Source organism: Methylobacter sp., assembly GCF_030680395.1.
Lineage (GTDB): Bacteria > Pseudomonadota > Gammaproteobacteria > Methylococcales > Methylomonadaceae > Methylobacter_A.
In genome coordinates this window covers 1-115,343 of sequence record NZ_JAUXVR010000045.1, presented here as the reverse complement: position 1 = coordinate 115,343, position 115,343 = coordinate 1, and the positions used below count along the sequence as shown (strand labels likewise).

The following is a 115,343-nucleotide window of genomic DNA, read 5'->3' as shown; positions in this document are numbered from 1 at the left end:
TGGCAGGAGTGATGCTAATGGATAGCGTGGCCGATGCCGCATAAGTGCCGTCGGTGGCTGTATAGGTGACTGAAGGGACTGTGCCTGTATAGTTGTCCTCAGGATTAAAACTGAATGTCCCGTTCGAGTTAACTGTTAATACGCCAATACCGGAGACAGTGATGCTGTTGCCGGCCGTTGCCGTTTGCCCATTCCAGGAAAAGCCGGTGATGGATGTTGCATTGGTATCGTTGGTCAGAAGATTGGACGCCCCGATGATGTAGGTGCCGCTATCTTCGGCGACGGTAACGCTGTCATCCGCCAATGTCGTGGTGGTCGTACCGCTGACCGTAATATAAAGGACAGCGTCGTCTGTAGCGCCTCCGGTATCGCTCAGCCGGTAACTGAACTGCTCGGTGAAGGATTGGCCGTCATTCAGTGCGTTGCTGGTCAAGTTGTAAGTGTACGAACCGGTGGAACTCAACGTCAGCGTGCCGTAACGCCCGGTCAGGGTTGTTGAAGCCGGCGCGCTGAAGGTCAGGTTGGCGGCGCTCCAGGCAACCGCGGTATTGACGGTGATCTGGGTAATATTGCCGCTGCCGTCGTAAGTTACGCCGGTCACTGTTCTGGTATCGGTGCCGTTGGTGACGGACATGCCGATGCTGATGGTGTTTGTGATGTTGCTGACGCCGATGGTTGTTGATGACGGTGCTTCCGTACTATTGATTGTTGCTGTTTTATAGCCTCCGGAAGGTGGATTATTGCCGCTGAAGCCCAATATACTTCCTGAGACCAGTGTTACACCTTGATCGTTTTGTGTTAAAGCGCTTTGATTGGATAGAGTGATACCGCTAGCAGTCTTTGTAGCCGTTATAGCTATACCATTGACAGTTAGTATTTGAGGCGTGGCCCCATCTATATAGACATAATCGCCAGTGCTAACGGATGCAAGGCCGTTTCCTGTGAAGGTAACAGTCACACTACCGTTCGATGATCCGGTAGCTATTGCGTAAGAACCGCTGACCGTTTTGCTATCGCCGGCGTCCACGTCGGTATCGTTCGGCAATACATTGCCGGAGGTGGAGCCGTAATTGCCTCCGCTCAGCGCTGTTTCCTGAAGCGTATCGTAATCGTTCACAGCGACCGGGGCATCGTTCGAACCTTTGATGACCACGGTCAGCGTACTGCTTGCGGTTGCGCCGGAAGCGTCGGCCATCGTGTAGGTGAACGTTTCGGTCAGCGTGTTTGCCGTGGTGCGTAGCGCCTGAACCGTCGCGTTGTTGTTGTCGACTTCGTAGATATAACTGCCGTCGGCGCCGATTTTCAGCGTACCGTACAGTCCGGCGATGCCGGCAGGCGAGGAGCTCGAGGTTGTGCCGCTGGCGACTGCTCCGGAGGTGTTGGCGCCGGCATTGCCCGCCAAGGTAACTTTATGGGTGGTTCCTGCCGTGATGGCGGTATCGGCGTCGCTGTCATTGCTCAGCACATTGCCAGCGGGATTGGTGCCGGTGATGTTATAGCCGGCTTCCACGGCATCCGGCGCGGTATCGGCATTGGCGACCGGCGCTGCGTTGCCTGCATTGACGTTGACTGTCAGGGTGTAGGCGCCGGCGCTGTATGCGCTGCCATCGCTGACCTTGAAGCCGATAGTGGTATAAGAAGCGCCGCTTTCGCCCGAAGCCGGCGTATAACGAAGCTTGCCGGCGTTGATATCGGCGGCGGTGATTTCCTGGTTCAAAGGCACATCTACCCAGCTCGAGCCGTTGTAGTATTGTAGCGCTCCTTTGGTTTCTAAGGTTGTGATTTGAATTTTAGCCAGCGGTGAGCTTTCTACATCACTGTAGCTGCCGAAATCGGAGATGCCCAGAATAACCGGAGTATCTTTAGTTGTAGTTACCGAATCGTCCGTGCCGGTCGGCGCATCGTTGACCGGCGTGATACTGATGGACAGCGTGGCGGTGCTCGTTGCGCTGCCGTCGGAGACGGTATAGGTTATCAAAGGAACCGGGCCGGCATAGTTGGCGGCAGGGGTGAAGGTATAACTGCCGTTGCTGTTCAGGGTCAGGCTGCCAACGCCGGAAATAGCGTAAGGAGTCCCTGTAACGAAAGGGCCTGCCGATCCGGCGATCGTAAATGCGCTGACGGCCAAGCTATCGAGGTTTACATCCGAGTCATTGGTTAGCACATTGCCGGTGATTGAACTATCTTCGCTTACTGTCGCAATATCGTTGTTTGCCACCGGCGCGCTGTTCGGAACGATGAGGGCGTTCATCTTGGTATCGACCGGGTCGCTACTGGTGCTGTAATAAGAATGTCCGTCGGTGAATTTGCTCGGATCGATACAGAGTATGTATGAAGTTTCAGCGGCATCGGTAGCGCCGTCGCCAATCGTTGTCGTATTGCCCCAGGCATAGAAGAACAAGCCTTCGACAGTGTTGCCGGTCTTGAACAAACGGCTGACCACCCCGTCAACGGATTGGCTTGCCCCCAAGTTGTCGGTATAAGTCAATGTTCCTGAAACGTTATTACCGGAAAAATACGGAGCGTTCGGGTCGAGGGAGGTAAACTTGAAATTGCTGCCGCTAACGGTGGCTACGTTCTGGATTTGCTGGGCCTCTTGGCTCCACGAGCTTGGCGTGCCTTTATAGACGGCTGAAAAGGTGAGCGCGGCGTCTTCAACTTCATAGATTTGCCCATCCAGGTAGACAGTCGAGCGATCGTCTTCGGCGGCGATCCGGGCCCGGTCGGCATCGCTCAGATCGGAATGCAGCACCGACGCGGCAAAAGCTTCGCCCTCGTCGCCGGCAGTATCGCGGCTTCCGTTCAGCGCATGGTCCAGGCTGTGACCAAGCTCTTCAATCAGGACGCGGCTGACAGTTTCCCGGCTTGGGCTTCTATCCAGCCAATCCCGGTTGATGAAGATCGTAGCTTCGCCGCTCGGGCCTTGCCCGCTATAGGCTGCGAATATGCCGCCGATCTGCGCATTGCCGATTGTTTCAACGCGAACCGTGTAGCGCCCATCCACAATATCCTGGGACAGGGATTGGGCGGTATCGAGCCATTCCTGGGAAGCGACGTCTTGTTGGCCGCCGAACAAGGTGAAAAGCTGATTCTGTGCATCAGGCTGTTGCAGGAATTCGGATATGAGCCGTAAAGCCTCGGTCTGGGCGTCAGCCAATGAAAAGGCCGGCGAGGTCTCCGGCAGGGTCTGTGATTCGGCGGCTTGCGCTTCAATCGGAAGCGATGCGTCGGAACTCGCATCAGGCGCGGGGTCGGCGGCAGCCTGGGCGTCAATGACGTTAGCGACTGAACCATCGAATACCATGCGTGGTTCCAAGACTAAGCGCAAGGAACGTGACGATTTTTGGCGTGCTTTTGACCAGGAGCGCGGGCTGTGTTTCATGTTATTGACCCTTAAGGTTAAGAGAATCAGCGATAATTATATACGTAGTTGTACGTATATAATTACGCATTTTCCATAATACTTATAGGAAATGTCAAATAACGAGGCATACCGAAAGCTCACAAAAACTAACAAAATGTCACAATTTGTTACCACGCATGACCAATTTGAATTTCAGCAGAGGGCGCGGGTTATAATTGGTTGAAGTAAGGTATGTCTACGTAAAGGTCGGAATTTGACAAAGCAAAAGCGGCTTTAGCCGAGCCGGAACCCGATTTGGCAGCTAATTTAGAGTATATCTTCATGTTGGCGGGATGCGGCCAACATGGGCTAATTGTTCGACTTAACGGGACGGATAAAACAATGAAGATGACTAAAGATATGAGCAAATGAAAAAGCAGCGGAGCTATCCATTTTGGATACAGGCCTTACTGGTCGGCTGCTGGCTTTTGTCCGGCCTCAGTTATGCGCCGGCTGCGGCTTGCGATGATTCGGCGCGGTTGCAGCAGGTGATGCTGGCCGAGGATGTATCGGCCAGAGCGGGGCTTGATGAGGTTTTAGCCGGGCAATTGCCGTTTCACCCTATCAATGCGGAGTTGCCGGTCAACTTGGGGTCTACCGACTCGGCGTTTTGGCTGCGCATTCGCTTGGAAAATCCCGGAGATCAAACTGTTACACGCTGGCTGGCGATAGGGCCGGCGAGGTTGCGTCATGTCGACCTGTTTGAGCCCAAAGACGGACGGTGGCAGGAAACCCGAGGCGGCATGGCGGAACCGTTTTCAAAACGCGCAATTCCAACCTTGAGCCAAACCTTTGAGCTTGATTTGCCGCCGCATTCGACGCGGGAGGTGCTGGCACGGGTGACCAGTGAAACGACGATAATGATCAAGCCCGGCTTGTGGAAAGCTGAACAGTTTATGCTGATGGAACAAAAAGATCAGCAAGTAACCTATTTTATTTCCGGAATGACGCTGCTGATGTTAGTGCTCGGGCTGCTATTGGCTTTGTTCGCACACGAGTCGGCCTTTCTTGTATTTGGCCTGTTGGCACAATGCTATACGCTGTTTTTCTGGAGCTTCAGCGGTTTGGCCTATCGTGAGCTGTGGCCGGATTCTCCGGAATGGGCACTGCATTCGATCGGCTTTTTCGAGACGCTCAGTGCAGCTCTACTGTTGGTTTTGCACCGCATATTGCTGAAAACGCCGCGTTATCTGCCGCGTCTGGATCGTCTCGTCGTGCTGCTGACCGCTTGGTTTTTGTTGCTGGCGGCATTGATGGTACTTACCCCTTATTATAGAATTTTGGTGTTGCTGATGAAGTTGGCCGGGCTTGCGATAGCTATCGGCAGCCCGGTGCTGGGCTATTATGCTTCGCGGCAGGGGGTGCCGCTCCGCGGTTATGGCTATGCTATATATACGCTGCCTTGGCAGGTGACCTCGATGTATTATTTTGCTTCGATCAATTGGTTGCCGCCGCTTCCTCGATGGCCAGGTCTTTACGGAGTGCCCTTTGCGCTGCTGCTGAGCACAGTATTCATACTCTACGGTCTGGCGGATCAGCTGAACCGGGCGCGGCGCGCGCATGAACTCATGGAACAGCGGCAGCGGGAAGTGCTTGAGGGTTTGGTTATGGAGCGCACAATTGAACTGCAGCAGGCCAAAACCTTGGCGGAACACACTCTGGAAGAGCAGCGCCAATTTCTGGCTATGGTGTCGCATGAGGTGCGCACGCCTCTTGCGAATATCAAGACAGCGGCACAATTACTTGAGCTGCGCGCCAAAGATGAGGAATCCATAGATATTCTGGGGCGTATTCTGCGCGGCGCTCATCGGTTGGCGCAATTTTTCGATAATTATCTTACTTTTGATCGGCTAAATACCCGGCAATGGGTTTTATCCGAGACGCGTGTCGATTTACCGGCACGATTGCAAACCCTGTGCGATCATTATGCCCGGATTGCGACTCACCAAGTCTATCTTTCATTGGCCCCCGAAGTGATCAAACAGCGCTGGCTATGCGCGGACGCGCAACTGCTGTCGGTGCTGCTGGATAACCTGTTTGAAAATGCGCTCAAATATTCACCTGCGGGCAGCACTATCGTACTGTCGGCGTACATCGGCGAAGATAATGATTTACGGTTAGCCGTGTCCGATCAAGGTATAGGGATTGCCACGGATGAACTGGATTTGGTGTTTAATAAATTTTTCCGCAGCACTCAGGTAGGCCGCGTGGTTGGCGCCGGGCTGGGGTTGTATCTGGTCAGGCGAATTGCCCGGCTGCATGGCGGCTCCATTAAGCTGGAAAGCCGGCCGGGGAAAGGGACCACGGCTGTTCTTAGATTGCCGCAACGACGGTGGATATATGAGTGATGAAGTTAATATAACAATGCCGCGAATCGCCATTGTCGAGGATGAGGATGATTTACGCCTTTCAATGATGGGCTATCTTGCTTCCAGCGGTTATGCTGTGTGGGGCGCGGATAGTGCGGAGGGCTTTTATAAGCAACTGCTGGCGGCGCCCGTGGAGGTGGTTATTCTGGATGTCGGACTGCCGGGGGAAAGCGGATTGCAAGTGGCTCGTCATTTGCGCAAATTTGGCGGTATCGAAATTATTATTTTGAGCGGGCGCGGTTCGGTGGATGACCGTGTGGAAGGCTTGAATCAAGGCGCGAGCCGCTATCTGGTAAAACCGGTCGATATGCGTGAACTGGTTGCCAATATCCAGTCCGCTACTCGCGTTCGGCAACAGCTTGCCGTAACAGCGAGCAGCGCCAACGCGGCAAGCTGGGTCTTGTTTCGCGCCGATTGGATGCTGCAAACTCCGGATGGCGCACAAATCACTTTAACTACCCGCGAGTTTACGTTTATGGACTGCCTGCTAAAGAGCGAACGGCAGGCGGCGAGCCGGGGTGAACTGGCGTTGGCCTTGACTGGCGGGAATCTGGATGGCTTTGATTTCCATCGTATCGATATGGTGGTGACCCGATTGCGCCAGAAAATTGCGGCTGTGACCCGTATAAAAGTACCGATCAAGACTGAGCAGGGCATCGGTTTTGTCTTTACTGCGGAATGCCGGATACAGTAAGGATTGGATTACCGAAAAATATGATTAAATAAGTGCCTGAGTATAAGTTTCCAGTTTTTCCTGTCGCCGGAGTGCAGGCTACGCCTGCTTTGCAAGCGGAGCTTGCACTCCAAGGCGCCTGAAAACTTTAGCCGGATTGCTTAATTGTTGCGATGCCGGATTTGCGGCAAAACCCTTAAAAAACCAGACAAAGAGATTGAATGTTTAACAACCCTTTTATTAAACAACTGTTCAGTAGCTTTTTAGACTTGGCGCCTATCCTCGCGGTTGTTCTGGTATTCCAGGTTTTTATTATCCGACAGCCTATTCCCGATGTCGGCGGTCTAATCGCAGGCACTCTTTTCGTTGTGCTCGGTCTTACCCTGTTTGTTCAGGGGTTGGAACAAAGCCTGTTTCCGATTGGCGAGGCGATGGCTTATGCGTTTGCTCGCAAAGGCAGTTTGTTCTGGCTGCTGACCTTTGCCTTTTGTCTGGGCTTTGGCACTACGGTGGCGGAACCCGCGCTGATTGCCGTTGCCCAGGAAGCGGCGAACATTGCCGGTAAGGCCGGTATTATCGAACCCAGCGATGACGCTAAAGACAGTTATGCGTTGGGTTTACGCATCACTGTCGCGCTGTCGGTCGGTTTTGCTATTTTGGTCGGCGTGTTGCGGATTATCCGGGGTTGGCCTTTGTACTACCTGATTATCGGCGGCTATTGCGGAGTGATTGCCATAACGCCGTTTGCACCGCCTGAAATCATCGGCATCGCCTACGATTCCGGCGGCGTCACCACGTCGACGATTACCGTTCCGCTGGTGACTGCGTTGGGCGTCGGTCTGGCGACAGCCATTAAAGGGCGTAATCCGATGACTGACGGTTTCGGGCTGATTGCCTTTGCGTCATTAACGCCGATAGTTTTCGTCATGGTCTACGGGGTGCTGAGATAATGGATTGGATCAGCCAATTTGGTTTGGTTCTGCTGGCTACCTGCCGGGATATTTTGCCGATTGCTGCGATTATCATCGGCTTTCAGTTGCTGGTTATCCGCAAACCCCTGGCGCATCCGAAAAAAATGCTGATCGGGTTTATCTACGTTTTGCTCGGCATTGCATTTTTTCTGAAAGGCCTGGAAATGGCGCTGTTCCCGTTGGGGAAGCTGATGGCGGCCCAGTTGACTACGCCGGAGTTTCTGGGTATTGATCCCGCCGCACAAAACGTAAGTTGGCGAGCCTATTGTTGGGTGTATGTGTTTGCCGCCAGCATCGGTTTTGCGACCACATTGGCCGAACCGTCTTTACTGGCGGTTGCAATGAAAGCCCAGCAGATTTCCGGAGGTACTATTCATGCGCTGGGACTGCGCATCGCGGTTTCCATCGGCGTCGCTTTCGGCATTGCGCTGGGCGCTTACCGGATTGTGACCGGAACGGAGCTTTATTATTTTATCGTCACAGGGTATATCGTCGTGCTGATTCAAACCCTGTTTGCCCCCAAACAGATCATTGGTTTGGCTTATGATTCGGGTGGGGTAACGACTTCAACGGTCACTGTGCCGTTGGTTACTGCGTTGGGCCTGGGATTGGCCTCTACCGTCCCCGGTCGCAACCCGTTATTGGATGGCTTCGGTTTGATCGCCTTTGCCAGTCTATTTCCCATCATCGCTGTCCTGGGCTACGCGCAAATCGCACAATGGCTTAGCAAAGGCAGTCTTTCATCCAAACCTTGAGGAACACCATGCATTTCAAATTAATTATCGCATTTGTCGAAGACGACAAGACCGACCAGGTGCTTGAGACTGCGCGTAAAAACGGTGCTAAGGGCGCAACCGTGGTCAGTAATGCGCGCGGCGAAGGCATGAAGCAATCGAAAACTTTTTTCGGGCTGACGCTGGAAACTCAACGCGATGTGCTGATGTTGCTGGTCGAAGAACACCTTAGCCGCCACATTCTGGAAGCCATTGCCAAGGTCGCGCAATTCGACAGCAAGCCCGGTACCGGTATTGCCATTCAGATTGATGTTGAAGACGCCGTCGGCGTTATGCATCAGGTTGAACAATTAACCCACGAACTTGAGGACAAAATATGATTGCGCCACGCATTGTAATTCGTGTCAGAGATGTGATGAAAGCCGATTTCGGCACCATCGACGGCATTGCTACCGTAGAAGATGCCCTGAAAAAGATGAAAGCGCTTAAAACCTCAGTGCTTATCGTTAATAAACGTCATCAAGACGACGAATACGGCATGATTAATTCCGGCGACATCGCGCGCCATGTATTGGCGAAAGACCGTGCACCGGATCGGGTCAATGTTTATGAGGTCATGAGTAAACCGGTAATTTCGGTGCATCCCGATATGGACATCCGCTATTGCTCGCGCTTATTCGCCAACTATAATCTGGTCAGGGCGCCGGTCATTGAAAATGGCAAGATTATAGGTATGGTCAGCCCGAATTCATTAGTTCTGGATGGAATGTACAGGGCTTGTAAATAAACTAAAGGCGAAGGGTGAAGGGTGAAGGGCTACTCGATCATCAAATTTTATCCTCCGTCCTTCCTTGTTCCCACGTAGGCGCTCGTCGTTATACACATCTCGACGTAGGCCGGAATAAGCCGGTTCGAGCGATAGCAAGAACTGGCGTTTCCGGCACTCCGATTGCCGGAAACGCGTCGCCGGGCGGGCTTATTCCCGCCTACATCCTAACCTTCTCCCAGAGGGAGAAGGGACTGTCCACCCATTAACTTAATGGCAGTGACGTAGGCGTGGGAACGAGAAAAACTAGAAATAAACTTTTTAAAAGGCGGTTGGTCATGTTGGAATTGGTAAGATTTAATTCGAGAATCTGGTTTTTTCTGGGCTTTCTCGGTTGTGTTTTTTTGTTGTCGATGGGCGCTTATTTTCAATTTGTTCAAGGCTTGGATCCTTGCCCCTTGTGCATTTCCCAACGCATTGCAATTTTGCTGACCGGTCTGGTTTTTTTAAGCGCCGCTATCCACAATCCCGGACAGACCGGTGTGACGGCCTATGCCATCGCAGGCGCGGTAACGGCTTTGTGCGGCGCGGCGATTTCAACCCGGCATGTCTGGATACAGCATTTGCCTGCCGATAAGGTGCCGGAATGCGGCCCCGGCCTGGAATATGTGTTGCAAAACTTCCCATTGTTAGAAACGGTCAAGTTAATGCTCAGCGGTACCGGGGATTGCGCCAAGGTGGATTGGACACTGCTGGGTTTCAGTATGCCTGCATGGACATTGCTGGCCTTTTTAATGCTGGCAACTTTAAGTTTGCTGCAAATCTGGAATTATAAACAGGCTGAGCGGTAAGATATTAACTCAACATATCGTATTTTATAGCAGTAAACAGGACGTTGGCAGTTTTAAGTCATGCTAACAATCCACCTCTCATCCTACTCCTGACACATGCAAGCACTGATTGACCTTTTCGATATTAAAGACCTTATTCCGCATGGCTATTGCCTGTCATGGAGCCCGATATTACTGTGGCTGCACGTCGTTTCAGATCTGCTGATCACGTTATCCTACTATGCCATTCCGCCGATTTTGCTCTACTTTATCCGGCAGCGTAAAGATTTCCCCTATCCGCGACTGGTTGCCCTGTTTGCCGGATTTATTGTCGCCTGCGGTACTACGCATTTACTGTCGGCTATCACGGTCTGGATCCCTTTATATTGGTTGGACGGCTTGCTTAAGGGTTTTACGGCTATCCTTTCGGTCGCCGCTGCCGCGTTGACGCTATGGGTTGTTCTTCGCGTCCTGTCTTTGCCCAGTACCGCACAACTGCAAGCCGAGATACAACAAAGAAAAACAGCAGAGGAAGCGTTGCGTGTTGCCATTGCTGAGTTACAGAAAAATAGCGCACGTACCCAGTTATTGCTGGGCTCAGCGCTGGATGGGATTATCAGCATGGATCATAACGGCAAGGTAATAGGCTGGAATGCCCAAGCCGAACATATCTTCGGTTACTCCAGCGAACAGGCAATAGGATGCGAATTGGCCGATTTAATCATTCCGCCGGCTTATCGGGAAAGACATCGGCAAGGTTTATCACGATTTATGGTCACGGGCACATCAAATATTATTATCGGCGCACGTTTGGAGATTATCGGTTTGCGCGCCGATGCTTCGGAAGTTCCGGTCGAACTGGCTGTCGATGCTCTGGGGCACGAGGACGGCTATTTTTTTAACGCCTATATTCGCGATATTACCGAGCGCAAACAGATGGAGGCAAAGCTTCGGGACAGCGAAAACAGACTGAATACCATACTGGATAGCGTCGAAGCCTATATCTACATCAAGGATTGCAATTATCAATATCAGTACGCCAACAAGCCGGTGCGGCAACTGTTCGGTCAGGAATTGGAAGACATCATCGGTAAAACGGATAGTGATTTTTTTAACGAGAGTACCGCAGCAACACTACGTGAAAATGATCGTCATATCATCGAACTGGGACAGCGCATAGCGACCGAGGAGATTAATATCGACAAGATCAACACCGTTGCCAACACCTATCTTTCCGTTAAGCAGCCGCTACGCCGCGAAGACGGCAGCATTTACGGCTTGTGCGGCATCTCAACCGACATCAGCGAACGCAAACAGATGGAGAATGCGCTACGTGAAAGCGAATTTCGCTGGAAATTTGCTGTCGAAGGCTCAGGTGATGGTCTTTGGGATTGGAATGTAGCCGAAGGCACAGTATTTTTCTCCAGACGCTGGAAAGAAATGCTGGGTTTTACTAAAGATGAGATCGGCAACGGTCTGGATGAATGGAAGAAACGTATTCACCCTGATGACAAAACGGACACACTTGCCGTAGTACAGGCGCATTTCGACGACGAAACTCCTGTTTATACCAGCGAACATCGGGTCAGTTGCAAGGATGGCAGCTGGAAATGGATACTCGACCGCGGCATAGTGGTCAGTCGCGATGCTGAAGGCAATCCTTTACGGGTGATTGGAACGCATACCGATATTAGCGAACGCAAGCAGATGGAGGAAAAACTGCGCGACAGCGACGCCTTTAACATCAGCATACTGAACTCGCTGGCTTCGCAAATTGCAGTGCTGGATGCGCAGGGGGTTATTGTTGCCGTCAACAACGCATGGCGGCAGTTTGCCAAAGAAAATCATTTATCGGAATCCAGCCAGAATTTTCTGGGATTTAATTATCTGGACGCCTGTGAAAATCCATTTGATCTACCTTATGGCGATGAGGCAAATGCTGCGCAAGACGGCATTGCAGCGGTGCTGGCCGGCTATCAGGAAACATTTCATCTGGAGTATCCGTGCCACTCGCCCACTCAGCAGCGGTGGTTTCACATGAATGTCTCGCCATTGCAGGGTTCGCGTCGCGGGGTCGTGGTCAGTCATCAAGACATTACCGAGCGCAAACTCATGGAAGATGAGCTAAAAGCCAGCGAGGTAAAGTTCCGTTCGATTATTGAGGCTTCTCCGGTGCCAATGGCGATGAATAATGACCAGTTGAATATCACGTTCCTGAATCCGGCGTTTGTGCAAACTTTTGGGTACAGCATGGATGATATTCCGACGTTGGCAGACTGGTGGCCGAAAGCCTATCCCGATCTCGATTATCGGCAATGGGTGGTCGAGACGTGGCAAGCCGAACTTGGACAATCCGAGCGTGAACACCAGCCATTTCAGCCGATGGAGCTTAACATTTGCAGCAAGGACGGCGCACTAAAAACGGTATTAGGGAGTGCTGCGCTCATTTCAGAGTCTTTTAAGGATGAGCATTTGGTGGTGTTGTATGACATTACCGAACGCAAACAGGCAGAGCTGGCAAAACGTAATAGCGAGGAACAGTTACGGGCATTTTACGAATTGGATCTTGTGGGTTTAGCGGTTACCTCACTTGAAAAAGGCTGGGTTCGTATTAATGAATGTCTGTGCAGAATGCTCGAATATTCAGAACAAGATTTACATGAAATGACCTGGGCGGAGTTGACGCATCCCGAAGATTTAGCCTCCGATACTGAGCAATTTGAAAAGTTGCTGGCTCATGAGATTAATGGTTATGCCTTGGAAAAGCGCTTTATCAGTCGCACCGGCAAAATTATCCCTGCCAAACTGGTGGTGCGTGGTGTGCGTAAAACCGGCGGAGAACTTGATTATGTCATGGCAATGGTTGAAGACATCACCGAATACAAACGAGCTGAGTCCGAGCTGAAACGCTCCAATGCCGATCTGGAGCAATTCGCCTATGCGATATCCCACGATATGCGCCAGCCGCTACGCATGGTGACCAGTTATTTGTCGCTGATTGAAAGCGCATTGACCGGGCAACTGAATGAAGAAACGCAACAGTTTATCGATTTTGCGGCTAACGGCGCAAAGCGCATGGATGCGATGATTTTATCGCTGCTGGATTATTCGCGGGTAGGCCGTAAATATGAAGCCAAAACCCGGATTTGCAGCAAGGCCTCTTTAGATGAGGCGCTGGCTTTTCTGGGGCCTGAACTCAATGCTTGCGGCGGCGAAATCAAAGCGACCGGGGCTTGGCCCGAATTGTTCGCCAGCCGTGATGAATTAACACGGCTGCTGCAAAACCTGATCGGCAATGCGCTTAAATATCACGAAGAAAATCAGCCGCCGCAGGTTGATGTTCATGGACGGGTCAGCGGCGAATTATTTCGGGTAGAAGTGCGAGATCACGGTATCGGTATCGAGCCGAGCCAAATGGATCGGCTGTTTAAAGTTTTCTCACGATTACAGGCGCGCAGCCGCTTTGACGGCACCGGCGTCGGCTTGGCCTTGTGCCGTAAAATTGTCGAACATCACAACGGAACCATTGGCGTAGAATCGGCGGGCGAGGGACAAGGTTGTATGTTCTGGTTTGAATTGCCTGTTTTAAATAATGCTAACTTGGAATAATGGAAATGCCGTCAATCATGCCCTACAGCGTTTCCTTTAACGCAAATCGGGAGCTTGGAAACAAGCGCAAGAAACAATAATGAAACTATTTGCCAAACGTTATCTGCGATCCATGTTGCCCCGGTTAGCGTTAATAATGGGGCTGCTTGGCACGGGGTTTGCCGCCTATTCGGTGAAACTCGACACAGAACGGGATGAGTACCGTCAGTTTACATTCCATTGCGATGAAGCCCGGTTAAAAATAGTGGCAAGGCTCGACGCGCATAAGCAGACATTGTTAAGTGCCGCCGCGATGTTTGATGCATCAGAAACTGTGACGCGTCAGGAATGGCATCGTTTCGCGCAGCGTTTGCTCAATGACGAACATTTTAACGGCATTCAAGGCTTGGGTTTTTCAGCCCGGATTCCGGCTGAGCAATTGACCGCACACCAGACACAGCTGCGCACTGAAGGTTTTCCTGACTATACGGTGCGTCCCGAAGGTAAACGTGACGCTTATACCGCTATCATTTTTCTGGAACCGTTTAGTGGGCTTAACTTACGCGCCTTTGGTTATGACATGTATTCCGAACCTGTGCGTCGTGCGGCCATGGAACAGGCACGGGATGAAAATAAAGCCAGCCTGTCGGGCAAGGTGACTCTGGTACAGGAAGCGGCTAAAGAAAAGCAGGCGGGCACTTTGATGTATACGCCTGTTTATCAAAAAAACCGGCCTGTCGATACCGTTGAACAGCGTCGCGCCGCATTATTGGGCTGGGTGTACAGCCCGTTTCGGATGGGTGATTTGCTCAATAAACTGATGCCTGATTCTGAAGACGCTACAGCGGCTCATGTGCATCTGCGCGTTTATGACGGGCGCACCGCGCAAGCGGAAAAGCTGCTCTACAACAGCGCAGAGCCATCTTATGCCGGAACAGCCGCTCCCTTGTCTATTGTCGAGATAGTGACCGATTTTAACGGCACGGTGTGGACATTGCAGTTCGAGCAGATTGCCGGTATGCAGGGCGGTATCGATTACAGCAAAATGTGGATCATTCTGGGGGCGGGAGTTCTGAGTAGTCTCCTGCTGTTTTTACTGTTGCGCTCCTACCTTAATATGACTATCAACGCCATTAAAATGGCTCATGAACTGACCACGCAGCTGCGCGCGAGTGAACAACGTTTCCGGCTGTTGGCGGATTCGGCGCCGGTGCTGATCTGGCAGTCGGGTACCGATAAGCTGTGTTACTACTTCAATAAAGTTTGGCTGGAATTTACCGGCCGTACTCTGGAGCAGGAACAGGGCAGCGGTTGGGCAGACTGCGTACATCCCGATGATTATCAGCACTGTCTGGACACCTATGTGACGGCATTCGACCTGCGTGCAAGCTTTTCGATGGAATACCGTTTGCGTCGCCATGACGGTGAATATCGCTGGCTGATGGATGTCGGCGTTCCCCGCTACACCGATAATGAAACCTTTCTCGGCTATATCGGTTCATGCGTGGACATCACTGAACGGAAGCAAATTGAGGATAAGTTGGCGCGCGCCCATGCTGAACTGCAACAGTTTACTCACATTGCCGCGCACCATTTGCAGGAACCGGCGCGGCGTCTGGTGAGTTTTGTGCAACGCTTGCAATCACACATGCCAACAGAACAGCTAAACGAGGACGCTACAGCCTCGTTGCATTTTATTGAACAAGGCGCAGCACGGCAAAGCGCCCTGGTGCGCGATATCCAATTGTATCTTGCTGCTGACCAGCCACGCAGCACGATCGGGAAGATTGCCGTTTCGGAGGTTATTGCCAACCTGCTGAAGCAGAAGGCATCGCTAATGCGTGAAACGGGTGCGCTGGTCGATTACAATGGCATTCCTTCGGTTTATATCGACCGTCCCCGCCTGAAAGATATTTTCAGTATTTTGCTGGACAATGCCCTGAGCTATCGTCATCCTGAGCTTACGCCACATATACTGATCAGTGGTGAGTTGAAAGCGGGACGGGTGATTTATCGCGTTGCGGATAATGGCATCGGCATTCCGGCAGAATACCGGGTGCGCGTTTTTGGGGTATTTGAGCGTTTGCAGGTGCATGAGGATCAAAATTCTACCGGCATCGGCTTGGCTATTGTCCGGCGCATTATTGAAAGTTGCGGCGGTTCGGTAACGTTACAGGAAACACCGGGCGGCGGCACCACCGTTTTATTTGATTTGCCTGGATAAATGTCGGGTTACGCTATTGCCCGGCAATTGCTCATGCATAACCCACATGGACAAGGGGAAAGCTTTTGCTCCTGCTCACAGCCCTTATCTACATGGATGTATAAGGGCTGTGAGCAGGAGCAAATATCTGTCTATACAGTCGTAACCCAACTTAAACAAGAGATTTAACGATGAGCGAAACCGGTAACCCTCACTTTGTCGAGATTTTACTGTTGGAAGATGAACCTTCGGATGCGTATTTGGTAAAAATGGCGTTAAAAGAAGGCAAGGTACTGGCCCACTTGCATCATGTGGTTGACGGGCGCGAGGGACTGGATTTTTTAAACAAAACGGAAAAATATATCAATGCGCCGCGTCCTGATTTGATTTTCCTCGACCTTAACATGCCGCGGATGAACGGCTGCGAGTTTCTGACCGCCATCAAGGCCGATGAACGATATAAAGGCATTCCTGTAGTGGTGCTGACGACTTCGGATGTTGAAAAAGACGTGGCCTGTTCTTATCAGCTCGGCGCGACCAGTTTTATTACCAAGCCTGTGGATATGCCGCAGTTTATTGAAGCCATTAAGCAGATTGGCGAATATTGGTTTAGCTTGGTACGGTTGCCGCAAGGCAGCAAGTCATGAACCGAGTCGAAGCAATTCGGGTGTTGCTGGTAGAGGACGAGGCCGGCGATGCGCATCTGGTGAAATTGAAGTTGAGACGTGCTCAGAGCGAGCATTTTGATGTGGTCTGGGTTCAATCACTCATTGAAGCACAACGATGTTTGGCGGCTTCTGCTTTTGATGTGATGCTGCTGGACTTGTCATTACCCGACTCAGAAGGCTTGGCGACCGTTCACAGTGCGCGAGATATGGCTATGGGTATTCCTATTGTAGTGCTCAGCGGACGCGGCGATACCGATTTTGCGCTAACTGTACTGGAGGCGGGGGCTGTGGATTACATGGTCAAGGGTGATTTTGGCTATGATGGTTTGGCGCGGGTGATTCGTTACGCATTGCTGCGAACCGAAATGGAGACGCGGAACAATCTGCTGATAGCCGCATTAGAAGCGGCAGCAAATGGTATTGTTATTACCGATAAAGATGCAACTGTTATATGGGCTAATTCCGCTTTCGGTCGATTAACCGGTTATAGCCCGGAAGAAGCCGTGGGCAGGAAGCCGAGTGAACTGGTCAAGTCAGGCTTGCAGAATGGAAGCTTTTACCAGGATATGTGGGCAAATCTTCTGGTGGGTCAGCATTGGCGCGGCGAATTGGTCAATAAACGCAAAAACGGCAGTTTGTATCACGAAGAACTTAACATTGCGCCGGTAAAAAACAGCGCTGGAGAAATTACTCATTTTATTGGCATTAAAGAAGATATTACCGAGCGCAAGGAGATGGAAGCGCAATTACAAAGACTTGCCAGTACCGATCCATTGACCGGATTATTTAACCGCCGTGTATTTTTGGAGCAACTGGAGCTGGAAAGAGCCAAGGTGGCGCGTTTACCTCATTATTCGGCGGTGTTGTTAATGTTGGATTTGGATTTTTTTAAACGGGTCAATGACGCATACGGCCATGCCACTGGCGATATAGTGTTAAAGGCGTTCGCCGAAATCGCGCGCAATACTTCGCGTGCCATTGATATATCTGCGCGTCTGGGCGGCGAGGAGTTTGCTATTTTATTGTCCGGGGCTGACAAGAATGATGCCCTGATAATGGCAGAACGCTTGCGCGAGCAAGTTGCGGCGACCGTTATCGATCATGACGCAGGGCCGGTGCAGATTACCGTCAGCATTGGCGCTACTATGTTATCGGCTGCGGATATTAATGCTGAAGCGGTGCTGCATCGCGCAGATGTGGCTTTGTATGAAGCTAAAGACCGGGGCCGGAATCAAACGTGCTGGTTTGATTCTTAGCGCGGTAGGGCCGGGCTTGATTGCCCACACGGAACTTAACGGGGAGCGCAGTCATTGACGCGTACAGTCTCTCTACAAAAATACTCATTGGACTAAATAATATGAAAAATATTTTATTGGCGCTTTTGCTGGCAAGCAGTTTTTCATCGTCGTATGCTGCAGAAAAACCAAGTGCTTTACATCAGGCCATCGACGGAAAGCAGCGCTCTGCCGAGCATAAGAATCGGGATAAATATCGGCATCCGCAACAAACGTTGGAATTTTTTGACGTTAAGCGCAACATGACGGTCGTCGAAGTCTGGCCGGGCGAAGGCTGGTACACGGAAATTCTGGCTCCTTATTTAAAAAACCACGGCAAACTGTATGCCGCGCATTTTTCAGCCGATGCCGACGAGCCTTATTTTAAAAAGAACCTGCACGGGTTTACTAAAAAGGTAAAAGCTCAGCCGAAAGTTTACGACAAAGTTGAGTTAAGCGTATTGCAGCCGCCCAAAGTTTTTCAAATAGCGCCGGATGGCTCCGCTGACAGGGTTTTAACATTTCGCAATGTGCATAACTGGATGAAAAGCGATCAGGCCGCAGCGGTATTTAATGCCATGTACAAGGCATTAAAGCCGGGCGGTATTTTAGGAGTCGTGGAACATAGAAATTCAATGTTAAAGCAGCAGGATACCAAAGCTGTATCCGGGTACGTCAGCGAGGATTATGTGATTGCGCTGGCCAGAAATGCGGGCTTTGAGTTTTTGGATAAATCTGAAATCAATGCCAATAGGAATGATACCAAGGATTATCCTGAAGGCGTCTGGACTTTACCGCCTGCTTTAAAACTTAAGGATAAAGACAGAAAGAAATATCAGGCTATTGGCGAAAGTGACCGGATGACGATTAAATTCATCAAGCCTAAGTAAATACAGACCACCTGTTTCTGATCAACGTATATTTAAAATTTGTGGAGTAATCCCCAAATTGGGCCGGCGTTAAGTAAAATCAAAATGCAAGCTACAAAATAGCTAATATTTACAGTATAAAAAATAATAAGCGGTTGAAAAATAAGAAAAACAAGCTGGTGCATAAAAAGTGTTCAAATTAAGAAAACTTTAATAAAAACCGCTAGTAAGAGGTGTTAAAAACTATCTTTCCACAGAGTTATCCACAGATTCTGTGGGTAACTCAAATAGTCTAAATCGTATAGTGACTTAGCTTTAAAACATCAAAAATAATGCAGACATTATGGTCAAGTTGCAAAGCGGGAATGAGTTGATTTTTAGGGTTGCCGTTGCGGTTCCTGTTTATCGATTATTTGATTATCTCGCCCCTGAACAGTTCGAGCTGGCCAATATCAAACCGGGCATTCGCCTGGAAGTGCCTTTTGGGAAAGCTAAAAAAATCGCCATTCTGGTCGAGTGCGTTCAACATAGCGATGTAGACATCGGTAAATTAAAACGCATCGAACGGATACTGGACGAAAAACCGCTACTCTCAACAAAAGATCTGGCGCTGCTGCACTGGGCCGCCCGTTATTATCACCATCCGTTGGGCGAAGTTTTCAGCGCTGCTTTCCCGGTGGCGCTACGCCAGGGAAAATCAGCGGTTATTCAAGCAGAAAAACGCTATGCGTTGACTGACTCGGGCAAAGCTATTGATAGCGAGCTGTTAAAGCGGACGCCCAAACAAAAAAGCGTACTGGAAAAATTTCAGGCACATAAAAGCAGTTTGTCCGAAGCGGAACTGTCCGCATGGAATGAAAACTGGCGCACTGCAGTAAAGCAGCTGGTAGACAGGCAATTGTTACAGCTTGCGGTATCTGAATTCGGGGCAAGTTTTATCTTGAGCGCAGCCGAAGCCGGTCCTGAGCACTGTCGAAAGGGGAGTAGCGACCCGATAATCAGGAACAACGCCCTGCAATGCAATCCGCAGCAGCAAGCGGCAATAACTGCGGTATGCGACAGTCTGGGGCAGTTTGGCGTTTTTTTACTGGAGGGGGTGACCGGCAGCGGCAAAACCGAAGTGTATATGCAAATTATTCGCGCTGTGCTGGAACGCGGTCAGCAGGTTTTGGTGTTGTTGCCGGAAATTACCCTGACACCTCAGCTTGAGGAGCGGTTCAGGCAGCGATTTACCGTAAGCATTGCCATTTCACATTCCAAATTAACCGACCGGCAGCGGGCTTGTGCCTGGCTTAAAATGCAGCGCGGTGAATGTTCCATTTTACTGGGTACCCGATCCGCCCTGTTTACGCCGTTAAAAAATCCCGGCTTGATTATTCTCGATGAGGAGCATGATGCCTCGTTCAAGCAGCAGGAGGGCTTTCGGTTTTCCGCTCGCGATGTCGCCGTGGTGCGCGGCAAGCTGTTAAATATTCCGGTATTGTTGGGTTCCGCGACGCCCGCGCTGGAAAGTCTGCATAATGTCGATAACAAGCGTTACCGCTTGCTGCATCTGCCGGAAAGAGCGGGAAATGCAACTGCACCGGTCTTGCAGTTGTTGGACATCAGGAACAAAAGGATGCAGGAGGGACTGTCCGAAGCGCTTATTGCGGAGATGCGCCTTACGCTGGCAAAAAACGAACAGGTATTATTGTTCTTAAACCGGCGAGGCTTTGCACCGACCCTGATATGTCATGGGTGCGGCTGGGTTGCGCGTTGCGGGCGTTGCGACGCCAACCTGGTGATTCATTATGATGAAGGGATATTGCGTTGTCATCATTGCGGACAGGAACAACGCCTGATTAAGCATTGCCCCGCCTGCAAAACCGGGGAATTGACGCCATTGGGACTGGGTACCGAACGGGTGGAAAAAGTGTTGGCGGAATTATTTGCCGGTAAAACGATTGTGCGCCTGGATCGGGATTCCACCCAACGCAAAGGCTCATTGGAAGATTATTTACAGCAAATCAATCAGGGTTTGGTGGATATTATTTTGGGTACGCAAATGTTGGCGAAAGGCCATCATTTCCCCAATGTGACGCTGGTGGCGATACTGGATGTGGACAGCGGCCTGTTCAGCATTGATTTTCATGCACCGGAAAAACTGGCGCAAATGATCGTGCAGGTTTCAGGCCGCGCCGGGCGTGCGGAAAAGCCCGGTCGAGTCATCATGCAAACCCGGCAGCCGGAACATCCTTTATTAACAACGCTGATCAGTCAGGGTTACAACAGTTTTGCCAAAAGCGCGTTGGCGGAGCGCAAAGAGGCGTCATTGCCGCCGTTTAGTTATCAGGCCTTATTAAGGGTACAGGCCTTGGATGCCCAAATGCCCAAGCTGTTTCTGCATGCGGTTGCTGACTTGGCGAGAGAGCATAGCAAGGGACATACCCACATTTTGGGGCCGGTTGCCGCGCCCATGGCCAGACGGGCGGGGCTTTACCGCTACCAATTACTGTTTCAGAGCAGCAAGCGGCCGGAGTTGCACGCGTTGCTCAATGTACTGATGCCGAAAATTGAAAAACTCAAGCAGGCAAAAAAAGTTCGCTGGTCTCTGGATGTCGATCCGGTGGATTTGTATTGAGATTTAAGGCAAAAGGCGAAAGGCAAAAAAAACTTGCATTGAGGTTTAACAAGTTTTCCAATTTTTAGCCTTTAGCCCTTCCTATTTTTCCAAACCGATAAAATCCCAAACCTTGTGCGAAAAGGTTGAATCTTTATGTTCGGGTACCGGCGGGCCATTCGGGTAGTTTAACTCATAGACTCGGGTGGTATCCTTGACAAGATCCGGCAGTTCAAGTTTGGCGTAGGCCTCCTGCATGATTTGCAACGCAAAAGGAACCGCAGGCGTGCGTTGGTATTTGTCAACGACGGTAGATGCCCTGTTGATGGCGGCAACATAAGCTTTGCGTTTCATGTAAAAGCGGGCGACGTGGACTTCATACATCGCCAGATTATTTTTAAGCGCAATCATGCGTAGTTGGGCATCGGGTACATATTTGCTGTTTGGGAATCTACGGATCAGTTCGGCAAAATTGTCATAGGCATCGCGAGCGTTTCCGGGGTCGCGTTGTGAAGTATCGGTAGGCAGGAAGCGATCAATAAAACCTATGCCGCGATTGTAATTAACCAGACCTTTTAAATAATAAGCATAATCGACGCTGGAGCTGCGCGGGTTGATTTTGATAAAGCGGTCGGCGGCGGCGATTGCGGCCTCAGGATCACCGTTTTTGTAGTACGCGTAAGCAACATCGAGCTGTGTTTGAGCGGATTCATCGCCAAAAGGATAACGCGATTCAAGCGCTTCGTAGAGTTTGATGGCTTTGTCGTAACTGCCGCTATCCAGCGCCGTTTTGGCCTGACTGCGAAACTTTTCGGCATTCCAGTCGGCATATTCGTCTTCGGTGTCAGAATCACCGGATGCAAGGCTTTTAAGCGTCTCACAGCCTTGCAGAGACAGGCCTAAACAACAGATAAATAAAAATTTAATTAAAATTAATCGCATAGTGCTAACGACACGCTGTAATATAAGGGGTTTTTCTCGCTGGAATTTAACTGCGATACTTGGGATGGCTTGGGTATCCAGCGAGTATAACTTAACAATGGGTTAATCAGAAGAACTTGTTATGACAAGATTAACGGAAGAAGTGCCATTTGAAATGGCCGGCATGCGATTAGATCAGGTGCTTGCGGAACTGTTTGCAGATTATTCGCGTAGTAAACTGCAAAGCTGGATTAAATCCGGACGAGTACAGGTCAACGGACTGACGCTCAAGCCCAGAGATAAACTGGTCGGGGGGGAAACGATAGCCCTGGATGCCGAGGCGGAAATAGTAATAACCGCCGAGCCGGAGCCAATCCCGCTGGAAATCATTTTTGAAGATGAAAGTCTGCTAATTGTGGATAAACCGGCAGGCTTGGTTGTCCATCCGGCGATAGGAAACTGGAACGGTACGTTGTTAAACGCTTTGCTGAATCATGATTCCAGTCTGGAAACCTTGCCAAGAGCTGGCATTGTGCACAGGATTGATAAGGAAACCAGCGGGTTGTTGATGATTGCAAAAACTTTGCAAGCCCATAACAGTCTGACGCAGCAGTTGCAGGACCGGGACATCACCCGTGAATATCTGGCGATTACCCGCGGCCGTATGACGGCAGGAGGTACTGTGGATGAACCGATCGGCAGGCATCCTACCGATCGTAAGCGCTATGCAGTCAGGGAGAATGGCAAGCATGCCGTGACCCATTATCGGGTTGGTCAGCGTTTTACCCGGCATACTTTGGTTCAGGTGAAGCTGGAAACAGGTCGTACCCATCAGATCAGGGTACATATGGCGCATATTCGTTTTCCGCTGCTGGGTGATCCGGTCTATGGCGGGCGCTTTCAAATGCCGGCAGATTGCGGTGAACGCCTGGAAAAAGAATTACGCAGTTTCAAGCGCCAGGCCTTGCATGCGGCAAAATTGGGTTTGCAGCATCCCGTTACCGATGAGTATCTTGAATGGGAACAACCGATGCCGGAAGATATGACCCGGTTACTGGAAGCGTTGGCGGAAAATGAGAGGGATTAACCACTGGTTAACCCCGGACTGGCCTGCACCGGCTAATATTCACGCGGCGACTTTATTGCGTACCGGCGGGGTCAGTTGCGGCCCTTATGCCAGTCTTAATCCGGCCATGCATGTCGGCGATGATGCTGAATTGGTTAAGCAAAACCGGCAGGTTATTAAAGAATTATTGAATTTGCCTGGCGATCCGGTTTGGCTGGATCAGATCCACAGTAATCGAGCTGTTCAGGCAGATCTCTCTTTTGCAAAGGAGGGCAGAGGGGGTCTGCAACAAGCCGATGCCAGTTATACGGCTGAGTCCGCGGTCGTGTGTGCGGTGATGACGGCGGACTGCCTGCCGCTGCTGGTGTGTGCGGCTGACGGAAGTCAAGTGGCTGCCATTCATGCGGGTTGGCGGGGCTTGCTGGCAGGGGTGATCGGCAATACGATCACCTCAATGCAATCCTCCCTGCCCCCCCTTTGCAAAAGGGGGGGCAGGGAGGATTTTCTGGTATGGCTGGGACCTGCAATTGGGCCGGACTGCTTTGAGGTAGGCGCTGAGGTGCGGAATGCTTTTCTGGAGAAATCGGCCGCATTCATAAAGGCTTTTAAAGAACAAAATAACGGTCAGTGGCTGGCAGATATTTACCAGCTGGCCCGGATTGATCTGGCTATGTTGGGTATAGATAAGGTTTACGGAGGCGGTTTTTGTACCGTCACCGAACATGAACGTTTTTATTCTTATCGTCGGGATAAACAAACAGGGCGAATGGCTACGCTAATATGGAGAGCATAACAGAGTGAGTTTACTGATATTAATTATCATCTTTACGGCGGTTGGCGGCGTGTTAAGCGTAATGGCGGCGGCAGTTTTTCTATTGTTGCCGGATCATCGGAGGGCGGCGGTGTTGCCGCATGGGATCAGTTTTGCCATTGGCGCATTATTGGCGGTTGCCTTTTGGGGACTGATTCCCGAGGCATTTTCAGCCATTAAACCGGAGCAGTTTCAATCGTTATCAGGGACAATTTTAGCGGGCGTGCTCGGTTTTTTCGTGCTGGAAAAGCTACTGATCTGGCGGCATTGCCATTCCGGAAATTGCGAAGCGCATGGCGATGAAGATGATCACGACCATGATCACGGCCATAGCCACAGTCATGGTGCAGCTAAGTCGGCTGGCGCGTTGATTATTCTCGGCGACGGCATCCACAATTTTGTCGATGGCGTTTTAATCGCGGCCGCGTTTTTGACTGATGTGCATTTGGGCATAGTCACCAGTTTGGCCGTTGCCGCACACGAAATCCCCCAGGAAGTCGGTGATTTTGCAATTTTGCTGCACAGTGGCTATTCCAAAAGCAAAGCGCTTTTCTACAACATGCTTGCCAGTTTAACCACGGTTTTGGGCGGTGTTTTGGCGTATTTCGGGCTGGAAGATTTGCATGACAGTCTGCCGTATTTTCTGGCGCTGGCAGCCTCGAGCTTTATTTATATCGCGGTAGCCGATTTGATACCGTCGTTACACAAAAAGACCGACATGAAAACATCATTGCAGCAGATTGCATTGATTGCTATGGGGGTGTTGCTGATCTGCTCATTGCACGGTATTGCCCATGGTATGGAGGGTTAAGTAATTGCGGGTTCTTGTGTAAGTTATTGTAATATAAAATTAAGTTACGTATTTTAAGGTAGGCGTGCAACACCGCCTTGTTTGCAACAAGCGACCAAAATAAGGCAGATTGAAAATTTTTTACACTATGCTTTATGGTTACTTAGCCAATTTTATTATCGCCGGTTCCCGCTTTCCGTTTCGACGGATATTTTGCTCAATGTAAATAACATCATCACTGATCTTCATAATCATGCCGGTATTTTCACCCATATAATCTCCAACACTGAGTTGATGAACAATGTCTCTCTCATCTTTGATTAGCACATATTCCTTACTATCTTTTCGAATTGATCCTACATAGGTCAGGCAATCGAGTGTAACTGTATCCTGCAACTGATCAAACGAACCCGGTCCGTCAAATTCAGGGGCATTTAAAGGTTTTGCAGTAGTGTCATAGCGGACGCACGCACCATAGGCGACGGCCATAAATACAAACATAACAATAGAAAGCAATGTTCTCATTTGTTATGTTGTAACTGGTTAATTTGGTTTTGAACCTTGTCTATATTGTTTGCACTCTCACCCCGATGACGGATACAGGATTGAATATGCTCTTCTAAAGAAGCTATTTCTTTTTGCAGGGGCTGGATTTTTGTATCCAGATCATCCAGCGTAGCTTTATCAACCAAGGCTGCTTGTATGCTCAACTCCTGCTTCCGGTGAAGATAAAAGCCAAGCGCCGAGCCTTTCATATCTATTTCCTGACGGGCATATTGGATAAACGCGTCACAGTACTTATTACGCATTTTTAAAGATTCGATTTGTTGTCGGGCACCATTAATCCGAATAGCATGTTCTTCGGCCGTATTCGGCTGAGAGACTGCTGCCGTATCAGCGAATGCCCCGTTAATCACTATAAGAAGGCCAAATTGGATCATGGCTTTGGTTATTATAGTTTGCATCGTAGCCGGTAATTTTTTTTGAGTTCGGATGACACGGGACCAAAACGGTTGCAACACAATCTGCATTTTTTCATTCTACCGAAGGTAATCAGTAGTAAGTCGGCCGCGGCTCGCTATTTCCGGTCTGTGACCTGATGTTGTCCAGGGTCTCGTTGAGACGCCGGACTTCGTCGTGAAGGTACTGGATTTCTTGAGCCATTTTTTCTCGGTCGTCCCCAATGATTTTGATTTGGCGTTGTTGCTGCTCACAGGGTTTTGCTGGGCTAATTTCTTCTGACGCGGTCTCAGGGTTGGCGGCTTGGGCAAAAAATGGTTGGAGTGAAAAAATAAAAATTACTGTCTGGAATAGTTTTTTGGTCATGGTGGTATTTCTTTATTTAACGGGTTGTGGTGCAAGTGATTGTGCTGATAGAACTTCTACTCGTTTTCGGTAGTCCTCTCCCTCTTTCTTAAACGCAGGGTAGCCTTGGTAAGCAAGTACAAGAGTTATTGCCAGCATTATGCCGCCTGTAATACGGGGCTTTTTGGAGCCAAATAATGTTGGGATTATCGCAAGAGCGGCAGCAACTATGCATGATAGAAATTGAGCTCCGGGTGACATAACACTGAGGCCAAGAATAGTTACAAATGCTGCGGCCCAGATCAGGGTAGAGGCTGATTTAGGATTCATATTCTTGCACATTGCCGATTAAAGCAGCGGCGCGGTATATGTCCATGAGTCCGCTGTCTTTGCTGGTTAAAACTAGTCAAGGTATATCCATTCTTTGCGATCAAAGACATAAGTCGGCCTGCCGAAGGGTGGTATAGCATGATAAAAGAGTGAAACACTTCCTTCATCATTAATGTACTTAAAGCTATTGAAGCTTAAAGTGTACTTTGCCTGTGGTACCTTTGGAAGATACAAAGGTACCAGGTTGTTTAAAGTTTTAGGATAATCTCCGGTAACTTGATGGAAGTTCTCGATAATCAAGACGAGGTCATTTGCTCGGTTTTGGGCAATCTTGTTATTAATGCTATTTGACGTAAAAACCGCGATTACAATGAAACCGTAAATCAAAATCTTGGTAAGTTCTTCCTTCGGACTTTGTTTGGTATATTTTTTAAAGGCGGACTTTGGCAGCCACCATAAAATAATGGTAAAAATCAGAAATAATGAGATAGCTCCTTGATTTATAACAAGCGCATCTAGAATAAAAAAAATTGCACCCGTAATGATGGGCTTTTTCATTGTATTAGGTTGATGTTCCATATTGTGTTCAATAAAAGGCTTGATTTAATCCGTCCGGCAATCAGGGGTTAGTTTGATAATGTCTTGCTTGGCGGCGGCAGTAATAGTTAAACACAGGTTGATTTTACGAGTTATGAGTGGCTCGGGTGACTTACGCTTCAAGATCAACTTCAGCGGCTTTGATACTTAGATTCAATACGGCAATCTTGTTTTGTAATGCGCTATCCCCAAAATATTTTATATATCGATCCGATTACTCCCAACAGTAACAACAGCACGAAGATTAGAATAGCAATATCCAGTTGGGTTCCCTGAAAATGTTTTGGTGAAGCCTCTTTCAGCGGCGTATTGACTACCTCGGGATGCTTGGGCTTGTTGCGGAATAACAAATTTGCGAGGATAGGCACGACCGTTACAAGTAGTCCCAAGGACAGCAAAAAAGCCACAACCGGCGTGTCGATTAGAAACTGGATGAATGTCATTTCACCGCCTTTTTTGATATGTTTATCTAATATTGACACATGGAATACATCCTGCGGTTATTCGTATTTTAACCAGACTATGCGCCAGAAATTATATCGATGAACTTATACTCCCCAATACTTTTCATGTTGTGCGCTCTTTTCATCGCACCGAGCAAATCGGCAGAGGGGAGTTAATTCATCACTAATAACGGTATAGAAAAGGAGTATTTCGATCATTTCTGAGCGTTTCTTGATAGCAGAAAGCTGCCGCCTTGATGTCGAGCTAACACCTATATGCCTTAATTTCATAATCTGCAAATTTGTTGCTATGACAATATACCGGAGCTCAAAGCTTGTTTTGCAGCTGAAAAATCACGTTTTGTGAGGTGTTTAAGGCGAAAGGTGCAATATTTACCTTTCGCCGTCTTTCATGTGCTTTTAAGTGACCACATCAGGCTCAATCCTGCCTGTACGTTTTTTAATTTCACAAAACTGTTCGGCAAGGCTGATTAACTCCGCTAATGCCACTTGGGCATCCTGAGCATGTTTGGATGCGTCCGCTTCAAAACGTTCCAGATAAATTCTTAAGGTTGCTCCTACTGTTCCCGTCCCCGATAAACGAAAAATAATCCGGGAACCGTTGTCAAAGCCGATGCGTATGCCCTGTTTGCTGCTGATGCTGCCGTCTATTGAGTCCTCATAACTGAATTCATCTGCATATTGAACCGTATATTCGCCGAAAGTTTGCCCCGGCAATACGGGTAATTGATTTAACAGGTGCTCAACAATGCCGTTGGCAATATCCATTTCTACGGCTTCATAGTCATGCCTGCAATAAATATCGCGGCCGAATTTTTGCCAGTGCTCATGCACGATGTCGGCAACAGACTGGCGTTTTCTGGCGATTAAATTCAGCCAGAATAATACCGCCCATAGACCGTCTTTTTCTCGTACATGATCCGAACCGGTGCCAAAACTTTCTTCGCCGCACAAAGTGATTTTTCCTGCATCCAGAAGGTTGCCGAAAAATTTCCAGCCGGTCGGCGTTTCGTAGCAGGGGATGTTGTAACAGGCGGCGACACGGTCAACTGCCTGGCTGGTAGGCATAGAGCGGGCTACGCCGCACAAGCCTTGCGCATAAGCCGGAATTAAATGCGCGTTGGCGGCCATAATGGCCAAGCTGTCGCTGGGGGTTACGAAAATGTTGCTGCCGGTAATCATGTTGCGGTCGCCGTCGCCGTCGGATGCTGCACCGAAAACTGGCGCTGCCGGGCTGAACATGCGTTCGGCCAATTCTTGGGCGTGCGCCAAATTGGGATCGGGGTGATGGCCGCCGAAATCTTCCAGTGGTTCTGCATTAATGACTGAATCAGGTGTTGCGCCCAAGATGTCTATCAGTATTCTTTTTGCATAAGGGCCGGTAATGGCATGCATCGCATCAAAGAGCAGGGTGATGTAACCTGAGCTGATGCTTTGCTTGAGCAAATTGAAATCGAAAATAGACTGCATGAGTTCCGCATAATCGGCCACCGGGTCGATGATAGTGATGCTAAGGCCGTCTATTTGTAGGGTACCTATGCGATCCAGGTTTATGTCTTCGAGTTGGGCTGTTTTATAGCTGTCGATTGTTAAGCTGCGCTGATAAAATGCGTTGGTATATTTTTCCGGGGCAGGGCCGCCATTGCCGACATTGTATTTAATGCCGAAATCTTCGTCAGGACCGCCGGGATTGTGGCTGGCGGAAAGAATCAGTCCCCCGAATGCGTTATTTTTTCTGATAATATGTGATGCCGCCGGGGTAGACAGCAGCCCGCCTTGACCTATAATAAGTTTACCGAAACCGTTGGCTGCCGCCATCTTGATGATGATTTGTATGGCCGGTCTGTTAAAATATCGCCCGTCTCCACCCAGTACCAGCGTTTTTCCGGTAAAGTCCTGTAACGAGTCGAAAATTGACTGAACAAAATTTTCCAGATAACCGGGCTGTTGAAATACTTTAACTTTTTTTCTGAGTCCGGAGGTTCCTGGATTTTGGTCGTTGTATGGATGCGTTGTGATGGTTTCTATTTGCATGCTGGATCCTTAATTCGGCAATTAACTTGGTGACTAAAGTACACCAAAATTCTTATCTAGTGTAGAGCATTTATGTTGCGAATTTATTTATTGCTGTGCTGTAGTTTTTTTTCTTTTGCTGTAATTGCGGATGATGATGTCTGGCTCTTAGTGGACACGAAAGCGCTCACCATTGAGGTAAAAAAAGGCATGCAGACGCTTGAGACCATAAATGATATTGCCATTGGTCGAGGAGGTGCCGGGTTTAAAAGCCATCAGGGTGACAACGTCACGCCTTTTGGAAGTTACAGGATAGGCTGGGTTGGCGAGAGCAGTTCTTTTCGAAAGTTTTTCGGTTTAACGTATCCGTCCGCAGAAGATGCCCAAAAGGCTTTGGAAGAGGGCGTTATTAATCAAGTAGCTTATAACAATATTATAACTGCCCATCGGTTTCATCAAGTGCCGCCGCAAAATACCCCTTTAGGTGGGCGAATCGGCATTCATGGCTTGGGACGAGCGGATGAAAAAATTCATAAATCAATGAATTGGACTCATGGATGCATTGCGCTAACTAACGGCCAGATTGATCATTTAAGCCATTGGCTAGACAAAGGAACCGTCGTAAAAATAAAATAAAACTGGAAAATAATTTAAAAACAGTGCAGAATTAAAGCTAGTAAGCGTTTTTTTGTTGTAATAACTTTAAGAAGGGAAAATAATATGAAAAAAGTAATGAAATTATCAATGGTTGCTCTGGTTGCTAGTTTGGTTGTTGGTTGTGCAAGCACTTCAGATATCGAAAACTTACAGTCACAAGTTGATGGCTTGAAAACTTCGGTTGCACAAGCATCTGCTGATGCAGCTAGTGCAAAAAGCGCTGCTGATTCTGCTTCTTCACAAGCTGCTTCTGCTGAAGCTGCTGCTAACCGTGCAGCACAATATGCTCAAGACACAAACAGCAAACTGGACAGCATGTTCAAAAAATCAATGATGAAATAAATCATCGCTGATTTGGACAAAAAAAGCCCGGTGGGATTCCACCGGGCTTTTTTTTTGAGTACATAATTCGATTTTATGATTTGAATCCAAGTAATGCTTACACATGGTAGAATAAAGCTTTTTAGTTCACCATATTCATGCGTCTAATTAGAGGATTATCTCATTTAGAACCGTTAAAAAACGGTTGTGTACTTACGATTGGAAATTTTGACGGCCTGCATTTGGGGCATAGGGCCGTGATAAAAAAGCTGGCTGAGCGAGGTGAGGCATTAGCTTTGCCCGTCGTTGCGATGACCTTTGAGCCGCAGCCGCTGGAGTATTTTCTGGGAGAAAATGCGCCATCACGGTTGATGCGCTTGCGGGAAAAAGTAATCCGGTTTTCTGAATTGCCCGTTGATGATTTATTGATATTGCGATTTAATCAATATTTTGCCGATTGTGATGCCGAGCAGTTTATTGAAGATGTTTTAGTAAAAAAATTAAATATAAAGCATTTGGTCGTCGGGGATGATTTTCATTTTGGTAAGGCCAGGCGCGGAAATTTTGCGATGCTCAAGGACAAGGGCAAGCAATTCGGTTTTGATGTCGAAGACACCGGGTCTTATCAAATAGCCGGGCTTCGGGTCAGCAGTACCCTGATCAGGGACGCATTGGGCGGTGGTGATTTGGCCTTGGCTGAAAAATTGCTCGGTTGCTGTTATTCTGTTTGCGGACGTGTGGCGCATGGCGACAAACGAGGGCGAACCATTGGCTATCCCACCGCCAATATACTGATGTTTAGAAAAAATACCCCTGTTAACGGCGTGTTTGCGGTAACCATGACCGGGATTGATGGGCGCGAATTTGAAGGTGTGGCCAATGTAGGTACCCGGCCCACGGTTGATGGTGGATCAAAAGTTATTCTGGAAGCGCATTTATTTGATTTTGATAGAGAAATTTACGGGCGTTATGTGGAAGTGCATTTCAAACAAAAGATCAGAAATGAAATGCGTTTTCAGTCATTGGATGAGCTTAAAGCCCAGATTGTAAAAGATGTGGCTGAGGCCAAAAAGATTTTTGCCGAGTTTAATTGTTATGACGATGGATTATAAAAAAACACTGAATTTACCCAACACTGCCTTTCCGATGAAAGGCAACCTGGCCCAACGTGAGCCGGAACGTCTAAAAAAATGGAACGAAGCGGGCTTGTATAACAAAATCAGGCAGGAATTTGCCGGAAGGCCCAAGTTTATCCTGCATGATGGCCCTCCGTATGCCAATGGTGAAATTCATATCGGTCATGCGGTCAATAAGGTATTAAAAGATATCATCGTTAAATCAAAATCATTAAGCGGTTTTGACGCGCCTTATGTACCGGGCTGGGATTGCCACGGTTTGCCGATTGAATTACAGGTAGAAAAAAAAATCGGTAAAGCGGGCGTTAAAGTTTCTCCTGCCGTTTTCCGTAAAGCCTGCCGCGAATATGCCGGAAAACAGGTCAACATACAAAAAGAGGCCTTTATCCGGCTGGGTATTTTAGGCGACTGGGAGCATCCGTATTTAACGATGGATTTTGCCTTTGAAGCCGACATCGTGCGCTCGTTGGGCAAAATCAGCCAAAACGGTCATATAGCAAAAGGTGCAAAGCCTGTGCACTGGTGTACCGATTGCGGTTCGGCGCTGGCTGAAGCGGAAGTCGAGTATGAAGATAAGCATTCGCCTGCGGTCGATGTGCGTTTTCAGGTCGTTGATGAAGCCGGGTTTTTGAGCCTGTGCCACCATGTGCCTGAGCATGAAGGAACGGGGCCATTGTCAGTCGTCATCTGGACAACCACGCCGTGGACGTTACCGGCAAATCAGGGCGTTGCGTTAAATCCCGACCTTGAATACGCTGTGGTGCAATGTGAAAAAGATGGTAACAAAGAGCGTTTGGTTGTTGCAGAAGCTCTGCTTAAAGATGCGATGTTGCGATATGACATCGAAAATTACCATGTGATTGCTTACTGCAAAGGCGCGGCGCTGGAGCATCAGTTATTGCAACATCCTTTTTATGACAGGCAAGTGCCGATCATTTTGGGTGACCATGTCACTATCGAGGCCGGTACCGGCGCGGTGCACACGGCACCCGGACACGGTCAGGACGATTATGTCGTCGGCTTGAAATACGGCTTGCCGGTCGATAATCCGGTCGGTAATGACGGCGTTTTTCTGCCCAACACGGAGATTTTTGCCGGCGAGCATGTGTTCAATGCCAATGCCCATGTCTTGGAAGTGCTGGAACAACAAGGCAAGTTGCTGCATCACGTCGCGATACTGCACAGCTATCCGCATTGTTGGCGACATAAAACCCCGATTATTTTCAGGGCTACGCCGCAGTGGTTTATCTCAATGGATAAAAATAAGTTGCGCGAACAGGCGCTTAATGAAGTCAAGCGCGTCGCATGGATTCCTGAATGGGGTCAGGCGCGTATTGAAAGTATGATGGAAGGCCGTCCTGACTGGTGCATCTCCCGTCAGCGCACTTGGGGCGTACCGATCACTTTTTTTGTCCATAAAGAAACCGGCGAATTGCATCCGCGTACGGCTGAATTGATTGAACAGGTGGCTCAGCGCATCGAACAGCAAGGTATAGAAGCCTGGTTTGAACTGGAAGCAGCTGAATTATTAGGCGATGAAGCCGAGCATTACGAAAAAATGACCGACACCTTGGATGTCTGGTTCGACTCCGGCGTAACCCACGCTTGCGTATTGGAAAAACGCGAACAGCTGAATTTTCCGGCCGATTTGTATCTGGAAGGTTCCGATCAGCATCGCGGCTGGTTCCAGTCCTCATTGCTCACATCGGTTGCGATGAATGAGGTTGCACCCTATAAGGCCGTGTTGACTCATGGATTTACCGTCGATGCCGATGGCAAGAAAATGTCCAAATCAAAGGGCAATGTGGTTGCTCCGCAATCGGTCATGAAGGATCTGGGGGCAGATGTGTTGCGTTTATGGGTTGCAGCGACAGATTATCGGGGCGAGATGAGCGTATCGGACGAAATTCTAAGACGCACTTCAGACGGCTACCGACGCTTGAGAAATACCGCGCGGTTTTTGCTGTCCAACCTGGATGATTTTGATCCGGCGCAACATGCGGTCGATAGCAAGGATTTGCTGGCGCTGGATCGTTGGGTTTTGGATAGGGCGTTGGCGTTGCAGGAAGAAGTCAAAACTGCCTATGAAACGTATCAATTCCAGCATATCTACCAGAAAGTGCATCATTTTTGCGTGATTGATCTGGGGGGATTTTACCTGGATATCATCAAGGATCGTCAATACACTGCAAAAGCCGACGGTTTGGCGCGGCGCTCGGCGCAAACCGCCATGTATCATGTGCTTGAAGCCTTGACGCGCTGGCTGGCGCCGATCATCAGTTACACCGCCGATGAAATCTGGCAACATCTGCCGGGTGAGCGTAGTGAGTCGGTATTTTTGGAAACCTGGTATCAGGGACTGGTCAAGCTGGATGACGGTTCGGCGTTGAATCGCGAGTTCTGGCAAAAAGTAATGACAGTTCGGGCCGCTGTCGGTAAGGAACTGGAAAAAAGCAGAGCCAAAGGTGAAATCGGTTCCTCGCTGAATGCAGAAATCGAACTGTACTGCAATACCGAATTTTTGGATGCGTTAAGCCAATTGTCGGATGAATTGCGTTTTATCTTCATTACCTCCAACGCCTCGGCCATGGCTGAACAAAATGCATCTGAAGAGGCCATTCAGACTGAAATTGACGGCGTGAAATTAAAAGTCGTCGTATCCGACCATCAAAAATGTGTGCGCTGCTGGCATCAACGGCCTGAGGTGGGCAAAGTAACGGAACATCCAGAACTGTGTGGCCGTTGCGTGGAAAACGTAGCAGGCGATGGCGAACATAGGCACTATGCGTGATTTTATTATGTTGAAATGGCTATGGCTGTCGTTGCTGGCGGTGGTTTTGGATCAAGGAAGCAAGCTAGCTATAGCGGCCTCCATGCAACTTTATGAATCCATTCAGATCATGCCTTTTTTTAAGTTGACCTATGTACATAATACCGGTGCGGCATTCAGTTTCTTAAGCGAAGCCGGCGGTTGGCAACGCTGGTTTTTTGCCGGGTTGGCTTTGGCGATTAGTATCGTTATAGCGGTTTGGCTGACCCGGTTGAAAAGACATGAGACCTTGCTGGCGGTGGCTTTGGCATTGGTTCTGGGCGGCGCCATCGGTAATTTGATTGACCGGCTGGCTTACGGTTATGTGATCGACTTTCTTGATGTTTATTACGAGTCCTGGCACTGGCCCGCTTTTAATATCGCAGACTCCGCCATTACCTTGGGGGTGATTTTGATGTTGGCGGAATCGTTCGGCTTGGGGCATTCGAAAGAGCCGGTTTAAAAATTTAACGTCACGAACGGCTGCACGGGCAGATATTTTGCTTCGTGCAAAATCTGCATTGCCTACATGGATGCAAGAGGTACGCCCCCACGGATGGGGAGGTAGAGAGCAACGCATGGAGCAGTTGCCGAGGCTCGAAGAAATAAACTTCGTGCTTTCTTGGTGAATAAAAATCGCTTGGGGTTATTTCAACAGCTCTGAAAGTCTTTGCCAGTCAAAAGATGCGCCCGGATCGGTTTTTCGTCCAGGCGCAATATCGCTATGCCCTGTAATGCGTTGTGTCGATAGCGTAGGGTAAGTTTCAAGCAAAGTGCGAATCACTGTAGCGAGTTGCACATATTGCCGGTCGGTATAATCGACCAATTCGGTACCTTCAAGTTCTATACCAATAGAAAAATTATTACACTGTCCCCGGCCTTCATATACCGACTTCCCTGCGTGCCACGCGCGTTTGTCAAATGGTACATACTGAACAGGCATCCCATCGCGCTTAATCAGTAAATGTGCAGATACGGTAAGTTGATAAATCTCTTTAAAATAGGGGTGTTCGACAGGATCAAGCTGATTGCAAAACAGCCGGTCTATATAATGATTATCAAATTCGCCGGGCGGAAGACTGATGCAGTGAATAACCAGTAATGAAATATCCGCAGGGTCAGGCCTGTCGTCGAAGTTGGGCGAAGGAGTTCGGGTAATGTCTGTTAACCAGTGCTGGTTTATTTTCATGGGCTAGTTAAGAAGTAAAAAACGGAAATAAAGCACAGTATTCAGGATAAATACACATATTATTAGTCAAAATACCACTGGAGTACTAGGCTATGACTAATTTATCTTTAAATAACAGCACATATATCGCAATGGACAACCGGCAGCAAATAAATTCGGGTATAAATAAAGTGAATCGGACTGAGATATTAGGCAAAATTAAGCCGATTTTCTTTCAGTATTTCGAGCAGGCAGTTGATGATTGTTGTATGCATATTGATCTTGAATTTGGTTTGCAGTTGAGCAGGAATCGAGAAAAAATCAGTAAGGAGCAATACATAAAGTTGCTGGAATATCTTCGTTCAGTTCGGAAAGATATCGGGCAAAATTATTTATTCAAAATTAACGAAATTTTCGACGGCAGTTACCAGAAAATTGCAAATAACCAGAGAGAGCAATTAGATTTTTCTAAGGTCTCGCTAGTTAATGATGATACGGTGAGAGAAAATCATGCGGTTACAGTGATTATTCGTCAGTGTGAACAATCATTTTATGAAGAACTGACTAGTCTGAATAAATACCTCGCAATCCAGCAGGGCAAGCGAACTATTGCAGACAGTCAAAATCCGGTATTCCCGGAAAAATTGGTTCGTGCTTTGGTTGAAGTCGTTAATCCGCTGAAATTAAATACAGATGGTCGGATTGCGCTGTATAAAACGTTTGAAGCTAATGTATTTAGTCAGTTGGGGTTTATTTACCGTGAATTAATCAAGCGGTGCGAAACCGTTTGCCCGGCCTCACTGCACGCAGTGGCAGATATCAAGGAAATGGCTGGGCTAGCTTATACACGCGCTGAACAGCCAAGTGTAGCGTTTGAGTTATTACAGAAAAAGCTGGAGTTATGGCGGCTGGCTCATTTTCCTTCTGCTTACGATTCAATTTCAGTTGCGGGAAACGCATTTTACGAACATTCTGAAATAAAAAATGCATTGGAAGGTCTTCAAGTGGTTAGCGATGGCTCAGGTCCTGGAGAAAAAAAGCAGCTGTTAAAACGGCAGATACTTAAAAAATTGGAAGAGCTAAGTTTTAGTATTGACGCCAAAATATTGGCCAAGCATGATGAAGACGTACTTGATTTAATAGCTTTGATTTTTAGCGAAATAGAACAGGATAAATTGCTCGACGAAGCTGTAAAAACAGCTGTTTTACGGTTGGAAATTCCACTGGCAGCAGCCTCTTTGGGACAATGCAGTATTTTTACAAGCGAAGATAATCCCGTCAGGCAGTTGCTCGATGATTTGTTTGCAGCCGGATTGTTTTTAAATGCGGATGAGCATGATGACCGGTTAATTCAGGAGCGCATTGCAAGTGCAGTTAAAAAGATGACCAAGGACAGTGGATTTGAACTATCCGGCTGGAGGGCCGTGGCGGGTGAATTTTCGGATTATCTGAACAAACAAAAACAGCGTACTCAGAATATCGAGGAGAATGCCAAGCGGTTTATGATAAATAAACAAGCATTGGACTCGAGCAAAAGAATAGTCCTTAAGGCCATTGAAAACAGCACGATGGGCAAAGCGCTGCCGATAGCGATAGGCGAATTTCTACGTGATGTTTGGTCAGATGTCTTACTGGACGCTTATACACATAAAGATGAACAGCCGGAACAGTGGAAAAAATCGGTGCAGGCCATGGATGAACTGATTATAAGCGTCATGCCTCCGGCAGGTGATAATGAAAGAAAGCAGATATTAAAGCTGTTGCCTGGGCTGATTGCGGAATTAAGGAACGGTTTGAAGAAAATTTCATACGATAGATCAGCACAGTCGCGTTTTTTTAAAGATCTTGCCGTATGGCATATCATCTTGATGGATAAAAAGGAAAAAACAGCAGGAGATAGTGGTAAAGGCGGTGCGGTACCTGTTGAGGACAAGAGAATAAAAGCTGAAGCGATAGTGGATGACCGCTCGGAGCAGGCCGGAAATCTTGCCGAGGGAAGTTGGGTTGCATTCATTTCGGAAGCTGAAAGGCAATGGGGCAAGCTGCTTTGGAAAGATGCCGCGACAGAAGCTATGCTCTTTGTCGGGAAAAACGGGGCAAAAATATTTGAGATCCAAGCGGACGAGTTGGCAAAAAAGCTGCGCAAAGGTCAGGCCGCAATTGTTAATATTGATGAAAAAACGATCACCGAACGAGTGTTTGCAAAATTGATGGGCTTATGACAGAAGAACAATTGAAAATGGTAGAAATAAAACCCTTCCTCGAAGAAGACATCGGTTCCGGCGATATAACCGCAGCCATCATTCCTGAATCTATGGCAGCTGAGGCTGAAGTTGTTACGCGGGAAGACATGGTGCTTTGCGGTCAGGCTTGGTTTGATGCAGTATTTAAATCTCTGGATGCAAGCATTAATATCGAATGGTTGGCGGCTGAAGGCGAGTCGGTCGTTAAAAATACGCTTTTATGCAAGCTCAGTGGTTCGGCTAGAGGTTTACTGACCGGTGAGCGCACCGCGCTGAATTTGCTGCAAACCTTGTCTGCGACGGCTACGGTTGCCCGGCAATATGCCGATGCGGTTTCCGGCACAGACTGTAAAGTGCTGGATACACGAAAAACCATTCCGGGTCTGAGGAATGCACAAAAATATGCAGTAGTCTGTGGCGGTTGTTATAACCATCGGATCGGTTTATATGACGGGGTTTTAATTAAGGAAAACCACATAATAGCGGCAGGTTCGATAGCCAACGCAATCCGGGCGGCGAGGGAATTGACTTCGGTTCCAGTGGAAGTGGAGGTCGAATCGATGAAGGAATTTCTGGAGGCTATTGCGGCAAAGCCTGATAGGATCATGCTTGATAATTTTAGTTTTGAAGACATGGTCGCGGCGGTAAAATTAAATGCCGGAGCCATAGAGCTTGAAGCTTCAGGCAATATCGATCTGGACAATATTAGGGTAATTGCCGAGACCGGTGTCGGTTATATTTCCATAGGTGCATTAACCAAACATATCAGAGCGGTTGATTTATCGATGCGCATTAAGCTGGTGCATTAACATGATTGAAAATGCTGAAACATTGGTTAAACAGATTAGTCACGGCGTTTATGTGATCGGCGTCGGTGTTGGCGAGCGTCAAAATGCCTTTACTGCGGCCTGGGTGATGCAGGTGTCTTTCGATCCTTTGTTGTTGGCGATCAGTATTAATCCCGAGCATTATTCCTATCAATTGTTGGAGGAAAGCGGTGTTTGTACGGTTAATGTTCTGGGGCGGGATCGGTATGCGCTAGCGGAGCATTTTGGCCGATCTGCTCCAGACAAGATGGCCGGTTTTTATTGGCAGCAAGCCAAAACCGGCGCTCCCGTTTTATCCGAAAGTTTGGCTTATTTTGACTGTCAGGTGAGTCATTATGCCGATGCGGGCGATCACAAGATTGTCGTTTGCCAAGTGGTTGCAGCGGCAACGCTTAATCAGGGACGGCCATTGCTGTATAGCGAGACCGGCGACATGGACGGCAGCAGCGAGTTATATGGATAAACTGTGCGTATTCAGGTCTGTTATTCACCACGAAGACACGAAGAGCACGAAGAAAAAAACATAAACTTCGTGTCCTTCGTGTCTCGGCAATTGCTCCTGCATTGCTCTACCTCCTGCATCCATGCAGTTGTTCGTGGTAAAAATTATTAAACCAGCGGAAACATCTTATCGGGATTGAGTATGCCGTTCGGATCGAATTGGCGCTTGATGTCCCTCATCAGTTCCAAAGAATTTACATCCAGTTCCCGATCGACAAAGTCTCTCTTTTCCAGGCCGACCCCATGTTCGCCGGACAGTGTGCCGTTTAGCTCCAGCACCAACGAAAAGATTTCATCCAGGCACGCGTGGGCTTTTTTGCCTTGTTCGGGCTGATCAGGATCGAGCAATAAATTAACATGGATATTGCCGTTGCCCGCATGACCGAAGTTAATGATGGGTAGGTCGTATTTTTTCGAAAGTTCGCCTAATCCCGCTATTAGCGCCGGCATTTCGGTAACCGGCACCACTACATCTTCATTGATTTTTTTCGGAGCCACTTTGCGCAACGCCGGAGACAGCGCTTTTCGGGTTTGCCAAAGGGCTTTAACTTCGGCGTCGGTCTGAGCCAGTCTAATATCCAAAAGGCCATCGTTTTTGGCGGCGGCAGCCACTTTTTCAGCCGCCGTGTCCAAACCTTCGCGTTGTCCATCGACTTCGATCATTAGCATAGCGCCTGCATGTTCGGGCAGATCGGTTTCTGAATACTGCCGGATCATGTTGATGGCATTGCCGTCGATAAACTCCAGCGCACAGGGAATGACCGGTTGCGACATGATCGCGGAAACGGCTTTGGCCGCATCAAAAACGGAATTGTATATGGCTCTGAGCGTTTTGGTCGCTTCCGGCAGCGGTGTCAGTTTTAATGTGGCTTGGGTAATAATCGCCAGTGTGCCTTCCGAGCCGAGTATCAGCCGGGTCAGGTCATAACCGACCACGCCTTTGCTGGTATGAACGCCAACGCGGATTTCCTTGCCCGCGCCGGTCACAGCGCGCAAGCCCAGCGTATTTTCTCTGGGGGTGCCGTATTTTACTGCTCTGGGTCCTGCGGAGTTATAGGCCAGATTGCCGCCAACGCTACAGAAGGCTGCGCTGGTCGGGTCGGGTGGCCAAAAAAAGCCTTTTTCTTTGGCGATGTCCTGCACCTGCTGGTTGGTCATGCCCGGCTCTACAATGATGTAGCGATTATCGGGAGAAAATTCGACCAGTTTGTTCATGCGTTCCAGTGACACAATCAGTCCGCCTTTAAGTGGAACAGTCGCGCCGGTGGTGCCGGTGCCGCGGCCTCTGGCGGTCAGTGCAACGTTGAAGCGGTTACAGGCATTAACGACGCTGACGACTTGTTCATGCGTAGTCGGAAAAACCACGGCTTGAGGCAGCACATGGCGACGGCTGTTGTCATAGCCGTAAGTCCAGCAGTCTTCAGGAGCAGTTAAAATGGCATCACGAGAAAAAAACTCAGCCAGCAGGCTTAAGAATGCAGCAGGTAAAGGGGCGATATTAGTCAATGTATTCAAAAACCGTAATGATTTGATTTACGTCGGATTGGTGTCTGGCCGCTTCTATGGCAGCAGCACCTTCGTTTCTATGCACTAGCCCCATCAGGTAAACCGTGCTTTTTTCAGTAATGACTTTTACCCAGGAGGCATCGAATCCGGGTATTTGAGTGAGTGCGGTTTTTACTTTACCGGTAATCAACGCATCATTGGCTCGGAAATTAAAAGGACTGGGCTGGGCAATGGTCAGCTTGTTGTGTACCAGTTTTACATTGGGAATGACGCGGACAATGTCGATAATTCTATTGCGGAACTCATCCTTGGGCGTTTCTCCAGTGACCAGCACGGCGCCGTTGTAAGCGGTGATATTAAAATGGCATTTGTCGCGCAGATCATAATAGGCATTCAACTTGGCGTTGGCATGATTTTCAATCGCCTCGTCAGCCAAAATGGCTTCGCGGCTGCGACGGTCGTTTAATAATGATAAGCCGGTTATTTCCGCGCCGCCCGCAGCAATCGTCGAGCAGCCGGTAATAAAAAAGATCTGCGCCAGCAGCAGTAATAAAAGTTTTTTCATGGTCAGCCGCCAAATAATTGATGGTCAATCAAGTCACACAAGCAATGGGTAATTAATGTGTGTACTTCCTGGATGTGCACGCTGGTATTTGACGGTACGCGAATTTCTATATCGATCTCATTGAGCAAGGGTGCAATCATGCCGCCATTATTGCCGGTCAGGGCGATGACTGTGATGTCTTTATCGTGAGCTGTGGTAATGGCTTTGGCGATATTGGCCGAATTATTGCCATCGGTGTAAGCAATTAATATATCTCCGCTTTGCCCTAATGCCCTGAGTTGTTTGGCGAAGATATCATCAAAATGATAGTCGTTGGCAATGGCGGTGAGAGTGGTCGTGTCGGTGGTTAAGGCAATAGCAGGTAACGAGGGCCGGTCACGTTCGTATTGATTAAGCATGGCCGATGACAGCAACTGGGCGACGGCCCCTGAACGGCCATTGCCGCAAGTGACTATTTTTTTATCGTTAAGCAGGGTGGCGACCAGTCGTTGCGAGGCAAACTCGATCAGTTCGCCGAGATTGCTCATCGTATCCTGCTGGGTTTGGATGCTGTTAGTGAAGTGGTTAATTATGCGATTTTGTAGGCTCATAGTGAGCAATTATAAAGGCTATCATGAGTCTGCGACACTTTTTAAATTCAACGGGTTGAAAGTTTTGCGCGTTCATGTGCGTATTTCCGGCAACACGCAATACCAAATGTATCCATTAAAAGGTGTAGCCATTTAAAATGCATTTTGTATCCAGTCGATATTGCCGTTGCCGGAAATAGCGATCACGTCGAAGCGGATAGGGCTGTCTGACTTGTGCGATGAAAGATAAACATGCGTTGCCGCTATAATGCGGGATTGTTTGGCGCGGGTGATACTCTCAACGGCGCTGCCGTATTTGTCGGTTTTACGGAACCGGACTTCGATGATAACCAGCGTCAGTTTGTCGGTCATTATTAAATCAAGTTCGCCTTGTTTGCAGCGGAAATTCCGGCATACCGGTTTGAGTCCTTTGTCGATGAGGAAATTGTGGGCTTGTTCTTCGGCACTTTCGCCGCGGATTAGATGCACCGCTTTGGTCTTGAGTTTAGTAAACAGCATCGTTGGCCTTGGCCGGGCTTTCCGGTTGTTGTCTTTTATCAGGTATTGAGCCGTTGTTTTCAGTGGTAAGGTCGCTTATTTCGGGTTGCCCGTCCATGAATTTGGCGCATATCAGCTTGCGCTTGATGCGCTGGTCTGTGGTCAGCGATAGATATCCGGTCGCGCCGGGATAGGGATCGGCTTCCATATTATCCAAGTGCGCAACCAGATTATAGGCGTCAATGCCCATCGCAATCAGGCGCAAATAAGAGTTGGGGAATTGCTTCCAGGTTTCTTGCAGCGCATTCATGCTAAGTTCGCCCTGATAGGCTTTGTCGAATAGCCAAGGAGTATCGCAAAAAGTTATTTTATTAAGGTCGGCATCCAGTGATGCGTTGGTTTGTCCTGTGTAAACGGTAGGCATCGCATAAACAGGGATGTCACCCGCCTGATAAAATTGGAACTGGGAATTAATAGAGCGCGCTTCTGCGCTATAGGCACTTAATAATATGGCATCAGCATCCTGGCGTCTTCGAGAAGTATATTTTACGCCAGGTATCAGTGTAAGGATTTTATTGTAACGCTGCTCACTTTCATCCAGGTTGAGCAGTTTTTGAATCGGTGCTGAAAAGTCGGTTTCTTTGGGGTTATAGGTCTGCGTTTCGAGGATAGTGCCCTCCCTGTCTTGCCAATCGTCCGTTAAATAGTTGGCGATGCGTTTGCCTGAGGCGTTTTCAGGAACGAGTAGCAGCGCTTTTTGATGTCCATCCGTCCAAGCTTTATGGGTGATTTGGTCGGCATCATCCAGAGGGCTAAGACTAAACTGGTAGAGCTGGTTTTTTTGCAGGCCTGGAATATGATTTAATGCCAGTACGGGGATGTTAAATGTAACGGTCTCGGCCAAACTTTGGATATGTTCTTTAGCTAGCGGGCCGATGACCAATTGGGCGCCTTCTGCGACAGCTTGGCTGTATAAAGTTGCTGGCGTCGATTGTTCGCTGTCATAAAAATGAATAGTGGGCTTGGAATTATTGTTTGTGTGGTTGTAGGCTGCCATGAATCCAGCGCGGATAGCTTTACCGGCTTGGGCGAAAGTCCCTGAGCCTGGTAGTAATAATGCAATTGATTGGGGTTGAAAGAGCGCATTTTTTAGCGTGTCTGGAGGTTGACCCAGGAAGCTTAAGTCAGCAGGATGTGCCGGAAATGCTGTGCGCCACTGGCTTATTTGGGTATTAAAATCAGGCTGGTTTATATTTTTTAAAATGTTGCTTAAAGACATCCAGCCTGCTAAATCATCTGTTTGGTTGATCTGTATGGAAATGTCGGGCAGCATGCTTAACGATTCAAGAATGGCGGCCTGATTTTTTTCGAGTTCATCAGGAGCAGTTATTAACCGGTGTAGTTCAATTCTCGATTTGGCGCTATCAAGCAGATTTCCTGTTAATGAGTAGGCAAAGGCTTGCGATTGAAAATATTTAATCTGATTGTCCAGATTGAGCTGTTGCGGTTGAACCAGCGACAAGCTTTCAATGGATTGTTCAGCCTCGCCAAAGCTGAGCTGGATCTGGGCATAAAGAAGACGCAGATGGGCATGCTGTTCGGGTGACAGCTCTGCAGGATTAATGGCATCAGCATCATGTTTTGCAGAATTGCCGTCTCCGGACTGAATTAAGGATTCGACGGACTGCAAGCGCTGCTGATTTAGTTCCAGGGACGCTGGCGTTGAGGGATGCTGGTATAATTCAACCATTTGACCAGGCTGGTCGTCCCTTACTAAAGGTTGCGTTACCAGTGCTTCTTGTTTATGCAGAGCGTTATCCGGAAGTCGCTCCTGCATTGCTCTGCCTCCTGCATCCGTGGCGGCTGTGGGGGCGCAACCGGAACAAAACAATAGGCCGGAAAGCAGGGCATACAATAATGGCGGCTTATATTTTGGTCGCATCTTTTTAAGAGTTTTCAAGTGAGTGTATCGAATGTCAAGTGAATGCGGCAAATTATACGTTGTTGCTACTCCGATAGGTAATTTAGCGGATATTAGTTTCAGAGCGGTTGAAATATTAAAACAGGTTGATTTGATTGCTGCGGAAGACACCCGACATGTGAAAATGTTGTTACAGCATTATGGCATTAGCAATAAACTGATTTCGTTGCATCAACATAATGAAGACAAAGCTTCAGCAGGGTTGCTGGAAAAGCTCCGGGAGGGTTTATCTATTGCGTTGGTTTCCGATGCCGGAACGCCGCTTTTAAGTGATCCGGGTATGCCGCTGGTGAAAATGGTGAAGGATGCGGGGGTCGATGTTGTGCCTGTGCCGGGCGCCTGCGCGTTGATTGCGGCATTGTCTGCCGCGGGATTGCCAGTCACCCAGTTTGTATTTGAAGGCTTTTCGCCGAGAACCTCTTCGGCGCGAAAAGCGTTTTTTAGCGAAAGATTAGCATGTCCGATAACGTGGGTATTTTATGAGTCCAGTCACCGGATTTTGGCTTCATTGAAAGATATGGCGGAGATATTGCCAATGAATCGGCAGATCGTTATTGCCAGGGAATTGACCAAGTTGCACGAAACTATCGTGAAAACCAGTTTGGGCGAGGCGCTTAAGTTAGTTGAAGGCGATGCCAATATGAGGAGAGGTGAGTTTGTGGTTATTGTCGATGGCGCTACTATCGATAAAAAAGAGCAGATTATTACGCCTGAGCAGGAAAAGATATTGAAAGTGTTGATGGGCGAATGTTCGATTAAAACCGCAGTTGCATTGGCTGCGGAAATTACCGGAGTTAGGAAGAAGCTGTTCTATCAAGCCGCATTAGATATGGAGAAAGATAAGGACGCTTAGTATTTCCGTTAATGCTGATTGAAGGGCATTTCTGGTCTGGTTTTTGCTTATTATTTAAAGCTATCGCATATCGCATTAACATAAATGTGTGATACACTAAACGCTGAAAGAGTCGGCTGAGCAGTCGCTGTTTTATCGCAAGATAAGATGGAGGAAAGTCCGGGCTCCATTGGGCAGGGTGCCAGGTAACGCCTGGGAGGCGTGAGCCTACGGAAAGTGCCGCAGAAAATATACCGCCTGTCACTTGTGACCGGTAAGGGTGAAAAGGTGCGGTAAGAGCGCACCGCGCAACTGGTAACAGAAGTGGCATGGTAAACCCCACCCGGAGCAAGATCAAATAGAGGGACAGACGCGTGGCCCGCGCGGTTCCTGGGTAGATTGCTTGAGCTGCAGGGTGACTTGCAGCCTAGATGAATGACTGTTCTCGACAGAACCCGGCTTATAGGCCGGCTCTTTCTCCTTTTTCCGAGTACTTCTGCTCGGTATTCATGGCGCCGCTAAATGCGCAAAAAAATGCCCGATAATTATTGCGGCAGTATCTTTGATCCAGTCCTCATTTCCATCAAAAAATATAGAAAATTTCGATAGTTTTATACTTAAAGTGATTTCTCATTAAGATTAATTAACTTTTTGATAAAGAATAGGAATTATTTTGTCATATGCTATGTGATTATGCTCTATCCAGATTGCGATGTAAGTCATTGTCGAAAAAGAAAGAATCTAAATGAAATCATCCTTGACTAGGGGGTATTTGAAATCTATAGTGGACACAAGTGGGGAAAAGTGGAAAAAAAGGGTTTTTTGGGAATCCATCCGGGGTAAATTTTGTTTCGAGGCATTAGTTCAATCAATTTAGACGGTAAAGGACGTCTTGCGATTCCTACCCGTTACCGGGAAGAGTTACAGGAATGTTGCGAGTGCCAAATGGTTGTGACGGTTGCTGTAAATGAGCGATGTGTTGGAGAGAATGGTTGCTTGTGGCTTTATCCGATGCCTGAGTGGGAAAAGCTTGAACAAACGATCAGCAAATTGCCTACGTTAAATAAAATGGCCGGTAAGTTAAGGCGGTTTGTTATCGGCAATGCGTCTGAATGTGAAATGGATGGGCAGGGTCGTTTGTTGTTGCCGGAAAAGTTGAGAACATTTGCAAATATGGATAAGAAAATTGTCTTGGTTGGTCAGCTCAATAAGTTTGAACTCTGGAATGAAGAAGCCTGGGTAACAAAAGAAAATGAATGGCTGGATGGTGACGATAATGAAGGGTTGGAAGATTTAGGTTCATTATCCTTTTAATGCGGGAGATTTGTTAGTGGAACATTTGCCCGTTATGTTTGCAGAAGCTTTGCAGCAGTTGGCTCTTAAAGAAGACGGCGTTTACCTGGATTGTACTTTTGGTCGGGGCGGTCATAGTCAGGGGATTTTAAATCTACTGGGTCCAGCCGGACGATTGCTGGCTTTTGATCGGGACTTGGATGCGATTAACTCTGATTACGCGCAGGCAATGCTGGAAGATAAGCGGTTTAAGCTCAGACATACACATTTTTCTGAGTTGGAAAATATAGTCGCAAGTGAAGGTTTGGCTGGAAAGGTTGACGGTATATTAATGGACTTGGGGGTATCGTCGCCTCAGCTGGATAATCCTGAAAGAGGTTTTAGCTTTTTACGCGACGGGCCCTTGGATATGCGGATGGATGGCAATGCAGGTGTTACGGCAGAGCAGTGGCTGGCCAGTGTTGATGAAAAAGAGCTGGTTAAGGTTTTATTTGAATATGGCGAGGAGCGGTTCGCACGGCGCATAGCTCGAGCAATTGTTGAAAAAAGAGTCGTATCGCCAATTACAACAACCAGAGAGTTGGCAAAGTTAATTGAAGACGTAGTGCCGGGCAAAGAGAAGCACAAGCATCCGGCAACCCGCAGTTTTCAAGCAATCCGCATAGAAATTAATAGCGAATTGGATGAGTTAAAGGCTGTTTTGCAGCAGTCCGCCAGGATTTTGAAATCGGGTGGTGGGCGCTTGGTGGTTATTTCTTTCCACTCATTGGAAGACCGCATCGTTAAACGCTTTATCAGGGCTGAGTCCGGGGCTAAATATAATCCCGGAAAACTACCAATTAAAGAAATCGATATTACTAAAGGTATCTTGAAGAAAATAGGTAAAGCCCTGAAAGCAGAGCAGCAGGAAATCGCACAGAATCCGAGGGCACGAAGCGCAGTCATGCGCGTAGCCGAGAGAGTTTAAGTGGCAGTAAGTCGTTATTTAGCGGTGGGCGCACTGATATTGGCGTTGCTGATATCGGCTCTGGCCGTAATTTACAGTAAATACCAGTCGCGATTAATTTTTATTGAGATCCAAAAGCAGGAGAGAGCTCTGGATCAGTATGAAGTGGAATGGGGGCAGCTGCAATTGGAGCTGACAACCTTGGCAGAGCAAAATCGGGTAGAGCAAGTGGCGCGGGAACAATTGAAACTGGTTATGCCGTTGCGGGAAAAAATTATTTATATAAAACCGTAAATGATACATTTTCAAGGCAGAAATAGGACAAATAAGCCGGCTGACAATTTTTCAGGACGAAGGAAAATAGTAGTCGTTTTTATAATGGCCTGTATGGCGGTGCTGGTTGGTCGAGCTGTCGATTTGCAGGTGCTGAATAAGCAGTTTCTTAAAGATCAGGGAGATATGCGCCATGTCAGTGATGTGCCGGTTTCGGCATACAGAGGCATGATAAAGGATAGAAATGGTGCGCCGTTGGCAATCAGTACGCCCGTCGAGTCCATTTGGATGAATCCGCAAGAGCTTGAACCGGCAAAAGAAAACGAAATCAGGCAAATCGAAAAGTTGTTAAATTTGCCGAAAGGAAAAATCAGTGAACTGGTTAAGGCTGATGCGCACAGGCAGTTTGCTTATATTGCCCGCCAGGTGAGTCCGGTGGTTGCCGACCAGGTCAAGGCATTGAAGCTTGCGGGCATTTATTTCGAGCGGGAATTCAAGCGTTTTTATCCTGCCGGAGAGGTTTCCGCGCATTTGGTCGGTTTTACCGATATTGACGATGTGGGTCAGGCCGGACTTGAATCGGGATATGAAAAATCATTAAAGGGAATTCCAGGCAGCAAACGGGTTATCAGGGATGGGCAGCGTCGAATTATTGAAGATGTAGAAAATATAAAAGAGCCGGTTGCAGGCAGGAGTCTGGAGCTAAGTATTGATCAACGCATCCAGTACTTGGCGTATCGGGAGTTGCAGTTGGCAGTTAACCTTAACAAGGCGAAATCAGCGGCGCTGGTGGTATTGGATGCAAAGAGCGGGGAAATTCTGGCGGCAGTGAATCAGCCGTCATTTAACCCGAATAGCAGAAAGAGCTTAAAGGAAAGCTTATACAGGAATAGATCGTTAACCGATGTATTCGAGCCTGGGTCAACGGTCAAGCCATTTGTTGTCGCAGCTGCCCTGGACGGGGGGTATGCCAAACCAAATGAGATTTTTGAAACTCACGGATTTTATCAGGTCGGGAAGCATCTGGTTAAGGATGTACACAATTATGGAGCCCTGGATCTGACAGGAGTGCTGAAAAAATCCAGCAATGTTGCGGTAAGTCAGATGGCATTGCGCATGCCGCCGGAATATTTTTGGGGAATTTACAATAAACTGGGTTTTGGTGTGGCTGCGGGCTCCGGCTTTCCCGGAGAAGCCAGTGGAAGCTTGCTTGATTATCAAAGCTGGCATGAATTCGACAGGGCGACTTTGTCATTCGGCTATGGTGTAAGTACCTCTGCACTTCAATTGGCAAGAGCCTATACGGCATTGGCAGACGACGGCATTTTACACTCGGTTAGCTTGTTTAGACGGGATGAAGATGTTGATCAACAGCGGGTGTTTTCAGCTAAGACAGCCAAGAGAGTTAGAGCCATGCTGGAAACAGTGCTTATGAAAGACGGCACTGCTTACGAGGGCAGAGTCGATGGCTACAGCGTAGCCGGTAAAACCGGAACGGTAAAAAAAGCCGGTGCTGGCGGATATGTCGAGAAAAGTTATTTTTCTGTTTTTGCGGGCATGGCGCCGGCCAAGAATCCACGATTGATTATCGTAGTCATGGTTGATGAGCCTTCTGCGGGCCAATACTACGGTGGGATAGTCTCAGCACCGGTGTTTTCCAAAGTAATGGCGGGAGCCTTGAGGATGTTGGAGGTCGCACCTGATCAGCAGGATAATATGCCTATTTTATTGACGCGAAAAGGCCCATAACATGATAACTGCCATGGATGCAGGAGGTAGAGTAATGCAGGAGCAATTACCGAGACTGAAAGATTTATTAAGTGGACTGACCTCGTTTCCGGATCAGGGCGATATGCCGGTTTTGACACTCCTGACCTCCATGGCTGGAGGAAATACCGAGGACAGCCGGGAGCAGTCTCTGCCACAATCCCTGGAGGTCGCAGGTTTGGCTTTGGATAGTCGGGAAGTGGTTAGCGGAGATGTATTTGTTGCTTTGGCTGGAGCCAAACAGCATGGTTTAGTGCATGTTGAACAGGCTATTAATAACGGAGCCTGTGCGGTAATTTTTGATCCGTCCGGGAATGGTCGGCAGCTGGTAGAGGCCTTGCAATGTAACATCGCTACTCTTGTGCCGATGATCGCAGTGGAAAATCTGGGCTTAAAGTTGGGCGAACTGGCCGCGCGTTTTTATGGCGATCCGTCCCGATTTATGACGGTTATCGGCATTACCGGCACTAACGGCAAAACGTCTTGCAGTCAGTTTTTGAGCCAGATGTTGGACGACTGCGGGATTATAGGGACACTCGGCTGGGGAGAGTGGGGCAATCTCAGCAAGACGTTGAATACCACGCCCGATGCACTGGCAATTCAGAAAATACTGGCTGAATTGGTAAAAAATGGAATCCGCACCGTAGCGATGGAAGTTTCCTCGCATGGCTTGGAGCAAGGCCGCGTAAACGGCGTTGTGTTCAAAGGCGCGGTATTTACTAATATCAGTCGTGATCACTTGGATTATCACGGCACGATGGGCGCTTATGTACAGGCCAAGCTGGAGTTATTGAAAAAACCGGGTTTGGCTTTCGCAGTAGTGAATATGGATGATGCTTACAGTGAGCAGATTATTGCCGCAGTACCCGAATCGGTAAAGCTGTGGCGCTTTAGTGCCAAGGGCAAAACATTAGATTCAGGCGAATGTATTAGTGCGGAAAAAATACTGCATAAAGCGGATGGAATTGAATTTGATGCGCGCTATAAGGGGCAAATTCAGCGAGTGAAATTGCCCCTTTATGGCGATTTTAATGTAGAGAATGTCTTGGCCGTTTTGACCGTAATGTTGGCTATGGGTATTTCGTTGAATGAAACCGCTAAAAAACTTGCCGGTATCAAGCCGGTTATTGGCCGTATGGAGCGTTTTGGGGCGGAGGCCGATCCATTGATTTTTGTCGATTATGCTCACACCCCCGATGCCTTGGACAAAGTTTTATCCAGTCTACGCAAGCATTGCAAGCAGGCTTTATGGGTGGTTTTCGGCTGTGGCGGCAATAGAGATGCGGGTAAACGTTCGCAAATGGGAAAAATTGCAGAACAATGGGCAGATCATGTGGTTATTACCGATGACAACCCGCGTTATGAAAACGGACTGGATATAGTCAATGATATTTTGACTGGTTGCAGTTCGACTGCCAGGGATGGGGGAAGTGTCGCAAATGGTAGGGAACCGGTGCGACCGGCTAAGGTCGAAGTGATTCAAAACAGAGAGCAGGCAATACAAAAAGTGGTGGTAAGTGCGGCTAAAAATGATTGCATTGTGATTGCGGGCAAAGGCCATGAGCAATATCAGGAAAGCAATGGCATGTGTGTACCTTTCAGCGACAGGCAGGTTGTGATTGATGCGTTACGCAGGCGCAATGTTCAAGGTGAACAAAGTAAATGAATATGATGCTGAGTGAGATTGCGGCGTGTGTGCAGGGGAAGTTGATCGGGGAAGATACTGCCATCTCAGCGGTCAGTATAGATACCAGAGCGATAAAGCCGGGACAGCTTTACGTTGCGATTAAAGGTCATAACTTCGATGGCAATGAATTTGTGGTCGAGGCGGAGCAATCCGGGGCTAGCGCAGCAATCGTGCATCAAGGTATTACAGCAACGATACCGTATGTCATTGTTGATGATACGCGACTGGCATTGGCTGAACTGGCGGGAGCTTGGCGAAAAAAAGCGTCAGTTTCGGTAGTCGGCATTACCGGCAGTAACGGCAAAACCACGGTCAAGGAAATGGTAGCGGCAATATTGAGCGCTTCTGATCCAACACATGGTAATACGCTGTTTACACAAGGTAATCTAAATAATGATATTGGTGTGCCCTTGACTTTGTTGCGCTTGAACGAGCAACACCGGCATGCAGTTATCGAGATGGGCGCAAACCATCCTGGCGAGATTGAATACACCAGTCAATATGCGCAGGCTGATGTTGCGATCATAACTAATGTAGGGCCAGCGCATATAGAGGGTTTCGGCAGTATCGACGGAATTGCCAAAGCGAAAGGGGAAATAATTGAGACGCTAAAGCAGGACGGCGTGGCGGTTCTTAATCGCGATGATGCCTATTTTGACTACTGGAAATCGCTAGCCGGAACAAGAAAGGTCATATCGTTTGGGATAGATGAACTGGCAGGGGTGACGACGCATTCCGTTAAAACGGAAATTATAGATCATGCATTCGCCACGACCTTTGATTTGGTGACCGCAAAAGGCGAGGTGACTGTAAAACTAAGGCTGGCGGGTCGACATAATGTCGTGAACGCATTGGCGGCCGCTGCGGCATGTCTGGCGCTGGGTACGGATCTGCAACAGATTAAACAGGGGCTGGAAAGTGTAAATCCAGTCACAGGACGGTTGCAGCCGCTGGTCAGCCGGTTAGGCAATATCGTCATCGATGATACTTATAACGCCAATTCCGCGTCACTTAAAGCGGGACTGGATGTGTTGGCTAACTGCGACGGGAAACGTTGGCTGGTTTTAGGGGCTTTTGGTGAGCAGGGCTCTGAAAGCCCAAAAATACATGAACAAATGGGCGAACTAATTAAATCATGTGGTGTCGTGCGTCTCCTGGCTGTAGGCTCCGATGCCCGAAATACGGTAAAGGTTTTTGGCGAAGGAGCCACTTTTTTTGACAGCCAAAATGATTTAATTGAAGTGTTAAAGCAAGAACTCAAAGGTGATGAAGCGATTTTGATCAAGGGGTCAAGGGCTCAGCGCATGGAGAATGTAGCTGCCGCACTGGTTGAGAACTTCAGGATATAAATAATGTTACTTTATTTTGCAGATTATTTGATGACCTTTGATGGCGGCTTCAGGGTATTTCATTACCTGACTTTTCGCGCCATTCTTGGTGCACTAACCTCGCTAGTCATTTCTTTTATTATCGGGCCGATCATGATCAGGAAACTGAGCAGGAACAAAATCGGGCAAAGTATCCGTACGTTGGGTCCTCAATCGCATTACGAGAAGGCCGGTACGCCTACCATGGGCGGAACCTTGATACTGGTCGCAATAGCATTCAGCACGTTATTGTGGGCAGATCTGGGCAACCGCTATATATGGGTTATTTTGTTGGTGACTCTGGGTTATGGCATTATCGGTTTTGTCGATGATTACAGAAAAGTGATCAAGGGCAACAGTGACGGTTTGTCGGCTAAAGCCAAATATTCCTGGCAATCGGTTATTGGTCTGATGGCCGCTGTTTTTCTGTATAAAACCGCAATACTGCCGGTAGAAACGCAATTGATTGTCCCGTTCTTTAAAGACGTCATGCTGGATATGGGCTGGATATATATAGTCCTGACCTATTTTGTGATTGTCGGAACCAGCAACGCAGTCAACTTGACCGATGGACTGGACGGGCTGGCGATTATGCCGACCGTCATGGTCGCTACCGGCCTGGGGATTTTTGCCTATTTATCGGGCCATGTGACTTTCTCGCAATATCTGGCAATACCCTATTTGCCTAATGCCGGGGAACTCATCGTATTTTGTGCAGCTTTGGTCGGTGCCGGATTGGGTTTTTTGTGGTTTAACGCTTATCCCGCGATGGTGTTCATGGGCGATGTCGGCGCGCTGGCGTTGGGTGCGGCTTTAGGCGTGTTGGCTGTGCTGGTCAGACAGGAAATCGTACTGGTGATTATGGGCGGTGTATTCGTCATGGAAACGGTGTCGGTGATTATTCAGGTGGCCTCTTTCAAAATGACTGGAAAACGCGTTTTTCGTATGGCGCCGATACATCATCATTTTGAATTGAAAGGCTGGCCGGAACCTCGGGTTATCGTGCGATTCTGGATTATTACCGTCATTCTGGTGCTGATCGGTCTGGCTACCTTGAAGCTGAGATAAGCAATGAATAAAGTCCACGCCTCTGTCCATGATTCTGTAAGCAATGCAGCTATTACCGCATTGTTAAAAAAGAATTTTGCTTTGGACCCGGAAACGGCCAAGGTTTTGGTTGTGGGTCTTGGCAATACGGGAATTTCGGTCGCGCATTATTTGCAAAGCTTAAACTTTAACTTTGCCATTATTGATAGTCGCAGCAAGCCGCCTATGATGGAAGAGTTTTTTCAGCAAATGCCCGATACGCCTGTGTTTACCGGAGGTTTTGATGAGGCCGCGTTTAAGGTCGCGACGCATCTGGTTGTCAGTCCCGGCGTGTCACTGAATGAGCAGGCGATAATGAAAGCCATTGCCAACGGCTCGAAAGTAGTCAGTGATATTGACCTGTTTGCCTGTTCTGTCGATGTGCCCATTGTCGCCATCAGTGGCTCCAATGGTAAAAGCACGGTGACTACCATGTTGGGCGAAATGGCAAAAGCGACGGGGATGAAAGTGGGCGTAGGTGGGAATCTGGGAACACCAGCCTTGGATTTACTGGAGTTAAATGCGCAACTATACGTGCTGGAATTGTCAAGTTTTCAACTGGAGCGAACTTCAGCCTTGGATGCTGTCGCAGCAACAGTGCTCAATGTCAGCGCTGATCATCTGGACAGACATGTTGATATGGCCGAATACGCGCGAGAAAAACAAAGAGTCTTTAGAGGCGATGGTGTCATGGTTATCAATGCCGATGATCCTGTGGTCTTTGCTATGCGGGATGACTACAGAAAAGTATTTACTTTCTCGATTAGCAAAAAAGCCGATTTCTATCTTGGACACAAGGACGATACAGAATATCTGATGCACAATGAATCGTGCCTGATGCCGCTGGCTGAATTGCCGCTTGAAGGCAGACATAACGTGGCCAATGCCTTGGCGGCATTGGCTTTAGGCGTATCCATGGGCTTAGATGAACAAATTATGTGTGACGCCTTGCGGAAATTTAAAGGGCTAAGTCACAGGATGCAGCGTGTTGCGGAAATACGTGGCGTTACCTGGGTTAATGATTCAAAAGCCACCAACATCGGGGCTTGCGTTGCCGCTTTGCAGGGCTATGCGCGCAAGGTGATTCTTATTGCCGGTGGTGACGCGAAAGGCGCCGACATGAACGAATTGACGCCCGCGATAAAAGAAAAAGCAAAAAGCGTGGTGTTGATGGGTAAGGATGCAGGCCTGATAAAGCAGGCCTTGAATGGTTGCGTCCCTGTTTATTCAGCAGGCAATATGGCAGAAGCGGTACAGATTGCAGCAGGTCTTGCCGATGTCGGCGAAAGCGTTTTACTGTCTCCTGCATGCGCGAGTCTTGATCAATATAAAAATTACCAGGATAGAGGCGAGAAATTCACCAAAGCAGTGTTGGCGTTAGTTGACCGCTCCGGCGGTTTTCCGCCATCCGTGGCGGCCATATGAGTAAGCCGTTATTTGGAGGTTGGTCGCATCTGTTACTTACAGATTGTGATATTTCCACTTTTCTTGGTGGTCGGTCACACTTGTTCCTTACAAATTGTGACACTTCCACCTTCCTTGGTGGTCGGTCACATTTGTTCCTTACAAATTGTGACACTTCCACCTTCCTTGGTGGTCGGTCACATTTGTTCCAGACAAATTGTGACACTTCCTCCCTCCCTGGAGGTCGTAAATGAGATTATCGCGAATACGGATTGGTCGATTTCATTTAGATCCGGTATTGCTGATCGTGAGTACCAGTTTATTGTTGATCGGCTATGTGATGGTGGCATCCGCATCATTGCATCTGGGTATAAAAATGACGGGTAGCGGTTTGTATTATCCTCTGAGGCAGCTGCTGCACATAGGTTTGGGGCTGCTTTTCGGGGGTATCGTGGCGGCCGTTCCAATGCGGGTCTGGGAAGAGAATGGTCCCCAGTTGTTTATAGCGGGATTGCTGTTACTGGTTATTGTGCTGATTCCCGGTCTTGGCGTAAAGGTTAACGGCAGTGTGCGCTGGCTATCGATAGGCGGAATGAGGATACAAGTATCTGAAGTGGTCAAATTTTTTTCCGTCATCTATATGGCCGGGTATGTAACTCGGTATCAGGAGTCAGTGCAGAACGCGGCTTTCGGGTTGCTCAAACCGCTGGGACTGTTTTCGGTGGCCAGTTTGCTGTTGTTGTTGGAGCCGGATTTCGGTTCAGCCGTAGTTATTATAATGATAGCCATGGGTATCATGTTTTTAGCCGGAGCGAGATTATCTCAATTTATAGTGCTGCTGTTGGTAATTGGCGTGCTGGCAATGTTACTGGTTTATTTTTCGCCTTACCGTTTGGTTCGGGTCACAAGCTTTATGGATCCATGGGCTGACCCTTTGAAAACCGGCTTTCAATTAGTCCAGGCGCTCATTTCGTTCGGGCGTGGGGAATGGTTGGGCGTGGGTTTGGGTAGCGGCGTACAAAAACTATTTTATTTGCCCGAAGCACATACTGATTTTTTGTTTTCAGTGATCGCGGAAGAATTGGGTTTGTTGGGCGTGGTTACGGTGATTGTTTTATTTTCGGTGTTGGTATGGCGCACTTTTGCAATAGCTGCGGCTGCGGAACAGGCGGGCCTACGATTTTCCGCATTTATTGCCTATGGATTGGGGATTTGGTTCGGTTTTCAGTCATTCGTCAACATGGGCGTCAATATGGGGATTTTACCAACCAAAGGTCTGACATTGCCATTGATGAGTTATGGCGGCGGCAGCATGATGATCATGTGCTGTGCGGTTGCATTGTTGTTTCGGGTACAAAGTGAAGTCGCCGAAATAAATGCCGGTACGCCAAAGAGAAGCCGACATGGGTAAGCGCATCGTTATTATGGCTGGAGGAACCGGCGGGCATGTGTTTCCTGCGTTGGCAGTGGCTCAAACGTTAATCGAAAAAGGCTGGCAGGTCAGTTGGCTGGGTACGCAGAAGGGTCTGGAAGGCCGGGTGATTCCTGAACAGGATATAGAGATCGACTGGTTGTCGGTTGCCGGTGTACGTGGCAAAGGCTGGCTGTCGAAAATAACGGCCGTATTGCTGTTAATAAAGGCGTGCATCCAGGCATTGAAAATATTGCGAAAGCGCAAACCCGATGTGGTGTTGGGGATGGGCGGATTTGTAGCAGGGCCTGGCGGACTCATGGCAAAGCTATTAGGTATACCTCTGATCATTCATGAACAAAATCGAGTGCCCGGTACCACTAACCGGTTGTTGGCTGGTATAGCTAGCCAGGTATTGGAAGCATTTCCAGGAAGTTTTAATAAAAAGCTGAATGCCAGATTTACCGGAAACCCGTTAAGAAAACAGTTTATAGGATGTGCTGAACGCAAAGAAATGCATTCGGGCGTTAATATATTAGTCGTAGGCGGCAGTCAGGGCGCCCAGATATTGAATGAAGTTGTACCCGATGCACTTGCAGCTTTGGATTCCAATATGGCTAATGGAAATACAGTACAAATAAAGCATCAAACCGGTACGGCAATGCAGGGGCAAGTTGACAGTCGGTATAAAGAACTAGGCATGAACGCGGAAGTGAATGCCTTTATTGATGATATGGTGTCGGCCTATCAGTGGGCGGATCTGGTGATTTGCAGGTCCGGTGCAATGACTGTCAGCGAAGTGGCCGCAGCAGGGATCCCGGCCATATTTATACCGTTGCCTAGCGCAATTGACGATCATCAAACAGCTAATGCCCGATATTTAACCGATGCCGGTGCGGGGCTGATATTGATGCAAAAAGATTTGAATACAGTAACGCTGGTAGAACATATAACAAAGGTAGTTAAGCAATTGGATGTAATGAGTAAAACAGCAAAAAAATATGCACGATTGGATGCGACGGATGTTGTTGCAGGGGTCTGCATGGTCGAGGCTGAACTATGACAACTCGGCAGGAAAGACGATTTGCACGGTGCAATTGTCCAAAGGGTACGCAATGAAGAATTTTCCTAATAGTCAGATGCCCACTCAAGTATTAGGTAGCATCGACAGGATACATTTTGTCGGCATAGGCGGAACCGGTATGAGCGGCATTGCCGAGGTGCTGTCGAATCTTGGTTATCAAGTCTCTGGCTCGGACATCAAGGAAAGCGCGGTAACAGAAAGACTGGCCAGCTTGGGCGTGACCATCAATATCGGGCATAAGCGGGAAAATATAGCAGAGGTCGATGTCGTGGTGGCTTCCAGCGCGATTGACCGCAGTAATGAAGAAATTGACGAGGCTTATATTCAACGAATACCGGTCATTCCGCGTGCGGAAATGCTGGCCGAGTTGATGCGTTTCAGGTTTGGCATTGCCGTTGCCGGAACCCATGGCAAAACCACAACCACCAGTTTGACTGCAAGTATTCTGGCCGAGGGCGGCCTTGATCCTACTTTTGTGATCGGCGGACGCTTAAACAGCGCAGGCAGCAACGCAAAATTAGGTTTAGGGCATTATCTGGTTGCCGAAGCCGATGAAAGCGACGCTTCATTTTTATATTTGCAGCCGATGATGGCCATAGTCACCAATATTGATCAAGATCATATGGCGACCTATGAAGGCAGTTTTCAGCGGTTAAAAGACACGTTTAAAGAGTTTTTACATCATCTGCCTTTTTACGGGCTAGCGGTGATGTGTCTGGATGATGAAGGCGTCAGGGCCATCCTGCCGGAAATATCCAAGCCGGTAACGACTTATGGTGTCCATGAAGATGCCGATGTACGTGCGGTCAATATTAAACAGAAGGGTATGCATACCTCTTTTGAGGTGATACGAAGAGGCGATTATCCGCCGTTACAGATTACGTTGAATATGCCGGGTTGGCATAACATGCTCAATGCGCTGGCGGCGATTAGCGTCGCAACCAAGCTGGCGGTCGATGATGAAGCCATTATCAAGAGTTTGGGGGCTTTTAAAGGCGTAGGCAGACGCTTTCAACTTAACGGTGATTTACCGATGGGTGAGGGCAAACTGACGCTGGTTGATGATTATGGACATCATCCGCGCGAGATTGCCGCGACGCTTGAAGCCTTGCGTCAGGCTTGGCCGGATCGTCGTTCAGTAATTATTTTCCAGCCTCACCGGTATACCCGAACCAGAGACTTATTCGAAGATTTCGTGCAAGTACTGTCAACCGTTGATGTACTGATTCTGATGGACGTTTATGCGGCAGGTGAAACGACGATTCCAGGTGCGGACGGCCGGGCATTGAGCAGGGCAATCCGTATACGCGGACAAGTTGATCCGGTCTTTGTCGAAAATTGGGAAGAATTGCCGCAAATATTGGCGGGCATCGTAAAACCCGAGGATGTGATATTGACCATGGGTGCAGGCAATGTCGGGCAGATTGCTGCACAGTTACCGCAGTTGTTGGTAGCAACTCTCGCTATGGAATGTTAAATACTGATCTAGGGATTGATTTTTTAGGTCATAAGGCTTTGTTTTTTAAAGCTTATCATTGATATGTCGGCATGGCCTAAGTGGTTTTGCGTATGTATTTCCACTAATTAATGCCGTACATTAATCGCTGATTCATTAAAATGGGCGATTTATCGCCGTACATTATTGGATAGTTATCAATTAAATCAATTATTTAATAAATTATGCAAGTACTGGCAAATTATTGTTCTGAAATGATATTTAATGGAATGTCGACTATGCCTTATACAGACGTTGCAGAGCAAGGCCTCTACAAGAAATGACAATTGAAATGACGACTGCATCGACACAGGACGACTGCATGGATGCAGGAGGTAGAGTAATGCAGGAGCAATTACCGAAAGGCCGTTTGCTAAAGCATGAAAAGCTGGCGAAGTACACCAGTTGGCGAGTTGGCGGACCGGCCGATCAACTGTATATACCGCAAGACCGGCTGGATCTGATCGAATACATAAAAACGCTGCCCGATGCCGAGCCGGTATTCTGGATGGGCCTGGGCAGTAATTTATTAGTCAGGGATGGCGGTATACGCGGCACAGTGATTAATACTAAAGGACGATTAAAAGAAATGAGCTTGACCGATGAGGGCTCAGTTTATGTTGAAGCAGGTGTTCCTTGTGCACATGTGGCGCGTTTTTGTGGAGAACAGGGCTTAATCGGGGCGGAATTTTTGGCAGGTATACCCGGCACCATGGGCGGAGCCTTGAAAATGAATGCAGGAGCCTTTGACGGAGAAACCTGGACTATCGTTAAAAGTGTAGAAATGCTGGATACAGTGGGTAATGTAACTCATAGAATGCCACAGGATTTTAAGGTGAGTTATCGGTCTGTAAAGGGCTTTGAAAACGAATGGTTTCTGGCTTGCCTATTGACTTTACAGCAAGGCGATACGATAGCGAGCCAGCAGAAAATCAAAGGTTTATTGGAAAAACGAGGGGCAACACAACCGACCAATCAACCCAGTTGCGGATCGGTATTTAAAAATCCAGAAGGCGATTATGCGGCGCGGCTGATAGAACAAACCGGTTTAAAAGGCTACGCGATTGGCGGTGCTTGTGTGTCGGAAAAACATGCGAATTTTATTGTCAATATCGGTAATGCAACAGCAGCCGATATCGAAGATCTAATACATTATGTGCAGGATAAAGTTAAACAACAGCAGGGGGTAGTTTTGCAGACGGAGGTTTGTATGGTAGGTGAATCACTATGAAAGCATTGGCCTTAAGCAAGCCGGAGCAATTCGGCCGTGTCGCGGTAATGATGGGCGGTTCGGCGGCGGAAAGGGAAGTCTCGTTGAGAAGCGGAGCGGCCGTTTACGAAGCTTTGAAACGTAAAGGCGTCGACGCTGTTGCCATTGATGTAACGGATAGCCCGATTGAAGCGTTGGCAGGACAGAAGTTTGACCGGGTATTTAACATTATTCACGGACGCGGCGGCGAAGATGGCGTACTGCAAGGCGTGCTGGAAGTGCTGGGTATCCCTTATACCGGTAGCGGTGTGATGGCATCGGCGTTAAGTATGGATAAACTTCGAACCAAGCTGTGTTGGCAGGGTTACGGCCTGGTTACGCCCAAATGGTGTTTGTTGCAAGACAAATCCGATCTTGACGGCTGCATTGAAAAACTGGGTTTCCCGGTTATCGTCAAACCGGCACAGGAAGGTTCCAGCATCGGCATGAGCAAGGCAACCAACCGGGATGAATTGTTGACGGCTCTGAGCGTTGCGGCGAAATATCGCTGTGATGTCTATGCGGAGGCCTGGGTTACCGGTAAAGAATATACCGTTGCGGTACTGGATGGCGAGGCGTTGCCGGTTATTCGTCTGGAAACGCCCAATACATTTTATGATTACGAAGCAAAATATCAGGCAACAACAACGCAATATCATTGTCCTTGCGGTCTGAGTCAGGATCAGGAGCAGTTTATAAGGGACTTGGCGGTAACGGCCTGCAAGATAGTTGGCGTTAAAGGTTGGGGGCGAGTAGATGTATTTATCGATGACTTGGGACAGTACCAGTTGATTGAGGTTAATACCGTCCCCGGCATGACTGACCACAGCTTGGTGCCAATGGCGGCCAGGCAGGCGGGTATGGATTTTGAAGAGTTGGTTTGGCGTATTTTGGAAACCAGTTGCAGGTAATGAGTCATGCATAGCTATCCCTGCCATACACGGGCAAGTGCAAATCAGTTCCAGGCAGATTTGTGATGGCCGTTGTAAAAGTCATGATAACCGTATTGTTGTTGACAGCTCTGGTCTGGATGGCGGGTTACGGCATTAAGCGTATCCCGATTAAATATGTAAGGACCGAAGGCGTTTTTCAATATCTCAGTAAGGACGAGATAAAGACGGCTTTGCAGCCTTTGGTGATGATCAGTTTTTTTGATGCAGATATGCAGGCCATTCATCAGGCTGTTTCGCAATTGACCTGGGTCGATACCGTTACGGTTAAACGAGTCTGGCCCGATGCGATTGACATAAAAATACGCGAAAAGAAGCCCTATGTGCGGTGGGGACAACAAAGTCTGGTCAGTGCGCGGGGGGAGATCATTACACCAAAGAATATAGATCAGTTTAATACCTTGCCCATATTGCAAGGCCCTGAGCAGCAACAGTTGAAGACGCTGGAGATAATGAAAGGCGTTAACACGGCATTAGCTGATCAGTCGATGAAAATGGCGGAGTTTACTATTAACGATCGGTGGGCATGGAAGATTAAATTAACAACGGGCTTGGAGATACTGTTGGGACGAAATGAACAGTTAAAGAAATTACAACGGTTTTTGAAAACGCTGGAAGTATTAGGACAAGAGCAGGTTGAGAAAATAGCAATAGTCGATTTGAGATATCCCAACGGATATGCGGTTTCATGGAAACCCGACACTGAAGAAATTGACTGGAAGAAAATCGCCAATCCGCAACATGAAATAGATGGCTAATCTTATAAAAGTGACACAGAGTAAACAAAATGGCGAAAAAAACAGAGCGTAATTTAATAGTCGGACTGGACATCGGTACGTCAAAGGTTGCCGCTATTGTTGGTGAAATTACCAGTGATGGCAATATAGAAATCATAGGTATTGGATCAACACCATCGCGCGGCTTGAAAAAAGGAGTTGTGGTTAATCTGGAATCGACTGTGCAATCCATCCAGCGCGCTATTGAAGAAGCTGAATTAATGGCCGGATGCCAGATCAGATCGGTTTACGCGGGTATTGCGGGCAGTCATATCAGAAGTCTCAATTCTCACGGCATCGTGGCCATTAAAGATAAGGAAGTGACCCAGTACGATATAGACAGGGTAATAGATTCCGCTCGCGCTGTGGCAATTCCTGCGGATCAGAAAATTTTACATATTTTGCCACAAGAATTTGTGATCGACCTCCAGGAAGGCATCAAGGAGCCTATCGGGATGTCGGGCATTCGTTTGGAGGCCAAGGTTCATATGGTTACCGGAAGTGTCAGCGCTTCGCAAAATATCGTCAAATGTATTCGGCGCTGTGGCCTGGAAGTTGATGATATTGTGCTGGAACAATTGGCATCCTGTAATTCGGTACTGACGGATGATGAAAAAGAATTGGGTGTTTGCCTGATTGATATTGGCGGCGGCACCACGGATATTGCGATTTTTGTAGAGGGAGCGATAAAACATACAGCAGTGATCCCCATCGCCGGCGATCAGGTGACCAATGATATAGCTGTTGCGCTACGTACCCCGACGCTCAATGCCGAAGATATTAAACGAAAATATGCCTGTGCCTTAACGCAGCTGGCAAATGTGGATGAAATTATCGAGGTGCCCAGTATCGGAGATAGAGCGCCGCGCAAGATTTCAACGCAAAACCTGGCAGAGATTATTGAGCCTCGCTATGAAGAATTAATGCTGTTGGTTCAGTCAGAATTAAGACGAAGCGGGTATGAAGAGTTAATTGCCGCCGGAATAGTGTTAACGGGCGGCAGTTCGAAAGTAATGGGGCTGATCGATTTGGCGGAAGAGATTTTCCATATGCCGGTGCGTATGGGCGGGCCTCAAAATGTGACAGGGTTAACCGAGGTGGTAAAAAACCCGATTCACTCTACAGGGGTCGGGTTATTAATGTACGGAAAAGAACACCAGGGCGTTGGCAGGAGTATTGATTCTGACGGCCCCAGTGTGTTCTCAAGAATGAAGAATTGGTTTCAAGGTAATTTTTAATAGTTTTGTAAATAATTTAAGGGGCAGCGGCAATGGCAATGAAATATGAGTTAATGGATATGAGCAATGAACATGCGGTCATCAAAGTTATTGGTGTCGGCGGGGGCGGTGGCAATGCGGTTAACCACATGGTTGGGAGTCTTGTCGAGGGCGTTGAATTTATCTGTGCAAATACCGATGCGCAGGCATTAAGAAAGTTAAATATTGATACGATTATCCAGTTAGGCGTTGAATTAACCAAGGGTTTGGGCGCAGGCACCAATCCTGAAGTTGGAAGAATGGCCGCCGACGAAAACAAAGAGCGTATCAGGGAAGTTTTACAGGGCGCCGATATGGTTTTCCTGACGGCAGGTATGGGCGGCGGTACGGGTACCGGTGCGATTCCTGTTATTGCCGAAATTGCCAGAGGCATGGGTATTTTGACGGTTGCCGTGGTGACCAAGCCGTTTTCATTTGAAGGCAAAAAGAAATTGGCAACTGCGGAGCTGGGTATAGCGGAGCTTGAAAGGTTTGTTGACTCATTGATTATCATTCCAAATCAAAAACTATTGCCGGTACTAGGCAACGATGTGTCGTTGGTGAATGCATTTAAAGCGGCTAACGATGTATTATTGGATGCCGTGCAGGGAATTACCGAACTTATCGTTCATCCCGGTATGATTAACGTCGATTTTGCCGATGTCAGAACGGTAATGTCCGGTATGGGTGCCGCAATTATGGGTACAGGCTCGGCAAAAGGGGAGTATCGGGCTCGCGAAGCGGCTGAGAAAGCCATCGCCTGTCCATTACTGGAGGACATTAATTTACAAGGTGCGCGCGGCATTTTGGTTAATATTTCTGCCGCTGATATGGGCATTGCAGAGTTCGATGAGGTGGGTAATATTGTCCACGAGTTTGCTTCGGAGGATGCTGTTATCAAAATCGGCATGTCTATCAATCCCGAGTTAGGCGATGAGATTAAAGTGACTGTTGTTGCTACAGGAATGGGGCTGCCGTCTCGCGTGGTTAAACTGGCGCCAAAATCGACAGCTGGATACATTAATCAAAATGTGGCCGGTGAAGTCAATTATGAAGGACTGGATAAACCCACGGTCATGCGTCAAAACAAAACTGAAGGCAGAGAAACCCGTTTTGGAGCTCAACCTAAAAAAGATATGGATTTAGATTATTTGGATATTCCTGCTTTTTTAAGGCGTCAAGCTGACTAGCGAGTGCGTTTAACAATGGAATCAGTCTCCATTTTGGAGGCTGATTGTGATAATATTTGCCCTTTTTGCCCTCTTTACTTAGCGTTATTGATTTTATGATTAAACAGAGAACTTTAAAAAACACAATCAGGGCAACAGGTGTAGGGCTACATACCGGCGATAAAGTCTATTTAACTTTGCGTCCGGCTGAAGCGAATACCGGGATCAGATTTCGCAGAGTCGATTTGGATGCTCCGGTGACTATTGCAGCAACACCTGAAAATGTTGGCGAAACCATGCTCTCGACAACCTTGGTTGCGGGCGATGTGAAAATATCAACCATAGAGCATTTGCTTTCGGCTTTTGCCGGATTAGGCATAGACAATGCAATTATCGATGTCAGTGCCGCAGAGGTTCCGATTATGGATGGTAGTGCCGGGCCTTTCGTATTTTTGCTACAGTCTGCGGGGGTTGAAGAACAGGACAGCCCGAAGCAGTATATCCGTATAAGGCGCAGCATAAGGGTTGAGGATGGTGATAAATGGGCTGCTTTTGAGCCATTTGAAGGATTCAAGGTTACTTTTACGATTGATTTTGAACATCCGGCTTTTGAAGAGCATGTGAAAACTGCCACCATGGATTTTTCATCAACTACTTTTGTCAAAGAAGTGAGTCGAGCCAGAACTTTCGGCTTCATGAAAGACATTGAAATGCTACGACAAAATAACCTGGCTTTGGGCGGAAGCCTTGATAATGCCATTGTCGTCGATGATGATAAAGTTATCAATGAAGACGGTCTGCGTTATGCTGATGAATTTGTTAAGCATAAAATTCTTGATGCCATAGGCGACCTATATCTTCTGGGACATAGCTTGATTGGCGAGTTTACCGGCTATAAATCGGGTCATGGTTTAAACAATAAATTACTACGTGCTTTATTAAATGATAAAGAGGCTTGGGAAATGGTTACTTTTGATGATGAAGAAAACGCCCCGATTTCTTTTATGCGTTCTGCAGAGTCGCCGAGACCTGCTGCATAAGGCTGCCGCGAGCGTCAAGCCCCTGCCTGGTTTATCAGACAGGGGCTTGACGCTTCGACAGTTTTGCAAGCGTTGCACTTAATCTCAGCAGCGCCAGCTTCAATTGTTCATCCGAGACAGTGAGACTGTGGTTGTGGATGAACTCTATTTTTTCTGCCGAAGGAATATTCGGTTTTCTGCCGGAAGACATTGCCTGCAAGGCTCTCTCTCCTGCTAGCGTCCCTCGCCTAAGTCCTGTAGGCGACGCTTCTACCCATATTTTAATCTGCATAATCGAGACCGATTCCCTGGTTACCGGAGCGATAGCTGAGAGAATCGCGCTGTTATAAAAGCGCAGCTGCGATGCCCATGCAGCCGTGTCGGTATAAATCAGCAATTTCTTGCCATTGACAACGCAGTGCAGTGCATGCTCGGCTATCGTTGCCGGTAACACATCATGAATACGCTGTAAAACCTGTTGTTGTTGCTCAATCCGGCTGTACAAGTAAGCGATAGTGTTGTTTGGGAATGACAATGCGGCTTTAAAAGAAGTTAATTTTTTTCTCATGGGTATTTGTCTGTCAATTAGCGACGGAAAGTCTTTTTACCGGATTATTGGTTTATTTAAGATAGTGGGATATAGTTAGTTTATGTAAGGGAATAAGCAACTCTAAGTGTAATAATTCGCTAGTATCATATCCACAAACGTCCAGAAAGATAAAGCTAGGGAGATAAAGTGAGACAATTTATTCAGGGTATCGCAGAAAACAGCCACTATCAGGCAACGCATTTGTTGCACATTCTAAGACAGATCCAATCCCATTATCATTATATACCGGAGGCAGCGATAGAGCAGTTGTCCGGTTTGTTAAACATTCCCCGGACGCAAATCATCAGCGTCGTTGAATTCTACAGTTTTTTTCATCTGGCCCCCAGAGGGCAATATGAGCTCTTGATCAGCGATTCCATAACTGATCATATGTTGGGCAAAAAAGATATGCTCGACTATCTGACAAAGACATTAGGTGTTGCAGTTGGCGAGCTTAGAGACGATGGCTTGGTCAGCCTGGATAATACGTCATGTACCGGCATGTGCGATCAGGGGCCGGCCGGTTTGGTTAACGGCTATGCATTGACCCGGTTGGATCGCTCCTCGATTGATAAAATCGCAGAGCTGATTAATCAACAAAAACCGCTGAACGAATGGCCGATCGAGTTATTTCAGGTAGATGACAATATTTATAAGTCCGGCTTACTGCTGAATCAACAGATTGAGCAAGGCGCGGCGCTTAGATCGACCTTTAAACGAGGTATCAAGGAAACGCTGAAGGAAATCGATAACTCGGGTTTACGCGGTCGGGGCGGTGCCGGATTTAAAACAGCGATTAAATGGCAATTCTGTTCGGAAGAGCAGCAGACTGAGCGCTATGTGGTTTGCAATGCCGACGAAGGCGAACCCGGCACATTTAAGGACAGAGTGCTGTTAAATTCCTATGCGGATCAGGTTCTTGAAGGCATGGCGGTGTGCGCTACGATTATCGGAGCCAAACAGGGCTTTTTATATTTGCGCGGCGAGTATTTGCACCTTCACGATAAGTTGCAAAGTGTTTTGGATCGGCGCCGTCAGAACGGTTTGTTGGGCAGCAACATTCTGGGTTCAGGCTTGGATTTCGATATTGAAATCTGTCTGGGTGCAGGTGCTTATATTTGCGGTGAAGAATCCGCGCTGATCGAGTCACTGGAAGGCAAAGCCGGTATTCCTCGCAATCGTCCGCCTTATCCGGTCACCCAAGGCTATTTGGGTAAACCGACCGTCGTTAATAATGTAGAAACGTTTCTGGCGGCGGCAAGCATTGCGATCAATGGCGGCGACTGGTTTGCAAATATCGGCACCGAAAAATCAAAGGGCACAAAAATACTCAGTATCAGCGGCGATTGTGCGCGTCCCGGTACCTATGAATATCCTTTTGGAGTAACCGTCCAGACTATTTTAAATGGCTGCGGAGCGGTCGATGTGCAGGGCATTCAGGTCGGAGGGCCGTCGGGAGTTTTTATTTCCAACCAGGAATTTGATCGTAAGCTGGCTTTTGAGGATTTAGCCACCGGCGGATCATTCATTATTTTCAATTCCAGCCGTAATATTCTCGATGCGGTGCATAACTTCACCCATTTTTTTGCCCATGAAAGCTGCGGATTTTGTACGCCCTGTCGGGTCGGCACCTCGCTATTAAAAAAACAGATCGATAAGATTGTCGAAGGTCATGGCTCGGCGGGCGATGTTGTTGCGCTTGAAGAACTGTGCCAGCTGGTTAAAAGCTATAGCCACTGCGGTCTCGGACAAACAGCTGCGAATCCGATATTAACAACGCTGGAACGCTACCCTGATTTGTACCAAAGTCGGTTAAAAGAAATCAGTTTTGAACCCGGATTTGATTTGGATGGCGCACTGGAAACAGCGCGGCGCATGGCAAATCGGTATGATACCGGTGCGCACTTGTCTCAGACGGAGAGCGAACATGAGTAAAACAATTACCCTTGATGGAAAAATCATTCCTTTTGAAGACGGCCAAACCATTATGGATGCAGCAATGGCTGCCGGAGTATATATCCCGCATTTATGCCATCAGCCCGAGTTTACCCCCCACGGCAGCTGCAAGCTATGTACGGTGAAAGTAAACGGGCGCAACTGTTCCGCCTGCACCTTTCCGGCAATGGACGGTCAGGATGTGCTGAGTGAAACCGAAGAACTGATCAACGACCGGAAGAAGATCACCCAGATGCTGTTTGTGGAAGGCAATCATTTGTGCCCGGGTTGCGAAAAAACCGGTAACTGTCAGCTGCAAGCCGTTGCCTACCATTTGAATATGCTCGACAACCATTTTCCGTTGTTTTACCCGAATCGGGAAGTGGACGCCTCTCATGCTGATGTCATGATTGACCAGAGTCGTTGCATTCTTTGCACATTGTGCGTTCGTGCCAGCCAGCAAAAAGACGGTAAAGACGTGTTTGCGGTCAGTGGACGCGGCATCAACAAGCATTTGATCGTTAATGCTCAAAGCGGATTGTTAAAAGATACCGATCTGGAAGCGACGGACCATGCTGCACATATTTGTCCTACCGGCGCTATTTTAATTAAACGTACCGGTTATCGGGTGCCGATAGGTGAGCGTATTTACGATCATAAAGAAATCGATCAAGTCAGTCTGGAAACGGAGCATGTCAAACATGGCGAATAAAATTAGAGTAGCGACAACATCGCTGGCAGGCTGCTTCGGTTGTCACATGTCGTTTTTAGATATAGACGAGCGGATGTTGCAATTGGTTGAAGTTGTTGAGTTCGACCGTTCGCCGCTTACCGATATAGAGCACTGCACCAACTGCGATATAGGCCTGATTGAAGGCGGCGTATGCAATTCCGAAAACGTTCATGTATTGCGGGAGTTCCGTAAAAACTGCAAAATTTTGGTTGCGGTCGGGGCCTGTGCGATTAACGGCGGATTGCCCGCTTTGCGCAATCATATCCCGCTCGAAGAATGCCTGAATGAATCCTATATAGACGGAATCGGCGTAGAAAACCCCAAGATTCCCAGCGATATAGAATTACCCTTGCTGTTGGATCAGGTGCACCCGATTCATGAAGTCGTAAAAATAGATTATTACCTGCCCGGCTGTCCGCCGTCAGCGGACGTATTCTGGAAATTTCTGACCGATTTGATTGAAGGGCGCGAGCCTTCGTTGCCTTATGAATTGGTTCATTACGATTAAGTTCCGTAGTTTCGTAGGTCGGATTGCGTTAGCGTAATCCGACAAACCCTATCGATAAAATGCCGGGTTGCTAACCCGACTTACAATACGAGAAAAATCATGTACGAATATTTAGAAACAGCTGAAAACCGGGAAAGTTTAAAACGCGTTGTCGTCGATCCGGTGTCGCGCGTTGAAGGTCACGGCAAAGTTACTTTATTACTGGACGAAAATAATAAAGTCCAACAAGCCAGATTGCATATCGTTGAGTTTCGCGGTTTTGAGCGTTTTATTCAAGGCCGTCCCTATTGGGAGCTGCCGGTTTTGGTGCAGCGTTTGTGCGGTATCTGTCCGGTCAGTCATCATTTGGCCGCAGCTAAAGCTATCGATCAATTGGTTGGCATCGATCCCGAGAACTTACCTGTTTCAGCGGATAAATTAAGACGCTTGCTCCATTTCGGGCAAGTGCTGCAATCCCATGCCCTGCATTTCTTTCATTTATCCAGCCCGGATTTACTGTTCGGTTTTGAAAGCGATATCAGCAAGCGTTCAGTTGTCGCGGTATTGGCCGAGTATCCCGAAATCGGCGTACAGGGCGTAAAGCTGCGCAAATACGGCCAGGAAGTTATTCGTATGGTATCGGGCAAACGTATTCACGGTACCGGTGCGATTCCCGGCGGCATGAATAAATCATTAAGCAAAGCCGAACGCGACTATCTGCTGGAGGATATAGACCAGATGATAGATTGGGCAGCAGGCTCAGTTGCGCTGATAAAGAAAGTGCATTGCTCCAATCTGCCTTATTACGATGATTTTGCCACTATACGCACTAATTATTTGGGATTAACCAAACCTGATGGCGCGCTGGAACTTTATCATGGCGGTATTCGCGCTAAAAATGAGCACGGCGAAACCATTATGGATCACATCGATTATTGCAAATATAACGATTATATCCATGAAGAAGTCCGCTCGTGGACGTACATGAAATTTCCTTACCTGTTGTCGTTGGGACAGGAACAAGGCTGGTATCGGGTAGGGCCTTTGGCGCGGGTCAATAACTGCGACTATATAAACACACCGTTGGCGGAAGCTGCCCGTGTCGAGTTTAAAGCGCATAGCGGCGAAGCGATGGTACACAGCACTCTGGCATTTCACTGGACGCGCTTGATTGAAGTCCTGCATTGCGCCGAAAGCATTAAAGAGTTGCTGAATGACCCGGACATCATGGGTCATGATTTGGTCGCACAAGGCGAAAAACGTTATGAGGGCATAGGCGTAATTGAAGCGCCGCGCGGTACCTTGTTTCATCACTATCAAGTCGATGAAAACGACATCGTCACCAAAGCCAACCTAATCGTTTCGACCACCAGCAACAACATGGCGATGAATGAATCGGTGCGGCAAGTGGCGGCGGAATATTTGTCCGGTCGGGAGCTGACCGAGCCTTTGTTGAATAATCTGGAAGTGGCGATTCGCGCTTATGATCCCTGTTTGTCCTGCGCGACTCATGCTGTAGGAAAAATGCCCCTGCAACTTGAGTTGGTCGATATTGAAGGCAAGCTGATCGATAAATTGATTAAGCACAGCGACGGTCACATTGAGCGGGATAATGCTTAAACCTGTTTTGCTGTTCGGCTACGGTAATCTCAGTCGCGGCGACGATGCGCTGGGGCCGTTACTGCTGGAATACGTTGAAATTCATTGTAGCTTGGATGCGATTGAAATATTGTCCGACTTCCAATTACAAATCGAACATGCGCTGGACCTGGAAAACAGGCGTTTGGTGTTGTTTGTCGATGCATCCGTAGCTTGTGTCAATGCGTTTGACTTTACCGTGCTGGAACCCGCCAGGGATAAGAGCTACACGACTCACGCGATGAGTCCTGCGGCGGTTTTAGATGTGTATCAATCGATAAAAAACCAAACGCCGCCGCCGTGTTTTCTGCTGAGCATTAAAGCCGATAAGTTTGAACTGGGCGATGGATTGAGCGCCAACGCTGAAACTAATTTAGTAGAAGCGTGCTCATTTGCAGAGCACTTGCTTCGCAATCCCGATCTTGATTTCTGGCTGAAACAGGCAAATCATGCATAGAAAATTGGTGCGAAGCAGATTTTCACAGGTCCGAAGGCTGCATGGCAAGAATAGCCATGCATGACAAATCTGTCAGGAGCAGATTTGCACTTGCCCGAAGGGTGCAGAAGGGATAGCCATGCATGAACTCTCCCTCCTGGAAAACGTCAGGGAAATTCTGGAAAATCATGCGGTGAGCCAGAAGTTCAGCAAGGTCACCAAAGTAACACTGGAAATCGGCAAACTTTCCAGCGTGGAGCCGGAGGCATTGCGGTTCGGTTTCGACGTAGTGATGAAAGGTTCACTGGCGGAAAATGCCGAATTGATTATTTCCGATATAGCAGGGCTGGGCGTTTGTCAGCAATGCAGTCTGCAAGTCGAGATGGAAACTTCGCATGAGCCATGCTCCCATTGCGGAAGCCCTTTTGTTAAAGTCATTCAGGGCGCTGAAATGAAAATTAAAGACTTGATTGTTATTTAAGCAACAATCTTAAGATATATCACCACGAAGGCACGAAGTTAACGAAGGAAAAACGATAAAAAACTTCGTGCTCTTCGTGCCTTCGTGGTGAATAAAAATACCTACACTATTACAGGTCACCATTTATGTGCGGAATATGCGGTTGCAGCCAACCCGGCAAAATTAACAACAGACTCCAGCCTGTAAACGGGCGAGTTCATCAGCATGACAATGACCACGGTCATCAACATCATGATCATGAAGCAGAGCGCCTGGTTAAAGTCGAGCAGGATTTGCTCAGTAAAAATAATACTTATGCAGAGCAAAACAGGGCTTATTTTCAGCAGCATAATATTTTTACGCTGAATCTGGTTTCCAGCCCCGGCGCCGGTAAAACCACCTTGTTGGTAGAAACCATTAAAGTCTTGAAAGACCGTTTCCCAATTGCAGTCATCGAAGGCGACCAGCAGACCGAACATGATGCGGATCGGATCAGGGCTACCGGTGTGCCCGCGTTGCAAATAAACACCGGCCGAGCCTGTCATCTCGATGCGCACGGCATTGGCCATGCGATCATGGAGCTGGGCATAAAAGCCAACAGCCTGCTGGCCATAGAAAATGTAGGTAACCTGGTCTGTCCGTCGTCATTCGATTTGGGCGAAGCGCATAAAGTCGTGGTGCTATCAGTGACTGAAGGCGACGATAAACCGCTCAAATATCCGGATATGTTTCATGCTGCGGACTTAATGCTGATCAATAAAACCGACTTGCTGCCTTATGTCGATTTTGATGTGGAGCGATGTATTAACTATGCCAGACAGGTTAATCCCGACATCCAAATCATTCAGCTGTCATCTACCAAAGGCGATAATTTTTCAGTCTGGACAGACTGGTTGGCTGCACATGTTAAGCTGGAATCTCACGTTTAGGTATATGAAACGGTTCGAAAAATGGCCGTTTCATATAAGCAAGTTAAATTAAGTACGGTAAAGCATTGTAATGTGCAGCATCCCTACCAAAGAGCTCTTTCAGTATTACTAATTTTTTAATTTTCTGATATTAATCATTCTAAATGAATAATAAGCGCTCATTCATAAATATTTAGGTGCCAATAATAATTAACTTGCTGTTTTTTTAAGGTATTGTTCGTGCCAGTGCTGGAAAAAATACCGGGTTAATTTTGAACGGGTACTTAAAGCTTTTTGTTTCTAGAGATCGGATTATGCCTCGCTTAAAACATTAAGCTATTAAGCGCTATAAATTATTTTTTATAGTGAAAAACAATAAAAATTAATAGGCTGTGGTGTCGTCACTTTTAAGTCCCACTGCCTCCCTCCTGGGCTGCCGTTCACGATGCTGGCGAATACTCTCTTGCTCTTGCTGTTGTTGCAGATAACTTCTCGTTTCTTGTTGCTGTTGTTGTTGTCGTTGTAGCATTTGCTGTTGATGGAAATTTCTCATTTCTATCAGTTGCTGATTCATGTATGCAAGATCAGCCATAATTGCTGGAGACACTGACAAAAGTAACGCTATAAGTAAATATTTCATAATCTTAGTCCTATTTAAAAAATAGCCCAATTCACTTAACTGGAAAACGGTAACCCTTTTTTAATTTACTGGTTATTTCCTTTCCTTGAGCAAGTCCCGAATTTCGATCAATAGCTGTTCTTCTCTGGAGAGCTCTGGAGCGACTGTAGGAACCGCAGCTTCTTTTTTCTTAAGTCTATTGATGAACTTTACAGCCATAAAAATAACAAAGGCAATAATGGTGAAATCAACCAGGGTTTGAATAAAATTGCCATAATTAAGCGTCACTGCAGGCGTGTTTCCAACTGCTTCTTTTAGGGTAAATGCCAGCTTGGTAAAGTCTACGCCACCGATTAATACGCCAATCGGCGGCATGAATACATCGGCAACAAGAGATGAAATAACTTTACCGAAAGCGGCGCCCACAATGATGCCCACAGCCATATCAATAGCATTGCCCTTGACGGCGAATTCTTTAAATTCTTGCAACATGCTCATAACCGCTATCCTTTATTTTTGTTGTATTCACAAGGCTGATGGCTTGCTTGCGTCCTCAGGCAGAAAGCCCTGGACGAATGGGGGGCCGTCACGGGTTAAAGTTCCCTGTCTGTTCGGCCTTGAAAGTTATAGTTTCCGGGACTCGCCTTCCTGATATATTTACTTCTTATGTTCTTGCATCTTTTGTTGGCGGTGTTGCATCATTTGAGCATGGTGCGATTTCATGAGCTCCAATTGCTGATTTTTTAACGCTTCTTTTTTGGTGGCGTCTTTCTCTGACAAGATCTGATTTGAGAGATCATGCATCGTCAACATGTGTTCCTGCATAGTGCGCATATGTTGCGTTTTTTGTTCTTCAGTCATGCCGCCCATCATGCCCATACCCTGCTGATGCGTGCCCATTTCCTTCATGGGTTCGCCGGCTTTTTGCGGTTCTGCAGCGGAACTTGTCATGCTTATGGGTAATAACAGCAATAGGACGGCAGTGGATTTATATAAATGTTTCATCGGGATCACCTTTGTTGGGTTGGGGGGCAATTGTATGTGCAAAATCCAAGTTCTGCAGAGGAAAAAGCTTGTCCTGGGCGGACGGACAAACAATATAAGTTATTTTAGATTTATTTGATTGTACTTCAATAAGTTAAAACACCTAGAAAAACGGTCTTAACGGAATTTTATTATTGCATAAGATCCATTTTTTATAAAAAAGCGGTTTGCCAAAGTAAATTACAGCCAGTGAATCAAACTGAAAAAGATAGAGGTATCATCGCGGTCAAAATCGTGTTGCACCCTAAAGCTGGATTCAATGTTATCAATGCGCTTGTGATAACCCAACAGGCCGCTGACGCCATTTTGCCCCGGATTCGGGCTGGTACGCCGATACCCACAAACAGGGCGTTGGCCAGGCTGTCGGTTCCGAGCAACTGGCCGGGATAAATGGCGGTTTCCAAGGTTTCTTCACGACCGGTATTCGGCAAGGTTTTGTGAATAAAGCGGAAATTGACAAAATCGCCGACTTCCCACGCGGTAAGACGTCGATTGAAGTTAGGGTTCAGATAGCCTAGCGGATTGGCAAACTCCACGCCGGTCGGTCCCATGGCGCGGCCCAGCCGGGATTTATGTCCCAAAAAACCTTTTCGAAATCCCAGGCTGCCGGTCACCATCATATCTTTGGAGCCGTTAACTTGACCGATCGTGTTATCAACATAAAATATTTCGATGGCCGGTCGCAGTTTGTTTGCCCCTTGGTCGGGCGCAACATAACCTAAGGTACTGCGCCATTGTTCGCCATCGCTGCCCCAGCTTGCCATCAATTGTTTGTTGTACAGGGCGAGGTAGCCGCCGGAGTGATCTTGTTCTTGAAAACGCTGCCATTGGGCAGATACGATATATTTAATAGATTGCCACTCATTCCGGTAGGAAATCTTGGCGAATTTAATATCCTGATCGCTGAGGTTTCTATCGACAAATCCACCGCCAAAACCCAGGCCGGACGGCAAGCGATATTCGCCTTGCATCTCGGTTTGTTTACGGTCTCCCTGCAGAACTTGTTGTGCGCCCAGAATTAAATCGCCGAGTTCGGGGCGGGTCAGCAAGGCGCGCGCAAAGCCGCCGAAGTAGTTAATGTCCTGTCCGCCTGTTTCAGATACCTGTATACCGTGACCGCCTTTAAAAATCGGGCTCCATAAGATACTGTTGACTTGAAAATCGCCGTTATCCTTGCGGTCGTAGAAGGCGTCAATTTTGCCGCCTTTCAAGTAGGGGGAATTGGTGTCGCCTGCGTAAATACACGGTTGAATGGCCGCCAACAAAGCAAAAAGTAGGATCTTGAACGACACGGCAAAGATTTTCCTTGCGCTGAATTGAATAATATTATGCGGTTGACGCTCTACCTGGACAGATCTGTCGTCTGAAACACCTACTTTTGGTGCTCTACTACACGTCATCCATGGCGTTATGCAGTGATAATTTTCCCATCTGTCCCGCCAACAGGTTTTGTTTGAATATATCCGCCGGAACAGGCCTGCCGAATAAATACCCCTGAAATACCAGGCACCCGTAGCTTGCCAGATATTCGCGTTGGATCTCCGTTTCTACGCCTTCGGCAATGACGTTAAGAGCAAGATTTTTTCCCAATGCCAGAATGGTTCGGATGATAGCCGAGTCATGGTTGTTAAAAGCCATATTCCTGACGAACGATTGGTCTATTTTTAACTGTTCTAAAGGTAGTTTTTGCAGGTAAGACAGTGAGGAATAACCGGTACCGAAATCATCCATCGAAAAATTGACCCCCAACTCCCTGACTGCATGCATTTTAGCAATAGTGTCTTCCACATTATCCAGAATCACGGACTCGGTAATTTCCAATTTGAGCAAAGTGGGGTTAGCGCCGGTTTCCGCTAATATCGCATACACTTGCTCCACAAAATCAGCCTGACTAAGTTGTCGACTGCTGATATTTACCGCTAATTTCAGCTTGTGGGTTTCAGGGTATTTTGCCCAGTCAACCAAAGTTTCGCAGCCTTGTTTTAATATCCAATGACCGATGGGCAGAATCAGGCCGGTTTCTTCTGCGAGTGGAATAAAATCGGATGGAGGAATCATGCCGTGCTCGGCCTGATTCCAGCGAATCAGTGCCTCCGCACCTACCGGCTGTCCTGAGGCATTTACCTGTATCTGATAATGTAAACTCAATTCGTTGCGATCCAGCGCATTGCGTAAATCGGTTTCCAAAGAGGCCCGCAAATTTAAAGCTTCCTGCATTTCGGGAACAAAAGCGCGTATCACATTTCGTCCGGCTTGTTTGGCCTGGTACATGGCTACATCGGCGCGTTTAAGCAGTTCTTCGCTGCTGGTTTCGTGGCCCATAAACAATACAAAACCAATGCTGCCGGTGGAATAATGTTCGACAAAAGGTTGTAGTATATTGTCGATATTGCTTTTCAGTAGATAGAATTCGGCCAGATTACTGCGAATTTTTTCGGCAACTGCGTGAGCCTGGATGGCAGCCTCAATCTCCTGTTCATCAAGAAACTCCAGCATGATCACAAACTCATCACCGCCCAGTCTGGCTACGGTATCAACTTCCCGAACGCAACTTTGCAAGCGTCGTCCCACTTCAATCAGCAATTGATCGCCCCGATCATGGCCCAGGGTATCGTTAAGCGTTTTGAAATTGTCAAGATCGAGGAACATTAATGCGCCGTGAGTCTTGTTACGATTGCTGGAGTTAAGCGCCAGATTGAGTCGGTCGAACAGTAACGTGCGGTTGGGGAGTTTGGTCAGGGAGTCGTAGTAAGCCAGATCCCTGATACGCTCTTCATCGGCTTTGCGCTGGCTAATGTCGGTGAAGGTGCCGACATAGTTGGTAATCACCCCTTCAGGATTGGTAATCGCGGTTATGCACAGCCATTCAGGGTAGATGACGCCATTTTTTCTCTTGTTCCAGATTTCGCCTTGCCAGTATTTATCGCGGTTAATGCTCGCCCACATGGACGCATAAAACTCACTGTCTTGCTGACCGGATTTGAGTATACCGGCGGGTTTGCCGATAATTTCATCGGCACTGTATCCGGTTAGCTCGATAAACGACTTGTTAACGCGCAGGATATTGTTGTCGGCATCAGTGACAATGATGCCTTCCTGGGATTCGAATGCAGCAGCAGCAATGCGCAGTTCATGCTCGGCCTTGAGGCGCAATTTTTCGCGGTCGAAGTTGTCCAGCGCATAGGAAATATCGTCTGTCAGTCCACGCATCAGATCAATCAGATCGGGGGTAAAGTAGTCTGGTTCAGCTGAGTAAACCGCAATAGCTCCGATACAGCGGCCGCCACGCATGAGCGGAAATGCCGCCGATGCTTGAATGTTTTCTGCAGCAGCCATAGGTTGCCAGAGCAGCGTACTGGGTTCATTAAGTAAGTTATTAAGAATTTTCGGCGCGCCTTCCCGAATTGCCGTTCCCATCGGTCCGCGGCCTTCCGGCAATGTCTCATCCACCGAGACTTTGATATTCCGGAGGAGATGAGAATCGGGATGACTGGCCGCTACTGCATACACCCAGTTATCTGATCCGGTCATACCCACCCAGACCAGTTTGAACGCGACATGACTGGCTATGATCCGGCAGACCTCATTCAGCAACTTAACTTCGTCCGACTCGCGCACAATAACATCGGCGCTCTGGGTCCATGCCGCATATAAGTGGTTGATTCGTTCCCGCTGCCGTTCGGAATTGGACAGGGCGTCCAGCATTTGATTGAAACCGTGCGCCAGTATACCAACCTCATCCTTGCCTGAGATATGTGCGCGCACGTTAAGGCTCCCTTTCTCGACCTCGGCAGCTACCCGCATCAGGTGATGCAATCTTCTTGTAAGTCTTCGTGCCAGAAGTATTGCAGCAGTCACTACTGCAAGCGCCGCAAACACTATAAAATTGACGCCCGTGAGCACAACGGAGCGAAGATTCGCATTGACCCCGATCATGGACATTTCCACTCGCGCCCATCCCACATGGCGCAGTCCCGCCATCACGGGGGCGGCAACATCAATTTGATGGGTATTGAACAGCAGTACTTGAGTTGTCGGCGGGGAGCTTAACAGTTTTTGATTTTGCGCATCGGTAACGAATAGCCCGGCTTCTTCAGATCGTGTGGAGCTCAGTACTTCGCCGCGCAACGATAAGATATAGGCCCGTTCGAGATCGGGTAAGCCGACAAAGCCCTGTAACACTTCTTTTAGTCCGGCAATATCGTTGGCTAATACCCATGATGCGCTGCTGCCGGCTAGCGATGAAGTCAGCGACTTACCCTGCTGCATGGCGGCGCTATAAAGAAAACTACGTTGCTGATCGAATAACAGGCCTGCCAGTCCTATCATCATAATTAGCGCAACACTGCCCAATGACCATGCCAATTGATGCCGAATGGAGCCGTTAAAAAAAGTCCGTTGCGTTTTGTTTTGATTACGATCCGTTGTCATTATGTCCATTTACTCTAAATTTAGTCTAAAGGTCGCACTGTTTTGATGAAGGTCGTAATAAAGGCCTGAACCGGCCCATAGCTGTCATCATTGGCCGGTTCAAAGCGGGTGACCGGGATATGCGCCAACATTTCCCGGCCTTGTTCATGCCGGTCAAGATTAAACAACAAGGCGGCAAGCTTAGTTGCTATCTCCGTCGGCACGTCTTTACGCACTACCCAGCCGTTGTTTTGCAACGGCTCTGTTTTCCATTTGACTTCGAGCTGGGCTGCTAACTGGGGGTTTTCCCTGCTGAATGTTTTCCATGGCACCGGCCAAGTTGCTCCGGCCGCGACATGTCCGCGCAGCACGTTGATGATAGAGGATTCCTGCGAACCGACATAGCGGTTTTCGATGTCGCGGTTAATATCAATGCCGTGGGTATGCAGATAATATTGGGGCATCATGGTTGCTGCCAGCGCAGTCGGCGCAGGGTAGGATACGGCTTTGCCCTTGAGGTCGGTGACGCTGTTAATGCCGCTGTCGCGACGCACCAGAATAATACCGCGAAAATCATCGTCATCGGCCATCTTGCCGAACACGCGATAGCCATGCTTAAGCGTGTTGACGGTTTGATAAGGATTGGGCATCGCAAAGTCAAAGTGTCCGCTGTAGAGCTTCCGGTCAAATTCTTCATAATTGCGCGATGCTTCCAAGACAAGATCTGCTTCCGGTATGTTTGCGTTAAGAAAATCGACAATGGGACCGTAAACTTCAAACAGCCGTTTGGGATTATGCAAAGGATGAATGCCGATTATATATTTGGGTAGTTTGGATTTGCTTTGAGCGCTGAAACTGGGCTCATAAATGTCATCGGACTGCTTGTTCCAGCCGGCAAGCAACGGTAAATCCAATAATAATTTCCACCATTTCGTGATGGCAGCTTCCTGGTGTTCAGAACCCTCTTTCGATGTTTGGGTGGTTTTGGCTTTGTCCGTTACCGATTGCAAGGAGGCGTCGGCGGAAACAGTGAAGTTAAAGATCAACAGCAGCGTTATTAGACTATATCGGCGTAAAATTTCAATCATTATATAAAGTTGAAGCTCTGCGGTAGCGGTTATCGAGTTACGCGACGTTAATCTGCAAAATAGGTATTAATACGTAGGTGAGATGAACGAAATGATACTCGTAATAAATAAGTTTTGGAATTTTTTTGGGCCTCTTTTGTGAGGTGGTTTTAACTTCATATAACAATAAGCAAATCCTGATTGTCATAAAAAGGTAATATGTAATTTGTTAAAATGTACCGTTTACTCTTATCTTAATTTAATTATGCCTAATTTAAATATTCTCGTTGTTGAAGATGAAGATGCTATCAGAGAGATGTTGATAATGGTACTTGAGCAGGCCGGCTTTAGGTCGATTGCTGCTGCGGATGCGGAAGACGGGCAAAAAAACCTGGATGCGGCCTTGCCCGATCTGATTCTGCTGGACTGGATGTTACCGGGAGTCAGCGGTGTTGAATGGGCCAGACGCTTAAAGAAAGATCCCATGTATCGGGAACTGCCTATTATTTTGCTGACGGCGCGAGGTGAGGAAGAGGATAAAGTTAGAGGTCTGGAAATCGGCGCTGACGATTATATGACCAAACCTTTTTCACCCAAAGAGCTGGTGGCGCGTATCCGTGCAGTTTTGCGCAGAAGCGGAAAAATAAACGATCTGGCGCAAATCGCCTTGGGCGATCTGATACTGGATACCGAACAGCACCGGCTCAGCATCGGTGATAAACAACTGGAAGTGAGTCCGACCGAGTTCCGTTTAATGCAGTTTTTTATGACCCATCCTGATAAAGTATTCAATCGCACCCAGCTACTGGATCAAGTCTGGGGGCGTAGCGTATACATCGAAGAACGTACCGTTGACGTGCATATACGAAGGTTACGGAAAATTCTGGGTGAACACGGACGGGAGGATTTGGTTCAAACCGTGCGCGGTTTCGGCTACCGGTTTTCAGTAACGGATCCGTCAACCGCTTCTGCATCAGCGCCGCTATAAGTAATATGGACGTTTGGCAAAAAGAACTCGTTACCGCATTGCTGCTGTTTTTAGCGGTGTCGATAGTGGGTGGAATGACCGGGCTTTTTATGCCCTTGGCGCTGTTGCTGACGCTGGGCATTTTAATGCGCCAGCTATTCCAGATTAACCGGTTTGAAAAATGGATACGAACAGGGGGCAGAGCCAAATATCCCAAGACGACCGGCATTTGGGAAGAGATTTATTATCATGTCTACCGCATCAAAAAGAACGAGAAAAAACGCAAAAAGAAACTGGGAAAAATGGTCGACCAGTTTCGTCAGTCTACCGAAGCGTTACCGGATGCAGCCGTCGTTTTGGGCGCCAACGACGAGATTGAGTGGGCGAATAAAGCGGCCAGAGAAGTGTTCGGCTTGCAACAATCGGATAAAGGTCAACGTATTCCCAATCTTATTCGATTCCCTGAATTTATCCGCTACCTTAAATCCGGAAATTATAACGAGGCTGTGATATTACCCTCTCCGGTTAACCATCGCATAACCCTGGCGGTGCGGATTATCACTTATGGCGCAGGCCTGCGTCTGCTATTGGCTCAGGACGTTACGCAGCTGAAAAAAATGGAAAGGATGCGCAAGGATTTTGTGGCGAATGTGTCGCATGAACTCAGAACGCCTTTGACAGTATTAAAAGGTTATCTGGAAACCTTGCAGGACATGGATGACGGCGAATCGCCCTTATTGACCACCTCGTTTCAGCAGATGCAGGGACAGACTGAGCGTATGCAGCATCTAGTCGACGATTTGCTATTGCTGACGCGCCTGGAAACCCAACAGAAGAAAACCGAGTGCGTTAATATCCCCGTTTTATTAATCCAGATTTGTAAGGAAGCAGAGACCTTGAACGGCAGCGATCCTGCCCGGATCAAATTAAGCCTGGAAACAGATGCGCATATCGTTGGTGAAGAGCAGGAATTGCGTAGTGCCTTTACCAATCTGCTGGGCAATGCACTTAAGTATTCGCCGGATGATTCCGTAGTAAAAGTGCGCTGGTATCGGTCCAACGGCAGCATCGTGCTGGATGTTGAGGATCAAGGCGAAGGTATTGCAGCGACCGATATTCCCCGCGTGACCGAACGATTTTACCGGTCTGAAGTTAAGCGTGTTAAAAAAGTGGGCGGTACCGGGCTGGGCTTGGCTATCGTCAAGCATGTGCTGATGCGGCATGATGCCAAGTTAAATATAGTCAGTGAATTGGGCAAGGGCAGTTGTTTCAGTTGTCATTTTCCGGCTAAGCGGGCTTGTAATTAAATCATAGATGACTTTTTGCAGGGTCCCTGCGCCTATCGTGCTCAGGATTTGACCTGAGACTTTTGGCGGCTTATTTTTCTGAAAAATTCTGGATTCGCATAATACCTAAGTAAGTTAACCTACTGAATATAAAATATTTTTTATATTTATTATCTTGACTTGAGCGGCCTGATGTTTTACTTTTGAACATGCTTAAAATATCTTGGGCAACGGTATGACCGCTATACCAATGGGTAAGATACGACATCTGTTTAACCTCCAATCGGAGACTGAAAAATGGATAATGAGACTGACACTAAGATATACAAAATTTTATCGCTTGATGGCGGCGGATCATGGGCGTTGATTCAAGCTATTGCTTTGGCCGATATTTACGGCTTGGATACCAAAGGCCGGGACATTCTAAAGCACTTTGACTTGGCTATCGCCAACTCCGGCGGAAGCATTGTTCTGGCAGGCTTAATAATGGATATGTCGCCGCGAAAAATATTTGACCGGTTTAATGATGAATCCATGCGCAACGATATTTTTGTTGATAAATGGATCAATGTGCTTGATTTTCGCAAATACAGTACTAAAGCCAAATTGGCAGGGCTGACAAAAGCTTTTGAAGGCTACCCGATTGATTGCAAAATTTCGGACATTGCTGGCGAGTTTAAAATCAGCACGGAAATTGTAATTTGCGCGTTCAATTATGATCGGGAGCGGGCTACATTTTTCCGCTCTAATGCCAAGTCCTTGACAGCCTCCCTTGGCGGTTCAGGCCTCAAGAACTTAACCCTCCTCCAAGCCATACACGCATCATCCACTGCACCTGTTAAGTATTTCGACGATCCGGCATTAATTCATGATAACAAACCTGAGGCCGACAAAGTCCGTTTTTGGGATGGGGCTGTCGGCGGCTACAACAACCCGGTAATGGCTGGCTTAGTGGAGGTATTGGCGAAGAATCCAAAGCCTAAAAATATTCGAGCGCTGAGCATCGGCACCGGCAATGTTTTTTTACCGCTAGGAACTGAAGGAAACAACAGTTTCGGCTTATATAAGATGCCCGAAAAACCATGTTTGATAAACGATATTAACCTGCTCGCAGGCGCCATTATCAGTGATCCGCCGGATGCCGCTTCTTTTACGGCGCATGTGGTGCTGGGAGGAAGCTTGCCCTTAACCGCTGACCCGGTTACAGACGGTCCGGTAGTTCGCATGAATCCCTTGGTACAGCCAATCAAGGCTGCTGCCGGAGCTCCGTTTCCATGGGATCTTCCTGGATTTAGTGTTAATGAGTTTATACGTCTCAGCGAATTAGGCTTGGATGCCGTTGATCAATACGACGTGAATTTGATCAAAAAACTGACGCATCATTGGCTGGCTGGCGTTGCCAACAATCAACCCGTACGCATGAATGGTAAAACTCTGGCGTGTGAGATAGGCCACAACAAGTATTCCAAGGCTGTAGCACAGTGGCGAAGTTACGATACAAGCGCACCTCCTCATAGCGACAATAATCGGCAAAAAATTACCGATATACTTTGATTAATCAGAGGCAATGGATTGTCCTCCTGAGGAATGAGGATTTACGGCGGGCGGTAAAGTCACCAAATTGATGCAGTAGCGCGTACCCATCTACATCGCTTGAATAATAAAGAAGACCACTTTTATACGTCTTGTTATTTCTCTTGCCAGACTAACTTGCTTGAAAACAGTCGGGCTATCCCCCATGTTAGCACTAACTTAAAAACTCTTATATGAGGCGAATATTATGCGGATGGACAAATTAACCAGCATGTTTCAAACGGCATTGGCGGATGCACAGAGTATGGCCTTGGGCAAAGACCATCAATTCATCGAGCCGACCCATGTGCTGTTGGCCTTGCTGGATCAGCAGGGCGGCAGCATCAGGCCGATGCTGGCCCAGATGGGCATCAACACGCAGTTGCTGCGCACCGAGCTGATTAGGGAGCTGGATCGCCTGGCAACGGTTAGCGGTTCCGGCGGCGACGTGCAGATTTCCAATGAATTATCGCGCTTGCTGAATTTAACCGACAAACTGGCGCAAAAGCGCAATGACAAATTCATCTCCAGCGAACTGTTCTTGTTGGCGGCTTTTGAAGAAAAAGGGCTGCTTCAGGACTTGCTTAAAAAAGCCGGGATCACTAAACAAGCGGTGGAAAAAGCCATCGATACGATGCGCGGCGGTCAGGCGGTGGATGATCCCAATGCCGAAGATCAGCGCCAGGCCTTGAAAAAATACACCATCAACCTGACCGAGCGAGCCGAACAAGGCAAACTGGACCCTGTGATCGGACGGGATGACGAGATACGCCGGACGATTCAGGTTTTACAGCGGCGCACCAAAAACAACCCGGTGTTGATCGGCGAGCCGGGGGTCGGCAAGACTGCGATTGTTGAAGGCTTGGCGCAGCGCATCGTCAACGGCGAAGTGCCGGAAGGCATCAAGGGCAAACAGGTGTTGGCGCTGGATATGGCGGCGCTGATTGCCGGAGCCAAGTTTCGCGGCGAATTCGAAGAGCGTCTGAAAGCGGTTTTAAACGATCTTGCCAAACAGGAAGGGCAGGTGATTTTGTTTATCGACGAGCTGCACACCATGGTCGGCGCGGGCAAGGCCGAAGGCGCAATGGATGCGGGCAATATGCTGAAACCGGCTCTGGCGCGCGGCGAACTACATTGCGTGGGCGCAACGACGCTGGATGAATACCGCAAATATGTCGAAAAAGATGCGGCCCTGGAACGCCGTTTTCAAAAGGTATTGGTTGACGAGCCGTCCGTTGAAGATACGGTGGCGATTTTGCGCGGCCTGAAAGAAAAATACGAGGTGCATCATGGCGTTGATATTACCGACCCGGCCATCATTGCGGCGGCCAATCTGTCCTATCGCTACATCTCCGACCGGCAGTTGCCGGATAAGGCCATCGACCTGATTGATGAAGCGGCCAGCCGTATCCGCATGGAAATCGATTCCAAACCGGAGGAAATGGACAAGCTGTACCGGCGTTTGATTCAGTTAAAAATCGAGCAGGTCGCGCTTAAAAAGGAAGCCGATGCCGCGTCTAAAAAACGTCTGGAAATCCTGGAAGAGGAAATCGACGATCTGGAAAAAGAATATTCCGATCTGGAAGAAATCTGGAAGGCGGAAAAAGCCTCGTTACAGGGTTCGGCATCGATTAAAGAAAAACTGGAGCAGGCCAGAACCGAACTGGACGCCGCCAGCCGCGCCGGTGATCTGGCGAAGATGTCCGAGTTGCAATACGGTATTATTCCCGCGCTGGAAAAGCAATTGCATTCAGACGTGCCGGCTGAAGCACAGAAAATGACCTTATTGCGCAACAAAGTCACCGAAGAAGAAATCGCCGAAGTGGTGTCGAAATGGACCGGTATTCCTGTATCTAAAATGATGGAAGGCGAACGCGACAAACTGTTGCGCATGGAAGAGCAGCTCAGCAAGCGGGTGGTCGGTCAGGAAGAGGCGCTGAAAGCGGTCAGTAATGCGATCCGCCGTTCCAGAGCCGGGTTATCCGATCCTAATCGTCCGAATGGTTCATTCCTGTTTTTGGGGCCGACCGGCGTCGGTAAAACCGAGCTGTGCAAGGCGCTGGCCGAGTTTATGTTCGATACGCCCGATGCGATGGTGCGCATCGATATGTCCGAGTTTATGGAAAAGCATTCGGTGGCGCGGCTGATCGGTGCGCCTCCGGGCTACGTCGGTTATGAAGAAGGCGGTTATCTAACAGAGTTGGTAAGGCGTAAGCCGTATTCGGTCATATTGATGGATGAAATTGAGAAAGCCCATCCCGATGTGTTCAATATCCTGTTGCAGGTGCTGGACGATGGCCGCTTGACCGACGGGCAGGGCAGAACGGTTGATTTCAGGAATACCATCATCGTAATGACCTCCAACCTGGGTTCGGATATTATTCAATCGCTGTCGGGCGAGGCGCTTTATTCGGTGATGAAAACGGCAGTGATGGACCAAGTCAGCACTAAGTTTCGCCCCGAATTCATCAACCGGATTGATGAAGCAGTGGTGTTTCATTCCTTGGGTCGCGGGCAAATCCGCGCTATTTCCGGAATTCAAATCGAATACTTGCGTAAACGTTTGCAGGATCGCGAAATCGGCTTTGAAATTTCAGAACAAGCGCTGGATTTGTTAGGCGAGGCGGGATTCGATCCTGTTTACGGCGCAAGGCCGATGAAACGGGCTATTCAGCAACAGCTTGAAAACCCGCTGGCTCAGCAGATACTGGCAGGCGACTTCGTTGCCGGGGACACCATAAAAGTCGATGTTGACCATGAAACGTTGCGGTTTTCGAAGGGTTGAGGCGTAGGTTAGATAACTCAATTCATTCTAAGCCGGACGGGGCATGTTGCCCCGTCCGAAACGTTTTGAGTTAATTAACGGTAACCATTTCGCTTAGACACTGCGAAAACGTTAGGAGCGGGGTTGCAAACCCCGCCCCGCTCGGGAATTTAAACCGGTTTAAATGATTTTTAAGACAATGAAAACCCTTTGCCCTGAAATAAAAAACCTACCGTAGCGCTAAAATGTCAGGCAACGAACTGTTTGCCAGACCAACTATTTTGTGCGATAGATGCGTTTAAAATTAACCCTATCTTTAAATATCTTTCTAAGCAACAAGCTTCCAGCGACGAAACAACCTACTCCAACAACCCAAGATAAGAATGACAAACTTTCAGGGACAGCCCCCGATGTTTTGACCCCCAAAACCGCGCTTACTATCGCCACAAAAAGGATTGCGAAGGTGGGCGCGCCATACTCAACTTCTGCTTGGCAACCACGGCAAACTGATGCACCCCGTGGAACTGTTCCTCGGCAGTGAGGACAGGCTAAATCACTCATATTTTTCTCTCCTTTGCTGTTTTCACTAAATAGAACCATAAACCGTCAGTAGTGATCTTAAGGAAGCCCTCATGATGCCCAACGTATTTTAGGTGGATGAAAAATAAAGCATCAGGCGGTCTGAGTCAAGATAAAAAGCATGAAAACACTTTATATTCAGTAAGTTAATGCTTACGCGCGTATTCTCCCAAGCCGGACGGGGCATGTTGCCCCGTCCGAAACGTTTTGCGTTGATTAAGTGTAACCACTTTGCTTAGGTATTGCGGAAACGTTAGGAGCGGGGTTACAAACCCCGCCCCGCTTAGCTGCAAATTTATAGTCAGGCAAGGTGGGCAAAACACCTACACCAACATCAACCCCTGCAATATCTTAATCTCATCCCTGATCTTAGCCGCCTGCTCGAATTCGAGATTTTTCGCATGCTGGTACATCTCGTCTTCCAGTTGTTTCAGTTTCTTGCCCGCCTGCTTGGGCGTCATGGTCGCCTTATAGTCGGCCGGAAATTCCGCCACTTTGCTCAACAGCTTATTGGCGCTGGTCATGCCTGCACCGGGTATCGATACCTGTAGAATATCGGTTACCGATTTAAAAATGGTCTTCGGTTCGATATGATGCTCGATATTAAACTGGTGCTGCTTCTCACGGCGACGGTCGGTTTCATCGATCGCCTGCTGCATTGATTTTGTGATTTTATCGCCGTACAAAATCGCTTTGCCGTTGACGTTTCTCGCCGCACGGCCGATGGTTTGCACCAGCGACACGACTGAACGCAGGAAGCCTTCCTTGTCGGCATCCAGTATCGCAACCAAGGACACTTCCGGTATATCCAGGCCTTCGCGCAACAGGTTGATGCCGACCAGTACATCGAACTGCCCCAGCCGTAAATCGCGGATGATCTCGACGCGTTCCACGGTGTCGATATCGGAATGCAGATATCGCACCCGCACTCCGTGCTCCATCAAATATTCGGTCAAGTCTTCCGACATCCGTTTGGTTAACGTAGTCACCAGCACCCGCTCTTTTACGACAACGCGTTTGTTGATTTCCGATAACAAATCATCAATTTGCGTGGTTGCCGGGCGCACTTCGACGACCGGATCGAGCAAGCCGGTCGGCCTGACCACCTGTTCGGCAAACACGCCTGAATGCTCCCGTTCGTAGGGCCCCGGCGTTGCCGACACATAAATCCGTTGCGGCGCTTTCAACTCAAACTCATCGAACATCAACGGGCGGTTATCCAGCGCGGAAGGCAACCTGAAGCCGTATTCGACCAGCGTTTCCTTGCGCGACCGGTCGCCCTTGTACATAGCGCCGATCTGCGGCACGGCGACGTGGCTTTCGTCGATAATCACCAGCGCATTGTCGCGCAAGTAATCGAACATCGTCGGCGGCGATTCGCCGGCGCTTCTGCCGGACAGGTAGCGGGAATAGTTTTCGATGCCGGAGCAATAGCCGACTTCCAGAATCATCTCAATATCGAACAGCGTCCGCTGTTCCAGCCGTTGCGCTTCAACCAGTTTATCCAATGAGCGCAATTGTTCCAGGCGCTCTTTGAGTTCCACCTTGATTGCTTCAACCGCCTCCAACAACTGTTCTCGCGGCGTCACATAATGGCTTTTCGGATAAATCGTATAACGCGCCAGTCGCCGGATGATCTCGCCGGTCAGCGGATCGAATAACGACAAGCGTTCCACTTCGTCATCGAACAACTCTATCCTTAATGCCTCGCTGTCCGACTCGGCCGGGAACACATCGATCACCTCGCCGCGCACCCGGTAGGTCGCACGGCGCAGGTCGATGTCGTTGCGGGTATATTGCATTTCCGCCAGCCGCCGCAGGATGTCGCGCTGGTTAATCATGTCGCCTTTGACCAAATGCAATACCATTTTGAAGTACGATTCCGGCTCGCCCAAACCGTAAATCGCCGAAACCGTGGCGACGACTATGGTATCGTCCCGTTCGATTAACGCCTTGGTCGCCGATAAGCGCATCTGTTCGATATGCTCGTTGATCGCCGCATCTTTATCGATGAAGGTATCGGAGGCCGGAACGTAAGCTTCGGGCTGGTAATAGTCGTAATACGAAACAAAATACTCGACGCTATTTTCCGGAAAAAACTCCTTCATCTCGCCGTAGAGTTGCGCGGCCAGGGTTTTATTAGGCGCCATAATCATCGCCGGGCGCTGCACCTGATTTATTACATTGGCGATGGTGAAGGTTTTGCCGGAACCGGTCACGCCCAGCAAGGTCTGATGCACTTCACCGTCACTCAAGCCCTCGACCAATGCTTGTATCGCGGTAGGCTGATCACCTGCTGGCTGAAAACGGCTGTGGAGTTTAAACTTCTTTTTCACTTGGATTTCTCAATGAACATAACTACTTTAATTGTTCCCATGCCGGAGCGTCACTGGCTGTATTACCGCAGCGAGGCGTGAAACCGAGGTAATTCACAAAAAATGGGTTAAAAAAACTTAAAAGATTATCACCACGAAGATACGAAGGACACGAAGAAATAAAACTTCGTGTCCTTCGTATCTTCGTGGTGAATAAAAAACTTTTAACGCCGGATTGTTAGTAAGCCATTATACATAGGGTATAATCCGCTTCACCTTTGACATTGATTTTACACGGGGAAACATGAGCATCAAACTTTCTAACAGAGTCCAGGCAGTTAAACCATCACCGACTTTGGCGATTACCGCCAGAGCTGCTCAAATGCGTGCTGCGGGCAAAGACATTATCGGCCTTGGCGCCGGTGAGCCGGATTTTGACACCCCGGATCATATCAAGGCTGCGGCGGTTAAGGCTATTGAAAATGGTCACACCAAGTACACCGCAGTTGACGGCATACCCAGCTTAAAAAAAGCCATTATCGCAAAATACAAGAACGATAACGGCCTTGACTACCAAGCTAACCAGGTTTTGGTTTCCTGTGGCGGCAAGCAAAGCTCGTTTAACCTGACTCAAGCCCTGCTTAACGCGGGTGATGAAGTTATCATTCCCGCGCCATTCTGGGTTTCCTATCCTGACATGGTGTTATTGGCCGACGGCGTGCCGGTTATTATCGAAACCACGCAGGCGCAAAACTTTAAAATATCGCCGGAACAATTGCGCTCCGCCATCACCGATAAAACCCGGTTAATCTTTATCAACAGCCCGTCCAACCCGTCCGGTGTCGCATATAACCTGGAAGAGCTTAAAGCCTTGGGCGACGTGCTCAAGGATTTCCCGAATGTCATCATCGCCACCGATGATATGTACGAGCACATACTTTGGAACAAAGGCACGTTTGTTAATATTTTAAATGCGCATCCTGAGTTTTATGACCGCACGGTAGTTATGAACGGCGTATCCAAAGCCTATTCGATGACCGGCTGGCGTATCGGTTATGCCGCAGGTCCTGCGGATTTGATCGAGGCGATGACTACCATCCAGTCACAAAGCACCTCCAACCCGACGTCAATTTCGCAACATGCCGCCGAAGCCGCGTTAACCGGCGACCAAAGCTTTATTGACGATATGTGCGTTGAATTTAAAAAGCGCCATGATTATGTCGTTGCCGAACTGAACAGCATTGACGGCGTTGAATGCCTTGAAACCGACGGCACCTTTTATGTGTTCCCTAACGTGGAAAAGCTGATTGCCAGACTGGATAACATCAATGACGATCTTGATTTTTCCGAATATTTGATCGAGGAAGCGGGTGTTGCGTTGGTTCCGGGTTCCGCATTCGGCACGCCGGGGCATATCAGAATTTCGATAGCCACCAGTATGGCGAATCTGCAAAACGCTATGGAGCGGATTAAGAAAGCGATTTAATTTTTTGTTGGGTGGGGCAGCTTTTTTCTCCACCTTTTATAACTACGCTATTTCATCTCTCACAAATAAAGGTTAATATATAAATTAACTGCAGGATGATCTTGTTTATGCAAAATTACAAAGGAAGTAAATTTCACATTATCCATTGTGAAGGCGCTGTGGAAAGTTTTAATCATGCAATAGCTAAGCATCCCAAAAACAGGCGCATTCAATATAAGGCTCAAATGACGGCAATCATAAAGAGGCTAGGCGATGGTGGCAGGATGTCTAATGAGAATTTTCCCCAGGAAGGGGAGTTACCAGATAAATCCCACTTTAGAGCATTAAAAAAAATACCCATAAGGGCGTATATTTGGTTGTCTAAAAATATATCAAATACCTATTACATAAGTCATTACATCTATAAAGATTTCGATAAATTGAAAAAGTCAGATATTGACAAGGTATGCAATAACTGGAGAAAAATAGAGGAATAATATGATGAACAACGAAGAAAGGGTCTATGCGCGTGAAAGCCTTATCATGAACGTTACTGAAGATATTCTTGTCGCAATGGAAGATGAAAATATCTCTAAGGTAAGATTGGCAAGATTGCTAAATAAATCAAAATCGTTTGTTACCCAGATGCTTGGAGGTTCTAGGAATATGACGCTTAGATCATTGTCAGACATTGCATTTGCGCTGGATGTGGAAGTGTCTATTAAATTTACGCCCAAGAAAAAAGCTGTCGATTATGGCACTGATTCTTGTCAGTGGGAAAACTCAACTGTGGTTTTGCTTCCTTCGTGTTATCAAATTGTGAGTAAAGCCGAGCCTATTGCAGAAGATTATCCAGATTGGCAAAAAGCAGAAGCGGCATGAATAAGGAGTTAGTTCAACAAGCACACAAAGGGTTAGTCATACAGGATATATTTCTTCATTCTGGGGAAATAAAAACTAAAGATGATTTTTGTCCTTTAGCAGAAGTAACGCCGATTGAAATTCAATTCAAACATTTCATTAAAGATTCAAGAACAATCTCTAGAGAAAGTGTTGACCATGAACACATGAATTTAATTGTTTTTCGCTATGTAGCAGGCTTTAGAGCCTTACCGAAAGGATTGCCTGATGACGAAAAAGAAAGCAGCACTGTCGTTGAAGTAATTGCAACATTTTCTGCTTGTTATGCAATGGTTGAAGAATTGCCTGATGAAGCAATTACTGAGTTTGCAAATTACAATGTGGGTTTTAACGTATGGCCTTATTGGCGAGAATATGCGTCATCAACAGCAAAACGTTTAGGCTTACCGTCATTTGCAATTCCTTTGTATCGCTTGCCTTTATAACGGGTAACGTAGAAACGATATAACCTTAACTCACTAATTTTTCGTTTTTACAGTCTTGTTGGGCATGCTGTTTATGTCCAACATTTCCATGCTTCAATATGGCTGCGTATTTCGTATTTGACTGTCGCAGTGTTCCATTACAACCTTAGCGGCGTCTAACATGGCATTGGTTTTATCGATGTGTTGCTGAGCGGCAATATCCTGCTCGCTAGTGGCATCCAAACGGTTGAAATCCACTCTACCTTCAGGTAGCGATGCCGGATTTTCTGGAGCAATGCTTATTTTTACTGTTTTCATGGTGATTCATTCCACATTGATTAGCCTTGCTCATTTGAGAGCGCGCAATTTGCGCGTAACGTTTTTTTCATTTTCTACATTAACAATACTTACGGCGCTATCGCTTTCAACATATTCAAAATTGACTTTTTTTGGCGGAAAGTTTGGCTGTTATGCTTGGCTTCTTCCAAGGATTTCTCTTGGCTTTATATAAGTCCAATGCATTTTGAATGTCATCACCCTTATCAAAATCCTTGTCAAATTCATTAGCTTTCATATAAGGCTACCTCTTCTTTTCGTGATCTGCGGACAGATATAATTCTAATGCACGTTCTTCGGTGGACTCATGACAAAGGCCATGAGTCGCTTAGGCTCTTACCAAGTCCCCGTATTCTCCATAGCCAGCCATTTCTCCGAAGGTAGCAGCGGCGCATCTTTTTGTAAAAGCTCGATAGAAATCTGATCCGGTGAACGTATAAACGCCATATTTCCGTCACGCGGCGGGCGATTAATGACTACCCCGGCATCCATCAATTTCTGGCAGGTTTCATAAATATTATCGACTTCAAAAGCCAGATGGCCGAAGTTGCGACCGCCCTGGTAATCTTCGGTATCCCAGTTATAAGTCAGCTCCAGCAACGGTGCATGCATTTTGTCAGCCTGATAGGTATCCTCCGGCGCATACAGATAGACCAGCGTATAACGGCCTTCTTCGCTGTCTATTCTGTTGTGTTCGATCAGGCCCAGTTTGTTGCAATAAAAATCGAGCGATTCATTCAGGTCATGAACCCGAACCATGGTATGTAAATAACGCATAGTGTTTCTCCTTATGAATACTTGGTTTTAATTTCGGCATGACGGTAACAATCGATGGTGTGATCGTTGACCATGCCGGTCGCTTGCATGTAAGCATAACAAATGGTGCTGCCGACAAACTTGAAGCCGCGCTTTTTAAGATCCTTGCTCATCAACTCGGAGGTTGGCGTGGAAGCCGGAATATCGGCGTGGCTTTTCCAGGCATTGTGCAGCGGTTTACCCTCGACAAATTGCCAGATATAGTCATCAAAACCGCCAAAAGCCTGCTGAAATTTCAAAAAAGCCTGGGCATTGATGACCGCCGCATTGACCTTCAGTTTATTTCTTACTATATCCGGATTAGCCAACAGTGCATTGATTTTTTTATCATCGTAACCTGCAATCCTGTCAGCATCAAAATTATCGAAAGCTAAGCGGTAGCCGTCGCGTTTGTTCAAAATAGTTGACCAGCTTAAACCTGCCTGTGCGCCTTCAAGAATAAGAAACTCAAACAGCAGCCGGTCATCATGCACCGGCACACCCCATTCAAGATCGTGATATTGTTCTTCAGAGGGGCTGGACAGCGCCCATGTGCATTTTTTCATTGGTACTCCCGGCTTAAAAATATTCTTAATTACTGTTTGACGTATAACAGGAGTGCAGGCCATAAACAACGCGTTGCATTATTCGCAGGCAAAGCCTGCACTCCATTCTCAAGTTGATGCTTGACGGGTTGACAATGTTCACCTCAAACCGCATCATCGATCCAGTTTATCTACCAGCCATTTTATTCCATGAGTAATGACAACCTGCAAATCCGTCGTATCGCTATCGATACCTATCATGAAAACGTCGCTTATATGCACCGCGAGTGCGGCATTTACCGGGCTGAGGGTTTTCAGGCACTGTCTAAAATCCTGGTTAGCGCCAACGGGTCCAAGGTGCTCGCAGTCCTTAACGTGGTTGATGATAGTTCCATCGTTCAGCCGGGCGAGTTGGGCCTGTCCGAACAGGCATTCCAACAGCTGAATGTCGCCGAAGGCAGTCTGGTCACGGTCAATCATGCGGAAGCGCCAAAGTCTATGGATGCGGTGCGTCGCAAAATCAACGGCGAACGTCTCAGTCAGGACGATTTTAACAGTATAACCAATGATATCGTTGAAGCGCGCTATTCAAAAATGGAAATGGCTGCATTTCTGGTTGCGACCGGGCAAAACAATCTTGATCGCGATGAGCTGTTTTTTCTTACCCGCGCCATGTTGCAATCCGGCGATACCATGAACTGGCATGAATCGCTGGTCGCCGATAAGCATTGTATCGGCGGCATCCCCGGTAATCGCACGTCGATGTTGGTCGTGCCTATTGTGGCCGCGCACGGCATGTTGATACCGAAAACCTCCAGTCGCGCAATCACCTCGCCTGCGGGTACGGCCGACACCATGGAAGTATTGGCCGAGGTTAATCTGACGCCGGATCAACTGCACGATATCGTGCGTCAGGAGCGCGGTTGTCTGGCTTGGGGCGGGACCGCCAAACTCGCGCCGGTCGATGACATGCTGATTTCTGTTGAACGCCCGCTGGGTATCGATTCGCAAGGACAAATGGTGGCGTCGATTCTGTCCAAAAAACTGGCCGCCGGTTCCACGCATTTGATTATCGATATTCCGGTCGGCCCCACCGCCAAGGTGCGACACATGAATCAGGCGTTGGCCTTGCGCAAACTGTTTGAGTTTGTCGGCGACCGGCTCAACATTCATCTGGAAGTGATGATTACCGACGGCCGCCAACCGGTAGGGCGGGGTATAGGCCCGGTACTGGAAGCCCGGGATATTATGCAAGTGCTGCAAAACGATCCTGAGGCGCCTTTCGATTTACGCCAGAAGTCTTTGCAGTTGGCCGGTAGAATCATTGAGTTCGATCCCGATGTACGCGGCGGCCAAGGCTATGCCATTGCCCGCGACATACTCGAATCGGGCCGGGCCGGAGCTAAAATGAATGCATTGATTCAGGCGCAAGGTGCCAAAATAATCGACCTGCATCCCGGCAGTCTTTGTCATGAGGTTCTTGCCGATAGTGCCGGAATAGTCACCAGCATCGACAACTTTCAAATGGCAAAAATAGCCCGGCTTGCCGGTGCGCCGAAGATAAAAAAAGCGGGTGTCGATTTATTCAAAAAAGTGGGCAGTCCGGTAGAAAAAGGCGAGGCTTTATATTGCATTTATGCCGAGTTTCCGACTGATTTTAAATTCGCTCAGGAGGCGGCGATTCAAAACAGCGGCTATACGATAGGCACCGAAGAGCAAATTATCAAATCGTTAATTGCCTTTTAACCCGCAATAATTTCAGCCCATGATGATACTTGCCTTTCCCGATTACTTAAGCCAGGCACAACGTCTGGCGGCACGGCTTGACGTACCGCTGGCGGAGGTGGTTTTGCATCATTTTCCTGACGGCGAAAGCTTGATCCGCTTGCCGCCGTCATTGCCTGAGCACGTTATTGTTTGCCGCAGCCTTAATCAACCCAACGATAAATTGATCGAACTATTGCTGTGCGCCACCACCGCGCGGGAATTAGGCGCCAAGCGCCTCACGCTGGTTACGCCTTATTTAAGCTACATGCGCCAGGACATCGCCAACCAGCCCGGCGAGGCGGTGAGCCAGCGCATCGTCGGCAAACTGCTTGCAGAGCTGTTTGACGATGTACTAACCGTAGACCCGCATTTGCACCGTATCTCGTCATTAACTCAAGCGATTCCGATTAAAAACGCGATCAGCCTTACCGCCGCTGATGAAATCGGGGTTTTTCTAAAACGACAATTCAAGCATGCGCTGCTGTTAGGGCCGGACAGCGAATCGAAACAATGGGTTGCCGCTATCGCCGAAAACATCGGTTTTGATTACGCCATTGCCCAAAAAAACAGGCTCGGCGACAAACAGGTCGAAATGACTTTGCCGGATGGCGATTTTTGCAGCAAATCGGTGATCATCATCGACGATATGGCCAGCACCGGCAGGACAATTGCTAAAGCGGCCGGACTGCTGCAAGCCGCGGGCAGCAAAGACATCTACGCGGTCGTCACTCATGCCCTGTTTTGCGGCGATGCTTATGCCCATATCCTTAAGTCCGGCGTCAAAACTATTTGGAGTACCGACAGCATCGACCATCCGAGTTCCTGCATCAAGCTCGACGCTTTGCTGGTGGATGCGATTAGGGCCATTACTCGATAAAGCGTTGACAGACCTAAGGCCAGTTAATAGACTGAGATCTTTTTTACAGCAACGATAGACTGCAAACTTGCCGAACATTATTCACCCCGATTTAACAATTTTAACAGGACTCATTTATGCGCATTAAAAACTGGCTGATTGCCGCCTTATTTCTCGTATCGCCCTCGCTCTATGCACATACCGGAGCACATATCGAACACAGCTTGATGAGCGGCTTACTGCATCCTTTAACCGGAATCGATCATTTGCTGGTATTGCTGGCGGTCGGCTTGATTGCGGCCAAACAGGGCGGCAAAGCGGTGCTTGCATTCCCTGCTGTTTTTCTGGCATTGATGGCTGCCGGCGCTTTGCTAAACGCTGTAGCCGTGCAAATTCCGTTTGTTGAATCATTAATCGCCTTATCGTTGGTAGTGTTTGGTTTGCTGGTCACTATCAGTCAAAAACAACGCTCTAAAATGCTCTTTCTGGGCGTATCGTTTTTCGCCATATTCCACGGCTATGCGCACGCTGCAGAAATTCCGGCCGATTCCAGCGCCGTATTGTATTTCTCGTCGTTAATGTTGATGAGTCTGGTCATTTGCCTTGGCGGATGCCTCATTGGGCTGAGCACTGGCAAGCGTATGAACTCTCTGTTTTCATTGGTCTGCTTAAGCAGCGGCTTGTATTATTTAGCCGCCGGTTAGTCAGTTATAACAAGATAGAACTCCGCTAAATTCCACTCAATAAAGAATCCTTTAAAATAGCCAATCCGATAAAAGCTATTTTTCCAAATACAGTCGAAAAACCGACACCGCATAAAACGGGGCTACTTGTATGCCCCGCCATTTCCTAAAATAGGATAAGTAACATTGTGTAACACCAATAAAGAAGCTGCCCCGGTAAGAATCGATTATATTGATGTCTGGCGGTTTCTGGCCGTTGTCATGGTCATTCAGTCGCATATTTTTGTCTATAGCGGTTTAAAGGTAACGCTCTTGGCACCTTATTTAGATCAACTCGACAGGCTGGGTGAACTGGGGGTTTTGGTCTTTTTTGTGATCAGCGGTTTTGTGATTTGTTCCGGTCTTGTTGCAGAAAAAAGCAGAACCGGCACGATTTGTTTACCCGCATTTTATGTGCGCCGTTTTTATCGAATTATTCCGCCACTTTGGCTGTATCTATCCTGTCTTTTGCTGCTTGATGCAACGGACATTATTGAAATATCGCTACAACAAGCGCTCACCTCAGCCTCGTTTTTATGCAATATGCCGTTTCCTGACGGTTGTTCGTGGTTTGCAGGACATACCTGGACGCTGGCTTACGAGGAGCAGTTCTACCTGATTTTTCCGTTGCTGATGCTGTTTGCAGCGCTGATCAATAACAGTTTGCGTTTTGGGATTGCAATAGGCATTCTGACTATCGCTTCGGTGTTATTGATCAGGACGGGGCATCTGTTTATTGGCGAATATTCGATGTATTTTATTTTTCTACTGACCGGTTGTTGCGGTGCGCTGTTACCCGAAAAGATCATCAGCCGTATTCGCCGGATGCACGTTGCCGTTTGGCTAATCGTTATTGCGCTGTTGCTGATTGGTATCGGCTATACGCCGGTTGGAATTGAAAAACAGGTTAAGGTGGTTTGTTACCCTGTGCTGATTCTGTTCATGGTGCTGGGTACGCCCACACAGATTAAAGCGATTGCCCTTGTTTTTAAAAACAGACAGTTATGCTATTTAGGGAAAATTTCTTATACGGTGTATTTGTGGCAGGAATTGGTAACGGGGAATTACGTCGGTTGGCTAACCTTCTTTTATATTGCTGTTGTTTTTGCGTTCGCAATGATCTCGTATCGGTATCTTGAGTTGCCGTTTCAAAAAATGGCCACGGTGATGTCCAATGACTTGAAGGCAGCTGCTGTCGCCGCATCGTTAGCCGGCTATAAACAAGATCGACAACATTAAACCCTCGCCCGGAAAGGCCGAGGGTTTTATGCGCTTAACTATTCCGCTTGGGCCGCAAAGCTATGCACCCACACCAGACTGTCGGCTTCCCAGGTCATCCCTGCATGCATTTTCAAGATAATATCCCGGTACATATCAAGGCTGGGATAGCCTTCGGCCTTGGCATCGGCATCGGTCATGTCGCCTAAGCGCTGACGTTTTAAATCGGTAACCACAAAAGTCATCCCGTCCAGGTCGAAAGTTTCGCCGGGCCAGCCGTATACGCCATCACGACGTTGCTGCGTTTTCATTCCCGCTTTTGTCGCTTCTACCAATTTCGCATGCGTGACCAGGCGGTCTATCGAACAGGTTTTGTCTGGGTAAGCTTCCATTGTTGATCCTAAATCTAATAAAAAGATCTATTGTACACCAAGCAATCCCGTCCTGTAGTTGCTGCCGAGAGCCATTTTTTGTGTCATCTAAACTAATTTCGCTGTCAGCCGATAACGGCATGTGAACAAATTTTATCTTAGGGGGCAATGCTAATGATCATAAAAAGTTCAGCCATTCAATTAAACAGCAGACATCAATTTTTAAAAAGCTCTCAAGAATCCGAGTCGCTACGGTTCTGGAACACTCAAAAAGAACAGCTGGCGGATACGTTCAGCTTAAGCAATTCGGCTCAAACACTTAAAATCGAAAAACAATCGTTGGATCTTGGCGAAACGCTTGACGCCAGCCAAAGCATTAAGTTGCTCGTTGTAAAACACATGGTTAAAGCAATAACCGGTTACGAGCTAAAACTGTTTTCTCCGAGTGAATTGGCTGCCGCTACCGGTGCCGTAAATGTTGAGATAACAACAACGCGGCCTGTCAGTCAGCCGCCCTCTGCGGGTTCTGGCCTTATTTACGAACACCATGCTGTCTATCAGGAATCTGAACGTGTCAGCTTTTCGGCTGTTGGTTCGATCAAAACACAAGCAGGACAAAGCATCGAGTTTTCAGTTAAATTGAATATGAGCCGAGAGTTCCGTATGGAGACAAATTTTTCCCTCACGGCCGGCGATCCGGAAAAGAAAATCGATCCTCTCGTTATCAACTTTGACGGCACTGCGACGGAATTGTCACAAACACGCTTTGAGTTCGATATCGATGCCAACGGCACGACTGAGCAAATCACCATATTAAAACCGGGCAGCGGTTTTCTGGCGCTGGATAAAAATCAGGACGGCGTTATCAACAATGGCTCTGAACTGTTTGGCCCGAATTCCGGCAACGGATTTCCAGAGCTGGCCAAATATGACAGCGACAACAATGGTTTTATTGACGAAGCCGACCCGATCTATAACCGTTTAAGAATCTGGCAGCGACATGAGGACGGCAGTCAGCAGCTTATTGCATTGGGCGATAAAAACATCGGCGCTATTTATCTGGGGCACGCCACCACACCCTTTCAATTACGCACCGCCGATAACCGGTCGTTGGGAGAAATTACCGATACCGGCGTTTATTTAACTGAAGACGGCAAAACCGGGACCCTTCAGCAAATTAATTTGAGCGTATGAAAAAGAGCCGCCGCAGAGAACGTCAATATAAGTGTTTATACGAATAAACTCAGTCCGTATATTTTGTTAATCTATAAATGACAAGAATGGCAGGATGTCATGTTTGTCATATTATCTCTCTTACAAAGACCGCCCGGGGTCTACCCCCTGTTCTCTCTGGGGTGGTCTTTTTTTTGATTGGTATTGCAATCATCCTGATCTGGATGACACTCGACTGCATCATTCCTGAAAATCCTTAACGACCTGATCCTGTTGATGGCGGCAGCCAGCTCATATTTGCGCGGCATGGAAAGAGTGCCCGCATAATCAGGCTTCAAGACGGCTAACCCGTGTTTGCTTATTTCTCCCTCCAACCGGTCTATCCAGAAACGGATAGTTTCAGGTTTATCGCCCGATTGTTTTAGTTGAGTTCGTAGTGCCAACAGGCAATAGCCGATGGTTAGAACCTGCGGCGCTTCCGCAATTTGCGCCACCGCATCCAGGTTGATTAGGTCCATGCCGTATTCCAGCTGCTTAGGTGCGTTGCGCAAATCTTTTATGCGTTTTGAAAGCGTCTTGTTCAAACGCTGATTGATATAAACAGGATCGAAATTATCGGTTGCCAGACGGCGCGATGCAGAAAAATCGGGGAGCTGCGTATCCTCCTCCGCTATCGGTCCAAGCCTGTCACGCACTTTGGCGGTAATATCATCGCAACGGTAATTGTCCATCAACAGGCAGGTGTCGGCTTTCTGTAAAAAATAACCCAGGCCGCCGACCACAAAAATCATCGAGACATGATGTTTTTTCCACAGCGAGCGCACCATTGAATAAAGCGGCTTGATTGGCTCTTGCGTCGCATCTAGGATTTTTTTGATCAGCTCATCGCGCACCAGGAAATTGGTTGCGCAGGTATCTTCATCAAACAGCAGCAAGCGACTGCCGCTCTCAATGGCTTCGACAATATTGGCCGCTTGCGAGGTGCTGCCGCTGGCGTTATCGGATGAAAAGCAATCGGTTTTAAGGCCGCTCGGCAGGTCGCCGATAAAAGCGCTGATGTCGACATCCCGAATGCTGCGTCCCTCTTCAGCCCGGATAAAAAAAGCATCCTCACGAGTTACCGCATATTCCCGTCCGTCTCCCGGAATATGCGCGTAAACCCCGGCTAAAATCGCCTGCATCAAGGTCGATTTGCCATGATAGCCGCCGCCGGTAATGCAGGTGATGCCTTCTTTAATGCCCATACCGGTTATGTTGCGGCCATCCGATAAGGGAATTTCTACGTGTAACGATGCAGGGGATTGAAACGTTTTAACTGATTCGGACATAGACGGCCGGTCATCGACGCCGCTATGCCGTGGCAGTCTGGCATCATTGGCAAGAAAAACAACCAGATCATGTTGTCGCATAAACTCAATGATCTCGGCGCGTATTTTTTGCACATCCACAAACTGCTGGAGCCGCGTTCTGGATTGCTCGTCGTAGTGTCGATAAAAAAATGTAGCCTCAACAATTGCCGTCAGTTCCTGATCGAACATGATCCAAGCCTGTTCGGCATCAAAAACACCGCCTTGCCCTTTAGCCGGAAGGCTGATCATAAAGCGCAAATAAACGGCATCGTCAGCCAACAAAACGCTATCCCGGATCAGCATTTTCTGACTCAAGGCGATGGTGTTAAAAGAGCCGCTGCCGTCTTTGCCGCGGTTTTGCTGAGCGAAGCGATCAATGCCGTGACGAAAGCGCCGAATTAAAAAATCGGCCACCGCCAGTCTGCATTCGGCGGTCTGGAAAAATTCCTGAGGGATTTTACTGTCGGATAACGCTATTTTTATCGAGGCAATCGAAGCAGGGTTAGCGCCGGGGCTACCCTGCATTTTGATCAAGCTGAGATGAAATCGGGGGAAACAATAAGAACCGCGTAATTTGTGGATGTTCTGAAAAGACTGGTCGGCGATAGAAGTCAGTAATGGTTGTAATCTATTCACATCCCCACCCGCCTTGCCGTTAAAAAACGAAGAAATTAGCTTCCTGTCACCTCGTTTCCGTAAAAGTCCATTTCAGCAACCGACTTCATTTTTACCAACTTGTCATCAATGCCTAATGTTTTAAAAGCAGTTTTTATGCTCATGGCTTTTACGGCATCGACAGAACCGAACCTAAGACCAAACAGCCTGTTTCTCTTGCCCTCAGGAAAACTGCGCATTATTTCATTAATGCGATCATCAATAAGCGTGCTTGCTTTGATCAGCTCCGTAGCGACTTCCGGTTTCAAGAAGGTTAACAACTGCTTGCCCGGCAATGGCGCGACATCAACCGGTAACTCAGGTTGCAGCCTTTTGCGCATATCAGCCAATTTTTTACTTTGACCGTGAGCCACCAGCAGACTGCGCTCAGTAATACAAACTTTTGGCCGGTCTGCTCCGGGATTATCTGATATTTTTCCCATAAATTAAAACGGTTAAGTTCACCCGGTAGTTATTTTGTAAAAGAAATTTGAATATAACAGTTTGATTTAAAAGTATTCTAAATAAAATAACACGACTTTGTTTTTATATGCGCGATGCTCAACCTTCTAAATGAAGGAAGTTGGCATGACAACCTCGTCTGCCGTAAAACATACGATAGCGGGAGCTGTGTCATGCTCATAAAAGACTTTATCACTTATGTTTAGTGTTGTGTAGCGGATATTTATCCTCAAGAGGTCGATGTTCCACTCCGACGCCGAGGTTTTGAGCCCAAGTTGACGGATAGTGAGGCGATTGCGATGGAAACCGTAGGCGAGTTTTTGGGTCAAGATAATGACAAGGGAATTTGGGAATATTTCAGGAATCATTGGCTACCGTGGTTTCCCCATTTGGGATCGCAGTATAACTTTGCCAAGTACTGCACTAACATCATAAACGTAGCAAATATCAACCTGCAACAGCTACTGATCGGATATGCTCGATAGGAGACCCGCTTCATTTGATTTACGGCGAAAATTGCCGGCAATCCTCATTGATTATTTCGCCTATTTCTCCATGCTATACTGCTGTGAAATCATCTGAGTGACTCTGAATCCTGCCCATGACAAGAAAATGCCATCGTCTCCTTGAATGCCCGCTAAACCCGGTTGAGGAAGGCCCGGAATTCGAACTGGTACTGACCTGCTGCCGTCCCAAGCCCACCGAGGCGCATTATTTGCGTCAGCAGCAGTTGGCCGCTACCGAACTGGATAGCGGTAAAGTCCTGGCGTATGCATACAGACACGATGTTTCATCGTTGCTGTACTGCAATTTACGCAGTCATCCGGTCGGCACATTTCCGAACGAGTTGCTGGACAAGCTGGCCATGAGGCACAAACGCAATATACAGCGTGCATCACAAGCCTTGCTGGCAATACATGAATTGATGCTTGCCGGTCCGGGCCTGAATTTGCTTGTAATGAAAGGGCTCGATGTTGCTGCACGGGCTTATGGCGATCTGGCCGCTCGTGGTATAGGCGATATAGATATCCTGGTTAATCCCGAACAACTCGATGCAGCCCTAACGAAACTGAAGGAGCTAGGATGGAATATTGATGAACCTGAAATTTTGTTTACTGAAACTAGAAATATTTTGCTCCGAAACCAAAACCACTGTCTCTTGATCAGGAAAGGATTTCCGCATATGGAGTTGCATTGGCGGGCCACCCATAACCCATTTGAATTCCCGATGGATGATTGGCCAGCTTTGTCGGTCTCGAAAAAGTCAAATATAGGCATTCCCGGTTTAGCTAATGAAGACCTGATGATTTACCTGTGTCTGCACGGCGCCAAGCATGGATGGGGGCGCTTGAAATGGCTTTTCGATCTGCCCAATATATTGGCTACGCACGACTTGGACTGGCCGAAGTTGTGGCAACGCGCTCACCAACTCGGTGCAGGGCTGGCGCTACAGCAGGGGCTGTTACTGGCTCAAAAATATTGCCGCATAGACCTGAGTCGGGAGATTAAACGCGGGTTCATGTACAGCATCAATCTATCCCAATGGCAGAGTATTTACACCCTTCAGCAAGGTCCTGAACAGTGGATGGAACATCTCCCCGTTCGATTAAAATTGCAGCAATGGATAAACCGTATTCTAACCGCCCGTAAAATAAAAGTCCTAGGGTGGTATTGTGCCATGATGTTTTACCCGAATGTCGACGACTATCGACTGCTCAAACTCCCATCCTGGCTGCAACTGCTCTATTTTCCGCTACGCCCGGTATTATGGAGCATACGGCAAGTCCAAATCCGGCAAGTGCGCAAGCTAAAAACGGGGAATGCCGGTCAATAATAGGCCTTAAATTCGCAGTGAGCATACCCTTTAGCCATCAACAGACGATACGGTGAGGATTGGACGCCGATACCAACAATTTATGGCAAAACGGGATTGTCCGAATGAACCGGATGGGCAAGATATTGGCATAACCTCATGGGGAACCCAAGCCGGAAACAAAACAAGTCGATCGCACTCCGGTTCTATATCGACGAAACTCACTGCCGAAGGAGATAAAGGATACAATCTAAGCTGTCCGCCACTAAAACCTTTAGGAGCTGAGTAAAAATAAAGCACTCCGGTCATTACCCGCTGGGATTTTTGATCATGCATGCCGGTTTTCGTATCAATATGGCGCTTGAAGAAAGCACCGTCTTCATGCGCCACCAGCTCAATTTCACAGCGAGCCAGTTCGAAAGGAAATAAGCCGAGATCAAGAATGGCCTGTGATATTACCGCTTTGAACTTCGCATCTATTTCCGTGCTCAACTCGCCTAAATTCCGTAATACACGTGAAACACGCATTTCCGTATGTAATTGATGATCGCTGACTTTTGCCGAAGTAAATTCGCTCTCGTGTGTTTTCGCATGCGTCAGCAAACGCTCGATCAAATCGCCCCCCAGAAAATTGTGTACGATGCAGTAAGGAGGGGTACGGTCAAACGCATTGATTGGTTCTTTGAGAGTCATGGATATATTCGGATTTTTGAGGGTTCTGTCGCAAAGTTTAACCGAATGTAGATAGGGCGTCATGAGGGCTGGCGATAAATCTGGAGACGCCATTGATTCATAGTTTCCGGACCTAGTGATGAAGACGCTGCTACAGCCTTCTTCAAGCAAGCTACCAACGCTAATGGGTTCCCAGCTGTGCAAACTATGCCGGATATTGGCGGCTGTTAATTTTCTGCTGATGTTGGCAGGCTTGATCGGTTTTGTTGAGATGGCTTCCTAACTTCTCATTAGGCACAGGTAAATTATTTTTCAATGAGTTAGCGACATGGAGATTCATTGATATGCGCTTTTTATCGGTGAAGGCTATTGATTTATAATATTATTTAAGGTAATGAGAAGTTGCTGTTTTTGTTTAAAAATGAACTCCGAAATTTGAGTTAACATTCTATTAGATTGATGCCCATGTCCTCAATGCACTATTTTGATTGTTGCGACTTCACCATCGCTTCAGAAATCGCTTGGCCAGTTAGTTTTCCTGCATCGAGGGAGCCTGAAGTCGAAATTCGCTATCGAAATCTGCCAACAGATTTAGGTGAAGGCGGCGAACGCGGATTCCGCTTCCATGCCAAGCCAAACGAGCTTTTGATTTGCGTCGACGGAGTAGCTCGTTATTTAATACGTGGCGGCAAGGAAATATGGATTGAACCCTTTCCGCACGCGGATGAAGATTCGATTGTCGCCTTTTTACAGTCATCGGTCTTGGGAGTGCTGTTACTGCAACGCCGCTTTCTGGTGCTAAATGGCGGCGTATTCAATGTAGATGGTGAAGGGATCGCACTGGTGGGTTGTTCAAGAGCCGGTAAATCAACACTCGCAGCAGCATTTCAGCGCATCGGGGCGTCACTTTTTTCCGATGAGCTTTGTGCTATTAAACAAGACAGTTCCGGGCGCATGATGGCATGGCCCGTTCTGCCAGCCCTATCACTTTGGGAAAATACCCTCATTCAACAAGGGGGCGATGTAACAAAGCTGCGCCCGATACGCCCAAGTATAAGAAAATACCTTGTTCCCACCCACGCCAAGAGCTTATCTCCGGTTCCCTTGACCCAGGTGGTTGAACTGAAAGATTATCACGGGGACTTATTATGGAAGACTGTCGATGTGAAAGAGGCTATAACCCTTGTACTCGGAAATACCTATCGGCACCGTTTTCTGATTGGCATGGCATTAAAAGATGCGCACTTTTTACAATCCACGGCATTAATTCAGCAATCACGTTTTTATATTGCGCAAAGGCATTTAACGGTAACGTCCGAGGATGCTTTTTTCCATTTTGTCAGAACGAACCTGGCGCTATGAAATCCATCGTTTGGCTGGCTTCCTATCCAAAATCAGGAAATACATGGCTGCGGATATTCCTTGAAAATTTATTTTTCGCAACAGACGAGCCCTGTGACATCAATAATCTTCGCTCAAGTTTTATGAGTTGTTCGCTGGATCTTTTTGATCATGAGTGCGGTTGGGATGTTTCGTTGTTGAGCCATGACGAGATCGATAGACTAAGGCCGGAAATATATACGTATATCGATTCGCAATGGGAAAACGTCAAGTACTTCAAAACCCACTGCGCTTACAGTTTTACCGGCAGCGGAGAAGCGTTTTTTCCGGATGAAGCGACTAAAGCGGCCATTTACCTGATTCGTAATCCCCTGGACGTTTGCATTTCCTATGCCCATCACCGAGGTTATTCCGATTACGACCGCATCATTGCCGAGATGGCGGACGCGGCGAGTTGTCTTTGTTCCGACACAGACCAGCCATTTTGGCAGGCCCGCCAAAAAATTCTCAGTTGGAGTCTAAACGTCGAAAGCTGGCTCTCAGTCGAGGGATTTCCTGTGTTGTTTTTGCGCTATGAAGACATGAAAAACAATCCCTATGAGGCTTTCTCCCGAGTAGCGGCGCATTTGGGGGTAAACAAGAGTGAGCTTGAGATCCGTCAAGCCATAAAGAATTCTTCGTTTGAAGAGCTCCAAAAACAGGAGTCTCTAAACTCGTTTAAGGAAAAACCGTCCAGATCTAAAAAATTTTTTAGATCTGGACAAAACGGAATGGGGTACGCTATGCTCTCGCGCTCGCAAGTGGCGAGCATCATCGCGAATCATGGACAGATCATGGCGCAGTTCGGCTATCTGTAACCCTCTGAAAAATTAGGTAACTTTCAATGACAACTTCTACAATTTCTCCGGAACTGAAAATGGATGCTGAAAATAAAGCTACGTGGCAAACACCCAAGCTTGAAGCTGTTTTCATATCTGAGGCCACTAAAAACACCCCTGCTTGCGGAACGGTAGATAGCCCCTGTACCAAACAATCCAGCTTTGGGCCGGAAGACTGCGGAACCTGCTAGTTTTTGAGCCGTATTTTGTTATTAAGACCATACCCGCGAAACGATTTCAGTCATTAGAGCCCGCCAGCCATGCTGCAAACTCACCCATCGTAATCGCCCTCATGGCATATCGCGCCGCGTCGCAACCTTGTTTGGCCGGCGCATCAAGCATGGTCTGCAGCTGCTCATAATCCAGAAAATCCAGACGATTCGCCGCTTTGATGCGTTGAAACCTCAAGTGCATGCCTTCCCTGACCTCGTCAACGCGCTCAACTAAATCAGGTTCGCGCAGCCCAAAGGATGCGCGGTTGAGGATCTGTTCAGGCAGGTACGGTTTCATCGCATTGCGCAATAAGAATCGATTTGCCCCCTTGCGCAAAAACTGTTCCATCGGTATGGACAAGCAAAACTCGACCAATCTTTGGTCTGAGGCAGGGTCCCGCTCATCGATTTGCCAGGAAGCTCGCGTCGCAGGCCATAAGTCGGCCACATTGTTCTGAATACCGTCAATGAACATGCGCTCCCGTGCAAAATTTGGATTCATGCGCATGGTAATATTTTTAAAGTAGCCCAAGGCATCCTTGAAAGCCGGGCTCTTAGCGCCGTAGTAATATTCCGGTTTTATCCCGTAGGTTTGGCGAACATGGGCCCGTTTGTCAGGAAAGAAAGCATTGATCAGTAAGTCAAGCGTCTGCGGATAAAAAGGGCTGAGCAACAGTCTAAAGAACAGCTGTCTGAATGAGTTTCGATGAAGCGGCTGTAGCGCTCGAATGCCTTCAAAAGCGCTCAGCCAACGGCCTTTGACAAACAAAGGGAAAATAGAATCGAGGCCGGAGTAAGACAGGGTGGCGTTGCCGTTATAGCCGTTCAGTAAAACGCGAATTCCGCGAGACTGAACTTCCGGAAAAAGCGTACGATGCCGACGTTGAAAAAGCACGCTGTGGGGCATTATGCCGGCCGCTTCAAAATCGGCGTCCAGTTCATCCAGCAAGCGCTGATCCTTTCCCGTCAGATAAACCGCCTCAAGATTCGCATACCTGGCTTTCATCGCCTCGACAAATGCATATTCCGGATCGATCCGTTCCGTGCGAATATTCGGATCGAAACTTCGCCGGTGAACCAGCGTGAAAGCGGTAAGTTTTTGGTTCTTCTTAGCCAGCTCAGTTGCCGCAAGCGCACCCACCGAAGCGGAATCCAGGCCGCCGCTCATCGATATGCCCACCGGCCCAATCGCACGCAGTCTGGAATGCACGGCCTTGGTGAACAGTTCCATAAAGGCTTCGCGATAAGCCTCATCATTGGGAAGGCGGATCTCCTTTCTGCCCTCCAAAAACCAGTAGCGTTTAAGCTGGCGTCGCCCGGCAGTGGCAAAAAAAGTATAGCCGGCCGGAACCCTTTCAATACCTTCAAATAAAGTATGACCAATAGCCAGTGGGCGTAATGCCAAATAATCAATCAGCGCAGTCCGGTCTGCGGTTCTAGGTATCTGCGGCAAGGCGTGCAATCCCCTCAATAGCGTAGACACCGCTAAAAATGGCGGTTTCCAGTAAAACAGCAAGGTCCGCGAACCCATCGGGTCGCAGGCGCAAAACAGGCTCTTTTCCAAGCAATCCCATACCAGGAAAGCAAAATCGCCCTGGAGTTTTTGAGGTGAATCATGGCCCCACCGGCAAAACGCTTCCATCACCAAGCTACCGTCGGCTACCGATGAAGCTGTAGCGGCGGCGATTCCAAACTCCTTCAGCAATTCATCGCGGTTGTCCAGTCGAGCGTCTGCAAGCAGCCAATAACGTCCACTCGGATCGGTGTAAGGCTGGCGTTCGAATAAATCTTCGGGTGTAAAGGGATTGAGTTGGTGGGCCATGGCAAAAGCCCCGTTCAGCTTAATGCGCGGCTCATATTTTCTGGATACAATCAGTGCCTGCGACATACGTTCAATATCGGTGCGAGCAACAGGCCGACCATCGAAATAGAGCAACGCCCCAAAAGTACTCATTGCGAAGCTCCTTCAAAGCTTAGCTTGATCTGCTGGATAAAATCCGCTTCATCTACCGGTTCGAAGGGCCGGTAAACAATGCGGAATTCTGCTTGCCGAATTAGGGCAAGGCAGTGTTGTAGATGATGCATCCTTTTTTCAGGCCCTATATCGTTTAGAAAACTCCGAAGATAAGTATTTCTCAGTAGCATGGCCAGCTTTTCATTATCTTTAGGCATTTGCCAATATAAGCCGGCTGGAGATTTACGCAATGCGGTCAGTCGGGTCAACGGGATTGGTTTTTCAGCATAATGATCAGCAAAAATCCGGAACTTATCCAGTGTAGGTTGAGCATTATGCCGATCTATGCCTTGACGCAAAACGGCATCCTCGCAAAGTGCTATAACTTGAGACACGGGCCAGACACACATCCGGCCCAGTTCGTCGGGATGAACGACGCAGAGTTCGTCAGAAAATGCGGCGACACCCTGACGTTGCAAGAACGAAACAAGGCTGGATTTGCCCATCCCTGAATCTCCCAATAGCGCCATGCCCTGACCTTCGAAATCAACCACGCCGCCATGCAACACAAGAAATCCGCGCTGCTGCAAAAGCGCAGCTAAAACGATTACCATCAAGGGGCCGCGAATAGCTTGTTCGTCCGCGCCTGCGAAAGGATCGATGAGGATCTCGCAGCCGTTGCGCACCTGGTATCGCGCAATGCCGTTGGCCCTCAGGTCAAAAGTGTCGGCCGTGGCTCGCCCCCACAAACCCTGACCACCCCGCTCGCCGACCAGGGAAGGGTTGTAGTCGAAACGTTGAAAACGAATCCAGACATCCGGATTTCTTGTACTTGTTGCCGCACAGGGAAAAGCGATTTCAGAGGCAATCGTAAAATTGAATAAATTATATAGGCTAAGCAATTGGGCGCATTCTCGCTCTCGGTCGTTTCGTGCAGAAAAAATAAACGCAGATAAAGCTCGGCATTATCCCTTAGTCCTCCGCAAAAACGGCAAAAAATCTATAATAATGCTTAACGCAAGGTGCGATTTCCGGGGGCTTGAGCTTTTTTTCTTATCAATCTCTCTACCCACTCAAATAACACAAGGCCAAGTTCATCAAGTCGACTTAAACGTACGGCATTGGGGTAATAGCGGTGGATATTATAGTTTAAGCCGATCGCTGCCAGTTCAATCGGGGTTTTAGCGATGTTGGCAATGACATTGTGAAGATGGGCTTCAAGATAGCCATCCGAATGGTTTTGGGCCGTATTGCGATCAAGTGGCGCACCGTCGGAGATGACGAGCAAAATTTTGCGCGGTTCGGATCGCAATAACAACCGTGAAGCCGCCCAGGCCAGCGCCTCGCCATCGAGATTTTCCTTGAGCCATGACGGTTCAAAAAGCGCGCCCAGTCGATGGCGCGCACGACGCCAAGGTTCATGTTCGCTTTTGAATAACAAATGCACTGTTTCATTGAGTCTGCCGGCTTGTGGCGGCGACTCCGCCTGCTGCCAGCGCATTAAAGCCGGACCTTCTCCGCGCGACCCTGTTGTAAAGCCCAAAAGCTCCACTGTCAGATTTGCCCGTTCGAGGACTCGAATTAACCCGTCGGTGCAATGGGCGGCAATGTGCATCGGTTTGCCTTTCATTGAGCCGGAACAATCCAGCAAGATGCTAAAGGCGATGCGGGGATGGACTGATTCGCTTTCACGCTGGAAGACTCGATCAAAACCTGGGCTTGTGATCAGTCGGAACAACGCGTTGGGGTCTGGCCAGCCGTCTTCCTGCTCAGGTTCAATACTGTGAAGGTTGAGTCCAAGCAGATAGCGTCTCAGCTTGGCCGCATAACGGGCAGTATTATCGGGCTGGGGGGGCTTGCCAAACTCGCGCCAAAGCGTTTCCATCCGCTGTGGCGCAACCAGCTTTTCCGGACGAAGAATGCGGTCGCCGCCACTCCAGAACACGCGATAGTCCTCTGAATAGGATAGGGCTTTCGCTAGCGCAGCTCCGCGTTGCAACTCAAGATGGGAAGCGCCAGAGGAGTCCTGTTTGTAAGTATCGCTATCGCTGTGTTCAGCCTTATCTTCATCTTGACAGGATTCCGTGCCGGGCGTGATGTTCGGCTGGATGATGCGGGCTTGAGACTCGGTTTGTTCTGAAGGAAAATCGGCTGCAAATTCCGCCTCGGGCTTTTCTTTCACTGCACGGATGGTGCCTGCTGATGTGAACAGCAAACTACCGGCGCACGTACGCGCAAGCTCTATCAAAAGTTCGGCAAAGCGGCCTTGATCGTTCACTGCTGCCGCTAAGGGGGAGAGCTCTTTAGCCGGTAATAGACAAGCGCTATCAAGGCCGGCGCAAGTGTGCAGAATGAGACTTTCGCACTGAGACGGCGAAAGCATGGCCAACATAAACTTTGCTAAGTTTGCCCGCCGCTCCGTTGCTGTTTGTCCCAACAGTTCGGCCCAGAGTCCAAGCAAGTTGATCGTCACGCCTGCAGCCAGCGACATCGCCAGCCGCTGGCAACGCAAAGGCTCGAACAGTTCAAGCAACTCGCATTCGCTTGCATCTGATGCAGCCAACAAGACACGATGGCGAGATGGATCGTGAAAGCGCAGCAAGGCCATCCGCGCATCAATTCGCCCACGCATTCTGGAATGCTCGTCCATTTCATGGGGCAAAAGCGCTAGTCCGTGTTCAACGGGCCAACGTTGTTCCCAGACAGCCATTGCGGCGTCAACGGCATGGATAAGCCCGTCCTCGCCCGCTTGCCAATTTTCTTCCTTAGCGGCCGCCGCTCCACTCATCGCCCGTCCGGCCGCCATATTAGCCGCTTGCCAATCCAATCCCGCTTCAAGGGCACTCGGCTTGCGCATCGGTCAGATCCGAAGTCCGGGCAACTCAACTCCAAAGGCACGTTGAAAGTATTCTGCAAAAATCGGCCGTTCAGCAGGATCACAACGGTTGAGAAAACTCAGCCGAAACGAAGAAATAAGATCACTCAGAATCAACCAATTCTCCGCCCAACCAATCACGCCACGCGGCGACAATATGGTCGCGACATCGCCTAATTGAAAGCCCTCGCGCGTCAGCCCCGCAAATACCACCATCGCTTCAACCAAGGCGCGGCCCTCGACTGCCGCTAATTCCGGCATCTTTGCCAGCACCAATTCCACCTCGCGCTCAGGTTTTAAGTAACGCAGCTCCGCTACCAGGTTCCAGCGATCTAATTGCCCTTGATTCAAAGGCTGAGTGCCATGATAGATGCCGGTTGCATCGCCCATCCCCAGCGTGTTCGCTGTCGCAAACAAACGAAAACAGGAATGAGGCTGAATCACCCTCGCGCGATCGGGCAACACGAGTTTGCCGTTGTTCTCCAATACCCGTTGAAAAACAAACAAAACATCAGGCCGAGCCGCATCATATTCATCCAAAATCAGCGCTACCGGCCGTTGTAGCGCCCAAGGCAGCACACCGTCCTGGAACTCCGTAATTTGTAGCCCCTCACTCAGCCGAATGCTGTCCTTGCCAATCAAATCCATGCGGGAAATTTGACTGTCCAGGTTCAGGCGTAAACAAGGCCAGCCCAGGCGGGCTGCTATCTGCTCAATATGGGTCGATTTGCCTACGCCATGCAATCCATGCAACAACACGCGCCGGTTGCGTGCAAAACCAATCAACAATGCCGTAGTCGTTTCGGCATCGAAAAAATAGTCGGGGTCTAACTCAGGTACATAGGGCAGCGGATTATCGAATACAGGAATATCGAAGTTCAGCGCTAAGTCGAAACGCGCGCCGGCCGGTACTTTTCGGCTAAAGTTTGTCTCCCTTCCCAATTCACATTGAAAGGTAGTCATATTCTAAACACGCTTAGGCTGGTGCATATGGCGATATGCAACCGCCATTTTTTTGCGGCATGGGCAGGTGATCCAGATAATACAAGCATAGCAATCCAAGCCGGGATAGGCGTTATCTACAGTCGGTTAAACTTTATGAAGGACAAGGGATATTATCCAGAGCAAGCGCATATACATAACAGTTTACCAACGATTATCAGGGCATTTACTGGATATCTTAGTCTTGGCTGAGATTAAACATCCGCATCCCCCTCGTTTTTTGCTGCACCAACCATCAACTTGTTTCGGGCAAGCCTTGCAAATCTTAATTCTTTCTTTGGCTAACCTTGTATTGTTGGCAATAAAAGAGCGAAATCTATTAAGAATTAACTTTAAAACTTTTTTAATAATTAACGTTAAGTGTTTCATTAATTAAAGCACCATAAAATCAATAGGTTATTTTATTGTGGCGACAAAGCACAGGAAAGGTGTTAAACATTGGTTAAATCATGTTCGTGTATGAATCGCTGAATCCGACGGTAGCGCAATTCTATCAGGACGCGTTGTTGGCAGATCCTACTGAAAACCCGGTTCTGTCGTAAGTTTAACAGATTGCGGATGACGCCTATCTGCGGGTAGAGAATGACGTCTTTTGGAAAACGAACGCCTTTAAAATTTATCATCGTGCACTTGGAAAATGCGCGATTTTAGCTCAGGCCGGTAAGCTTTGAGGCAGGACCCGCGGCTGAGTAGTTACCGTGAATGTATAATTAATTGTTCCTCAAGTAATTGTTGAACAAATTCCAGCAGTTCAATGCGACAAGTTTCGGTATCTACGTTATAAATTTCAAGCAATTCGCGATGTAATTCAGTTAACGTAATGGGCTGCTCAATGAGTTTCCAAATACGATTACCAACTGGCCCGGCATGCAGGTACTTGCCGGTTTCGTGGTGTAAAATAATTAAATCGTTGTTAAGTTGACTAGCTAGCAGATCAGAACGCTGCATAATTGAATCAGTCAAATTGATAGTTTCCACAGCAATACTCCTATACAAAGTTGACCCTTGGTCATTCAAATGATCAAGGCATTGCATAACTTCAGCATGGTCGTCAATAATCTGCTCTACTTGCTGAGAAGACAAATATTTACTCCATGAAGCTATTTTCAGCACGAAAGAAAATGTCGGCATCAGTTGAGTAGTCTCTGCAAGTCAGAGCTATTCATTTGACTTTTAAATATATCCTTTAAACAATAACTTGAAGTTGCGGCTTTTTTTCTATAACACATTGATTCGCCGCAGTACCCGTTTAGGTGAATTTGATATTAAGCAATTTGCTGAATTTAAACCCAATTGAGTTGGAGAAGCCGAGTATTACCTAAGAAGTTATTTAAAATCAATGACTCAGCAATAAATAAAACTTAATGCCGAACTAAAACCTTTTTGCGCCGGCCGTCATTGACCTCAATAATTTTTTATTATGCCTTAATTGTGGTTCTGGCGTAAAGTTTGAGGTTCTGTCGCACAGATTACCGGTCTGGGCTAAAATTACACAATTTTCCAATTGCATGATGATAAGTTTTAAATGCACTCGCTTTCTAAAAGATGTGATTCTCTAGGCGGTATTTTTCTATATCCGACATGGCTTTTCTTATCGGGAACTGGAGGAAATATTTGCGACAGAACCGAGAATGTTCCGGCTACGCTTTCAGATCCTGGAAACCCCCCATAAAAATACTACCGAGAAACCCGTGAACAATTCAAAAGAACAATCCTTAATATTCGGTGAATTGCTGAAGAATGACAATACAGAATTTTCACTGAGCAATATTCTTCACATCCTTTTGTTGAGAAAGCGTTTATTGATCAGCGTGACGTTGTCAATTAGCATCGTGTCGGTATTGATGATTTATCAGTTAGTGCCTCGTTATACAGCCACTACACAGTTGTTGACTGGCATCAAAGCCGCCAATGTAGTGGATATTGAAGAAGTGATGACGACGGCTAACTTCAAAGGCGATACGGAGGTGATTGGGGAAATGGAAGTGCTTAAATCCCGTGAACTGGCGCATAAAGTCATTAATGTTTTACATTTGGAACAATACGAAGAGTTTAATTCTAAACCTAAAAAACCAGGTTTTTTTGCGCAATTTAGGCTCAAAAACTTATTACCTATAGCTTGGCAAGAAGCGATGGGATGGGTAAAAATTGATAGTCGTAGTGCTGAAGAAAAGGAAAAATCGCAATTAACGAGATTAACCAATAGTTTTCTCGGTAAACTGAAAGTCTCGCAAGTCAAGCGTTCACAGGTCATTAATGTGGCGTTTGAATTCAAAGATCCCAAATTAGCCGCTAAAATCACCAATGCAATTGCAGATCAATATATCGTCGGGCAACTACAAGCCAAGTTTGATGCCACTAAAAAAGCAACTGACTGGTTATATGGCCAGCTTGGCGAATTAAAACAAAAGGTAGAATCTTCAGAGCGCGCCGTGGAGCAATACCGAAAAACCCATGATTTGCTGGAAGTGCGAAAAGAAGTGGGGCTTACACAACAACAAATGTCGGAAGTCAACAGTCAGTTAATTATCGCCCGCGCCCAGCGGGCGGAAGCTGAAGCCAAATATCAGCAAATAGAAGCCATTGCCAAAAGCGGGCGTGACATTGACAGCGTCTCCGAAGTGTTGAATTCGTCTTTAATATCGAGTTTACGCCAACAA

General features: G+C 48.0%; 105 protein-coding genes and 1 other RNA gene (1 of these 106 running past the window's edge). 69 read left to right on the top strand and 37 right to left on the bottom strand.

The window, feature by feature from the left end:
* Positions 1-3,382 carry part of the coding region annotated (locus tag Q8L79_RS19410) for an Ig-like domain-containing protein (protein ID WP_305274342.1) on the bottom strand (this coding region is incomplete at its 3' end). Its footprint begins 3,440 nt before the window's first position, so 3,382 of the 6,822 annotated nt are shown.
* Between the two features lie 389 nt (positions 3,383-3,771).
* Between Q8L79_RS19410 and Q8L79_RS19405 the strand changes: the two genes are divergently transcribed.
* The 13 genes from Q8L79_RS19405 (at position 3,772) to Q8L79_RS19345 (ending at position 20,968) form a co-directional block, all read left to right on the top strand.
* Entirely contained in the window at positions 3,772-5,751 is a 1,980-nt protein-coding gene (locus tag Q8L79_RS19405; RefSeq protein WP_305274341.1) for a sensor histidine kinase, read from the top strand.
* A complete protein-coding gene (locus Q8L79_RS19400) occupies positions 5,744-6,466 on the top strand; it encodes a response regulator transcription factor (RefSeq protein ID WP_305274340.1) in 723 nt (240 codons plus the stop codon). Before Q8L79_RS19405 ends, Q8L79_RS19400 begins: the two co-directional genes overlap by 8 nt.
* A gap of 200 nt (positions 6,467-6,666) precedes the next feature.
* On the top strand, positions 6,667-7,395 hold the full coding sequence (locus Q8L79_RS19395; RefSeq protein WP_305274339.1) for a DUF1538 domain-containing protein: 729 nt from the start codon (positions 6,667-6,669) through the stop codon (positions 7,393-7,395).
* Positions 7,392-8,171 carry a DUF1538 domain-containing protein gene (locus Q8L79_RS19390; RefSeq protein WP_305274347.1) on the top strand — a complete coding sequence of 260 codons (780 nt, stop codon included), beginning with the start codon at positions 7,392-7,394 and terminating at the stop codon, positions 8,169-8,171. Before Q8L79_RS19395 ends, Q8L79_RS19390 begins: the two co-directional genes overlap by 4 nt.
* An 8-nt stretch (positions 8,172-8,179) precedes the next feature.
* Positions 8,180-8,530 (top strand): P-II family nitrogen regulator, encoded by a 351-nt coding sequence (locus Q8L79_RS19385; protein ID WP_305274338.1) that lies wholly within the window; start codon positions 8,180-8,182, stop codon positions 8,528-8,530.
* Positions 8,527-8,937 (top strand): CBS domain-containing protein, encoded by a 411-nt coding sequence (locus Q8L79_RS19380; protein ID WP_305274337.1) that lies wholly within the window; start codon positions 8,527-8,529, stop codon positions 8,935-8,937. The genes Q8L79_RS19385 and Q8L79_RS19380 overlap by 4 nt, the downstream gene beginning before the upstream one ends.
* 317 nt (positions 8,938-9,254) lie before the next feature.
* Positions 9,255-9,767, top strand: a complete 513-nt coding sequence (locus Q8L79_RS19375) for a disulfide bond formation protein B (RefSeq protein ID WP_370870056.1) — start codon at positions 9,255-9,257, stop codon at positions 9,765-9,767.
* 96 nt (positions 9,768-9,863) lie between these two features.
* Entirely contained in the window at positions 9,864-13,355 is a 3,492-nt protein-coding gene (locus Q8L79_RS19370) for a PAS domain S-box protein (protein ID WP_305274336.1), read from the top strand.
* Positions 13,356-13,434: 79 nt separating this feature from the next.
* Entirely contained in the window at positions 13,435-15,558 is a 2,124-nt protein-coding gene (locus Q8L79_RS19365; RefSeq protein WP_305274335.1) for a CHASE domain-containing protein, read from the top strand.
* Between the two features lie 170 nt (positions 15,559-15,728).
* Entirely contained in the window at positions 15,729-16,184 is a 456-nt protein-coding gene (locus Q8L79_RS19360) for a response regulator (RefSeq protein WP_305274334.1), read from the top strand.
* Positions 16,181-17,461 carry a diguanylate cyclase gene (locus Q8L79_RS19355; RefSeq protein ID WP_305274333.1) on the top strand — a complete coding sequence of 427 codons (1,281 nt, stop codon included), beginning with the start codon at positions 16,181-16,183 and terminating at the stop codon, positions 17,459-17,461. Before Q8L79_RS19360 ends, Q8L79_RS19355 begins: the two co-directional genes overlap by 4 nt.
* A 101-nt stretch (positions 17,462-17,562) precedes the next feature.
* Entirely contained in the window at positions 17,563-18,369 is an 807-nt protein-coding gene (locus tag Q8L79_RS19350; protein ID WP_305274332.1) for a class I SAM-dependent methyltransferase, read from the top strand.
* Between the two features lie 322 nt (positions 18,370-18,691).
* Positions 18,692-20,968 (top strand): primosomal protein N', encoded by a 2,277-nt coding sequence (locus tag Q8L79_RS19345; protein WP_305274331.1) that lies wholly within the window; start codon positions 18,692-18,694, stop codon positions 20,966-20,968.
* 81 nt (positions 20,969-21,049) lie between these two features.
* On the opposite strand, the gene Q8L79_RS19340 is transcribed toward Q8L79_RS19345, so the two are convergent.
* Positions 21,050-21,889 carry an outer membrane protein assembly factor BamD gene (locus Q8L79_RS19340; protein WP_305274330.1) on the bottom strand — a complete coding sequence of 280 codons (840 nt, stop codon included), beginning with the start codon at positions 21,887-21,889 and terminating at the stop codon, positions 21,050-21,052.
* Between the two features lie 121 nt (positions 21,890-22,010).
* Between Q8L79_RS19340 and rluD the strand changes: the two genes are divergently transcribed.
* From rluD to Q8L79_RS19325, 3 genes are read left to right on the top strand one after another with little or no spacing between them, the layout of a single operon-like run.
* Positions 22,011-22,955: a 23S rRNA pseudouridine(1911/1915/1917) synthase RluD gene (rluD, locus tag Q8L79_RS19335; protein WP_305274329.1), complete on the top strand. Its 945-nt coding sequence runs from the start codon at positions 22,011-22,013 to the stop codon at positions 22,953-22,955.
* Complete coding sequence (pgeF, locus tag Q8L79_RS19330; protein WP_305274328.1) at positions 22,942-23,727, top strand: peptidoglycan editing factor PgeF; 786 nt, start codon at positions 22,942-22,944, stop codon at positions 23,725-23,727. The genes rluD and pgeF overlap by 14 nt, the downstream gene beginning before the upstream one ends.
* Before the next feature lie 4 nt (positions 23,728-23,731).
* Complete coding sequence (locus Q8L79_RS19325) at positions 23,732-24,556, top strand: ZIP family metal transporter (protein ID WP_305274327.1); 825 nt, start codon at positions 23,732-23,734, stop codon at positions 24,554-24,556.
* Positions 24,557-24,694: 138 nt separating this feature from the next.
* On the opposite strand, the gene Q8L79_RS19320 is transcribed toward Q8L79_RS19325, so the two are convergent.
* The 7 genes from Q8L79_RS19320 to Q8L79_RS19290 all read right to left on the bottom strand — a co-directional run bounded on the left by Q8L79_RS19320 (position 24,695) and on the right by Q8L79_RS19290 (position 29,265).
* Positions 24,695-25,060, bottom strand: a complete 366-nt coding sequence (locus Q8L79_RS19320; RefSeq protein ID WP_305274326.1) for a pilus assembly protein PilP — start codon at positions 25,058-25,060, stop codon at positions 24,695-24,697.
* Entirely contained in the window at positions 25,057-25,566 is a 510-nt protein-coding gene (locus tag Q8L79_RS19315) for a hypothetical protein (protein WP_305274325.1), read from the bottom strand. The genes Q8L79_RS19320 and Q8L79_RS19315 overlap by 4 nt, the downstream gene beginning before the upstream one ends.
* A 22-nt stretch (positions 25,567-25,588) precedes the next feature.
* Positions 25,589-25,861 (bottom strand): hypothetical protein, encoded by a 273-nt coding sequence (locus Q8L79_RS19310; RefSeq protein WP_305274324.1) that lies wholly within the window; start codon positions 25,859-25,861, stop codon positions 25,589-25,591.
* Positions 25,862-25,873: 12 nt separating this feature from the next.
* Positions 25,874-26,170: a hypothetical protein gene (locus Q8L79_RS19305; protein ID WP_305274323.1), complete on the bottom strand. Its 297-nt coding sequence runs from the start codon at positions 26,168-26,170 to the stop codon at positions 25,874-25,876.
* Between the two features lie 72 nt (positions 26,171-26,242).
* Positions 26,243-26,749, bottom strand: a complete 507-nt coding sequence (locus Q8L79_RS19300) for a hypothetical protein (protein WP_305274322.1) — start codon at positions 26,747-26,749, stop codon at positions 26,243-26,245.
* A 200-nt stretch (positions 26,750-26,949) separates the two neighbouring features.
* Entirely contained in the window at positions 26,950-27,249 is a 300-nt protein-coding gene (locus Q8L79_RS19295) for a hypothetical protein (protein ID WP_305274321.1), read from the bottom strand.
* A 381-nt stretch (positions 27,250-27,630) separates the two neighbouring features.
* A complete protein-coding gene (locus Q8L79_RS19290) occupies positions 27,631-29,265 on the bottom strand; it encodes an alpha-D-glucose phosphate-specific phosphoglucomutase (protein WP_305274320.1) in 1,635 nt (544 codons plus the stop codon).
* 72 nt (positions 29,266-29,337) lie between these two features.
* Between Q8L79_RS19290 and Q8L79_RS19285 the strand changes: the two genes are divergently transcribed.
* The 5 genes from Q8L79_RS19285 to lspA all read left to right on the top strand — a co-directional run bounded on the left by Q8L79_RS19285 (position 29,338) and on the right by lspA (position 34,630).
* Positions 29,338-29,880: a murein L,D-transpeptidase family protein gene (locus tag Q8L79_RS19285; RefSeq protein WP_305274319.1), complete on the top strand. Its 543-nt coding sequence runs from the start codon at positions 29,338-29,340 to the stop codon at positions 29,878-29,880.
* Between the two features lie 84 nt (positions 29,881-29,964).
* Positions 29,965-30,243, top strand: coding sequence for an Lpp/OprI family alanine-zipper lipoprotein (locus Q8L79_RS19280; protein WP_006890699.1), 279 nt, complete (start codon positions 29,965-29,967; stop codon positions 30,241-30,243).
* A 137-nt stretch (positions 30,244-30,380) separates the two neighbouring features.
* Positions 30,381-31,334, top strand: coding sequence for a bifunctional riboflavin kinase/FAD synthetase (ribF, locus tag Q8L79_RS19275; protein WP_305274318.1), 954 nt, complete (start codon positions 30,381-30,383; stop codon positions 31,332-31,334).
* Positions 31,318-34,149 (top strand): isoleucine--tRNA ligase, encoded by a 2,832-nt coding sequence (gene ileS / locus Q8L79_RS19270; RefSeq protein WP_305274317.1) that lies wholly within the window; start codon positions 31,318-31,320, stop codon positions 34,147-34,149. Before ribF ends, ileS begins: the two co-directional genes overlap by 17 nt.
* 7 nt (positions 34,150-34,156) lie before the next feature.
* Complete coding sequence (gene lspA / locus Q8L79_RS19265; RefSeq protein ID WP_305274345.1) at positions 34,157-34,630, top strand: signal peptidase II; 474 nt, start codon at positions 34,157-34,159, stop codon at positions 34,628-34,630.
* 183 nt (positions 34,631-34,813) lie between these two features.
* On the opposite strand, the gene ampD is transcribed toward lspA, so the two are convergent.
* Positions 34,814-35,356: a 1,6-anhydro-N-acetylmuramyl-L-alanine amidase AmpD gene (gene ampD, locus Q8L79_RS19260; RefSeq protein WP_305274316.1), complete on the bottom strand. Its 543-nt coding sequence runs from the start codon at positions 35,354-35,356 to the stop codon at positions 34,814-34,816.
* Positions 35,357-35,448: 92 nt separating this feature from the next.
* Between ampD and Q8L79_RS19255 the strand changes: the two genes are divergently transcribed.
* Genes Q8L79_RS19255 through Q8L79_RS19245 form a run of 3 tightly spaced genes read left to right on the top strand, consistent with a single transcriptional unit; the run spans position 35,449 to position 38,868 of the window.
* Positions 35,449-37,557 (top strand): DUF1631 family protein, encoded by a 2,109-nt coding sequence (locus tag Q8L79_RS19255; protein WP_305274315.1) that lies wholly within the window; start codon positions 35,449-35,451, stop codon positions 37,555-37,557.
* Positions 37,554-38,387 (top strand): carboxylating nicotinate-nucleotide diphosphorylase, encoded by an 834-nt coding sequence (gene nadC / locus Q8L79_RS19250; RefSeq protein ID WP_305274314.1) that lies wholly within the window; start codon positions 37,554-37,556, stop codon positions 38,385-38,387. The genes Q8L79_RS19255 and nadC overlap by 4 nt, the downstream gene beginning before the upstream one ends.
* Before the next feature lies 1 nt (position 38,388).
* The gene (locus Q8L79_RS19245; RefSeq protein WP_305274313.1) at positions 38,389-38,868 is read left to right on the top strand and encodes a flavin reductase family protein; all 480 of its coding nucleotides are present in this window, start codon (positions 38,389-38,391) and stop codon (positions 38,866-38,868) included.
* A 146-nt stretch (positions 38,869-39,014) separates the two neighbouring features.
* Here the strand turns inward: Q8L79_RS19245 and Q8L79_RS19240 are convergent, their stop codons facing one another.
* From Q8L79_RS19240 to Q8L79_RS19220, 5 genes are all read right to left on the bottom strand, one after another.
* Positions 39,015-40,421, bottom strand: coding sequence for an FAD-binding oxidoreductase (locus Q8L79_RS19240; RefSeq protein WP_305274312.1), 1,407 nt, complete (start codon positions 40,419-40,421; stop codon positions 39,015-39,017).
* Positions 40,405-40,977, bottom strand: a complete 573-nt coding sequence (locus Q8L79_RS19235) for a BON domain-containing protein (protein WP_305274311.1) — start codon at positions 40,975-40,977, stop codon at positions 40,405-40,407. The genes Q8L79_RS19240 and Q8L79_RS19235 overlap by 17 nt, the downstream gene beginning before the upstream one ends.
* Positions 40,978-40,979: 2 nt before the next feature.
* Positions 40,980-41,567, bottom strand: coding sequence for an SIS domain-containing protein (locus Q8L79_RS19230; RefSeq protein WP_305274310.1), 588 nt, complete (start codon positions 41,565-41,567; stop codon positions 40,980-40,982).
* Between the two features lie 132 nt (positions 41,568-41,699).
* Positions 41,700-42,065: a YraN family protein gene (locus Q8L79_RS19225; protein WP_305274309.1), complete on the bottom strand. Its 366-nt coding sequence runs from the start codon at positions 42,063-42,065 to the stop codon at positions 41,700-41,702.
* Positions 42,052-43,881 (bottom strand): penicillin-binding protein activator, encoded by a 1,830-nt coding sequence (locus Q8L79_RS19220; protein WP_305274308.1) that lies wholly within the window; start codon positions 43,879-43,881, stop codon positions 42,052-42,054. Before Q8L79_RS19220 ends, Q8L79_RS19225 begins: the two co-directional genes overlap by 14 nt.
* Positions 43,882-44,017: 136 nt before the next feature.
* On the opposite strand from Q8L79_RS19220, the gene rsmI reads away from it, so the two are divergent.
* The 19 genes from rsmI to lpxC all read left to right on the top strand — a co-directional run bounded on the left by rsmI (position 44,018) and on the right by lpxC (position 65,110).
* Positions 44,018-44,878, top strand: coding sequence for a 16S rRNA (cytidine(1402)-2'-O)-methyltransferase (rsmI, locus tag Q8L79_RS19215; RefSeq protein WP_305274307.1), 861 nt, complete (start codon positions 44,018-44,020; stop codon positions 44,876-44,878).
* A gap of 108 nt (positions 44,879-44,986) precedes the next feature.
* Positions 44,987-45,336, top strand: an RNA gene (gene rnpB / locus Q8L79_RS19210) — RNase P RNA component class A.
* A 367-nt stretch (positions 45,337-45,703) separates the two neighbouring features.
* Positions 45,704-46,171 (top strand): division/cell wall cluster transcriptional repressor MraZ, encoded by a 468-nt coding sequence (mraZ, locus tag Q8L79_RS19205; protein ID WP_305274306.1) that lies wholly within the window; start codon positions 45,704-45,706, stop codon positions 46,169-46,171.
* Between the two features lie 16 nt (positions 46,172-46,187).
* Positions 46,188-47,117 (top strand): 16S rRNA (cytosine(1402)-N(4))-methyltransferase RsmH, encoded by a 930-nt coding sequence (rsmH, locus tag Q8L79_RS19200; RefSeq protein ID WP_305274305.1) that lies wholly within the window; start codon positions 46,188-46,190, stop codon positions 47,115-47,117.
* Positions 47,118-47,390, top strand: coding sequence for a cell division protein FtsL (gene ftsL, locus Q8L79_RS19195; protein WP_305274304.1), 273 nt, complete (start codon positions 47,118-47,120; stop codon positions 47,388-47,390). It begins immediately after the preceding gene.
* Positions 47,391-49,118, top strand: coding sequence for a penicillin-binding protein 2 (locus Q8L79_RS19190; RefSeq protein ID WP_305274303.1), 1,728 nt, complete (start codon positions 47,391-47,393; stop codon positions 49,116-49,118).
* A 1-nt stretch (position 49,119) separates the two neighbouring features.
* Entirely contained in the window at positions 49,120-50,802 is a 1,683-nt protein-coding gene (locus Q8L79_RS19185) for a UDP-N-acetylmuramoyl-L-alanyl-D-glutamate--2,6-diaminopimelate ligase (protein WP_305274302.1), read from the top strand.
* Positions 50,799-52,172, top strand: coding sequence for a UDP-N-acetylmuramoyl-tripeptide--D-alanyl-D-alanine ligase (gene murF, locus Q8L79_RS19180; protein ID WP_305274301.1), 1,374 nt, complete (start codon positions 50,799-50,801; stop codon positions 52,170-52,172). The genes Q8L79_RS19185 and murF overlap by 4 nt, the downstream gene beginning before the upstream one ends.
* A 3-nt stretch (positions 52,173-52,175) precedes the next feature.
* On the top strand, positions 52,176-53,258 hold the full coding sequence (gene mraY, locus Q8L79_RS19175; protein ID WP_305274300.1) for a phospho-N-acetylmuramoyl-pentapeptide-transferase: 1,083 nt from the start codon (positions 52,176-52,178) through the stop codon (positions 53,256-53,258).
* Positions 53,259-53,261: 3 nt separating this feature from the next.
* Positions 53,262-54,701: a UDP-N-acetylmuramoyl-L-alanine--D-glutamate ligase gene (murD, locus tag Q8L79_RS19170; protein WP_305274299.1), complete on the top strand. Its 1,440-nt coding sequence runs from the start codon at positions 53,262-53,264 to the stop codon at positions 54,699-54,701.
* A gap of 229 nt (positions 54,702-54,930) precedes the next feature.
* Positions 54,931-56,091 (top strand): putative lipid II flippase FtsW, encoded by a 1,161-nt coding sequence (gene ftsW, locus Q8L79_RS19165; protein WP_305274298.1) that lies wholly within the window; start codon positions 54,931-54,933, stop codon positions 56,089-56,091.
* A complete protein-coding gene (murG, locus tag Q8L79_RS19160) occupies positions 56,084-57,154 on the top strand; it encodes an undecaprenyldiphospho-muramoylpentapeptide beta-N-acetylglucosaminyltransferase (RefSeq protein ID WP_305274297.1) in 1,071 nt (356 codons plus the stop codon). Before ftsW ends, murG begins: the two co-directional genes overlap by 8 nt.
* 52 nt (positions 57,155-57,206) lie before the next feature.
* Positions 57,207-58,652 (top strand): UDP-N-acetylmuramate--L-alanine ligase, encoded by a 1,446-nt coding sequence (murC, locus tag Q8L79_RS19155; RefSeq protein WP_305274296.1) that lies wholly within the window; start codon positions 57,207-57,209, stop codon positions 58,650-58,652.
* A gap of 340 nt (positions 58,653-58,992) precedes the next feature.
* Complete coding sequence (gene murB / locus Q8L79_RS19150) at positions 58,993-59,901, top strand: UDP-N-acetylmuramate dehydrogenase (protein WP_305274344.1); 909 nt, start codon at positions 58,993-58,995, stop codon at positions 59,899-59,901.
* Complete coding sequence (locus Q8L79_RS19145) at positions 59,898-60,830, top strand: D-alanine--D-alanine ligase (protein ID WP_305274295.1); 933 nt, start codon at positions 59,898-59,900, stop codon at positions 60,828-60,830. The genes murB and Q8L79_RS19145 overlap by 4 nt, the downstream gene beginning before the upstream one ends.
* A 65-nt stretch (positions 60,831-60,895) precedes the next feature.
* Entirely contained in the window at positions 60,896-61,627 is a 732-nt protein-coding gene (locus Q8L79_RS19140) for a cell division protein FtsQ/DivIB (protein WP_305274294.1), read from the top strand.
* Positions 61,628-61,656: 29 nt separating this feature from the next.
* Complete coding sequence (ftsA, locus tag Q8L79_RS19135; protein ID WP_305274293.1) at positions 61,657-62,883, top strand: cell division protein FtsA; 1,227 nt, start codon at positions 61,657-61,659, stop codon at positions 62,881-62,883.
* Between the two features lie 38 nt (positions 62,884-62,921).
* Entirely contained in the window at positions 62,922-64,091 is a 1,170-nt protein-coding gene (ftsZ, locus tag Q8L79_RS19130; protein ID WP_305274343.1) for a cell division protein FtsZ, read from the top strand.
* 95 nt (positions 64,092-64,186) lie between these two features.
* A complete protein-coding gene (gene lpxC / locus Q8L79_RS19125; protein ID WP_305274292.1) occupies positions 64,187-65,110 on the top strand; it encodes a UDP-3-O-acyl-N-acetylglucosamine deacetylase in 924 nt (307 codons plus the stop codon).
* Positions 65,111-65,144: 34 nt separating this feature from the next.
* On the opposite strand, the gene Q8L79_RS19120 is transcribed toward lpxC, so the two are convergent.
* Positions 65,145-65,657: a DciA family protein gene (locus Q8L79_RS19120; protein ID WP_305274291.1), complete on the bottom strand. Its 513-nt coding sequence runs from the start codon at positions 65,655-65,657 to the stop codon at positions 65,145-65,147.
* Positions 65,658-65,825: 168 nt separating this feature from the next.
* On the opposite strand from Q8L79_RS19120, the gene Q8L79_RS19115 reads away from it, so the two are divergent.
* The 7 genes from Q8L79_RS19115 to hypB all read left to right on the top strand — a co-directional run bounded on the left by Q8L79_RS19115 (position 65,826) and on the right by hypB (position 72,296).
* Positions 65,826-67,613, top strand: a complete 1,788-nt coding sequence (locus tag Q8L79_RS19115) for an NAD(P)H-dependent oxidoreductase subunit E (protein WP_305274290.1) — start codon at positions 65,826-65,828, stop codon at positions 67,611-67,613.
* Positions 67,606-68,325, top strand: a complete 720-nt coding sequence (locus Q8L79_RS19110) for a 2Fe-2S iron-sulfur cluster-binding protein (protein WP_305274289.1) — start codon at positions 67,606-67,608, stop codon at positions 68,323-68,325. Before Q8L79_RS19115 ends, Q8L79_RS19110 begins: the two co-directional genes overlap by 8 nt.
* Positions 68,315-68,854, top strand: coding sequence for an NADP oxidoreductase (locus tag Q8L79_RS19105; RefSeq protein ID WP_305274288.1), 540 nt, complete (start codon positions 68,315-68,317; stop codon positions 68,852-68,854). The genes Q8L79_RS19110 and Q8L79_RS19105 overlap by 11 nt, the downstream gene beginning before the upstream one ends.
* A gap of 99 nt (positions 68,855-68,953) precedes the next feature.
* Positions 68,954-70,453, top strand: a complete 1,500-nt coding sequence (locus Q8L79_RS19100; RefSeq protein ID WP_305274287.1) for a Ni/Fe hydrogenase subunit alpha — start codon at positions 68,954-68,956, stop codon at positions 70,451-70,453.
* Positions 70,446-70,928: a hydrogenase maturation protease gene (locus tag Q8L79_RS19095; protein WP_305274286.1), complete on the top strand. Its 483-nt coding sequence runs from the start codon at positions 70,446-70,448 to the stop codon at positions 70,926-70,928. Before Q8L79_RS19100 ends, Q8L79_RS19095 begins: the two co-directional genes overlap by 8 nt.
* 118 nt (positions 70,929-71,046) lie before the next feature.
* Positions 71,047-71,388, top strand: coding sequence for a hydrogenase maturation nickel metallochaperone HypA (gene hypA, locus Q8L79_RS19090; protein WP_305274285.1), 342 nt, complete (start codon positions 71,047-71,049; stop codon positions 71,386-71,388).
* A gap of 125 nt (positions 71,389-71,513) precedes the next feature.
* Positions 71,514-72,296 carry a hydrogenase nickel incorporation protein HypB gene (gene hypB / locus Q8L79_RS19085; protein WP_305274284.1) on the top strand — a complete coding sequence of 261 codons (783 nt, stop codon included), beginning with the start codon at positions 71,514-71,516 and terminating at the stop codon, positions 72,294-72,296.
* A 361-nt stretch (positions 72,297-72,657) separates the two neighbouring features.
* On the opposite strand, the gene Q8L79_RS19080 is transcribed toward hypB, so the two are convergent.
* The 6 genes from Q8L79_RS19080 to Q8L79_RS19055 form a co-directional block, all read right to left on the bottom strand.
* On the bottom strand, positions 72,658-72,915 hold the full coding sequence (locus tag Q8L79_RS19080; RefSeq protein WP_305274283.1) for a hypothetical protein: 258 nt from the start codon (positions 72,913-72,915) through the stop codon (positions 72,658-72,660).
* 72 nt (positions 72,916-72,987) lie between these two features.
* Entirely contained in the window at positions 72,988-73,392 is a 405-nt protein-coding gene (gene mscL / locus Q8L79_RS19075; protein ID WP_305274282.1) for a large-conductance mechanosensitive channel protein MscL, read from the bottom strand.
* 159 nt (positions 73,393-73,551) lie between these two features.
* The gene (locus Q8L79_RS19070; protein ID WP_305274281.1) at positions 73,552-73,899 is read right to left on the bottom strand and encodes a hypothetical protein; all 348 of its coding nucleotides are present in this window, start codon (positions 73,897-73,899) and stop codon (positions 73,552-73,554) included.
* A 233-nt stretch (positions 73,900-74,132) separates the two neighbouring features.
* Positions 74,133-75,230 (bottom strand): hypothetical protein, encoded by a 1,098-nt coding sequence (locus Q8L79_RS19065; RefSeq protein WP_305274280.1) that lies wholly within the window; start codon positions 75,228-75,230, stop codon positions 74,133-74,135.
* A gap of 97 nt (positions 75,231-75,327) precedes the next feature.
* Positions 75,328-78,369, bottom strand: coding sequence for an EAL domain-containing protein (locus Q8L79_RS19060; protein WP_305274279.1), 3,042 nt, complete (start codon positions 78,367-78,369; stop codon positions 75,328-75,330).
* A gap of 20 nt (positions 78,370-78,389) precedes the next feature.
* Entirely contained in the window at positions 78,390-79,436 is a 1,047-nt protein-coding gene (locus Q8L79_RS19055) for a phosphate/phosphite/phosphonate ABC transporter substrate-binding protein (protein ID WP_305274278.1), read from the bottom strand.
* Between the two features lie 244 nt (positions 79,437-79,680).
* Between Q8L79_RS19055 and phoB the strand changes: the two genes are divergently transcribed.
* The 4 genes from phoB to clpB all read left to right on the top strand — a co-directional run bounded on the left by phoB (position 79,681) and on the right by clpB (position 86,025).
* Positions 79,681-80,403 carry a phosphate regulon transcriptional regulator PhoB gene (gene phoB, locus Q8L79_RS19050; RefSeq protein WP_305274277.1) on the top strand — a complete coding sequence of 241 codons (723 nt, stop codon included), beginning with the start codon at positions 79,681-79,683 and terminating at the stop codon, positions 80,401-80,403.
* Between the two features lie 5 nt (positions 80,404-80,408).
* Complete coding sequence (gene phoR / locus Q8L79_RS19045) at positions 80,409-81,689, top strand: phosphate regulon sensor histidine kinase PhoR (protein ID WP_305274276.1); 1,281 nt, start codon at positions 80,409-80,411, stop codon at positions 81,687-81,689.
* A 276-nt stretch (positions 81,690-81,965) separates the two neighbouring features.
* Positions 81,966-83,222, top strand: a complete 1,257-nt coding sequence (locus Q8L79_RS19040) for a patatin-like phospholipase family protein (RefSeq protein WP_305274275.1) — start codon at positions 81,966-81,968, stop codon at positions 83,220-83,222.
* A gap of 226 nt (positions 83,223-83,448) precedes the next feature.
* Entirely contained in the window at positions 83,449-86,025 is a 2,577-nt protein-coding gene (gene clpB, locus Q8L79_RS19035) for an ATP-dependent chaperone ClpB (protein WP_305274274.1), read from the top strand.
* 255 nt (positions 86,026-86,280) lie between these two features.
* Here the strand turns inward: clpB and Q8L79_RS19030 are convergent, their stop codons facing one another.
* Both Q8L79_RS19030 and uvrB read right to left on the bottom strand, forming a co-directional pair.
* Positions 86,281-86,565 carry a hypothetical protein gene (locus Q8L79_RS19030; protein WP_305274273.1) on the bottom strand — a complete coding sequence of 95 codons (285 nt, stop codon included), beginning with the start codon at positions 86,563-86,565 and terminating at the stop codon, positions 86,281-86,283.
* Between the two features lie 341 nt (positions 86,566-86,906).
* Positions 86,907-88,919 carry an excinuclease ABC subunit UvrB gene (uvrB, locus tag Q8L79_RS19025; protein WP_305274272.1) on the bottom strand — a complete coding sequence of 671 codons (2,013 nt, stop codon included), beginning with the start codon at positions 88,917-88,919 and terminating at the stop codon, positions 86,907-86,909.
* 283 nt (positions 88,920-89,202) lie between these two features.
* Between uvrB and Q8L79_RS19020 the strand changes: the two genes are divergently transcribed.
* From Q8L79_RS19020 to Q8L79_RS19005, 4 genes are all read left to right on the top strand, one after another.
* Positions 89,203-90,384: a pyridoxal phosphate-dependent aminotransferase gene (locus Q8L79_RS19020; RefSeq protein ID WP_305274271.1), complete on the top strand. Its 1,182-nt coding sequence runs from the start codon at positions 89,203-89,205 to the stop codon at positions 90,382-90,384.
* 107 nt (positions 90,385-90,491) lie between these two features.
* Positions 90,492-90,860, top strand: coding sequence for a hypothetical protein (locus Q8L79_RS19015; RefSeq protein ID WP_305274270.1), 369 nt, complete (start codon positions 90,492-90,494; stop codon positions 90,858-90,860).
* A 4-nt stretch (positions 90,861-90,864) separates the two neighbouring features.
* A complete protein-coding gene (locus Q8L79_RS19010; protein ID WP_305274269.1) occupies positions 90,865-91,245 on the top strand; it encodes a helix-turn-helix domain-containing protein in 381 nt (126 codons plus the stop codon).
* Positions 91,242-91,709, top strand: a complete 468-nt coding sequence (locus tag Q8L79_RS19005) for a hypothetical protein (protein ID WP_305274268.1) — start codon at positions 91,242-91,244, stop codon at positions 91,707-91,709. The genes Q8L79_RS19010 and Q8L79_RS19005 overlap by 4 nt, the downstream gene beginning before the upstream one ends.
* Before the next feature lie 93 nt (positions 91,710-91,802).
* Here the strand turns inward: Q8L79_RS19005 and Q8L79_RS19000 are convergent, their stop codons facing one another.
* From Q8L79_RS19000 to Q8L79_RS18985, 4 genes are all read right to left on the bottom strand, one after another.
* Positions 91,803-92,006, bottom strand: a complete 204-nt coding sequence (locus Q8L79_RS19000; protein ID WP_305274267.1) for a hypothetical protein — start codon at positions 92,004-92,006, stop codon at positions 91,803-91,805.
* 115 nt (positions 92,007-92,121) lie between these two features.
* Positions 92,122-92,262, bottom strand: coding sequence for a hypothetical protein (locus tag Q8L79_RS18995; protein WP_305274266.1), 141 nt, complete (start codon positions 92,260-92,262; stop codon positions 92,122-92,124).
* A gap of 98 nt (positions 92,263-92,360) precedes the next feature.
* Positions 92,361-92,801 (bottom strand): VOC family protein, encoded by a 441-nt coding sequence (locus Q8L79_RS18990; RefSeq protein WP_305274265.1) that lies wholly within the window; start codon positions 92,799-92,801, stop codon positions 92,361-92,363.
* 11 nt (positions 92,802-92,812) lie between these two features.
* Entirely contained in the window at positions 92,813-93,385 is a 573-nt protein-coding gene (locus tag Q8L79_RS18985; protein WP_305274264.1) for a DNA-3-methyladenine glycosylase I, read from the bottom strand.
* Positions 93,386-93,574: 189 nt separating this feature from the next.
* Between Q8L79_RS18985 and Q8L79_RS18980 the strand changes: the two genes are divergently transcribed.
* From Q8L79_RS18980 to Q8L79_RS18965, 4 genes are all read left to right on the top strand, one after another.
* Complete coding sequence (locus Q8L79_RS18980; protein ID WP_305274263.1) at positions 93,575-95,110, top strand: thymidine phosphorylase family protein; 1,536 nt, start codon at positions 93,575-93,577, stop codon at positions 95,108-95,110.
* A 19-nt stretch (positions 95,111-95,129) separates the two neighbouring features.
* Positions 95,130-96,008, top strand: a complete 879-nt coding sequence (locus Q8L79_RS18975) for a ribose-phosphate diphosphokinase (RefSeq protein WP_305274262.1) — start codon at positions 95,130-95,132, stop codon at positions 96,006-96,008.
* Positions 96,009-96,124: 116 nt separating this feature from the next.
* Positions 96,125-96,691, top strand: coding sequence for a HupE/UreJ family protein (locus Q8L79_RS18970; protein WP_305274261.1), 567 nt, complete (start codon positions 96,125-96,127; stop codon positions 96,689-96,691).
* 165 nt (positions 96,692-96,856) lie between these two features.
* Complete coding sequence (locus Q8L79_RS18965; protein WP_305274260.1) at positions 96,857-97,948, top strand: acyltransferase; 1,092 nt, start codon at positions 96,857-96,859, stop codon at positions 97,946-97,948.
* 38 nt (positions 97,949-97,986) lie between these two features.
* On the opposite strand, the gene Q8L79_RS18960 is transcribed toward Q8L79_RS18965, so the two are convergent.
* Positions 97,987-98,319: an ASCH domain-containing protein gene (locus Q8L79_RS18960; RefSeq protein WP_305274259.1), complete on the bottom strand. Its 333-nt coding sequence runs from the start codon at positions 98,317-98,319 to the stop codon at positions 97,987-97,989.
* Positions 98,320-98,472: 153 nt separating this feature from the next.
* On the opposite strand from Q8L79_RS18960, the gene Q8L79_RS18955 reads away from it, so the two are divergent.
* On the top strand, positions 98,473-99,492 hold the full coding sequence (locus Q8L79_RS18955) for a hypothetical protein (protein ID WP_305274258.1): 1,020 nt from the start codon (positions 98,473-98,475) through the stop codon (positions 99,490-99,492).
* 140 nt (positions 99,493-99,632) lie between these two features.
* On the opposite strand, the gene Q8L79_RS18950 is transcribed toward Q8L79_RS18955, so the two are convergent.
* Complete coding sequence (locus Q8L79_RS18950) at positions 99,633-101,456, bottom strand: ABC-ATPase domain-containing protein (protein ID WP_305274257.1); 1,824 nt, start codon at positions 101,454-101,456, stop codon at positions 99,633-99,635.
* Between the two features lie 35 nt (positions 101,457-101,491).
* Entirely contained in the window at positions 101,492-101,917 is a 426-nt protein-coding gene (locus tag Q8L79_RS18945; RefSeq protein ID WP_305274256.1) for a hypothetical protein, read from the bottom strand.
* Between the two features lie 620 nt (positions 101,918-102,537).
* Between Q8L79_RS18945 and Q8L79_RS18940 the strand changes: the two genes are divergently transcribed.
* The gene (locus Q8L79_RS18940; RefSeq protein ID WP_305274255.1) at positions 102,538-103,770 is read left to right on the top strand and encodes a nucleotidyltransferase family protein; all 1,233 of its coding nucleotides are present in this window, start codon (positions 102,538-102,540) and stop codon (positions 103,768-103,770) included.
* Between the two features lie 30 nt (positions 103,771-103,800).
* Here Q8L79_RS18940 and Q8L79_RS18935 read toward each other — a convergent pair whose 3' ends face one another.
* The gene (locus tag Q8L79_RS18935) at positions 103,801-104,442 is read right to left on the bottom strand and encodes a 2OG-Fe(II) oxygenase (RefSeq protein ID WP_305274254.1); all 642 of its coding nucleotides are present in this window, start codon (positions 104,440-104,442) and stop codon (positions 103,801-103,803) included.
* Between the two features lie 118 nt (positions 104,443-104,560).
* On the opposite strand from Q8L79_RS18935, the gene Q8L79_RS18930 reads away from it, so the two are divergent.
* The 4 genes from Q8L79_RS18930 to Q8L79_RS18915 all read left to right on the top strand — a co-directional run bounded on the left by Q8L79_RS18930 (position 104,561) and on the right by Q8L79_RS18915 (position 106,831).
* Positions 104,561-104,704, top strand: a complete 144-nt coding sequence (locus Q8L79_RS18930) for a hypothetical protein (protein ID WP_305274253.1) — start codon at positions 104,561-104,563, stop codon at positions 104,702-104,704.
* A 182-nt stretch (positions 104,705-104,886) separates the two neighbouring features.
* Positions 104,887-105,783, top strand: coding sequence for a hypothetical protein (locus Q8L79_RS18925; RefSeq protein WP_305274252.1), 897 nt, complete (start codon positions 104,887-104,889; stop codon positions 105,781-105,783).
* Positions 105,780-106,619 (top strand): sulfotransferase domain-containing protein, encoded by an 840-nt coding sequence (locus Q8L79_RS18920; RefSeq protein WP_305274251.1) that lies wholly within the window; start codon positions 105,780-105,782, stop codon positions 106,617-106,619. Before Q8L79_RS18925 ends, Q8L79_RS18920 begins: the two co-directional genes overlap by 4 nt.
* 26 nt (positions 106,620-106,645) lie before the next feature.
* Positions 106,646-106,831, top strand: coding sequence for a hypothetical protein (locus Q8L79_RS18915; protein WP_305274250.1), 186 nt, complete (start codon positions 106,646-106,648; stop codon positions 106,829-106,831).
* Between the two features lie 46 nt (positions 106,832-106,877).
* Here Q8L79_RS18915 and Q8L79_RS18910 read toward each other — a convergent pair whose 3' ends face one another.
* The 5 genes from Q8L79_RS18910 to Q8L79_RS18890 form a co-directional block, all read right to left on the bottom strand.
* Positions 106,878-108,806 (bottom strand): asparagine synthase-related protein, encoded by a 1,929-nt coding sequence (locus Q8L79_RS18910; protein WP_305274249.1) that lies wholly within the window; start codon positions 108,804-108,806, stop codon positions 106,878-106,880.
* Positions 108,803-109,708, bottom strand: coding sequence for a hypothetical protein (locus Q8L79_RS18905; RefSeq protein WP_305274248.1), 906 nt, complete (start codon positions 109,706-109,708; stop codon positions 108,803-108,805). Before Q8L79_RS18905 ends, Q8L79_RS18910 begins: the two co-directional genes overlap by 4 nt.
* A 110-nt stretch (positions 109,709-109,818) precedes the next feature.
* Entirely contained in the window at positions 109,819-111,663 is a 1,845-nt protein-coding gene (locus tag Q8L79_RS18900; RefSeq protein WP_305274247.1) for a hypothetical protein, read from the bottom strand.
* 3 nt (positions 111,664-111,666) lie between these two features.
* Entirely contained in the window at positions 111,667-112,644 is a 978-nt protein-coding gene (locus Q8L79_RS18895; RefSeq protein WP_305274246.1) for an AAA family ATPase, read from the bottom strand.
* Positions 112,645-113,376: 732 nt separating this feature from the next.
* On the bottom strand, positions 113,377-113,766 hold the full coding sequence (locus tag Q8L79_RS18890) for a PqqD family peptide modification chaperone (protein ID WP_305274245.1): 390 nt from the start codon (positions 113,764-113,766) through the stop codon (positions 113,377-113,379).
* Between the two features lie 608 nt (positions 113,767-114,374).
* Here Q8L79_RS18890 and Q8L79_RS18885 point away from each other — a divergent pair.
* On the top strand, positions 114,375-115,343 hold a 969-nt coding region (locus Q8L79_RS18885), incomplete at its 3' end, for a Wzz/FepE/Etk N-terminal domain-containing protein (RefSeq protein WP_305274244.1).

Coding starts and splice junctions, on each gene's coding strand:
- rsmI (WP_305274307.1), top strand. CDS start 44,018: ATGTCAAGTGAATGCGGCAAATTATACGTTGTTGCTACTCCGATAGGT.
- Q8L79_RS18915 (WP_305274250.1), top strand. CDS start 106,646: ATGACAACTTCTACAATTTCTCCGGAACTGAAAATGGATGCTGAAAAT.
- Q8L79_RS18995 (WP_305274266.1), bottom strand. CDS start 92,262: ATGAAAGCTAATGAATTTGACAAGGATTTTGATAAGGGTGATGACATT.
- hypB (WP_305274284.1), top strand. CDS start 71,514: ATGTGCGGAATATGCGGTTGCAGCCAACCCGGCAAAATTAACAACAGA.
- nadC (WP_305274314.1), top strand. CDS start 37,554: ATGACAGAAGAACAATTGAAAATGGTAGAAATAAAACCCTTCCTCGAA.
- murB (WP_305274344.1), top strand. CDS start 58,993: ATGGATGCAGGAGGTAGAGTAATGCAGGAGCAATTACCGAAAGGCCGT.
- ampD (WP_305274316.1), bottom strand. CDS start 35,356: ATGAAAATAAACCAGCACTGGTTAACAGACATTACCCGAACTCCTTCG.
- mscL (WP_305274282.1), bottom strand. CDS start 73,392: ATGAGCATGTTGCAAGAATTTAAAGAATTCGCCGTCAAGGGCAATGCT.
- Q8L79_RS18925 (WP_305274252.1), top strand. CDS start 104,887: ATGTCCTCAATGCACTATTTTGATTGTTGCGACTTCACCATCGCTTCA.
- phoB (WP_305274277.1), top strand. CDS start 79,681: ATGCCTAATTTAAATATTCTCGTTGTTGAAGATGAAGATGCTATCAGA.
- Q8L79_RS19350 (WP_305274332.1), top strand. CDS start 17,563: ATGAAAAATATTTTATTGGCGCTTTTGCTGGCAAGCAGTTTTTCATCG.
- Q8L79_RS19015 (WP_305274270.1), top strand. CDS start 90,492: ATGCAAAATTACAAAGGAAGTAAATTTCACATTATCCATTGTGAAGGC.
- Q8L79_RS19315 (WP_305274325.1), bottom strand. CDS start 25,566: ATGCAGATTGTGTTGCAACCGTTTTGGTCCCGTGTCATCCGAACTCAA.
- phoR (WP_305274276.1), top strand. CDS start 80,409: ATGGACGTTTGGCAAAAAGAACTCGTTACCGCATTGCTGCTGTTTTTA.
- Q8L79_RS18970 (WP_305274261.1), top strand. CDS start 96,125: ATGCGCATTAAAAACTGGCTGATTGCCGCCTTATTTCTCGTATCGCCC.
- Q8L79_RS19230 (WP_305274310.1), bottom strand. CDS start 41,567: ATGAGCCTACAAAATCGCATAATTAACCACTTCACTAACAGCATCCAA.
- murF (WP_305274301.1), top strand. CDS start 50,799: ATGAATATGATGCTGAGTGAGATTGCGGCGTGTGTGCAGGGGAAGTTG.
- Q8L79_RS19300 (WP_305274322.1), bottom strand. CDS start 26,749: ATGGAACATCAACCTAATACAATGAAAAAGCCCATCATTACGGGTGCA.
- Q8L79_RS19310 (WP_305274324.1), bottom strand. CDS start 25,861: ATGACCAAAAAACTATTCCAGACAGTAATTTTTATTTTTTCACTCCAA.
- Q8L79_RS19220 (WP_305274308.1), bottom strand. CDS start 43,881: ATGCAGGAGCGACTTCCGGATAACGCTCTGCATAAACAAGAAGCACTG.
- murD (WP_305274299.1), top strand. CDS start 53,262: ATGAATAAAGTCCACGCCTCTGTCCATGATTCTGTAAGCAATGCAGCT.
- Q8L79_RS19375 (WP_370870056.1), top strand. CDS start 9,255: ATGTTGGAATTGGTAAGATTTAATTCGAGAATCTGGTTTTTTCTGGGC.
- Q8L79_RS19020 (WP_305274271.1), top strand. CDS start 89,203: ATGAGCATCAAACTTTCTAACAGAGTCCAGGCAGTTAAACCATCACCG.
- Q8L79_RS19060 (WP_305274279.1), bottom strand. CDS start 78,369: ATGACAACGGATCGTAATCAAAACAAAACGCAACGGACTTTTTTTAAC.
- Q8L79_RS18990 (WP_305274265.1), bottom strand. CDS start 92,801: ATGCGTTATTTACATACCATGGTTCGGGTTCATGACCTGAATGAATCG.
- Q8L79_RS18945 (WP_305274256.1), bottom strand. CDS start 101,917: ATGGGAAAAATATCAGATAATCCCGGAGCAGACCGGCCAAAAGTTTGT.
- Q8L79_RS19225 (WP_305274309.1), bottom strand. CDS start 42,065: ATGCTGTTTACTAAACTCAAGACCAAAGCGGTGCATCTAATCCGCGGC.
- murG (WP_305274297.1), top strand. CDS start 56,084: ATGGGTAAGCGCATCGTTATTATGGCTGGAGGAACCGGCGGGCATGTG.
- Q8L79_RS18940 (WP_305274255.1), top strand. CDS start 102,538: ATGACAAGAAAATGCCATCGTCTCCTTGAATGCCCGCTAAACCCGGTT.
- Q8L79_RS18910 (WP_305274249.1), bottom strand. CDS start 108,806: ATGAGTACTTTTGGGGCGTTGCTCTATTTCGATGGTCGGCCTGTTGCT.
- Q8L79_RS19145 (WP_305274295.1), top strand. CDS start 59,898: ATGAAAGCATTGGCCTTAAGCAAGCCGGAGCAATTCGGCCGTGTCGCG.
- Q8L79_RS18900 (WP_305274247.1), bottom strand. CDS start 111,663: ATGCGCAAGCCGAGTGCCCTTGAAGCGGGATTGGATTGGCAAGCGGCT.
- Q8L79_RS19005 (WP_305274268.1), top strand. CDS start 91,242: ATGAATAAGGAGTTAGTTCAACAAGCACACAAAGGGTTAGTCATACAG.
- Q8L79_RS19100 (WP_305274287.1), top strand. CDS start 68,954: ATGTACGAATATTTAGAAACAGCTGAAAACCGGGAAAGTTTAAAACGC.
- Q8L79_RS19140 (WP_305274294.1), top strand. CDS start 60,896: ATGGCCGTTGTAAAAGTCATGATAACCGTATTGTTGTTGACAGCTCTG.
- lpxC (WP_305274292.1), top strand. CDS start 64,187: ATGATTAAACAGAGAACTTTAAAAAACACAATCAGGGCAACAGGTGTA.
- Q8L79_RS19055 (WP_305274278.1), bottom strand. CDS start 79,436: ATGATTGAAATTTTACGCCGATATAGTCTAATAACGCTGCTGTTGATC.
- Q8L79_RS19340 (WP_305274330.1), bottom strand. CDS start 21,889: ATGCGATTAATTTTAATTAAATTTTTATTTATCTGTTGTTTAGGCCTG.
- Q8L79_RS19070 (WP_305274281.1), bottom strand. CDS start 73,899: ATGAAACATTTATATAAATCCACTGCCGTCCTATTGCTGTTATTACCC.
- Q8L79_RS19285 (WP_305274319.1), top strand. CDS start 29,338: ATGTTGCGAATTTATTTATTGCTGTGCTGTAGTTTTTTTTCTTTTGCT.
- murC (WP_305274296.1), top strand. CDS start 57,207: ATGAAGAATTTTCCTAATAGTCAGATGCCCACTCAAGTATTAGGTAGC.
- Q8L79_RS19320 (WP_305274326.1), bottom strand. CDS start 25,060: ATGAGAACATTGCTTTCTATTGTTATGTTTGTATTTATGGCCGTCGCC.
- Q8L79_RS19355 (WP_305274333.1), top strand. CDS start 16,181: ATGAACCGAGTCGAAGCAATTCGGGTGTTGCTGGTAGAGGACGAGGCC.
- Q8L79_RS18955 (WP_305274258.1), top strand. CDS start 98,473: ATGATCATAAAAAGTTCAGCCATTCAATTAAACAGCAGACATCAATTT.
- ftsW (WP_305274298.1), top strand. CDS start 54,931: ATGAGATTATCGCGAATACGGATTGGTCGATTTCATTTAGATCCGGTA.
- Q8L79_RS19030 (WP_305274273.1), bottom strand. CDS start 86,565: ATGAGTGATTTAGCCTGTCCTCACTGCCGAGGAACAGTTCCACGGGGT.
- Q8L79_RS18985 (WP_305274264.1), bottom strand. CDS start 93,385: ATGAAAAAATGCACATGGGCGCTGTCCAGCCCCTCTGAAGAACAATAT.
- Q8L79_RS19380 (WP_305274337.1), top strand. CDS start 8,527: ATGATTGCGCCACGCATTGTAATTCGTGTCAGAGATGTGATGAAAGCC.
- Q8L79_RS18895 (WP_305274246.1), bottom strand. CDS start 112,644: ATGACTACCTTTCAATGTGAATTGGGAAGGGAGACAAACTTTAGCCGA.
- ribF (WP_305274318.1), top strand. CDS start 30,381: ATGCGTCTAATTAGAGGATTATCTCATTTAGAACCGTTAAAAAACGGT.
- ftsZ (WP_305274343.1), top strand. CDS start 62,922: ATGAAATATGAGTTAATGGATATGAGCAATGAACATGCGGTCATCAAA.
- Q8L79_RS19370 (WP_305274336.1), top strand. CDS start 9,864: ATGCAAGCACTGATTGACCTTTTCGATATTAAAGACCTTATTCCGCAT.
- Q8L79_RS18920 (WP_305274251.1), top strand. CDS start 105,780: ATGAAATCCATCGTTTGGCTGGCTTCCTATCCAAAATCAGGAAATACA.
- Q8L79_RS19385 (WP_305274338.1), top strand. CDS start 8,180: ATGCATTTCAAATTAATTATCGCATTTGTCGAAGACGACAAGACCGAC.
- Q8L79_RS19190 (WP_305274303.1), top strand. CDS start 47,391: ATGATACATTTTCAAGGCAGAAATAGGACAAATAAGCCGGCTGACAAT.
- Q8L79_RS18930 (WP_305274253.1), top strand. CDS start 104,561: ATGAAGACGCTGCTACAGCCTTCTTCAAGCAAGCTACCAACGCTAATG.
- Q8L79_RS19000 (WP_305274267.1), bottom strand. CDS start 92,006: ATGAAAACAGTAAAAATAAGCATTGCTCCAGAAAATCCGGCATCGCTA.
- Q8L79_RS19185 (WP_305274302.1), top strand. CDS start 49,120: ATGATAACTGCCATGGATGCAGGAGGTAGAGTAATGCAGGAGCAATTA.
- Q8L79_RS19245 (WP_305274313.1), top strand. CDS start 38,389: ATGATTGAAAATGCTGAAACATTGGTTAAACAGATTAGTCACGGCGTT.
- Q8L79_RS18975 (WP_305274262.1), top strand. CDS start 95,130: ATGATGATACTTGCCTTTCCCGATTACTTAAGCCAGGCACAACGTCTG.
- mraY (WP_305274300.1), top strand. CDS start 52,176: ATGTTACTTTATTTTGCAGATTATTTGATGACCTTTGATGGCGGCTTC.
- Q8L79_RS19120 (WP_305274291.1), bottom strand. CDS start 65,657: ATGAGAAAAAAATTAACTTCTTTTAAAGCCGCATTGTCATTCCCAAAC.
- Q8L79_RS19040 (WP_305274275.1), top strand. CDS start 81,966: ATGGATAATGAGACTGACACTAAGATATACAAAATTTTATCGCTTGAT.
- Q8L79_RS19405 (WP_305274341.1), top strand. CDS start 3,772: ATGAAAAAGCAGCGGAGCTATCCATTTTGGATACAGGCCTTACTGGTC.
- Q8L79_RS19345 (WP_305274331.1), top strand. CDS start 18,692: ATGGTCAAGTTGCAAAGCGGGAATGAGTTGATTTTTAGGGTTGCCGTT.
- Q8L79_RS19360 (WP_305274334.1), top strand. CDS start 15,729: ATGAGCGAAACCGGTAACCCTCACTTTGTCGAGATTTTACTGTTGGAA.
- Q8L79_RS19255 (WP_305274315.1), top strand. CDS start 35,449: ATGACTAATTTATCTTTAAATAACAGCACATATATCGCAATGGACAAC.
- Q8L79_RS18980 (WP_305274263.1), top strand. CDS start 93,575: ATGAGTAATGACAACCTGCAAATCCGTCGTATCGCTATCGATACCTAT.
- Q8L79_RS19105 (WP_305274288.1), top strand. CDS start 68,315: ATGGCGAATAAAATTAGAGTAGCGACAACATCGCTGGCAGGCTGCTTC.
- Q8L79_RS19305 (WP_305274323.1), bottom strand. CDS start 26,170: ATGAATCCTAAATCAGCCTCTACCCTGATCTGGGCCGCAGCATTTGTA.
- Q8L79_RS18960 (WP_305274259.1), bottom strand. CDS start 98,319: ATGGAAGCTTACCCAGACAAAACCTGTTCGATAGACCGCCTGGTCACG.
- ileS (WP_305274317.1), top strand. CDS start 31,318: ATGACGATGGATTATAAAAAAACACTGAATTTACCCAACACTGCCTTT.
- hypA (WP_305274285.1), top strand. CDS start 71,047: ATGCATGAACTCTCCCTCCTGGAAAACGTCAGGGAAATTCTGGAAAAT.
- Q8L79_RS19400 (WP_305274340.1), top strand. CDS start 5,744: ATGAGTGATGAAGTTAATATAACAATGCCGCGAATCGCCATTGTCGAG.
- Q8L79_RS18935 (WP_305274254.1), bottom strand. CDS start 104,442: ATGACTCTCAAAGAACCAATCAATGCGTTTGACCGTACCCCTCCTTAC.
- Q8L79_RS19235 (WP_305274311.1), bottom strand. CDS start 40,977: ATGAAAAAACTTTTATTACTGCTGCTGGCGCAGATCTTTTTTATTACC.
- Q8L79_RS19290 (WP_305274320.1), bottom strand. CDS start 29,265: ATGCAAATAGAAACCATCACAACGCATCCATACAACGACCAAAATCCA.
- Q8L79_RS19010 (WP_305274269.1), top strand. CDS start 90,865: ATGAACAACGAAGAAAGGGTCTATGCGCGTGAAAGCCTTATCATGAAC.
- Q8L79_RS19395 (WP_305274339.1), top strand. CDS start 6,667: ATGTTTAACAACCCTTTTATTAAACAACTGTTCAGTAGCTTTTTAGAC.
- lspA (WP_305274345.1), top strand. CDS start 34,157: ATGTTGAAATGGCTATGGCTGTCGTTGCTGGCGGTGGTTTTGGATCAA.
- ftsA (WP_305274293.1), top strand. CDS start 61,657: ATGGCGAAAAAAACAGAGCGTAATTTAATAGTCGGACTGGACATCGGT.
- Q8L79_RS19080 (WP_305274283.1), bottom strand. CDS start 72,915: ATGAAATATTTACTTATAGCGTTACTTTTGTCAGTGTCTCCAGCAATT.
- Q8L79_RS19110 (WP_305274289.1), top strand. CDS start 67,606: ATGAGTAAAACAATTACCCTTGATGGAAAAATCATTCCTTTTGAAGAC.
- Q8L79_RS19280 (WP_006890699.1), top strand. CDS start 29,965: ATGAAAAAAGTAATGAAATTATCAATGGTTGCTCTGGTTGCTAGTTTG.
- Q8L79_RS19365 (WP_305274335.1), top strand. CDS start 13,435: ATGAAACTATTTGCCAAACGTTATCTGCGATCCATGTTGCCCCGGTTA.
- Q8L79_RS19095 (WP_305274286.1), top strand. CDS start 70,446: ATGCTTAAACCTGTTTTGCTGTTCGGCTACGGTAATCTCAGTCGCGGC.
- rluD (WP_305274329.1), top strand. CDS start 22,011: ATGACAAGATTAACGGAAGAAGTGCCATTTGAAATGGCCGGCATGCGA.
- pgeF (WP_305274328.1), top strand. CDS start 22,942: ATGAGAGGGATTAACCACTGGTTAACCCCGGACTGGCCTGCACCGGCT.
- clpB (WP_305274274.1), top strand. CDS start 83,449: ATGCGGATGGACAAATTAACCAGCATGTTTCAAACGGCATTGGCGGAT.